Annotated in this window: 100 protein-coding genes and 1 other RNA gene (1 of these 101 cut by a window edge); 62 read left to right on the top strand and 39 right to left on the bottom strand. The window is 47.7% G+C overall.

Annotated elements, in window-relative coordinates; all coding sequences use genetic code 11:
- Nucleotides 1-470: aldo/keto reductase (locus HMPREF2606_RS06020; protein WP_141762183.1), on the bottom strand; the 470-nt coding region annotated here is incomplete at its 3' end.
- A gap of 128 nt (nt 471-598) precedes the next feature.
- Here HMPREF2606_RS06020 and HMPREF2606_RS06025 point away from each other — a divergent pair.
- Nucleotides 599-1,489: a LysR family transcriptional regulator gene (locus HMPREF2606_RS06025; protein WP_070843439.1), complete on the top strand. Its 891-nt coding sequence runs from the start codon at nt 599-601 to the stop codon at nt 1,487-1,489.
- An 83-nt stretch (nt 1,490-1,572) separates the two neighbouring features.
- Here HMPREF2606_RS06025 and HMPREF2606_RS06030 read toward each other — a convergent pair whose 3' ends face one another.
- On the bottom strand, nt 1,573-2,424 hold the full coding sequence (locus tag HMPREF2606_RS06030; RefSeq protein WP_070712958.1) for an MBL fold metallo-hydrolase: 852 nt from the start codon (nt 2,422-2,424) through the stop codon (nt 1,573-1,575).
- A 97-nt stretch (nt 2,425-2,521) separates the two neighbouring features.
- Between HMPREF2606_RS06030 and HMPREF2606_RS06035 the strand changes: the two genes are divergently transcribed.
- From HMPREF2606_RS06035 to HMPREF2606_RS06050, 4 genes are all read left to right on the top strand, one after another.
- Nucleotides 2,522-3,508, top strand: a complete 987-nt coding sequence (locus HMPREF2606_RS06035) for a GlxA family transcriptional regulator (protein WP_070712956.1) — start codon at nt 2,522-2,524, stop codon at nt 3,506-3,508.
- A 446-nt stretch (nt 3,509-3,954) separates the two neighbouring features.
- On the top strand, nt 3,955-6,570 hold the full coding sequence (locus HMPREF2606_RS06040) for a type I restriction-modification system subunit M (RefSeq protein ID WP_070646087.1): 2,616 nt from the start codon (nt 3,955-3,957) through the stop codon (nt 6,568-6,570).
- Between the two features lie 9 nt (nt 6,571-6,579).
- On the top strand, nt 6,580-7,743 hold the full coding sequence (locus tag HMPREF2606_RS06045; protein WP_070646090.1) for a restriction endonuclease subunit S: 1,164 nt from the start codon (nt 6,580-6,582) through the stop codon (nt 7,741-7,743).
- Nucleotides 7,744-7,810: 67 nt separating this feature from the next.
- Nucleotides 7,811-10,912: a type I restriction endonuclease subunit R gene (locus HMPREF2606_RS06050; protein WP_070712954.1), complete on the top strand. Its 3,102-nt coding sequence runs from the start codon at nt 7,811-7,813 to the stop codon at nt 10,910-10,912.
- Between the two features lie 79 nt (nt 10,913-10,991).
- On the opposite strand, the gene mobA is transcribed toward HMPREF2606_RS06050, so the two are convergent.
- On the bottom strand, nt 10,992-11,573 hold the full coding sequence (gene mobA / locus HMPREF2606_RS06055; protein ID WP_070843440.1) for a molybdenum cofactor guanylyltransferase MobA: 582 nt from the start codon (nt 11,571-11,573) through the stop codon (nt 10,992-10,994).
- A 259-nt stretch (nt 11,574-11,832) separates the two neighbouring features.
- Here mobA and HMPREF2606_RS06060 point away from each other — a divergent pair, with 259 nt between their 5' ends.
- From HMPREF2606_RS06060 to trmB, 3 genes are all read left to right on the top strand, one after another.
- Nucleotides 11,833-13,593, top strand: a complete 1,761-nt coding sequence (locus HMPREF2606_RS06060) for a histidine kinase (RefSeq protein ID WP_070712952.1) — start codon at nt 11,833-11,835, stop codon at nt 13,591-13,593.
- Entirely contained in the window at nt 13,590-14,246 is a 657-nt protein-coding gene (locus HMPREF2606_RS06065; RefSeq protein WP_070712950.1) for a response regulator, read from the top strand. Before HMPREF2606_RS06060 ends, HMPREF2606_RS06065 begins: the two co-directional genes overlap by 4 nt.
- Nucleotides 14,247-14,383: 137 nt before the next feature.
- Nucleotides 14,384-15,100, top strand: coding sequence for a tRNA (guanosine(46)-N7)-methyltransferase TrmB (gene trmB, locus HMPREF2606_RS06070; protein WP_070712947.1), 717 nt, complete (start codon nt 14,384-14,386; stop codon nt 15,098-15,100).
- Nucleotides 15,101-15,157: 57 nt separating this feature from the next.
- On the opposite strand, the gene ilvA is transcribed toward trmB, so the two are convergent.
- Nucleotides 15,158-16,681: a threonine ammonia-lyase, biosynthetic gene (ilvA, locus tag HMPREF2606_RS06075; protein WP_070585312.1), complete on the bottom strand. Its 1,524-nt coding sequence runs from the start codon at nt 16,679-16,681 to the stop codon at nt 15,158-15,160.
- 204 nt (nt 16,682-16,885) lie between these two features.
- Here ilvA and HMPREF2606_RS06080 point away from each other — a divergent pair, with 204 nt between their 5' ends.
- Complete coding sequence (locus tag HMPREF2606_RS06080; RefSeq protein WP_070585314.1) at nt 16,886-18,103, top strand: D-alanyl-D-alanine carboxypeptidase family protein; 1,218 nt, start codon at nt 16,886-16,888, stop codon at nt 18,101-18,103.
- 224 nt (nt 18,104-18,327) lie between these two features.
- On the opposite strand, the gene HMPREF2606_RS06085 is transcribed toward HMPREF2606_RS06080, so the two are convergent.
- Nucleotides 18,328-19,956 (bottom strand): ABC-F family ATPase, encoded by a 1,629-nt coding sequence (locus HMPREF2606_RS06085; protein WP_070712944.1) that lies wholly within the window; start codon nt 19,954-19,956, stop codon nt 18,328-18,330.
- 185 nt (nt 19,957-20,141) lie between these two features.
- Between HMPREF2606_RS06085 and HMPREF2606_RS06090 the strand changes: the two genes are divergently transcribed.
- The 5 genes from HMPREF2606_RS06090 (at nt 20,142) to HMPREF2606_RS06110 (ending at nt 23,810) form a co-directional block, all read left to right on the top strand.
- Nucleotides 20,142-20,336, top strand: a complete 195-nt coding sequence (locus tag HMPREF2606_RS06090) for a hypothetical protein (protein WP_036491242.1) — start codon at nt 20,142-20,144, stop codon at nt 20,334-20,336.
- Nucleotides 20,337-20,348: 12 nt separating this feature from the next.
- Nucleotides 20,349-20,798 carry a DUF4124 domain-containing protein gene (locus tag HMPREF2606_RS06095; protein WP_070712942.1) on the top strand — a complete coding sequence of 150 codons (450 nt, stop codon included), beginning with the start codon at nt 20,349-20,351 and terminating at the stop codon, nt 20,796-20,798.
- A gap of 160 nt (nt 20,799-20,958) precedes the next feature.
- On the top strand, nt 20,959-21,795 hold the full coding sequence (gene cysT, locus HMPREF2606_RS06100; protein WP_070712940.1) for a sulfate ABC transporter permease subunit CysT: 837 nt from the start codon (nt 20,959-20,961) through the stop codon (nt 21,793-21,795).
- An 84-nt stretch (nt 21,796-21,879) separates the two neighbouring features.
- Nucleotides 21,880-22,740, top strand: a complete 861-nt coding sequence (gene cysW, locus HMPREF2606_RS06105; RefSeq protein ID WP_070712938.1) for a sulfate ABC transporter permease subunit CysW — start codon at nt 21,880-21,882, stop codon at nt 22,738-22,740.
- On the top strand, nt 22,737-23,810 hold the full coding sequence (locus tag HMPREF2606_RS06110) for a sulfate/molybdate ABC transporter ATP-binding protein (RefSeq protein ID WP_070712936.1): 1,074 nt from the start codon (nt 22,737-22,739) through the stop codon (nt 23,808-23,810). Before cysW ends, HMPREF2606_RS06110 begins: the two co-directional genes overlap by 4 nt.
- A gap of 54 nt (nt 23,811-23,864) precedes the next feature.
- Here the strand turns inward: HMPREF2606_RS06110 and ung are convergent, their stop codons facing one another.
- Nucleotides 23,865-24,524, bottom strand: coding sequence for a uracil-DNA glycosylase (ung, locus tag HMPREF2606_RS06115; protein WP_070712934.1), 660 nt, complete (start codon nt 24,522-24,524; stop codon nt 23,865-23,867).
- A 126-nt stretch (nt 24,525-24,650) separates the two neighbouring features.
- Here ung and HMPREF2606_RS06120 point away from each other — a divergent pair, with 126 nt between their 5' ends.
- The 5 genes from HMPREF2606_RS06120 to HMPREF2606_RS06140 all read left to right on the top strand — a co-directional run bounded on the left by HMPREF2606_RS06120 (nt 24,651) and on the right by HMPREF2606_RS06140 (nt 29,165).
- Nucleotides 24,651-25,076 (top strand): NfeD family protein, encoded by a 426-nt coding sequence (locus HMPREF2606_RS06120; protein WP_070712932.1) that lies wholly within the window; start codon nt 24,651-24,653, stop codon nt 25,074-25,076.
- Nucleotides 25,077-25,085: 9 nt separating this feature from the next.
- A complete protein-coding gene (locus HMPREF2606_RS06125) occupies nt 25,086-26,048 on the top strand; it encodes an SPFH domain-containing protein (protein ID WP_070712929.1) in 963 nt (320 codons plus the stop codon).
- A 75-nt stretch (nt 26,049-26,123) separates the two neighbouring features.
- Nucleotides 26,124-27,386: a multifunctional CCA addition/repair protein gene (locus tag HMPREF2606_RS06130; RefSeq protein WP_070712926.1), complete on the top strand. Its 1,263-nt coding sequence runs from the start codon at nt 26,124-26,126 to the stop codon at nt 27,384-27,386.
- 82 nt (nt 27,387-27,468) lie between these two features.
- Nucleotides 27,469-27,780: a hypothetical protein gene (locus tag HMPREF2606_RS06135; protein WP_070712923.1), complete on the top strand. Its 312-nt coding sequence runs from the start codon at nt 27,469-27,471 to the stop codon at nt 27,778-27,780.
- Between the two features lie 167 nt (nt 27,781-27,947).
- Nucleotides 27,948-29,165 (top strand): uracil-xanthine permease family protein, encoded by a 1,218-nt coding sequence (locus HMPREF2606_RS06140; RefSeq protein ID WP_070712921.1) that lies wholly within the window; start codon nt 27,948-27,950, stop codon nt 29,163-29,165.
- A gap of 117 nt (nt 29,166-29,282) precedes the next feature.
- Here the strand turns inward: HMPREF2606_RS06140 and ffs are convergent.
- Nucleotides 29,283-29,379, bottom strand: an RNA gene (gene ffs / locus HMPREF2606_RS06145) — signal recognition particle sRNA small type.
- A gap of 260 nt (nt 29,380-29,639) precedes the next feature.
- On the opposite strand from ffs, the gene HMPREF2606_RS06150 reads away from it, so the two are divergent.
- Complete coding sequence (locus HMPREF2606_RS06150; protein ID WP_070843441.1) at nt 29,640-33,473, top strand: DUF3683 domain-containing protein; 3,834 nt, start codon at nt 29,640-29,642, stop codon at nt 33,471-33,473.
- Nucleotides 33,474-33,693: 220 nt separating this feature from the next.
- Here the strand turns inward: HMPREF2606_RS06150 and HMPREF2606_RS06155 are convergent, their stop codons facing one another.
- From HMPREF2606_RS06155 to HMPREF2606_RS06165, 3 genes are read right to left on the bottom strand one after another with little or no spacing between them, the layout of a single operon-like run.
- On the bottom strand, nt 33,694-35,148 hold the full coding sequence (locus HMPREF2606_RS06155) for a LutB/LldF family L-lactate oxidation iron-sulfur protein (RefSeq protein ID WP_049333852.1): 1,455 nt from the start codon (nt 35,146-35,148) through the stop codon (nt 33,694-33,696).
- Entirely contained in the window at nt 35,145-35,846 is a 702-nt protein-coding gene (locus HMPREF2606_RS06160) for a LutC/YkgG family protein (protein ID WP_070843442.1), read from the bottom strand. The genes HMPREF2606_RS06155 and HMPREF2606_RS06160 overlap by 4 nt, the downstream gene beginning before the upstream one ends.
- Nucleotides 35,843-36,622: a (Fe-S)-binding protein gene (locus HMPREF2606_RS06165; protein ID WP_049323225.1), complete on the bottom strand. Its 780-nt coding sequence runs from the start codon at nt 36,620-36,622 to the stop codon at nt 35,843-35,845. The genes HMPREF2606_RS06160 and HMPREF2606_RS06165 overlap by 4 nt, the downstream gene beginning before the upstream one ends.
- Before the next feature lie 668 nt (nt 36,623-37,290).
- Between HMPREF2606_RS06165 and HMPREF2606_RS06170 the strand changes: the two genes are divergently transcribed.
- The 10 genes from HMPREF2606_RS06170 to clpP all read left to right on the top strand — a co-directional run bounded on the left by HMPREF2606_RS06170 (nt 37,291) and on the right by clpP (nt 49,589).
- Nucleotides 37,291-39,201 carry an alpha-amylase family protein gene (locus HMPREF2606_RS06170; RefSeq protein WP_070843443.1) on the top strand — a complete coding sequence of 637 codons (1,911 nt, stop codon included), beginning with the start codon at nt 37,291-37,293 and terminating at the stop codon, nt 39,199-39,201.
- Nucleotides 39,202-39,355: 154 nt separating this feature from the next.
- Nucleotides 39,356-40,180, top strand: coding sequence for an amino acid ABC transporter substrate-binding protein (locus tag HMPREF2606_RS06175; RefSeq protein ID WP_070843444.1), 825 nt, complete (start codon nt 39,356-39,358; stop codon nt 40,178-40,180).
- On the top strand, nt 40,170-40,886 hold the full coding sequence (locus tag HMPREF2606_RS06180) for an amino acid ABC transporter permease (RefSeq protein ID WP_049333847.1): 717 nt from the start codon (nt 40,170-40,172) through the stop codon (nt 40,884-40,886). Before HMPREF2606_RS06175 ends, HMPREF2606_RS06180 begins: the two co-directional genes overlap by 11 nt.
- A 9-nt stretch (nt 40,887-40,895) precedes the next feature.
- A complete protein-coding gene (locus HMPREF2606_RS06185; protein WP_049333845.1) occupies nt 40,896-41,663 on the top strand; it encodes an amino acid ABC transporter ATP-binding protein in 768 nt (255 codons plus the stop codon).
- A gap of 171 nt (nt 41,664-41,834) precedes the next feature.
- A complete protein-coding gene (locus HMPREF2606_RS06190) occupies nt 41,835-43,754 on the top strand; it encodes an ATP-binding cassette domain-containing protein (protein ID WP_070712911.1) in 1,920 nt (639 codons plus the stop codon).
- Nucleotides 43,755-43,801: 47 nt separating this feature from the next.
- Nucleotides 43,802-44,155 (top strand): nucleolar protein, encoded by a 354-nt coding sequence (locus HMPREF2606_RS06195; RefSeq protein WP_070585344.1) that lies wholly within the window; start codon nt 43,802-43,804, stop codon nt 44,153-44,155.
- Nucleotides 44,156-44,191: 36 nt separating this feature from the next.
- Nucleotides 44,192-44,743 carry a hypothetical protein gene (locus HMPREF2606_RS06200; protein ID WP_070843445.1) on the top strand — a complete coding sequence of 184 codons (552 nt, stop codon included), beginning with the start codon at nt 44,192-44,194 and terminating at the stop codon, nt 44,741-44,743.
- A 188-nt stretch (nt 44,744-44,931) separates the two neighbouring features.
- The gene (locus HMPREF2606_RS06205) at nt 44,932-47,376 is read left to right on the top strand and encodes a DNA translocase FtsK (RefSeq protein WP_070585348.1); all 2,445 of its coding nucleotides are present in this window, start codon (nt 44,932-44,934) and stop codon (nt 47,374-47,376) included.
- Nucleotides 47,377-47,568: 192 nt separating this feature from the next.
- Entirely contained in the window at nt 47,569-48,879 is a 1,311-nt protein-coding gene (gene tig / locus HMPREF2606_RS06210) for a trigger factor (protein WP_070712908.1), read from the top strand.
- A gap of 89 nt (nt 48,880-48,968) precedes the next feature.
- Nucleotides 48,969-49,589: an ATP-dependent Clp endopeptidase proteolytic subunit ClpP gene (gene clpP / locus HMPREF2606_RS06215; protein ID WP_003683589.1), complete on the top strand. Its 621-nt coding sequence runs from the start codon at nt 48,969-48,971 to the stop codon at nt 49,587-49,589.
- Nucleotides 49,590-49,654: 65 nt separating this feature from the next.
- Here clpP and HMPREF2606_RS06220 read toward each other — a convergent pair whose 3' ends face one another.
- Nucleotides 49,655-51,643 (bottom strand): site-specific recombinase, encoded by a 1,989-nt coding sequence (locus tag HMPREF2606_RS06220; protein ID WP_070712906.1) that lies wholly within the window; start codon nt 51,641-51,643, stop codon nt 49,655-49,657.
- Between the two features lie 229 nt (nt 51,644-51,872).
- On the bottom strand, nt 51,873-54,446 hold the full coding sequence (gene clpB / locus HMPREF2606_RS06225; RefSeq protein ID WP_070712903.1) for an ATP-dependent chaperone ClpB: 2,574 nt from the start codon (nt 54,444-54,446) through the stop codon (nt 51,873-51,875).
- Between the two features lie 258 nt (nt 54,447-54,704).
- Here clpB and trpS point away from each other — a divergent pair, with 258 nt between their 5' ends.
- From trpS to tpx, 3 genes are all read left to right on the top strand, one after another.
- Nucleotides 54,705-55,715 carry a tryptophan--tRNA ligase gene (gene trpS, locus HMPREF2606_RS06230; RefSeq protein WP_070712900.1) on the top strand — a complete coding sequence of 337 codons (1,011 nt, stop codon included), beginning with the start codon at nt 54,705-54,707 and terminating at the stop codon, nt 55,713-55,715.
- 83 nt (nt 55,716-55,798) lie between these two features.
- A complete protein-coding gene (locus HMPREF2606_RS06235) occupies nt 55,799-56,338 on the top strand; it encodes a hypothetical protein (RefSeq protein WP_070712898.1) in 540 nt (179 codons plus the stop codon).
- A 43-nt stretch (nt 56,339-56,381) separates the two neighbouring features.
- Nucleotides 56,382-56,876, top strand: coding sequence for a thiol peroxidase (tpx, locus tag HMPREF2606_RS06240; RefSeq protein ID WP_070712895.1), 495 nt, complete (start codon nt 56,382-56,384; stop codon nt 56,874-56,876).
- Between the two features lie 103 nt (nt 56,877-56,979).
- Here tpx and ftsH read toward each other — a convergent pair whose 3' ends face one another.
- Together ftsH and HMPREF2606_RS06250 are read right to left on the bottom strand one after the other, a co-directional pair.
- On the bottom strand, nt 56,980-58,950 hold the full coding sequence (gene ftsH / locus HMPREF2606_RS06245; protein ID WP_070712893.1) for an ATP-dependent zinc metalloprotease FtsH: 1,971 nt from the start codon (nt 58,948-58,950) through the stop codon (nt 56,980-56,982).
- A 70-nt stretch (nt 58,951-59,020) separates the two neighbouring features.
- The gene (locus HMPREF2606_RS06250; protein ID WP_070712890.1) at nt 59,021-59,641 is read right to left on the bottom strand and encodes an RlmE family RNA methyltransferase; all 621 of its coding nucleotides are present in this window, start codon (nt 59,639-59,641) and stop codon (nt 59,021-59,023) included.
- Nucleotides 59,642-59,752: 111 nt separating this feature from the next.
- Between HMPREF2606_RS06250 and yhbY the strand changes: the two genes are divergently transcribed.
- From yhbY to mpl, 7 genes are all read left to right on the top strand, one after another.
- Nucleotides 59,753-60,040 carry a ribosome assembly RNA-binding protein YhbY gene (gene yhbY / locus HMPREF2606_RS06255; RefSeq protein WP_070585365.1) on the top strand — a complete coding sequence of 96 codons (288 nt, stop codon included), beginning with the start codon at nt 59,753-59,755 and terminating at the stop codon, nt 60,038-60,040.
- A 225-nt stretch (nt 60,041-60,265) separates the two neighbouring features.
- Nucleotides 60,266-61,696 carry a tetratricopeptide repeat protein gene (locus HMPREF2606_RS06260; RefSeq protein WP_070585367.1) on the top strand — a complete coding sequence of 477 codons (1,431 nt, stop codon included), beginning with the start codon at nt 60,266-60,268 and terminating at the stop codon, nt 61,694-61,696.
- Nucleotides 61,697-62,288: 592 nt separating this feature from the next.
- Entirely contained in the window at nt 62,289-64,952 is a 2,664-nt protein-coding gene (gene aceE / locus HMPREF2606_RS06265) for a pyruvate dehydrogenase (acetyl-transferring), homodimeric type (protein WP_070585369.1), read from the top strand.
- Between the two features lie 144 nt (nt 64,953-65,096).
- A complete protein-coding gene (gene aceF, locus HMPREF2606_RS06270; protein ID WP_070843446.1) occupies nt 65,097-66,710 on the top strand; it encodes a dihydrolipoyllysine-residue acetyltransferase in 1,614 nt (537 codons plus the stop codon).
- Nucleotides 66,711-66,787: 77 nt separating this feature from the next.
- Complete coding sequence (lpdA, locus tag HMPREF2606_RS06275; RefSeq protein ID WP_070843447.1) at nt 66,788-68,572, top strand: dihydrolipoyl dehydrogenase; 1,785 nt, start codon at nt 66,788-66,790, stop codon at nt 68,570-68,572.
- 89 nt (nt 68,573-68,661) lie between these two features.
- Complete coding sequence (locus tag HMPREF2606_RS06280; protein WP_003683576.1) at nt 68,662-69,000, top strand: P-II family nitrogen regulator; 339 nt, start codon at nt 68,662-68,664, stop codon at nt 68,998-69,000.
- A 405-nt stretch (nt 69,001-69,405) separates the two neighbouring features.
- The gene (gene mpl / locus HMPREF2606_RS06285) at nt 69,406-70,782 is read left to right on the top strand and encodes a UDP-N-acetylmuramate:L-alanyl-gamma-D-glutamyl-meso-diaminopimelate ligase (RefSeq protein WP_070843448.1); all 1,377 of its coding nucleotides are present in this window, start codon (nt 69,406-69,408) and stop codon (nt 70,780-70,782) included.
- Nucleotides 70,783-70,937: 155 nt separating this feature from the next.
- Here mpl and HMPREF2606_RS06290 read toward each other — a convergent pair whose 3' ends face one another.
- The 6 genes from HMPREF2606_RS06290 to lon all read right to left on the bottom strand — a co-directional run bounded on the left by HMPREF2606_RS06290 (nt 70,938) and on the right by lon (nt 79,544).
- Entirely contained in the window at nt 70,938-73,868 is a 2,931-nt protein-coding gene (locus tag HMPREF2606_RS06290; protein ID WP_070843449.1) for a class I SAM-dependent DNA methyltransferase, read from the bottom strand.
- Between the two features lie 118 nt (nt 73,869-73,986).
- Nucleotides 73,987-74,115, bottom strand: a complete 129-nt coding sequence (locus HMPREF2606_RS10720) for a FeoB-associated Cys-rich membrane protein (protein WP_003683546.1) — start codon at nt 74,113-74,115, stop codon at nt 73,987-73,989.
- Nucleotides 74,112-75,980 carry a ferrous iron transporter B gene (locus HMPREF2606_RS06295; protein ID WP_049323195.1) on the bottom strand — a complete coding sequence of 623 codons (1,869 nt, stop codon included), beginning with the start codon at nt 75,978-75,980 and terminating at the stop codon, nt 74,112-74,114. The genes HMPREF2606_RS10720 and HMPREF2606_RS06295 overlap by 4 nt, the downstream gene beginning before the upstream one ends.
- A gap of 27 nt (nt 75,981-76,007) precedes the next feature.
- A complete protein-coding gene (locus HMPREF2606_RS06300) occupies nt 76,008-76,277 on the bottom strand; it encodes a FeoA family protein (protein ID WP_003746882.1) in 270 nt (89 codons plus the stop codon).
- 351 nt (nt 76,278-76,628) lie between these two features.
- Complete coding sequence (locus HMPREF2606_RS06305) at nt 76,629-76,898, bottom strand: HU family DNA-binding protein (RefSeq protein ID WP_070625332.1); 270 nt, start codon at nt 76,896-76,898, stop codon at nt 76,629-76,631.
- 186 nt (nt 76,899-77,084) lie between these two features.
- The gene (lon, locus tag HMPREF2606_RS06310; RefSeq protein ID WP_070843450.1) at nt 77,085-79,544 is read right to left on the bottom strand and encodes an endopeptidase La; all 2,460 of its coding nucleotides are present in this window, start codon (nt 79,542-79,544) and stop codon (nt 77,085-77,087) included.
- A 212-nt stretch (nt 79,545-79,756) separates the two neighbouring features.
- Between lon and HMPREF2606_RS06315 the strand changes: the two genes are divergently transcribed.
- The 3 genes from HMPREF2606_RS06315 (at nt 79,757) to lipA (ending at nt 81,747) form a co-directional block, all read left to right on the top strand.
- Entirely contained in the window at nt 79,757-80,032 is a 276-nt protein-coding gene (locus tag HMPREF2606_RS06315; RefSeq protein WP_049328369.1) for an HP0495 family protein, read from the top strand.
- On the top strand, nt 80,032-80,634 hold the full coding sequence (lipB, locus tag HMPREF2606_RS06320) for a lipoyl(octanoyl) transferase LipB (protein WP_070843451.1): 603 nt from the start codon (nt 80,032-80,034) through the stop codon (nt 80,632-80,634). Before HMPREF2606_RS06315 ends, lipB begins: the two co-directional genes overlap by 1 nt.
- 129 nt (nt 80,635-80,763) lie before the next feature.
- On the top strand, nt 80,764-81,747 hold the full coding sequence (lipA, locus tag HMPREF2606_RS06325) for a lipoyl synthase (protein WP_003683323.1): 984 nt from the start codon (nt 80,764-80,766) through the stop codon (nt 81,745-81,747).
- 189 nt (nt 81,748-81,936) lie between these two features.
- On the opposite strand, the gene hemB is transcribed toward lipA, so the two are convergent.
- The 5 genes from hemB to ybaK form a co-directional block, all read right to left on the bottom strand.
- Nucleotides 81,937-82,938, bottom strand: coding sequence for a porphobilinogen synthase (hemB, locus tag HMPREF2606_RS06330; RefSeq protein WP_070585386.1), 1,002 nt, complete (start codon nt 82,936-82,938; stop codon nt 81,937-81,939).
- A gap of 32 nt (nt 82,939-82,970) precedes the next feature.
- Nucleotides 82,971-83,681 (bottom strand): DUF6973 domain-containing protein, encoded by a 711-nt coding sequence (locus HMPREF2606_RS06335; RefSeq protein WP_070585388.1) that lies wholly within the window; start codon nt 83,679-83,681, stop codon nt 82,971-82,973.
- Between the two features lie 160 nt (nt 83,682-83,841).
- A complete protein-coding gene (locus HMPREF2606_RS06340; protein ID WP_070843452.1) occupies nt 83,842-84,714 on the bottom strand; it encodes a DMT family transporter in 873 nt (290 codons plus the stop codon).
- Nucleotides 84,715-84,717: 3 nt separating this feature from the next.
- A complete protein-coding gene (locus HMPREF2606_RS06345) occupies nt 84,718-85,350 on the bottom strand; it encodes a DnaJ domain-containing protein (RefSeq protein WP_070712873.1) in 633 nt (210 codons plus the stop codon).
- A 15-nt stretch (nt 85,351-85,365) separates the two neighbouring features.
- Complete coding sequence (ybaK, locus tag HMPREF2606_RS06350) at nt 85,366-85,851, bottom strand: Cys-tRNA(Pro) deacylase (RefSeq protein WP_070585395.1); 486 nt, start codon at nt 85,849-85,851, stop codon at nt 85,366-85,368.
- Nucleotides 85,852-85,950: 99 nt separating this feature from the next.
- Between ybaK and HMPREF2606_RS06355 the strand changes: the two genes are divergently transcribed.
- Both HMPREF2606_RS06355 and ttcA read left to right on the top strand, forming a co-directional pair.
- On the top strand, nt 85,951-86,304 hold the full coding sequence (locus HMPREF2606_RS06355; RefSeq protein ID WP_003683286.1) for a RidA family protein: 354 nt from the start codon (nt 85,951-85,953) through the stop codon (nt 86,302-86,304).
- A 128-nt stretch (nt 86,305-86,432) separates the two neighbouring features.
- On the top strand, nt 86,433-87,392 hold the full coding sequence (gene ttcA, locus HMPREF2606_RS06360; protein WP_070712998.1) for a tRNA 2-thiocytidine(32) synthetase TtcA: 960 nt from the start codon (nt 86,433-86,435) through the stop codon (nt 87,390-87,392).
- Nucleotides 87,393-87,482: 90 nt separating this feature from the next.
- Here the strand turns inward: ttcA and HMPREF2606_RS06365 are convergent, their stop codons facing one another.
- Nucleotides 87,483-88,103, bottom strand: coding sequence for a TetR/AcrR family transcriptional regulator (locus HMPREF2606_RS06365; protein ID WP_070712871.1), 621 nt, complete (start codon nt 88,101-88,103; stop codon nt 87,483-87,485).
- A gap of 394 nt (nt 88,104-88,497) precedes the next feature.
- On the opposite strand from HMPREF2606_RS06365, the gene HMPREF2606_RS06370 reads away from it, so the two are divergent.
- From HMPREF2606_RS06370 to HMPREF2606_RS06435, 15 genes are all read left to right on the top strand, one after another.
- Entirely contained in the window at nt 88,498-90,543 is a 2,046-nt protein-coding gene (locus HMPREF2606_RS06370; RefSeq protein ID WP_070712778.1) for a TonB-dependent receptor, read from the top strand.
- A gap of 96 nt (nt 90,544-90,639) precedes the next feature.
- Nucleotides 90,640-91,038: a hypothetical protein gene (locus tag HMPREF2606_RS06375; RefSeq protein WP_063068105.1), complete on the top strand. Its 399-nt coding sequence runs from the start codon at nt 90,640-90,642 to the stop codon at nt 91,036-91,038.
- 100 nt (nt 91,039-91,138) lie between these two features.
- A complete protein-coding gene (locus HMPREF2606_RS06380) occupies nt 91,139-92,374 on the top strand; it encodes an MFS transporter (protein WP_070712775.1) in 1,236 nt (411 codons plus the stop codon).
- Between the two features lie 143 nt (nt 92,375-92,517).
- Entirely contained in the window at nt 92,518-93,006 is a 489-nt protein-coding gene (locus HMPREF2606_RS06385; protein WP_070712772.1) for a DUF456 domain-containing protein, read from the top strand.
- A 379-nt stretch (nt 93,007-93,385) separates the two neighbouring features.
- Nucleotides 93,386-94,687: a replication initiation factor domain-containing protein gene (locus HMPREF2606_RS06390; protein ID WP_168165905.1), complete on the top strand. Its 1,302-nt coding sequence runs from the start codon at nt 93,386-93,388 to the stop codon at nt 94,685-94,687.
- A 12-nt stretch (nt 94,688-94,699) separates the two neighbouring features.
- Nucleotides 94,700-95,011: a hypothetical protein gene (locus HMPREF2606_RS06395; RefSeq protein WP_070712770.1), complete on the top strand. Its 312-nt coding sequence runs from the start codon at nt 94,700-94,702 to the stop codon at nt 95,009-95,011.
- 13 nt (nt 95,012-95,024) lie between these two features.
- Nucleotides 95,025-95,228, top strand: a complete 204-nt coding sequence (locus HMPREF2606_RS06400) for a hypothetical protein (RefSeq protein WP_049336678.1) — start codon at nt 95,025-95,027, stop codon at nt 95,226-95,228.
- A gap of 85 nt (nt 95,229-95,313) precedes the next feature.
- Nucleotides 95,314-95,532 (top strand): major capsid protein, encoded by a 219-nt coding sequence (locus HMPREF2606_RS06405; protein ID WP_070843453.1) that lies wholly within the window; start codon nt 95,314-95,316, stop codon nt 95,530-95,532.
- Nucleotides 95,533-95,599: 67 nt separating this feature from the next.
- Nucleotides 95,600-95,878 carry a hypothetical protein gene (locus HMPREF2606_RS06410; protein WP_036472918.1) on the top strand — a complete coding sequence of 93 codons (279 nt, stop codon included), beginning with the start codon at nt 95,600-95,602 and terminating at the stop codon, nt 95,876-95,878.
- A gap of 91 nt (nt 95,879-95,969) precedes the next feature.
- On the top strand, nt 95,970-96,206 hold the full coding sequence (locus HMPREF2606_RS06415) for a hypothetical protein (protein ID WP_070712767.1): 237 nt from the start codon (nt 95,970-95,972) through the stop codon (nt 96,204-96,206).
- Nucleotides 96,207-96,256: 50 nt separating this feature from the next.
- Nucleotides 96,257-96,577, top strand: a complete 321-nt coding sequence (locus HMPREF2606_RS10730; protein WP_049344886.1) for a hypothetical protein — start codon at nt 96,257-96,259, stop codon at nt 96,575-96,577.
- Nucleotides 96,522-98,018, top strand: a complete 1,497-nt coding sequence (locus tag HMPREF2606_RS06420; protein WP_070843454.1) for an IgG-binding virulence factor TspB family protein — start codon at nt 96,522-96,524, stop codon at nt 98,016-98,018. Before HMPREF2606_RS10730 ends, HMPREF2606_RS06420 begins: the two co-directional genes overlap by 56 nt.
- A gap of 3 nt (nt 98,019-98,021) precedes the next feature.
- Complete coding sequence (locus tag HMPREF2606_RS06425; RefSeq protein ID WP_049337051.1) at nt 98,022-98,315, top strand: DUF2523 domain-containing protein; 294 nt, start codon at nt 98,022-98,024, stop codon at nt 98,313-98,315.
- Entirely contained in the window at nt 98,312-99,472 is a 1,161-nt protein-coding gene (locus tag HMPREF2606_RS06430) for a zonular occludens toxin family protein (RefSeq protein WP_070843455.1), read from the top strand. The genes HMPREF2606_RS06425 and HMPREF2606_RS06430 overlap by 4 nt, the downstream gene beginning before the upstream one ends.
- Nucleotides 99,473-99,769: 297 nt before the next feature.
- A complete protein-coding gene (locus HMPREF2606_RS06435; RefSeq protein ID WP_070712745.1) occupies nt 99,770-100,726 on the top strand; it encodes an IS110 family RNA-guided transposase in 957 nt (318 codons plus the stop codon).
- Nucleotides 100,727-100,881: 155 nt separating this feature from the next.
- On the opposite strand, the gene HMPREF2606_RS06440 is transcribed toward HMPREF2606_RS06435, so the two are convergent.
- From HMPREF2606_RS06440 to HMPREF2606_RS06465, 6 genes are all read right to left on the bottom strand, one after another.
- Nucleotides 100,882-101,541 carry a YecA family protein gene (locus HMPREF2606_RS06440; RefSeq protein WP_070712743.1) on the bottom strand — a complete coding sequence of 220 codons (660 nt, stop codon included), beginning with the start codon at nt 101,539-101,541 and terminating at the stop codon, nt 100,882-100,884.
- Between the two features lie 34 nt (nt 101,542-101,575).
- Nucleotides 101,576-102,367: a TrmH family RNA methyltransferase gene (locus HMPREF2606_RS06445; protein ID WP_070712759.1), complete on the bottom strand. Its 792-nt coding sequence runs from the start codon at nt 102,365-102,367 to the stop codon at nt 101,576-101,578.
- 118 nt (nt 102,368-102,485) lie between these two features.
- Nucleotides 102,486-103,028: a sigma-E factor negative regulatory protein gene (locus HMPREF2606_RS06450; protein WP_070712741.1), complete on the bottom strand. Its 543-nt coding sequence runs from the start codon at nt 103,026-103,028 to the stop codon at nt 102,486-102,488.
- A 5-nt stretch (nt 103,029-103,033) separates the two neighbouring features.
- Nucleotides 103,034-103,633 carry an RNA polymerase sigma factor RpoE gene (gene rpoE, locus HMPREF2606_RS06455; RefSeq protein WP_036493687.1) on the bottom strand — a complete coding sequence of 200 codons (600 nt, stop codon included), beginning with the start codon at nt 103,631-103,633 and terminating at the stop codon, nt 103,034-103,036.
- A 187-nt stretch (nt 103,634-103,820) separates the two neighbouring features.
- Entirely contained in the window at nt 103,821-105,176 is a 1,356-nt protein-coding gene (gene tilS / locus HMPREF2606_RS06460) for a tRNA lysidine(34) synthetase TilS (protein ID WP_070843456.1), read from the bottom strand.
- An 88-nt stretch (nt 105,177-105,264) separates the two neighbouring features.
- On the bottom strand, nt 105,265-106,224 hold the full coding sequence (locus HMPREF2606_RS06465; protein ID WP_049333774.1) for an acetyl-CoA carboxylase carboxyltransferase subunit alpha: 960 nt from the start codon (nt 106,222-106,224) through the stop codon (nt 105,265-105,267).
- Nucleotides 106,225-106,428: 204 nt separating this feature from the next.
- On the opposite strand from HMPREF2606_RS06465, the gene HMPREF2606_RS06470 reads away from it, so the two are divergent.
- Complete coding sequence (locus tag HMPREF2606_RS06470; RefSeq protein ID WP_003679090.1) at nt 106,429-106,830, top strand: RNA-binding S4 domain-containing protein; 402 nt, start codon at nt 106,429-106,431, stop codon at nt 106,828-106,830.
- 103 nt (nt 106,831-106,933) lie between these two features.
- Here the strand turns inward: HMPREF2606_RS06470 and HMPREF2606_RS06475 are convergent, their stop codons facing one another.
- The 4 genes from HMPREF2606_RS06475 to HMPREF2606_RS06490 all read right to left on the bottom strand — a co-directional run bounded on the left by HMPREF2606_RS06475 (nt 106,934) and on the right by HMPREF2606_RS06490 (nt 112,051).
- Nucleotides 106,934-108,133 carry a hypothetical protein gene (locus tag HMPREF2606_RS06475; protein WP_049348477.1) on the bottom strand — a complete coding sequence of 400 codons (1,200 nt, stop codon included), beginning with the start codon at nt 108,131-108,133 and terminating at the stop codon, nt 106,934-106,936.
- A gap of 96 nt (nt 108,134-108,229) precedes the next feature.
- Nucleotides 108,230-109,993 (bottom strand): exodeoxyribonuclease V subunit alpha, encoded by a 1,764-nt coding sequence (gene recD, locus HMPREF2606_RS06480; RefSeq protein WP_070843457.1) that lies wholly within the window; start codon nt 109,991-109,993, stop codon nt 108,230-108,232.
- 131 nt (nt 109,994-110,124) lie between these two features.
- The gene (gene lolD / locus HMPREF2606_RS06485; protein WP_003679081.1) at nt 110,125-110,808 is read right to left on the bottom strand and encodes a lipoprotein-releasing ABC transporter ATP-binding protein LolD; all 684 of its coding nucleotides are present in this window, start codon (nt 110,806-110,808) and stop codon (nt 110,125-110,127) included.
- Nucleotides 110,801-112,051 (bottom strand): lipoprotein-releasing ABC transporter permease subunit, encoded by a 1,251-nt coding sequence (locus HMPREF2606_RS06490; protein ID WP_070843458.1) that lies wholly within the window; start codon nt 112,049-112,051, stop codon nt 110,801-110,803. The genes lolD and HMPREF2606_RS06490 overlap by 8 nt, the downstream gene beginning before the upstream one ends.
- A 214-nt stretch (nt 112,052-112,265) precedes the next feature.
- On the opposite strand from HMPREF2606_RS06490, the gene HMPREF2606_RS06495 reads away from it, so the two are divergent.
- Nucleotides 112,266-112,553 carry a hypothetical protein gene (locus HMPREF2606_RS06495; protein ID WP_003683377.1) on the top strand — a complete coding sequence of 96 codons (288 nt, stop codon included), beginning with the start codon at nt 112,266-112,268 and terminating at the stop codon, nt 112,551-112,553.
- A gap of 62 nt (nt 112,554-112,615) precedes the next feature.
- Here the strand turns inward: HMPREF2606_RS06495 and recR are convergent, their stop codons facing one another.
- From recR to HMPREF2606_RS06510, 3 genes are all read right to left on the bottom strand, one after another.
- Nucleotides 112,616-113,221 (bottom strand): recombination mediator RecR, encoded by a 606-nt coding sequence (gene recR / locus HMPREF2606_RS06500; RefSeq protein WP_003679078.1) that lies wholly within the window; start codon nt 113,219-113,221, stop codon nt 112,616-112,618.
- A gap of 82 nt (nt 113,222-113,303) precedes the next feature.
- Complete coding sequence (locus tag HMPREF2606_RS06505) at nt 113,304-115,157, bottom strand: SurA N-terminal domain-containing protein (protein ID WP_070843459.1); 1,854 nt, start codon at nt 115,155-115,157, stop codon at nt 113,304-113,306.
- A gap of 145 nt (nt 115,158-115,302) precedes the next feature.
- Nucleotides 115,303-115,343, bottom strand: partial view of an ArsC family reductase gene (locus HMPREF2606_RS06510; RefSeq protein ID WP_070585426.1) — the 3' portion only. 307 nt of this gene lie beyond the right edge of the window; 41 of the gene's 348 nt are visible here — the last part of the coding sequence; its start codon lies off the right edge, out of view — the gene reads right to left on this strand; its stop codon occupies nt 115,303-115,305.

Here is a 115,343-nt window from a genome sequence, read left to right on the forward strand (position 1 = left end):
ATCTGATTGGCTTGCGGCATCACTTTATTGAATAGTCCCAAATCCACCGCACGCACCGGCGAAAAATTGCTCACGCCGATGGCGCGGATTTTGCCGGCTGCCTGATATTCTTCCAGCGCGCGCCATGTACCGTAGCTGTCGCCGTAAGGCTGATGAATCAGCACCATATCGATGTAATCCAAATTCAGACGGCCCAATGAACGATCCAACGAGGCTTTGGCGGCTTCGTAGCCGAAATTTTCTACCCAAATTTTGGTGGTAACGAACAATTCTTCGCGCGCCACACCGCTGTTTTTAATTCCCAAACCGACTTCGGTTTCATTCATATAAACCTGCGCGGTGTCGATGTGACGATAGCCTGCCTTGATGGCGGCAATCACGGCCTGTTCAGTTTCTGCGGGCGGAATTTGGAATACGCCGAAACCAAGTGCAGGAATTTGTACGCCGTTGTTTAATGTGATGTTTTGCATGATATTGTCTCCTGTTTGTTCTCATAAACGTGTAGCCATTTTAGCCCGTGTTTTTATTGAGATAAATTAGGTTTGGTTTTATGATGTCGTGAATTAAATTCACTAATCACCTAAAACGGGGTAGGAAAATGCAGAACTTTAACGAACTGAATTATTTTTTGACCTTGGCGCAAACGCAGAGTTTTGTGAAGGCAGGACAGCTTTTGGGGATTTCTTCTTCGGCGTTGAGCCACAGCATGAAAAATTTAGAAACGCGGCTAAATTTGCGCCTGCTCAACCGCACTACGCGCAATGTGTCGCTGACCGAAGCCGGACAGCAGCTTTTCGACCAACTTTTCCCACTTTATCAAGCCATAAACCAAGAAGTCGATGCTTTAAATGATTTTTTGAATACGCCATCGGGATTGATTCGCATCAATGCCCCTGCAATGGCAGCGGAAGCCGTGTTGTATCCAAAATTAAAGCCGATTTTGAACCAATACCCGAAAATCCGCTTGGAAATCGTGGTGGACGACCGCTGGGCAGATATTGTGAAAGAAGGGTTTGACATAGGCGTGCGGCTGGGCAACGATGTGGCGAAAGAGATGATTGCCGTGCCGATTTCTGCACCGCTCAAAATGGTATTGGTTGCCTCGCCCGATTATTTGGCGCAATACGGTTCGCCGAAAAATATTGATGATCTGCAACAGCACCGCCTTATCGGCATAAAACTCTCTGCTGAACACGGCACGGAGATGCAGTGGGAATTCAAATACAAAAAAGAGCTGATTACGTTCACGCCAAAATCGCAGTTTTCCATCAATAATCATCTGCGCCTGCAAGCCGTTTCAGACGGCCTTGGCATTGCGTGGATAGCATATATGAGCGTAGCGGATGCACTCAATTCGGGGCACCTGGTCGAGCTGTTGCCTGAATACGCAATCACTTACGAACCGTTTTACCTCTATTACCCCAGCCGCCGCGGGCATTCCAATGTATTTAAGTTGATTGTGGATGCGTTAAAAGTAAAAGCCGTCTGAAATTTCAGACGGCTTTTTTCATAACAAAGAGAGGCCAAATTTTCCAGTATTTTTGCAAATTCTCTTTAAAAGATGACCGCTTATCAATCTAGCCTCACAGTCTCTCCGTCTTCCGGAACGTTAACACGGCTTTCAATGCCTTGACCGCGTATAAATTTACGCATATCGGCGCGGCTGACGGCGGTATGATTCACGGTATCCATGTGTACGGTGATGATTTTGGCTTTAGGCATGACTTGGCTGGCTTTTAATACATCAGCCGTCCCCATAATAATGCCGTCTGAAATGCCTGAAATCAGCGCGTAGCCTGTGTTCATAATCAGATAATCGGGTTTGTAGCGGTTCAATGCTTTGTTTACATCTGCCGTCCACACAGTATCACCCATAATATAAGCGGTTTTATGTCCGCTGCTTTGGAATACCACACCCATTGCATCACCTAAGATTTCGGCTAGCTGCGGGTTGGCATACATGGCCTCTGTACCATGTACGCCGCCGGTTTTGCTGATAGTTACGCCGTTGAAGACAGTGCTGCCGTTCAACACGCGTACATCAGTAAAGCCTTGGCTGCGGATTTTTGCCGCGTCGGCTTGGTGCTGCACATATACGGGCAGGTTTTTCGGAATGGAACGTGCGGCGGTTTCGTCCCAATGGTCTTCGTGGGTATGGGTAACGATGACTGCATCCACACCGTCCAAAATTTTATTCACGCTCATCGGCAGCCCGACCAGCGGCATTTTGGCTTGGTTATTGAACGTGCCGGCAAAGCCGTTCATGGAATGCTTGGGGGCGAAAAACGGGTCAATCAAAAACGTCTGCCCCGCATATTCGACCTTGGCGGTAGCGTTACGGATATGTTGGTATGAATCGTCTGCCCAAGCGGAAAAGGCTGTCGCGCCCAAAACAGTGGCAAGAATAAATTGCTTGAATTTCATGATGTTGCTCCTTAAAAAATCATGGAGCGTATTTTAAGCAGCAGGTGTATCGGCTAAAATAGGCAATATTGCCAACAAACGCAAGGATAGTGCCAAAATGTCGTCTGAAAACGAGCGTAACGAGTTTCGCCAAAATCAAGCTGTTCCCAAAATCGTGTTATATGCTCAATCGGGCATGAATGATTTTGTCTTCAACATTCCCTTTTCTGTTTTTCAGACGGCCTATCGGGACAATCCGCTCTTTGACCTGAAAATCTGTTCCGATGATAGCAAAGACGTCATCACGGCACTGGGCGCAAGCATTCCCGTACACGGCGGATTGGATTTGACGGAAGAAGCCGACATCATCGTCATCGCAGGCTGGCGCAATATTGAAGAAACCCCGACGCCGGAACTGGCTGAGAATTTACAGCGGGCAGCGAAACGTGGTGCGCATATCACCGCCCTATGCTACGGCTCTTACGCCCTTGCCTACACAGGACTTTTAGACGGCAGAACCGCCGCCACCCACTGGCTTGCCGAAGACGACTTTGTCCGCCGTTTCCCTAAAATTCATCTGGATACCAACCGCCTATATGCGGAAGACGGCAACTTTTTAACATCGGCAGGTGCGGCAGGCGGGCTAGATTGCTGCCTGTACCTCATCCGCAAAATCCACGGTGCAACCATTGCCAACGACCTTGCCCGTACCTTGGTTGCGGCACCACACCGCGAAGGCGGGCAGGCACAGTTTATCCACCGACCTGTCGAACGTCGTACCGCCGATGACAAAATCAACCGCTTATTGGACGAACTGCGCCAAAACCTTGCCACCTCATACCGCTTGGACGATTTGGCAAAAAAATTAGCTGTTTCCCGCCGTACCTTTATCCGCCATTTTTCTCAAGCCACAGGCATGAATTTCGGCGAGTGGCTCACCACAGAGCGGCTATGGCAGGCGCAGGATTTATTGGAAAATACGGATTTGCCGATAGACCGCATCGCCGAACAAAGCGGCTTCGGCAGCGCGGCAAACCTACGTTTACAGTTCAAAGCCAAGTTTAAAATCAATCCGAATGCCTGGCGGAAAGTATTTGGCAGATAGCTTGCGTTAGTCAATCCAAAATACCTGAGTGCAGGCTGCTTTGGAGGTCGTCTGAAAACCCAAAAAGCAGCCTGTACTTTTCAGACGGCCTTTTTTCTTTTTCAAAGAGTAGAGAAATTTCAAAGAGTTTTTATAAATCATCTTCAAAATCCAAACGCTTGTTCTATCCTAATCATTTATATTCAAAGATGACAAGCTCAATCTCATCCTCGCCAATAGAGATAGCGGCTATTATATGGATACAAGATGCCGTCTGAAAGTTGAGTTTCAGACGGCCTTTGTGTAATGTGAGCTTTCCTACCATTTTTCCTTGCATCGATGAATCATACTTCCTCTACGATGTAAATTATGTAAACACTGTGTTGATGGTTTATCATAGCTAGACTCGCACCTAGCAATCATAAATACCGCAATATGTATAAAATCAAAAACCAATAAGAGAAAAAATGAATAAACAACAACTTGCAGCCAAAATTTGGCAATCTGCGAATAAAATGCGTTCCAAAATTGAAGCGAACGAATACAAAGACTACATCTTAGGCTTTATTTTCTACAAATTTTTGTCCGACAAACTGGAGAAATTTGCCCTTGAACAAGGCTTAGAAAAATCAAATTTTGCCGATGAGCTTACCGAATCTAACGTGGATCTTGTCAACCATATCAAAAGAAACCTCGGCTATTTCATCAGCTACGAACATCTATTCTCAACTTGGTTAGCCCAAGGCTCGGATTTCAATATTGCCAACGTCCGCACTGCAATGAGCGCTTTCAGCCGCAATATTGCAGAAAACTACATCTCAGTTTTTGACGGCATTTTCAAAACCTTAGAATCCGGTTTGAGCAAATTGGGCGATACCGCCGCCAGCCAAACCAATGCGGTGAAAGACCTTTTCGTACTGATTGCCGATATTCCGATGGACGGCAAACAGGGCTATGACGTATTGGGCTTTATTTATGAATACCTGATTAGCATGTTTGCTGCCAACGCAGGCAAAAAAGCGGGTGAATTTTATACGCCGCACGAAGTATCTTTGCTGATGTCGGAGATCATTGCCGACCATCTCAAAGATCGCGAAGAAATCAGCATTTACGACCCGACCAGCGGCTCAGGTTCATTGCTGATCAACATCGGCCATAGCGTTGCCAAACATCTCAAAAGCGCCGACAGTATCAAATATTACGCACAAGAATTAAAAGAAAACACTTACAACCTCACGCGCATGAATTTGGTCATGCGCGGCATTTTGCCGAGCAATATTTTCACCCGCAACGCCGACACATTAGAAGACGACTGGCCGCTGGAAGGCGATCCGCTGTATCTGGATGCCGTAGTGTCCAATCCGCCCTATTCCCAGCCGTGGAATCCCAAAGACAAAGAAGGCGACATCCGCTACAAACGTTTTGGCGTCGCCCCGCAGGCAAAAGCCGATTTTGCCTTTTTATTGCACGACCTCTTCCACTTAAAACCCGACGGCATCATGACCATCGTCTTGCCGCATGGCGTGCTTTTTAGAGGTGGCGAAGAAGAGAAAATCCGAAAAAATCTGATTGAATACAATCATATCGATGCCATTATCGGTCTGCCTGCCAATATCTTTTTTGGTACGGGCATTCCCACCATCATCGTCGTTTTACGCCAAGAGCGCGAACGTAACGACGTGTTGATGATTGACGCCTCCAAGCATTTCATCAAAGTGGGCAAAAACAACCATTTGCAGGCAAGCGACATCAAGCGCATTGTCGATTGCGTGACCCATCGCCGGGAATTGCCTAAATTCTCCCGCATTGTGCCGAAAGCCGAAATTGTGGCAAACGGCTACAACCTCAACATTCCACGCTATGTCGACTCTGCCGAGCCGGCAGAGCAATGGGATATTTTCGCCACCATACACGGCGGCATTCCCAAAGCCGAGCTGGCACAATTCGCAGACTATTGGGCAGCCTTTGACGGTTTACAGACAGCCTTATTTACCGATAACGGCACACCTTATGTGCAGCCGAAAACTGACAATCTTAAAGCCGCCATGCAAAGCCACGCCAGCGTGCTGAATTACCAAGCGCAATTTGCAGAAAACTTTGCCGATTTCCCCGCTCGCTTGGAAATCCTGCTGATTGAGCCGATGGAAACGCTCAATATCTCCCAAACCCAGCAGCAGCTTGCCGAACTCATCCGCCAAAAAGTGCAGGCAATGCCCCTATTGGATTTTTATACCGCCTATCAAAAACTCGATGACCTATGGCGCGCCGATGTGGCAGGCATTGCCGCCGATTTGGAGATGATTCAAACCGAGGGCAAACAGGCAATTAAGCAGGTTGATCCATTTATGGTGTTGAAAAAAGACAGCAAAACCAAAAAAGAAGCCGAAGTACAAGACGGCTGGGTGGGGCATATTCTGCCGTTTGAATTGGTACAGGCCGTCAAATTGCCGCAGGAATTGGCAAACCTGAAAGCCAAAGAAACCCGTTTAGAGGAAATCGCCGCCGAAATGCAAAGCATTTTGGAAAACCTAAGTGAAGAAGAAAAAGCCTGCCCTGCCGTCAATGAACAAGGCGACGGCTTTATCAATGCCGAAATTCCAAAAGCCTTGCAACAAGAATTGGAAGCCGACGGCATAACAATTGCTAAAAAAGCCGACTTGACCAAAGCCATCGACAAACACATTTTTGCCGAAGAAAGCCTGGGCGCAAAATTGCAGGCTGCCTATAAACTGCTTGCCGAAGAAAAAACGCTCAAGGCAGAACTCAAAACCCAATCCGCCGAGCTTCACAGCAAAACCAAAGCCGCCATTGAAGCACTTAGCGATGCCGAAGCCCTCGATTTGCTCCGCCAAAAATGGTTTGTTCCGCTCAATGCCGCGATGTGCAGGCTGCCTGAAAACATGCTGGCGCAATTCAGCCAAAAACTGACCGCACTTTGCGACAAATATGCCGACACCTATCAGCACATCAGCGAGCGTAAACAGGAAAGCTCCGCCGCACTGGCGCAAATGATGGACGAACTCACCGGCAGCGAGTTTGATTTGCAGGGCATTGCCGCATGGCAGGCGATTTTGAAAGGCTAAGGGGGCAAAATGAATAAGCAACAAGAGCCACGTTTGCGGTTTAAAGGGTTTACAGAAGAGTGGAAAAATAAAACTTTAGGCGATTTAGGAAGAGTAGAAATGTGTCGCCGTATTTTTAAAGAGCAAACCCAGCCAAGTGGTGAAATTCCCTTTTTTAAAATCGGTACATTTGGACAAGAACCAGACGCATTTATCAGTAGTGAATTATTTGAGGAATACCGCCAAAAATACCCTTATCCTAAACAAGGAGATATTTTAATTTCTGCTGCGGGTACAATTGGCCGAACGGTTAAATTTACAGGGGAGAATGCGTATTTTCAAGATAGCAACATAGTTTGGTTGCGTTTTGATGAAAGCCAAATAACTTCAACATTTTTAAATATCACATACCAAAATATTAAATGGGATTTAGAAGGAAGCACAATCAAGCGGTTATATAACAGTGATTTATTATCAGCAGAAATAACTGTACCTTCCCTTCCTGAACAAACCCACCTCGGTTTGTTTTTCAGTCGTTTAGACAGCCAAATTGCCGAGAGCCGTGCGGTATTGGAAAAAAGCCGTCAGCTTAAAAAGGCAATGCTGGCAAAAATGTTCCCCGCAAACGGTGAAAAAATACCAAAAATCCGCTTTAAAGGGTTTGAGGGGGAATGGGAGACATATCAAATTTGTGATTTATTTAGAATTACTCGTGGTAATGTCTTAGCTACGACAAATTTAGTAGATAATAAAAATGAAGATTATTGTTATCCTGTCTATAGTTCACAAACGAAAAATAAAGGTCTGATGGGATATTGGAAACATTACCTGTTTGAAAATGCGATTACTTGGACAACTGATGGAGCAAATGCTGGAGATGTAAATTTTCGTTCAGGGAAATTCTATTGCACAAATGTGTGTGGGGTTCTAATTAATGAAGAGGGTTTTGCAAATCAATGTATTGCTGAGATTCTCAATTTAGTTACACACAGCTATGTATCCTATGTTGGAAATCCTAAATTGATGAATAATGTAATGGCGGAAATTCCTATACTTATTCCACCAACCATTAAAGAACAAACCGCTATCGGTAATTTCTTCCGCCAACTAGACGAAACCATTGCCTTACAGTCGGCAGAAGTCGAAAAATTAAACCAACTCAAAAAAGGGCTGTTGGCGGCGATGTTGGTATAGGGCAGTGTCCCTGCCCATGATTGAGGCCGTCTGAAAAATTGTAGTAGCGCCCTTACGGAGAAAAAGAATGTTTAATAAAGAAGCTGATTTTGAAAACGCACTGATTGCCTTGCTTGCCACCAAAAGCTGGGAAAAGGAAGTGTTGCGCTATCCTACCGAAGAAGAGTTGATTGCCAACTGGCAGGCGCATTTGAATAAAACCAACCAACATATCGACAAGCTCGATGTGCCGTTGCTTCGCACGGAAATGAACCAGATTTTGGAGCAGGTGCAGGCATTAAAAACGCCTTATGCGCTAAACGGCTTTATCAATGGCAAAACGGTGGCAATCAAGCGTGAAAATGAGGAAAGCCGTCATTTCGGCAAGGAAGTGTCGCTGGATATTTTCGACCGTGAGGAAATTTCTGCCGGCAAAAGCCGCTATCAAATTGCCCAGCAGCCCCAATTTACTCCTCGTTCGGATTTATACCCTAAGCAGCGAGGCGATTTGATGTTGTTAATCAACGGTATGCCGATGTTTCATATTGAGCTGAAACGCTCTGGCGTACCCATCAGCCAAGCAACCAATCAAATTGAGCGATACCATAAGGCAGGCGCGTTTTCGGGCATTTTTAGCCTGGTGCAGGTGTTTGTGGCTATGACGCCGGAAGAATGCCGCTATTTTGCCAATACCGGTGGTCAATTAAATCCTGCGTTTTATTTCCGTTGGGCGGATTTCAATAATGTGTATATGAACGATTGGAATAAGGTGGCGACGCATTTCCTCTCGATTCCGATGGCGCACCAGTTTATCGGCGATTACACCATTGCCGATGCGAAAGACGAGCAGCTGAAAGTGTTGCGCAGCTATCAGTATTATGCGGTCAACAAAATTGCCGACACGGTGGCAAAAACAGATTGGACTTTGGGCAATCAGCGCGGCGGCTATATTTGGCATACCACAGGCTCGGGCAAAACGATGTCGAGTTTTAAATCGGCACAGTTAATCAGCCGCCGTAAAGATGCGGATAAGGTGATTTTCTTGCTCGACCGTATTGAGCTGGGCAAGCAATCGCTGGAGGAATATCAGAATTTTGCCGATAGTAAAGATGATGTGCAGGCAACGGAAAACACCGCCATTTTGCTCGCCAAGCTGAAAAGCAAACAAGACCGCGACCGCTTAATCGTTACCTCCATTCAAAAAATGAGTAATATCAAGGCGGAAGAAGGGGTAAATGAGGCTGACATCGAGCAAATCAGTGGCAAGCGGCTAGTGTTTATCATTGATGAAGCCCACCGCACTACTTTTGGCGATATGTTGCTCACCATTAAGCACACCTTCCCCAATGCGATTTTCTTCGGCTTTACCGGCACGCCGATTGAAGAAGAAAACGCTAAGAAAAATTCAACCACTGCCACGGTTTTCGGCAATGAATTGCACCGCTATTCGATTGCAGACGGCATTCGCGATGAAAATGTGCTGGGCTTTCACCCCTTCCATATCCGTACCTTTAAAGACAGCGACTTACGCAGATCTGTCGCTTTGCAAGAAGCCAAAGCAACAGATGAAAGCGAAGTATTTGCCGATGATCAAAAGAAAAAAATCTACAATCAATTTATGAATGATGTGCCGATGGCGGGAGAATATACTTCAGACGGCAAATATCAAAAAGGCATTGAAGATTATATACCCAATGTGCAATATCAAACGCCGGAACATGTGAATGCAGTTATCGACGACATACTGGAAAATTGGCGACGCCTCAGCCAAGGCAAAAAATATCATGCCATTTTTGCCACCAGCTCTATTCCCGAAGCGGTCAATTATTACCGCCTAATTAAAGCCAGAATTGCTGAGGAAGCTAAAGATTCTGAGGAAGCTAAAAATTCCTTGCCGAAACTGACCGCCCTTTTTGATCCGAATATTCTTAACGATGGGCAAGGCAACGATAAGGAAAAATGGATTGCCGAAATTTTGGAAGATTACAACGCCCAGTTCGGCACAAGCCTCGGCTATGCCACTTATTCCCGATTTAAAACGGATTTGTCGGATAGGTTGTCGCATATCAATGCGTATAAGAGAATCAAGCCCGACGAGCAGCTGGATTTGTTGATTGTAGTCGATCAGATGCTGACAGGCTTCGACAGCAAATGGCTCAATACGCTCTATCTAGACAAAATTTTGGATTACGCCAACTTGATTCAGGCGTTTTCCCGCACTAACCGCGTATGCGACAAAACCGATAAGCCTTTTGGTTTAATCCGCTATTACCGCAAGCCGCATACGATGCAACGCAATATTGAGCGAGCCGTAAAACTTTATTCGGGCGACCGTCCAATGGGGCTGTTTGTCGATAATTTAGATAAGGTTATCGACAAAATGAATGTCTGTTTTTCCGATATTGCCGATATTTTCAAATGGGCAGGATTAGAGGATTTTTCAAAAAACCCTGATGATACAACCTCATGCGCAAAGTTTGTCAAACTATTCAATCAGCTCAATGAGCACTTACAAGCTGCTCGGCTCTTGGGTTTTTCTTGGGAAAAATCAAGCTATGACGTGGTACAGGAAGACGACAGCGTGATCACTGCCACACTCAATTTCGATCAAGAGACCTACGATAAACTGCTGGCTCGTTATAAAGATTTGTTTAAAGAAAGTTCAGGCAATGGTGGCGGTAGCGATGATGTGCCATTTGATTTGCGTTCGCACATCAACGAAATCGAAACCGATAAAATTGATCAAAATTATATGAATGCCCGTTTTGAAAAATGGCTTAAAACCATCGGCGGCATAGAAGAAGCTGCTGCACTTGAGGAGCTACACCACTCTTTTGCTACGCTTTCTAAGGAAGATCAAAAATTTGCTGAGTTGTTTTTACATGATGTGCAATCCGGCGATATCAAGCTTGATCCAAATTTAGCATTAAGTGATTACATCACCACGTATAAACAAAAAGATGCCAATGATAAGGTGCTAAAAGTAATTAAAGGTTTAGGGCTGGATGGAGATTTGCTACGTGCACTGCTGGCAAGAAAATATACCAGCGAAAATTTGGACTTAGGCAGACTAAATGACCTAAAAGAAACAGTCGATAGGGAAAAAGCCAAAGCTTATTTTAACGAAGAACGTATATTTTATTTAAATATACGGATTGATGAATTTCTAAGGGAACTAATTACAAGATAGTTATTACCTATTGAAAGATATTAAATAATCATCAAGTCAGCCTATCTCTACCTGAACATTAGTCCCCTTACTGATCCAACTACAAAGGCTGGGCCAAATCGTTTTCCGTGTTGTAGCTGATAAAATCCTGTTCATGAGGAAAATGGACGATCCGCGCGCGCTGTTGCTGCAGCCAGCCGCGGATGCTGCGCATTCCTGAATAAAGGTATGGCACGGTGCTTTGCAGGATTTGCGGCCGGATAAACATCACGCTGTAATGCGGTCTGGCAGGGGTCTCCACATAGAATGCATTACACAATGGCGTGCGCCGCGCGATGGTTTCAAACTGGGAAACCAAGTTTTCCGGCAAACGCGGCATATCGCAGGATACGATAAGCAGCCAATCGGCAGTGGCAATTTGCAAATCGTTGGCGGCTGTACACAAGGCGGCTAAAGGGCCGTAATGCTGCCATTGGCGCGCATCAGAGAAAACGTGCGCGCTGCGTTGGGCGTAAGACTCAAGGTTGCGATTGGCACTGATGGCGATGTGGCTGACTTGGGGGCGGATTTTTTCGATAACATGATCTATCAAGGCTTTGTTGTGCCATTGCACCAACCCCTTATCGACACCTTCCATCCGGCTTCCCTGCCCGCCGGCCAATATCAGTGCGAAAATTTTCATTTTGGTAGTCCTTTGCGAAGCAGAGTATGGAGTGTGGTTCAAGATGTTGTGTTTATTGGATAAGTTTCAAGGTTTCAGGCCGTCTGAAACCTTATTTTCATGATTTAATTCACTTGAGATGAATTTTATCATAACATGATTTTACATTAAACCCCTGTTTTTTCTTATCATAACCACACAATTATTTTAGACAGGTTGTTTATAGACCAAAAGAATGATATTTTTATAAGATTATCGGATTAGTTCCCCTGCGTGCTTTATGCGTTTATTCTCCGGATCTTCAGACGGCCTGAGCCTGTCTTCGCGTTTAAAACTGCTGACTTTTTTATGGGTCAGTTCGGCATTTTTGTCGATTGTCTTTACCCTTCTGCTTTCTTGGCGTTTGGAAAACGCGGCTAAAACGATTGAAGATGCAGGCAGTTTGAAAATGCAGGTGTATCGTTTGGCTTATATGGCAAGCGTCCGTACGCCCAATGCGCAAATTGATAACCAAATCAAAGAATTTGAGCGTACGCTGGCCAATGTGACGCAAAGTGATGCCATTCATCCGCTGATTCCGTCTCAAACGCCGTTGGCTTACGACTTGATTCAATCGATGCTGTTGATTGATTGGGAATCCAACATCAAGCCGTCTTTGCAACATTACGAGCGTCCAACCCAAATCGGCCTGTATCGTTTTGCCGGCAACATCGAGCTGTTTTTACAGGCGATGGAAAATGCCAACGAGCAAAATACCTTGTGGCTGCGCCGCTTTCAAATGGCCATGATGCTGATGATTGTTGTGGCCGCAGGCTTGATGATTGTTTGGCATTATTCATGGATTATCCGGCCCTTGGAAAAACTGCGTGATGGCGTAGAAACCATCAGCAAAGGGCATTTCGGCGTTCAAATCGAGACAGACCAGATCCGTGAGTTTGCCCAAGTAAGCAAGGGTTTTAACCAAATGAGCCGCCGTCTGCATACGCTTTATACAGACTTGGAAGGACAAGTTGCCAAACAAACCCAAGACTTGGCGCGGCAAAACCGTGATTTAACCCTGCTCTACCAAACCACGCGCAATCTGCACCAAACTTTTACGCCCCAACAGGCGGCAGAAGAATTTTTAACTCAGATTCTGCCGGCGTTTTCAGCCTTAGGAGGTACGGTATATCTTTCCGATGAGGAGCGGAAACGTTCTGATTTGGCGGCAAGCGTCGGTGAAACCGAAGAAGGAAATCGTGTAGAATTTCCGATCGTTTATCAAGACGAACAGCTCGGCGTACTGACCCTATATTTTTCAGACGGCCATATGCCTGATGAGCAAGACGAAAAACTGCTGCATACTTTAAGCGGACAGCTGGGCATTTCCATCGCCAACAACCGCATGGAACAAGAGCGCCGCCTGCTTGCAGTCTTGCAGGAGCGTAACTTGATTGCGCAAGGTTTACATGACAGCATCGCGCAAGCTTTGACCTTTTTGAATTTGCAGGTACAAATGCTGGAAAGCGCGTTTGCCTCAGACCAACGCGAGCAGGCCGAAGAAAATATCGGCTTCATCAAAGACGGCGTGCAGGAATGCTACGAGGACGTACGCGAACTTTTAATGAATTTCCGCACCAAAATCAGTAATAAAGATTTTCCTGAAGCGGTAGAATCGCTGCTGGCGCGTTTTGAACGACAAACCGGTATTCCAGTTGATTTAAAATGGCAGGACGACGGGCAGGCTTTGAATTATGATGAGCATTTGCAGATTATCTTCATCTTGCAGGAAAGCCTGTCTAATATCCGTAAGCACGCGCGTGCGCAACATGTCAGCGTCGAAATTGCCAACCACGGCGATTTTGTCATGACGATTCGTGACGACGGCGCTGGCTTTAATAAAGAACACCTATCAAACCGGCCTTCAGGCGAACATGTCGGCTTGGGCATTATGCAGGAACGGGCCCAACGGATTAACGCAGAATTGGCCATTACATCGCAGATTGGGCAAGGTACAGTTGTTATGCTGACGTTGCCGCAACAAATGAGAACAGCATCATGACGATTAAAATTACCCTTATTGACGACCACACCCTATTTCGCAGCGGTATCAAGGCCTTACTTTTACGCCAGCCTGATTTTGAAGTCGTCGGCGAAGCTTCAGACGGCCTGGCCGGCGTAAAAATGGTTGAGCAGCTCAAGCCTGATGTGGTTTTGCTGGACTTGGATATGCCGGTCATGAACGGCCGCGAAGCATTGGCCCAAATTTTAAGTATCAATCCGCAGCTGACCGTCATCATGCTGACCGTTTCTGAAGACAGCGATGATTTGACCGAATGTATGCGTATGGGTGCAAAAGGCTTTTTGCTGAAAAACATCAATGCCGACTTCCTGTTGGAAAGCATCCGCAAAGCCGTCGATGGCGACAATGTATTCTCTCCAGAAATGACCAGCCGCTTGGTGCAATCGCTGATTTCTCCATCTCCTTCCCGCTCCGACCATCTGCTGGAGCAACTGACCCCGCGTGAGATGGAAATCTTGGGCTATCTTGCCGCCGGACACAGCAACAAAATCATTGCCCGCCATTTGAATCTGGCAGAGTCAACCGTCAAAGTGCATGTGCAAAACCTGTTGCGCAAGTTGAACCTAAGCAGCCGCGTCCAAGCAGCGGTTTATGCGGTGCAACACAAAGTACCGCAACCGGTATTGTCTTAAAAAGGCCGTCTGAAACCTTCTTTTTAAAAGGTTTCAGGAAAAGCGTTTATTCGCTATAATCACGCCGATTTATATGCAGGGTTGTCTGATTCTTTCAGACGGCCTTTTTATTTGATTTCCCACTGATTTAAAACAACATGTCCGAAAATATTCCAGAAAATACACCCGAAAATACCGTTCCTGAAGAACACAAACGCAGCATCCGCAGTTTCGTCTTGCGCCAAGGCCATATGACCGCGGCCCAACAGCGCGCGATCGATACGATGTGGCCGCAATTCGGTGTGGACTTCCAAGAGGCTCCTTTGGATTTGAACCACGCTTTTGGACGGGATAATCCTAAAGTTTTGGAAATCGGTTTCGGTATGGGCGTTGCGACAGTGGAAATCGCCAAACGTCTGCCCGATACCGACTTTTTAGCAATTGATGTTCACGGCCCGGGCGTCGGCAATATCTTGAAGCTGATTGAGGAAGAACACATTTCCAATATCCGCGTGATGCGTCATGATGCGGTGGAAGTAGTGGAAAAGATGCTGGAAGACAGTTCTTTATACGGTATTCATATTTTCTTCCCTGACCCTTGGCACAAAAAACGTCACAATAAACGCCGCTTGGTACAAGTGCCGTTTGTTGAAAAGCTGCTGCCCAAACTCAAAAGCGGCGGCTATGTCCATATGGCAACCGACTGGGAAGAATACGCCGTGCAAATGCTGGAAGTTTTGAGCAGTTTTGACGCTTTGCAAAACACGGCTGCCGATTACGCCCCTACGCCTGATTATCGTCCTGAAACCAAATTTGAAGCCCGAGGCAAACGATTGGGTCATGGCGTTTGGGACTTGGTGTTCCGTAAGAAATAGCCGAACATAAAACACAAGGCCGTCTGAAAAATTTCAGACGGCCTTTTATCTTACTGATTAAGCTAAGAAAAGTTTATAAGCCGGATTATCGGTTTCTTCTTTATAAACATAACCCAAGCTCTCCAAGAAGTCGGTAAAGGCTTCATTGTCGCTTTCAGGTACATCGATACCGACCAAAATACGGCCATAGTCCGCACCATGATTGCGATAATGGAACAAGGTAATATTCCATTCGGCACGCATATGGTTCAAGAAGCGGGACAATGCGCCGGGACGCTCTGGGAATTCAAAGCTGACCAAGCGTTCGCTGGATACTTTTTCCGTACGTCCGCCGACCATGTAACGGATATGGATTTTGGCGATTTCGTCATTGGTCAGATCGACATTGGGCAGGCCTGCTTCAGTCAGTTGTTCACTGATGACGGCCAAGTCTTGCGCACCGGCGGTTTGCAGGCCGACAAAAATATGAGCATTGTTGTCGTTGCCGTAGCGGTAGTTGAACTCGGTAATGTTCCGACTACCCAATACATTGATAAACTTGAGGAAGCTGCCTTTTTCTTCAGGAATGGTAACGGCAAAAATACCTTCGTTGCCCTCGCCCAGTTCACTGCGTTCTGAAACATGGCGCAGGCGGTGGAAGTTCATGTTGGCGCCGCTGGTAACGGCAACCAGGTTTTGACCTTGGATATTGTTTTTCGCAACGTAAGCCTTCAAGCCGGCAAGCGCCAATGCGCCTGCAGGTTCGGTAATGCTGCGCGTATCGTCAAAAATATCTTTAATTGCGCCGCACAACATATCCGTATTGACCGTAATAATCTCGTCCAGCAGCTCTTTACACAGGCGGAAGGTTTCATCACCGACAACCTTGACCGCCGTGCCGTCTGAAAACAGGCCTACATCTTTCAAATGTACGATTTCCCCTGCCTCAACCGATTGTTTCATACAGCAAGAATCATCGGTTTGCACGCCAATGACTTTAATTTCAGGGCAAACCTGTTTGATAAACGCCGCTACACCCGCTGCCAAACCGCCGCCGCCAATCGGGACAAAAATCGCATTGATATTGCGATGTTGTCGGAGAATTTCCATGCCGACAGTTCCCTGACCGGCAATCACATCAGGATCATCAAACGGCGCGATATAAGTCAGTTTTTCCTTTTCTGCCAACTCCATCGCATAATCATAGGCATCGTTGTAAGACACGCCTTTCAATACCACTTCGCCGCCTCGGCTCTTGACCGCATCAATTTTGATTTTCGGCGTAGTTTCCGGCATCACAATCACCGCACGGCAACCCAAATACTGCGCCGACAAAGCCACACCCTGTGCATGGTTGCCCGCACTGGCAGCAATCACGCCGCAATCCAAGGCTTCTTTAGGCAGTTTCGCCATTTTGTTGTACGCGCCGCGGATTTTGAACGAAAACACCGGCTGCAAATCTTCACGTTTGAGCAAAACCTGATTGTTCAGACGGCCTGACAGACTGCGCGCCAAATCCAAGGGCGTTTCTACGGCCACATCATAAACGGAAGCGGTCAAAATACGGGTTAGATAATCAGAAAGAGGAAGGGAATGGTTCATGGTATTTTAGTGTTCGGAAATAAATTGCAATTCGGTCAAATCGACCGGAGGAAAAAGTTAAAACCATACCCCTGAGGCCGTCTGAAGGCAAGAAAAATCTTAGCAAAGCCTAAATGAGACGGTATAATGTCCGCTTAATATCTATTTAATATGCCAAACTGTTTACTTTGAAACAGTGTCCACTCATATTCAAATCCACACATAATGATGAAAAAAACGCTACTTAGCTTAATTTTTGCTGCCCTCCTGAATACTCCTGCCCTTGCTGCAGACCCGGTTGCTTCCGCACCTGCCGTACAAAGCGAGGCTCAAACGCAGCCGCTGCTGCGCAGCATCAACAGCCCGACAACACCGCCGGAAATTGCGGCGACTGCCTACATCGTTACCGACCTGCACAGCAAGCAAACTTTGGCATCCAACAATGCCGACACGCCTATCGAGCCTGCCGCATTGACACAAATGATGACCGCCTACCTTGCCTTTAAAGCACTGGAAAACGGTACGCTCCAAGCAGATCAAATGCTGACAGTTTCAAACGTCGGCTGGAAAGTCGAAGGTTCTCGTATGTTCCTCGCCCCCAAAGTTCCTGTCAGCGTCAGCGATTTGATTAAGGGTACAACCATCCAGTCAGCCAACGATGCCGCCATTACCCTTGCCGAAGCTATTGGCAACGGCTCTATCGACGAATTCGTCAAACAAATGAACGAAGAAGCCAAACGCTTGGGCATGAAGCATACCCACTTCAACAACCCGACCGGTATTTCTTCTAACGGCCATGTTTCAACCGTTGGCGACTTGGCCATTTTGGCAGCCGCGCTGATCAATGACTATCCGAAATACTATCCTTTGTTTGCAAACAAATCTTTCAAATACAATAACATCGAGCAGCCCAACCGTAATCTCCTGCTCTATCGCGACAGCAGTATCGATGGTTTGAAAACCGGATATAGCGAAGGCGCAGGCTACCATCTCGCTGCTTCCAGCAAACGCAACAACCGCCGCATTGTTTCCATCCTTGCCGGTGCCGAATCCACCGAAGCGCGCGCCAGCGAAAGCAGCAAATTGCTCAACTGGTCATTGCAGGCATTTGATACACCTAAACTGTACAACGGCGGAGAAGTGATTTCCCAAGTCAAAGTTTACAAAGGCGGTACCAAAGCCGTAGATATCGGTTTCTTGGACGATGTTTACATTACCATTCCCCACGATACCGGCAAAAACGTCAAACCAATCTTAGAAACGCTTCAGCCCGTCCTCGCCCCGATTGAAAAAGGCCAAGTATTGGGCAAGCTGAAAGTCATGAAAGACGGCAAAATCATTGCCGAAAAAGACGTCGTCGCCCTGACCGGCGTGGAAGAAGGCAGCTGGTTGCGCCGTATGTGGGACGCGATTGTGTTGTGGTTTAAAGGTTTATTCAGTTAATCCTCTTTCTATCAAAACATAAATAAAGGCCGTCTGAAATTTTCAGACGACCTTTTGTATATCTGTTTTATGGCTTTAATAAAAATTCCTAATAAGAAATTTATCCATTTTAATCTTAGCAGTTTCAGTGATTGACAATATGAAACGCTTCAAAAAAATGCCGTCTGAAAACATAAAGATTTTCAGACGGCATTTCAATACCTTAATAGGCTATCAGTATGGGCTTAAACTAAGCCTTTTTTCTCCAGATAGCTTTCGTAATCGCCCAAGTAGTGTTCATATCCGCCTTTGCCATCCAATTCGATGATTTGGGTAGCCAATGAAGATACAAACTGACGGTCATGCGATACGAAAATCAGCGTGCCGTTGTATTTTTCCAGCGCCATGTTCAAGGATTCGATGCTTTCCATGTCCATGTGGTTGGTCGGTTCGTCCATGACCAAAACATTAGGTTTCAACAGCAACAGTTTGCCGTAAAGCATACGGCCTTTTTCGCCACCGGAGAGAACCTTCACTTTTTTCACAACATCGTTGCTGCCGAAGAGCAAGCGGCCTAAAGTGCCGCGGATGACTTGTTCGTCATCGCCTTCTTGACCCCATTGGCGCATCCATTCACTCAGGTCCATATCGACGTCGAAGTCATTTTCATGGTCTTGCGGATAGTAGCCGACGCTAGCTTTTTCCGCCCATTTGATGGTGCCTTCGTCCGGCAACAGGCCGTCTGAATATTCGGGGTTGTACGCGCCGGCCAAGAGTTTCAGCAAGGTAGATTTACCTGCGCCGTTCGGGCCGATGATGGCAAGGCGTTGGCCTGCTTCAAGGATAAAGTTCAGGTTTTTAAACAACTGAGTTTCAAAACGTTTAGCCAGTTTTTCAACTTCCACCGCCTGACGGTGCAACTTGGCTTTTTCGTCGGCTTCAAAACGGATATATGGGTTTTGACGGGTAGAAGGTTTGACTTCGACCATCTCCGATTTGATTTTGTCTGCCTGTTTCAGACGGCTGGTTGCCTGACGGGCTTTGGATTTGTTAGCGGAGAAGCGTGCGACAAACTCTTGCAGCTCTTGCAGTTTCTCTTTGGCTTTGGCGTTGTCTTTCAGGGCGCGCTCACGCGACTGGGCAGAAGCGAGCATATAGTCGTCGTAGTTGCCCGGATAGATGGTGATGGTGTTGTAGTCCAAATCCGCCATGTGTGTGCAGACTTCGTTCAAAAAGTGACGGTCATGCGAGATGATGATCATGGTGGAGTCGTATTGGTTCAACACGCCTTCCAGCCAGCGGATGGTATTAATGTCCAAGTTATTGGTCGGTTCGTCCAAGAGCAATACATCTGGTTTGGAGAACAGGGCTTGCGCCAGCAATACGCGCAGTTTGAAGCCCGGAGCGACTTCTGCCATGGTCGCATTGTGCAAATCTTCGGAAATGCCCACGCCGCTCAATAATTCGGCAGCGCGCGCTTCGGCGGTGTAGCCGTCGTATTCGGCGAACTTGGCTTCCAGTTCGGCAGCTTTCATATAGTCGTCTTCGGTGGCTTCGAGGTTGGCGTAAATCGCGTCGCGTTCGGTCATCGCCGCCCACATTTCGGTGTGCCCCATCATCACCACGTCCAGCACGCGCATGTCTTCGTAGGCAAACTGGTCTTGGCGTAATTTACCCAAACGCACGCCGTTTTCAATCGCTACTTCGCCGGCAGTCTGTTCCAAATCGCCGCCGAGGATTTTCATGAAGGTGGATTTGCCTGAGCCGTTGGCGCCGATCAAGCCGTAACGGTTGCCTTCGCCGAATTTGACGGATACGTTTTCAAACAGCGGCTTTGCGCCGAACTGCATGGTGATGCCGTTGGTAGAAATCATTATTCGTAAAACCTTTATAAATAGAATGTTATAATCGGACGCGATTGTAGCATATTTTTGCAAAGACCTCAGGATTGAGGCCATGGCAAATGCGCCCAATTTCGATGCAAGATGAAAACAGGCAACGCTTCACGCAAAAATGCGTTGTAGGCAGCATTTCAGGCCGTCTGAAACGGAGAAACGATATGGAAACGCACAAAATCTATTACGCCGTGATTATTTTAGTATGTGCCGCTTCCATGCTGCTCAGCCCGTTTTTCTATATCCGCCGCACGCGCTCGGGCGCCGAATTGCGGCGCGCACCCAGACAGTGGAAACCCATCCTATTCGCCAACATCATCATGATTGCGGCTTTGTTTGTTTGGTGGAAATGGTTTTAAGGAAAAATAAAAATGAACAAACTTTGGATCAGCACATTACTGCTCGCTTTGACAACTGCGGTTTCCGCCGCGCCTATTTTTGAATGTACCGATTCTGCCGGCCGCAAAATCTATACCCAAGCCGGCGGCAAAAACTGCAAAACCAGCAATATCGGCAAACCGTCCGTATATACTTCTGCGCCTGTTTCAACACCGGCAACGCCGACTTCCCCAAGCAAAGCCGAGCAGGCGGAAGAAGCTGTCGCCCCGATCAATCCGGCTGACGTTGGCGCGGCCAAGCGTGCTTTAGATACCGCCAAGAAAAATTTGGAAGAAGGCAAAAAAGTGCGTTATGGCAATGAACGCAACTATGCCCGTTATCTCGAACGGATCAACGGTTTGGAAAAAGCCGTCCGCTCGGCTCAGGAAAACTATGACGCGGCGCAACGCCAGCCTGCATATCAAGATCCTGTTGCCTATTGATTCTTACCACACCAGCAAGGCCGTCTGAAATTTGGTTTTCAGACGGCCTTTTCAGCTTTTCAATATAACAAAATCGTCTTTATACCAAACAAAGCATTCTTTCCAGTTTTCAGACGGCCTTGTTAAAGTAAGCGTGTATTAAATTCTGACGGTTGCCATTATGTTGTTACTCAAAACGCCTTCTGTATTGCCGGGTTTCAAGCTCAGCCTGGGTTTGACGGTTTTATGCCTGTCGCTTTTGGTGGTTTTGCCGTTTACAATGATGGCGGCCAAAGCGGCGGAAATCGGCTGGAGCGGATTTTGGAACACAATTACCGAACCCAATGTCTTGGCGGCCGTCTGGCTGAGCTTGCGGATGTCGTTTTATGCGATGTTGACCAATATCGTGTTCGGCACGTTGGTTGCCTGGGTATTGGTGCGCTATGAATTTCCGGGCAAAGGATTGGTAAACGCTTTGGTCGATTTGCCGTTTGCGCTGCCGACGGCGGTAACAGGCATTGCGTTGGCAACCTTGTATGCGCCCAATGGCTGGATAGGCCATTTTTTCGAGCCTTTGGGCATCAAAATCGCCTTTACGCCCATCGGTATTTGGATTGCGCTGATTGTCGTCAGCCTGCCCTTTATCGTCCGCGCCGTGCAGCCGGTATTGGAAGAATTGTCGGGCGAGTATGAAGAAGCGGCGGCGACTTTGGGCGCAAGCCGTTGGACTACGTTCCGCCGCGTCCTTTTGCCTGAAATTACACCAGCCCTGTTGACCGGAGCTGGCATGATGTTTGCCCGCTCTACCGGCGAATACGGCTCGGTCATTTTTATCGCAGGCAATATTCCGATGGTGTCTGAAATCCTGCCCTTGATTATTACCGGCAAGCTGGAGCAATACGATGCTCAGGGCGCGTCTGCCGTTGCTCTGTTTATGCTGATGATTTCGTTTGTCATCCTGCTGATTTTGAACATTATGCAATGGACTTTAAGCCGCCGCGCCGGAGCGAGGGTTTAACAAACAACAGGCCGTCTGAAACATCAAGCAAAAATTTTTCAGACGGCCTAAACGGATACAAGAATAAATAGAGACTTCACTAACATGAGAACCCATTCCACTAATCCAAACCTGAGCGAACCGCGTTGGCTGCGCGTGTTGCTGACCGCTACCGCCTTGGGCTTTCTGCTGCTGATGCTGGTCGTGCCTTTGGTTGCCGTGTTTTACGAAGCCTTAAAAGGCGGTTGGGATTTGTACCTGCAATCTCTGACCGATCCCGAAGCATGGTCTGCCATCAAATTAACGCTAATTACCGCGCTGATTGTCGTTCCTGTCAATGCCGTATTGGGCGTGGCGATGGCGTGGCTGTTGACCCGTTTTGATTTTCGCGGCAAGCAGTTGCTGACTACCCTGCTCGATTTGCCGTTTTCCGTATCGCCCGTGGTAGCCGGTTTGATGTTCGTCTTATTGTTCGGCGCGCACACGGCATTGGGCGGCTGGCTGGAAGCGCAAGGCATACAGATTATCTTCGCTATCCCCGGCATTATTTTGGCGACGCTGTTCGTTACCTTTCCCTTTGTCGCACGTGAAATCATTCCTTTAATGCAGGCGCAGGGCGACAGCGAAGAACAGGCCGCGCTGATTCTCGGCGCAAGCGGCTGGCAGATGTTTTGGCGCGTTACCCTGCCCAACATCAAATGGGCGCTGCTCTACGGCATCATCCTCACCAACGCCCGTGCGATGGGCGAGTTCGGCGCGGTCAGCGTGGTATCGGGGCATATCCGCGGCGAAACCAACACCATCCCGCTTTTGGTCGAAATCTTCTACAACGAATACAACTTCACCGGCGCATTCGCCCTCTCCGGCGTATTGGCACTTTTAGCCTTGGCCACCTTGCTGGTGCAAAATATCATCACAAAATTACAAGACAAAAAACTCGCCGCCGCCGAAAGGAACGCAGCATGAGCATTACTATTCAAAACCTAAACAAACACTTCGGAACGTTCCACGCGCTGAAAAACATCAACCTCAACGTCCCCACCGGCAAACTCGTTTCCCTGCTCGGCCCTTCCGGCTGCGGCAAAACCACTCTCCTGCGCATTATCGCCGGACTGGAAAACGCCGACGGTGGCAATATTCTCTTTGACGGCCAAGACGTAACCGCCAAGCATGTGCGCGAGCGCAAAGTCGGCTTCGTATTCCAACACTACGCCCTCTTCCGCCACATGAACGTGTTTGACAACGTCGCCTTCGGTTTGACCGTATTGCCCAAGTCCGAACGCCCGTCCAAAGAACAAATCCGCGCCAAAGTCGAAGAATTGCTCAAACTCGTGCAGCTCTCCCACCTCGCCAAATCCTATCCGCACCAACTCTCCGGCGGCCAACGCCAGCGCATCGCCCTCGCCCGTGCGCTTGCGGTCGAACCGAAACTCCTGCTTTTGGACGAACCCTTCGGCGCGCTGGATGCCAAAGTGCGCAAAGAATTGCGTACCTGGCTGCGCGACATTCATCATAACCTAGGCGTAACCAGCATTCTGGTAACACACGACCAAGAAGAAGCCCTCGAAGTTTCCGACGAAATCGTCGTCATGAACCACGGCAAAATCGAACAAACCGGCAGCGCCGAAGCCATTTACCGCAAACCCGAAAACGCCTTCGTTACCGAGTTTCTCGGCGAAACCGACGCATTTGAAGGACGCATCGAAAAAGGCATCTGGCATTACCACGGCTTCGCGTGGAAATTGGACGCGCACTATAAATGGCAGGAACAAACCGCTATCGGCTACATCCGTCCGCACGAATGGCAGCTTGCCGCCGAAAACGAAACACCGATGATCCGTGCCAAAATCGAAAAAATCCACGCCGTCGGCGCATTGACGCATATTTTGGTCAAACACGACAAACAGGACGTACATATCACGCTGGCTGGCAGCGATGCCGCGCGTTACCAAATTGCCGAAGGCAAAGAATTGAAGCTGATTCCGAAACAGGTTTATGTCTTTTCTCAAAACGAACTGATTGAATATTCGATTTGAGACTAAATCATAAGGCCGTCTGAAAATCTGCTGTCAGACGGCCTTTCATCTTATTTAAACCTGCCAATCAATCGGCTCTAAACCATGTGCCTGCAAATAAGCGTTTGCCTGCGAAAAATGTTTGCAGCCGAAAAAACCTCTATAAGCAGACAAGGGAGAAGGATGCGGCGCGGTCAGCACCAAATGACGGTTGCGGTCGATAAACGCGCCTTTCTTCTGCGCATGGCTGCCCCACAGCATAAAGACTAAATGCTCGCGTTCCTTATCCAATTGTCGGATGACTTCATCGGTAAACGCCTCCCAGCCGAAGGTCGCATGGGAATGCGCCGCACCGGCACGGACAGTCAATACTGTGTTCAACAGCAACACGCCCTGTTCCGCCCAATGCTGCAAATAGCCATGTTGCGGAATCTGAAAGCCTTCAATATCCGTCGCCAACTCTTTATAAATATTGACCAGCGACGGCGGCACCGCAATTTCAGGCTGGACGGAAAACGCCAAACCATGCGCCTGACCCGCACCGTGATACGGGTCTTGCCCCAATATCACTACTTTTACATTTCCGAATTCAGTCGTCCGAAAAGCATTGAATACGTCGCGCTCAGGCGGATAAACGGTTATCCCCGCCTGCCTGTCATTGCGTACTTTCTCCAAAATCGATTGAAAATACGCCTTTTCTTTTTCCGCACCAATTGCCTCGTGCCAAGTCTGCATTATTTGCCGCTCCGTATTTGAATGGACTTAATTATAACTGAAATAAATTTCAACCTTAGCCTTTTCATTTTAAGCCCTTGCCATTATGATAAGGATTATCAAAAGATTATTAAAAGGATATGCCGCATGACGATATGGTTTGTTGCCGCTGCCGTTGTTCTGATTGTCGAATTGTTTATCGGAACGGTTTATCTTTTGGTGGTCAGCGTAGCGCTGGCCGCCGCCGGAATCATGTACGGATTAAGCGGACACTTCTCTACCGCCGTTTTGACCGCGGCCATCATCAGTGCACTCGGTATCTGGCTGGTACACGGCCGTCTGAAAAACCGCTTGGCTCCCCAAGCGCTCAACGATGATTTGGATATTGGACAAAACGTCCGCATTCTACGCCACCTGCATGACAATATTTACGAAGTCGCCTACCGCGGTACACATTGGCAAGCACAAGCCGAACGGCCTCAAGATACTTTTCAGACGGCCTCAAGCGCAGTCATTACTGCCAGAAACGGTAATCTACTGATTATCCGCACACTCTCCCAACCATCATCATAAGGAAACATTATGGAATTTCTGCTCAGCCTCCCCGTCCTAATCCTCATCGTCGTTGTTGTTTTTGGTTTCAAATCCTTTATCGTTGTACCGCAACAGGAAGTTTATGTAGTCGAACGATTAGGCCGTTTTCACAAAGCGCTGACTGCAGGCCTGAACATCCTTATCCCATTTATCGACCGTGTCGCCTATCGTCACTCGCTGAAAGAAGTTCCTTTGGATGTTCCCAGCCAAGTCTGTATTACCCGCGACAACACTCAGCTGACTGTGGACGGCATCATCTACTTCCAAGTTACCGATCCTAAACTCGCTTCATATGGTTCCAGCAACTACATCATGGCGATTACCCAGCTTGCGCAGACAACTTTGCGCTCTGTCATCGGCCGCATGGAATTGGATAAAACCTTTGAAGAGCGCGATGAAATCAACAGCATTGTCGTTGCTGCTTTGGACGAAGCCGCAGGCGCATGGGGTGTGAAAGTCTTGCGTTACGAAATCAAAGACTTGGTTCCGCCGCAAGAAATTCTGCGCTCAATGCAGGCGCAAATTACCGCCGAACGTGAAAAACGCGCGCGCATTGCCGAATCCGAAGGCCGTAAAATCGAGCAGATCAACCTTGCAAGCGGTCAGCGCGAAGCAGAAATCCAACAATCCGAAGGTGAAGCGCAAGCCGCCATCAACGCGTCAAACGGTGAAAAAATCGCCCGCATCAACCGCGCACAAGGTGAAGCCGAAGCCCTGCGCCTGGTGGCCGAAGCGAACGCCGACGCCATCCGCAAAATCGCCGAGGCAGTCCGCTCAGAGGGCGGTTCCGAAGCCGTCAACCTGAAAGTTGCCGAGCAATATGTCGCCGCCTTCAGCAATTTGGCAAAAGAAAGCAACACGCTGATTATGCCTGCCAACGTCGCCGACATCGGCAGCTTGGTCTCCGCCGGTTTGAAAATCATCGACGGCAACAAGCCTAAAGCCTCATAATAGCGTTCTGACCCAGGCCGTCTGAAAACCCGATACGGCTTTTCAGACGGCCTTTTTATATCGTTCGATTTTTATATGAATACACAAACCATCAAAACCTATCTTGTCGGCGGCGCCGTCCGCGACCATCTTTTAGGCCTACCCGTTAAGGACCGCGACTGGGTAGTCGTCGGTGCAGATGCGCAAACCATGCTGGCTCAAGGCTATCAACCTGTCGGCAAGGATTTTCCCGTCTTTCTCCATCCAGACAGCCACGAAGAATACGCCCTCGCCCGTACCGAGCGCAAAACCGCCAAAGGTTATGCCGGATTCAGCTTTCATGCCGATAAAGACGTTACGCTGGAACAAGACCTGATGCGCCGCGACCTGACCATCAATGCCATGGCGCAGGATTCAGACGGCACGATCATCGACCCCTTTGGCGGACAACAAGATTTGGCGGCCGGCATCCTGCGCCACGTTTCGCCTGCCTTTGCCGAAGACCCCGTGCGGATTTTACGTATTGCCCGTTTTGCCGCGCGTTATGGTTTTCAAATTGCCGATGAAACCATGTCGCTGATGCGGAAAATGGTAGAAAACGGCGAAGCGGACGCTTTAGTCGCCGAACGCGTCTGGCAGGAATTGGCCAAAGGCTTGATGGAAAAAAATCCGCGCCGAATGATTGAAGTTTTGCGCGAATGCGGCGCACTCAAAGTTTTACTGCCCGAAGTCGATGCCCTTTTCGGCGTACCGCAACGCGCCGACTATCATCCCGAAATCGACAGCGGTATTCATACGCTGATGGTTGTACAACGAGCCGCCGAGATGAACCTCTCCCTCGCCGAACGCTATGCCGCCTTATTGCACGACTTGGGCAAGGCAAAAACACCGGCCGATATACTGCCGAAACACTACGGACACGACGTCAACGGCGTCGAACCCGTCCGCGAAGTCAATCAACGGCTGCGCACACCGAAACACTGCGCCGAGCTTGCCGAACTCGTCTGCCGTTGGCACATCATGCTCCATCAAGTCGGGCAGTTCAAAAGCAAAACCATTTTGAATGTTTTGAAAAAAACCGACGCATTCCGCCGCCCCGAACGTTTTCAGACGGCCTTAAACGTTTGCGTGGCCGACAAACAAGGCCGTCTGAACCTTGAAGACGCCCCCTATCCGCAACGCGAATACTGGCTGGCCTTACTTGAGGCCGCCAACCAAGTAGATGCAGGCAAAATTGCCGCCGAGTGCCGCACACAAGGAAAAGCCCATTTAATTGCCGAACAAATCGATCATGCACGCTTGGCGCAAATTAGGCCGCTGCAAAAAGCGTATCAGGCTGAAAAAATAGGAGGCTATTGATGGTATAGACAAGCTTTGAAACAGCCGACACAATATCCGCTATAATACGCACCTTGACCATCTTATTTCAACAATAAAAATCATGACCATCCAGACCGATTTACTTCACGAAAAAATCAGCAATGAAGATTATCAACGCCTCATTGTCAAACACAGCGAATCTTTCAGCGACGGCGAAATCTGCCTATTGAATGAGATTTTGGAAAAATTTGAATTTGATGTCGTACAGGAACAAGCATTGGCGCAAGCTGTGATGCAGCAGGTGCGCTTCGATCCAAACGACTACCATATCGACAGCGACGATGAAGACACAACCGGTATCTGTCCGCACTGCATCAATCCGCCCATGCCACCCCTGCGCGATTATTTGGTTTGGCGCGAAACACGCGGCTGAAAATTTTCCTAATCGATTTTGATAAGTTATTAACCATTCGTTATCGAACAAGGCCGTCTGAACAGGTGTCATCGTTACATTTGTTAAGACGGCCTTTTGTAAATAAATGTTCATGACTAGGATAAATCAGTATAATCTGCGCCGTTTGAATTTTCTTCGGAGCTTTTATGAATCAGCTTAAAACGGCGGTAGCCGGTGCGCAGATTTTGTTTGTCGCATTCGGTGCCATGGTGCTTGTGCCGCTTCTGACGGGACTGAACCCGGCTTTGGCATTATTGGGCGCAGGCTTGGGCACCTTGTTGTTCCAATTGGTTACCAAACGTAAAGTGCCGATTTTCCTCGGCTCTTCTTTTGCCTTTATTGCACCGATTATCTACTCCATCGGCGAATGGGGTCTGCCATCTACCATGTTCGGTCTGTTTGCGGCCGGCTTCATGTACTTTGTTTTTGCCGCGTTGATCAGATGGCGCGGTCTGGATGCGGTACACAAGCTATTGCCGCCCGTGGTTATCGGCCCGGTGATTATGGTAATCGGTTTGTCCGTGGCCGCTGCAGCCAGTAGCATGGCCATGGGTCAGGCAGATGGAAAACAGGTCATCGACTATATCGACTCGCTGATTCTCTCTGGCTTTACCTTTGCGGTAACCGTCATTGTTTCTGTCTTCGGCAGCAAAATGATGAAGCTGATTCCAATTTTGATCGGCGTGGCTTCTGGCTATGTGTTGGCTTTGATCATGGGCTTGGTCGATACCAGCGCCATCGTCAACGCCCCTTGGTTTGCCGTCCCTCATTTTGAAACGCCTCAAGTCAATTGGCAGGCTGCCTTGTTTATGTTGCCCGTCGCCATTGCCCCTGCCATCGAACACATCGGCGGCATTATGGCCATCGGTAATGTAACCGGCAAAAACTACACTAAAGACCCGGGCTTGGATAAAACCCTCGCCGGCGACGGCTTGGGCGTGTGCGTAGCCGGTTTGATTGGCGGCCCTCCTGTAACCACTTACGGTGAAGTAACCGGCGCGGTGATGATTACCAAAAACAGCAACCCCGTTATCATGACTTGGGCGGCAATTTTTGCGATTTTCATGGCGTTTTTCGGTAAGTTCAACGCGTTTTTGGCTTCGATTCCCATGCCGGTTATGGGCGGCATTATGTTGCTGCTGTTCGGTACAATCGCCTCTTTGGGCATCAAAACATTGATTGATGCGAAAGTCGATTTGATGCAGCCGAAAAATCTGGTTATCGTCAGCTCCGTATTGACGACCGGCATCGGCGGCATGATTATCAAAGTAGGTACTTTGAGCTTCGCCGGTGTAGGTTTGTGCGCCGTATTGGCGATTATCCTGAACTGCGTTTTGCCCAATACAAAATCAGAAGAAGCATAAATAGCTGGCTCATAAACTCAAAGGCCGTCTGAAAATAAGATTTCAGACGGCCTTTTTATTACGCTTTATACAATGAAAAATGCCGGAGACTTAACTATCTCCGGCATTTTTGAATAAGGTGGCGAGCCGAACCCCCGGCACTGGCTCATCAGAGTGGGCTGCTGGCTTCCGCCCCTGACCCGGTGTTCCGAATTACCATGCGGGGAGACCCGCCGTAGAAGAGACGCATTATAGCGGTTTTACAGAAAAACTCAAGTGATAAAATCTTTCAGGCCGTCTGAAAACCATTTACACGACAAGATTGTAAACAATATTACCTAGTTGCAAATCATTCCCATTGAAATGTTTATCGTCTTTTCCGTTGAAAAATATCGAAAATTACACTACATTAACACCTTACGCCATCAAGAAGAAATTGCATTTTTCAGACGGCCTTTAATATAAAAACATTACATCCATCAACGGAACACAACCATGACCACGACTACTGCCCCTCAGCGTATTCGAGAAATTCCCTATAACTATACTTCTTATACCGACCGCGAAATCGTCATCCGACTGTTGGGCGACGAAGCGTGGCAAATCCTGCAAGACCTGCGCGGTCAACGGAAAACAGGACGTTCGGCACGAATGCTGTTTGAAGTATTGGGCGATATTTGGGTGGTCGTGCGCAATCCGTATCTGGTCGATGACTTGCTGGAGCACCCAAAACGCCGCGCCGCGTTGGTACGCGAAATGCGCCACCGCTTAAATGAAATCCGCAAACGCCGCGACGATAATCGGCAAGTGGATGTCTTGGTTGCCGCAGCAGAAAAAGCAGTCGAGCGTTTTGATAGCAGTTTTGATGAAACCAGCCAAAAACGCCATCAGATTTTGGAACGCTTAAGCAAAATCACCAAGCCGCACAACATCATGTTTGACGGCTTGGCGCGCGTAACGCACGTTACCGATGCGACCGACTGGCGCGTGGAGTATCCATTTGTCGTTGTCAATCCTGATACCGAGGCAGAGATCGCGCCTTTGGTGCGCGCCTTAATCGAGTTGGACTTGGTTATTATCCCGCGTGGCGGCGGTACGGGTTATACCGGTGGCGCAGTACCTTTGGACGCAAACAGCGCAGTCATCAATACCGAAAAACTCGACAAGCATCGCGGCGTCGAATACGTTGAGCTGGCAGGCTTGGACGGCAGACATCCGATTATCCATTGCGGCGCAGGCGTAGTAACCCGCCGAGTGGAAGAAACCGCGCATCAGGCAGGTTTGGTGTTCGCCGTTGATCCGACTTCCGCCGATGCGTCTTGCGTGGGCGGTAATGTGGCGATGAATGCAGGTGGCAAAAAAGCCGTACTGTGGGGTACTGCCTTGGATAACCTCGCCTACTGGAACATGGTCAACCCTCAAGGCGAATGGTTGCGTATCGAGCGCGTGCGCCACAATTTCGGCAAAATCCACGATGAAGAAACCGCCGTGTTTGACGTACATACGCTGGATTCAGACGGCCGCAATATCGTCAATACCAAACGTTTGGAAATTCCCGGTCACAAATTCCGCAAAGTCGGTTTGGGCAAAGACGTTACCGATAAATTCTTGAGCGGCCTGCCCGGCGTGCAGAAAGAAGGCACGGACGGTATCATCACCAGCGTCGCCTTCGTGTTGCATAAAATGCCGAAATACACGCGCACCGTGTGTATGGAGTTTTTCGGTACGGTCGCCACCGCTACCCCGTCCATTGTCGAAATCCGCGATTTCCTGCTTACCCATGAAAGCGTACGACTGGCCGGTTTGGAACATTTAGATTGGCGTTACGTCCGCGCCGTCGGCTATGCCACCAAAGCAGCAGGCAAAGGCCGGCCAAAAATGGTCTTGCTGGCAGACGTGGTTTCAGACGACGAAGCCGCCGTAGAGACAGCCGCCGAACACATCTGCGAACTTGCCCGCGCCCGCGACGGCGAAGGCTTTATCGCTATATCTCCCGAAGCCCGTAAAACCTTCTGGCTTGACCGCAGCCGCACTGCTGCCATCGCCAAACACACCAATGCCTTTAAAATCAACGAAGACGTAGTAATCCCACTCGAAAGACTCGGTGAGTATTCAGACGGCATCGAACGCATCAACATTGAACTTTCCATCCAAAACAAACTCAAACTCTGTGCCGCTTTGGAACAATATCTGTCCGGCAAACTCCCCATCGACAAAATGGGCACGGACCTGCCGACCGCCGAACTTTTGGGCGAACGCGGCAAACACGCCCTTGCCCACGTTTCCGCTGTCAAAGCGCGTTGGGAATGGTTGCTCGCCAATCTCGATACGCCTCTTGCCGACTACAAAGCCCGCTACGGCGCAGCCGTCCACGCCGCGCCCGAAGCCAAAGACAATGAAAGCTGCTTTATTGCCTTCCGCGATTTCCGCCTGCGCGTGTCTGTCAAAGCAGACGTAATGAAGCCACTTTCAGAAATCTTCAGCGGCAAAACCGATACCAAAATTATCCAAGGCTTGGGCAAAATCCACGCCAAAACCGTACGCAGCCGCGTCTTCGTCGCCCTGCATATGCACGCCGGCGACGGTAACGTTCACACCAATATTCCGGTTAACTCAGACGATGCTGAAATGCTTCAGACGGCCTACCGTTCTGTGGAACGCATCATGAAAATCGCCCGCTCGCTCGGCGGTGTGATTTCCGGCGAACACGGCATCGGCATCACCAAGCTCGAATTCCTGACCGATGAAGATTTGCAACCGTTTTGGAACTACAAAAACCAAGTCGATCCCAAACACACCTTCAACCGTCACAAACTGATGAAAGGCTCGGACTTACGCAACGCCTACACGCCATCTTTCGAGCTTTTGGGGGCGGAATCGCTGATTATGGAAAAATCAGACCTCGGCACCATCGCCGATTCCGTCAAAGACTGTCTGCGCTGCGGCAAATGTAAACCTGTTTGCTCTACTCACGTTCCGCGTGCCAACCTGCTGTACAGCCCACGCAACAAAATCCTCGGCGTAGGCTTGCTGACCGAAGCCTTCTTATACGAAGAACAAACCCGTCGCGGCGTTTCCATTAAACATTTTGAAGAACTGATGGACATCGGCGACCACTGCACCGTGTGCCACCGCTGCGTTAAACCTTGCCCTGTCAATATCGACTTTGGCGATGTTACCGTAGCCGTCCGCAACTACCTTGCCGATTCCGGCCACAAACGCTTTGCGCCTGCGGCTTCAATGGGCATGGCATTTTTGAACGCCACCGGCCCAAAAACCATCAAAGCCCTTCGCGCCGCCATGATACAGACCGGCTTCCCTGCGCAAAACTTTGCCTACAAAATCGGCAAGCTTCTTCCGATTGGCACTAAAAAGCAAAAAGCCGAACCGAAAGCCACCGTCGGTACCGCTTCAATCAAAGAACAGGTTATCCATTTCATCAACCGTCCTTTGCCGAAAAGTGTGCCTGCCAAAACTCCGCGCTCCATGCTGGGTATAGAAGACGACAAGAGTATTCCCATCATCCGCAACCCTGCCACGCCTGAAGATGCCGAAGCCGTGTTCTACTTCCCAGGTTGCGGCTCTGAGCGTCTGTTCAGCCAAATCGGACTTGCCGTTCAAGCCATGCTCTGGCATGTCGGTATACAAACCGTCCTGCCACCCGGCTATATGTGTTGCGGCTATCCGCAAGACGCAGGCGGCAATAAGGCTAAAGCCGAAGAAATGAGCACCAACAACCGCGTGGCTTTCCACCGTATGGCAAACACCCTCAACTACCTCGACATTAAAACCGTCGTCGTCAGTTGCGGTACCTGCTATGACCAACTGGAAAAATACCGTTTTGAGGAAATCTTCCCAGGCTGCCGTATCATCGACATCCACGAATATCTGCTTGAAAAAGGGGTGCAACTGAACGGCGTACAAGGTCAGCAATACCTCTATCACGACCCTTGTCATACCCCGATTAAAACCATGAATGCTACCCAAATGGCCAGCAGCCTGATGGGACAGAAAGTCGTCTTAAGCGACCGCTGCTGCGGCGAGTCCGGTATGTTTGCCGTCAAACGACCAGACATTGCCACTCAGGTCAAGTTCCGCAAACAAGAGGAAATTGAGAAAAACCTCAAAGAGCTGCCGCAGGGCGAACCCGTCAAAATGCTCACCTCCTGCCCAGCCTGCCTGCAAGGCTTGAGCCGCTACGCCGACGACAACAATATGCCTGCAGACTACATCGTCATCGAAATGGCAAAACACATCCTCGGTGAAAACTGGCTGGATGAGTTTGTGAAAAAAGCCAATAACGGAGGTGTAGAAAAAGTATTGCTCTAAGGACTTAGACAAAAACTTGTGGCTGTAATAAAGGCCGTCTGAAAATCTTTCAGACGGCCTTTTTATTCAAAAGAATCAAGATAAAATAATCAAATCAAACGCCTTTACAAATAGTGATGCCACACCAGCAGCATTCAATAAAAAAATAAAACCTGAGGCCTTTTATACCTCAGGTTTTATTTATTAAGCCTTATGCTTTTAAGCCTTATGCTTTTAAGCCTTATGCTTTTTCTTGCTGACGTTTTCTTTCTGCCATCATCTCATGCAATGTTTGCTTGGCAGGTTTCATCGGAACATGGTTATTGGTCCAGCTTAACTGCTTGCTTGGCGTCAATGCACGGAATTTGGTAGCAGCCCAGCCGAATGCTCGATAAGCCTTACTGCCGCTGAAAATGCCGTTAAACGTACGCCACGCCATTTGCTCGCCGAAGGTATGCGATGCACCTTGACCACGGATAGGATGTGGAACGGTTTCTGTTGGCGAACGTTGTGCTTCAACACGCAGACGTTGCATTTGTTCGGTAATCGGAATGCGTACCGGGCAAACTTCAACACAGGCGCCGCACATGGTACACGCAGTCGGCAGATCGCGTGTCGCATCCAAGCCCAACAAGTGCGGAGAGATAATCTCGCCAATCGGGCCGGGATAAGTCGTACCGTAAGCCGCACCGCCGATACGGGTATAAACCGGACAGTGGTTCATACACGCACCGCAACGGATACATTGCAAGGTACGGCGCATTTGATCTTCTGCATAAGCTTGGCTACGGCCGTTATCAAGCAGTACCAAGTGCATTTCCTGCGGGCCGTCCAGCTCTTCGCTACGGCGAGGGCCGGTAATCATATTGAAATAAGTGGTAATGTTCTGACCGATGGCGGAGCGTGGCAACAGACTGTACAAAGGCGGAACATCCGACAGCTTCGCAACCACTTTTTCAATACCGGTAATGGCGATGTGCACAGGCGGTACAGTGGTACTCAAGCGGCCGTTACCTTCGTTTTCGACCAGACACAAAGTACCTGTTTCCGCGACGGCAAAGTTCACACCGCTCAAACCGACATCGGCAGTGCTGTAAATATCGCGCAAAGCTTTACGCGCAAATCCGGTCAGCTGGTCTACATCGTCTGTTAATGGAGTGCCAAGGTTTTGATGGAAAAGCTCGCTAACCTGCTCTTTGGTCTTGTGAATGGCAGGCATCACGATATGAGTTGGTTTCTCGCCGGCCATTTGAACGATAAACTCGCCCAAGTCGCTCTCAACCGCTTTAATGCCTTGATCTTGCAGATAATGGTTCAGCTCAATCTCTTCGCTGACCATAGATTTGCCTTTCACCATCAGCTTGCCGTTTTTATCGGTAATGATGTTGTGAATGATTTGGCAGGCTTCGGCAGGGGTTTCCGCCCAGTGGACTTTAACGCCCAACTTGGTCAGGTTTTCTTCCAGCTGTTCCAATAATGCAGGTAATTTGGACAACGAACGTTGACGGACATGTTCACATAAGTCACGCAGGCTTTGCAGCTCTTCTTCATCTGTCAAAACGGCTTTGCGCTTGGTCATCAGCATATCCATCGCCGTGCGCAAGCTTTTACGCAGGGGTTTGTCTTGCAAAGAAATCGCAGCGTTTTGCTTGAACGTTTCCGGCTTCATATGGAATTTAATGGTTTGGGAACTCATGCTTTTTCCTCCAAATCGGCAGGGGAAATATGATCAGGCAGAACGGCCAAAACCACCAAATCGCGCGGGCCGTGTGCACCATAGGCCAAAGTTAATTGAATATCGGCAGTCTTAGACGGACCGGAAATCAAAATAACGTTGGTAGGCATGCCTTTTTCTACCAGTTTTTCGCCTTCAACAGCATTATGGAATTCGTTGTACATTTTGCGGGTGTCAAACAGGCAGAAATGCACAGGCGGAACCAAACTCAGGCTGCGCGGCTCAACAGGGCTGGACTCCAGCATAATCGTACCGGTACGGGCAATACCGCATTTAGAGCCGCTAAAACCAGCCTCAATATCGGTAAAGAATTCGTTTTTCCAGTCGTCGATTTTTCGCTCAAAACCACGCGGTTCAATATTGGTATCGGCCAAAGCTGCACGGGCCAGCTGACCATGTTCTGTTTCCAATGGAAGCAGAATGTTTTTCAAGCCTTTGCCTTCGGCTGCTTGGCGGAATACTTGTGGCCAATTGGTTTTGGTAACCCAATAGATTTCTGTTTTAACGGCACGCATGGCACCCACCCAATGTTTCAAGCGTTCGACATCGTTAGCCCAAGAAACACCCATTTCACGGTAATAATCGAAAACCGGCGGCTCTTCCATCGGTAAGGCATCGGCTTTTTTCAATTTCGCCAAAATATTTTCGCGCGCGCTCATGCTTTACCTCCGGTGCGTTCCAACAGGAAAGATGCAATATGTTTCGGCCGTGGCATATTCGGTTCGTCTTTAGCGATTTTGCCGCCGATATTCATCATGCAGCCGCAGTCCGCGCTGATGATTTCAGTTGCGCCTGTTTCTTTTAAGGCTGCGACTTTGTCGGTTACCATCGCGCCGGAAATATCGGCTTGTTTCACAGAGAATGTACCGCCAAAACCGCAGCATTCGCTTTCATGGTCGTGGACGATACGTTCAACATTTTCCATGCCGTCAATCAGCTGCCAGCCTGACAAATGGACATTCATCTCGCGACGTGCCGCGCAGGAAGTATGGACAGCCACTTTAACCGGCTCGCCTTTATCTTCAGGTTTGTAACCAATCGCCAGCAGGAAGTGGGTAAATTCAATGATACGGTTGGCGCAATCAATGGCTTTTTGCTCGTACTCGGTGCCTTTGAAAAGAGTCGGCCAGTGGTGTTTCATCATGCCGCCGCAAGAACCGGAAGGCACGACAATCGGCCAATTTTCAGGGAATAAATCCAGTTGCGCTTTGGCAACATCAAAGGCTTCTTTAGGATGGCCTGACGAATAGGCCGGTTGACCGCAGCAGCTTTGTTCCATTGGATAATGGATACGGATGCCTTGTTGTTCGATTAAAGTGATGGCATCCATGCCTGCTTCCGGCATGAAAAGGTCGAGAACGCAAGTACCGAAGAAATAAGCATCGGTTGGCTTGCTGTCGAATACGGTGATTTGTGGTGGTTTGATTGCGCTCATTTTTTTGGAACGGGACAACCCGTTTTCTTGTGTAAAAATAAGATGGATACTTTAAGTAATTGCTTGTAATGGGTCAAGTCTAATTTTAAAAAATAATATTAAACAAGCATGACAAATCAGACAGAGGGCTTTCCCTTATTAACTTGATAATCTATATAATAACCACTATCAATAAGAAAACTAATGAATTCATTTTTTAATAAATGAAATTTAACTACTCCCTCTCTCTCTTCAAATCAGAATAACTATCTCTTTATTGAATCTTGATTTACATCAGAAGTCATGAATTTAATCGCTATGACACGTTTTTAGACGAAACAAGCAATCCGCTATGCTGTACATATGTTTCAGACGGCCATATTGGAATAAAAAGATATCTAAGATGATAAAAATAAAAGTTTTTCTCATAAACTCAGGCCGTCTGAAAGATAAGTTCGTCAAAAGGCTACTTTCCGTATACTCAACCCTACTTTTAATCAAAATCAAACACTTGAAAAATCATCGTTCCTAACCTTGAAAACCCTTTGCACACTCAAGCACTTCCAGTATCATTGAGACAGTTTCTTGACGCAAAATTACAGTCTTAGCCGCCCACGATCGGCATGGATTTGCAAAAGAAGTGAAACCAAGCTTCAAAACAATTTCACCTTAATTTCGGAGTAGGCATTATGTTGACCCAGACTCAACAGGTTGATTTGACCTTGCATCACCTTAAAGAACGCACCTTATCGATTTATACCACCGAACAGCGTGCAAGCATCGAGACATCTGAAGACTGGAAACAGTTTGACAGACGACTTGAGGAACACTTCCCAAAACTGATGCACGAGCTGGACAACGTTTACAACAACAACGAAGCCGTCCTCCCCATGTTGGAGCAACTGATTGCCCAAGCATGGCAAAGCTATTCCCAACGCAACTCATCCTTAAAAGATATCGATATCGCGCGCGAAAATGATCCTGACTGGATTTTGTCCAACAAACAGGTTGGCGGCGTGTGCTACGTCGATTTGTTCGCAGGTGATCTGCAAGGCTTGAAAGCCAAAATCCCTTATTTCCAAGAATTGGGCCTGACCTATCTGCACCTGATGCCCCTGTTTAAATGTCCCGAAGGCAAAAGCGACGGCGGATATGCGGTCAGCAGCTACCGCGATGTCAATCCGGCACTGGGTACGATAGACGACTTGCGTGATGTCATTGCTGCCTTGCATGAAGCAGGTATTTCCGCCGTTGTCGATTTCATCTTCAACCACACATCCAACGAACACAAATGGGCAAAAGGCTGCGCCGCCGGTGATCCGCTCTACGACAACTTCTATTACATCTTCCCCGACCGCTGGATGCCCGATCAATACGACCGCACCCTGCGTGAAATCTTCCCTGATCAACATCCTGGTGGTTTCTCGCAATTGGAAGACGGCCGCTGGGTATGGACAACGTTCAATTCCTTCCAATGGGACTTGAATTACAGTAATCCTTGGGTATTCCGCGCTATGGCAGGCGAAATGATGTTCCTTGCCAACCTGGGCGTTGATATTCTGCGCATGGATGCCGTTGCCTTTATTTGGAAGCAAATGGGCACAAGTTGCGAAAACCTGCCTCAGGCACACGCCCTGATTCGCGCGTTTAACTCCGTAATGCGTATCGCAGCGCCAGCCGTATTCTTCAAATCCGAAGCCATCGTCCATCCTGACCAAGTTGTCCAATACATCAGCCAAGACGAATGCCAAATCGGCTACAACCCTCTGCAAATGGCATTGTTGTGGAACACCCTCGCCACGCGCGAAGTCAACCTGCTCCATCAAGCACTGACCTACCGCCACAACCTGCCCGACCACACAGCATGGGTCAACTACGTCCGCAGTCATGACGACATCGGCTGGACATTTGCCGATGAGGACGCATGGCAGTTCGGTATTCACGGCTACGACCACCGACAATTCCTCAACCGTTTCTTCGTCAACCATTTTGACGGTAGTTTCGCGCGCGGTGTACCGTTCCAATACAACCCAAGCACAGGCGACTGCCGTGTCAGCGGTACAGCCGCAGCATTGGTCGGCTTAGCGCAAAACGATCCGCATGCCGTTGACCGCATCAAACTCTTGTACAGCATTGCTTTGAGTACCGGCGGCCTGCCGCTGATTTACCTAGGCGACGAAGTCGGTACGCTCAATGACGACGACTGGTCGCAAGACAGTAATAAGAGTGACGACAGCCGCTGGGCACACCGTCCTCGTTACAATGAGGAGTTGTACAACCAACGCCATGACAGCTCGACCACTGCCGGTCAAATCTTCCAAGGTTTGCGCCATATGATTTCCATCCGCCAAAGCAATCCGCGCTTTAATGGCGGCAGGTTGATTACCTTCAACACCAACAACAAACACATCATCGGCTATATGCGCAACAACGCGCTTTTGGTATTCGGCAACTTCAGCGAACATGCTCAAACCATCAGTGCGCACACTCTGCAGGCCATGCCGTTTAAAGCGCACGATTTGATCAGCGGTCAAACCGTTTCTCTGAATCAGGACTTGGTACTGCAACCCTATCAAGTCATGTGGCTTGAAATTGCATAAGCTGAATTTTTTATACATCATTCAAGGCCGTCTGAACAAATCAGCATTCAGACGGCCTTTTAAGGCATAAGATGTATTTTGTATTTTGGGCAGTTTCGCTTAGAATGCACGCTTTAATACCAAATGACACACTTAAAGTCAGGAGTAAAAATCCATGTTGAAAAAATTCGTACTTGGCAGCATCGCTGCAGTAGTTTTGGCAGCTTGTGGCGGAGAAGGCAGCAACTCAGCTTCTTCTACACCAGCCCAATCCGGCGCGGCCTCCGGCTCACTGATTGAGCGTATCAACAACAAAGGTACCATCACTGTCGGTACGGAAGGTACTTACGCACCATTCACCTACCACGACAAAGACGGCAAATTGACCGGCTACGATGTCGAAGTAACCCGCGCAGTTGCCGACAAACTGGGTATCAAAGTTGAATTTAAAGAAACACAATGGGACTCCATGATGGCAGGTTTGAAAGCCGGCCGTTTTGACGTAGTCGCCAACCAAGTTGGCCTGACCAGCCCTGAGCGTCAAGCGACTTTTGACAAATCCGAACCTTACAGCTGGAGCGGTGCTGTATTGGTTGTACGCAAAGACAGCAACATCAAATCCATAGATGACATCAAAGGCGTGAAAACCGCACAATCCCTGACCAGTAACTATGGTGAAAAAGCCAAAGCTGCAGGCGCAGAACTCGTACCGGTAGATGGTTTGGCACAATCTCTGACCCTGATTGAACAAAAACGTGCCGACGCAACCCTGAACGACGAATTGGCAGTATTGGACTACCTGAAAAATAAACCTGATGCTGGTGTAAAAATCGTTTGGTCTGCCCCGGCTGATGAAAAAGTCGGCTCCGGCTTGATTGTCAATAAAGGCAATGATGAGGCATTGGCCAAATTCAGCACAGCCATGACTGAGCTGAAAGCCGACGGCACGCTGAAAAAGCTGGGCGAACAATTCTTCGGAAAAGACATCAGTGTTAAATAATTTTCTTGCTTCTCTGCCGTTTATGACGGAAACACGCGCTGATATGTTCATCAGCGCGTTTTGGCCTATGGTCAAAGCCTGCTTTATAGTATCTCTTCCTCTGGCGATTGCTTCTTTCGTTATCGGTATGATTATTGCCGTAGCCGTTGCTTTGGTAAGAATCATGCCACCAGGTGGAATTCTTCAAAAAATTCTACTTAAAGTGGTTGAATTCTATATTTCGGTCATTCGTGGAACACCGCTTTTAATACAACTAGCAGTGGTCTTCTACGGTCTGCCATCTGTTGGTATTTATATCGACCCGATTCCTGCCGCCATCATCGGCTTTTCGCTCAATGTCGGCTCATACGCTTCCGAAACCATACGCGCGGCAATTTTGTCCGTACCTAAAGGCCAATGGGAAGCCGGTTTCTCCATCGGTATGACCTATATGCAGACTTTCCACCGCATTGTCGCTCCGCAGGCATTCCGCGTTGCCGTACCGCCTTTGAGCAATGAATTTATCGGTTTATTCAAAAATACCTCGCTTGCAGCTGTTGTAACGGTAACTGAATTATTCCAAGTTACCCAACAGATTGCGAATCGCTCCTATGACTATCTACCGGTTTATATCGAAGCCGCATTGGTTTATTGGTGTTTCTGTAAAGTGCTGTTTTTGATTCAGGCGCGTTTGGAAAAACGTTTCGACCGTTATGTCGCCAAATAAGGAGTTGTCATGATTAAAATCCGCAATATCCATAAGACCTTTGGCGAAAATACCATTTTGCGCGGCATCGATTTGGATGTCGGCAAAGGACAGGTGGTGGTTATCCTAGGCCCGTCCGGATCAGGCAAAACCACGTTTTTACGCTGTTTAAACGCTTTAGAAATGCCTGAACAAGGTCAGATCGAGTTTGACAATGCGCAGCCGTTAAGCATCGATTTTTCCAAAAAACCAAGCAAACATGATATTTTGGCACTGCGCCGCAAATCCGGCATGGTGTTCCAACAATACAACCTCTTTCCTCACAAAACTGCGTTGGAAAACGTCATGGAAGGGCCGGTTGCCGTACAAGGCAAGCCTGTCGCTCAAGCGCGTGAAGAGGCTGTCAAATTGCTTGAAAAAGTCGGTTTGGGCGATAAGATTGACCTCTACCCCTACCAGCTTTCCGGCGGTCAACAGCAGCGTGTCGGCATTGCCCGCGCATTGGCGATTCAGCCTGAATTGATGCTGTTTGACGAACCGACTTCCGCGCTTGACCCTGAATTGGTGCAAGATGTTTTGGATACCATGAAGGAATTGGCACAAGAAGGCTGGACCATGGTTGTCGTTACGCATGAAATCAAATTCGCCTTGGAAGTGGCAACCACCGTTGTCGTGATGGACGGCGGCGTTATTGTCGAACAAGGCAGCCCGCAAGATTTGTTCAATCATCCCAAACATGAGCGGACACAAAAATTCCTGCGCCAAATCCGTGCAGACAATGCCGATCTTCAAATTTAATTGAAACGACAGACAATTTGAAAGCATTTCCGACCGTCATTTCATAAAGGCCGTCTGAATAAGTGAAATAGAAATCGTTGATTTCGTTTTCATACTTGTTCAGACGGCCTTTTATATGTCTTTTCAGGTAAAATAACGCCTTTCGTTTTACTCATCCCCTTGCCTGCCATCATGATAGAAATTAAAAAACTCACCTTACAACGCGGTTTGAAAGTCCTGCTCGATAAAGCCGATGCCGTAATCAACCCTGGCCAACGCGTTGGTTTAATCGGTAAAAACGGTACGGGCAAATCCAGCCTGTTTGCGCTAATAAAAGGTGAAATCACTCAAGATGGCGGCGAAATCCTTATTCCCAAAACATGGCGCCTTGCTTCCGTCTCTCAAGAAACGCCTGATTTAGATATTTCCGCTTTAGACTACGTTTTACAAGGCGATGCCGAATTGCAGGCTTTTCAGACGGCCTTGGCTCAAGCAGAAGCGCAAAACGACGGCATGAAGCAAGCCGAATATCACGCCAAACTTGAAGAAATCGATGCCTACACTGCTCCGGCACGTGCCGCCAAACTGCTTAACGGCTTAGGTTTTGCACAAGAAGAACATACGCGCCCCGTCAAATCCTTCTCCGGCGGCTGGCGTATGCGCCTCAACCTTGCCCAAGCGCTGATTTGTCGTGCCGATTTGTTGCTTTTGGACGAACCGACCAACCACTTGGATTTAGAAACCGTGTTATGGCTGGAAAACCATCTCGCTTCCCTGCCCTGTACGCAAATCATCATCTCCCATGACCGTGACTTCTTGAATGCCACCACAACGCACACCATCGAGCTGTCGCAACAAAAACTGACCCAATACGGCGGCAATTACGATTTCTATCAAGCCGAACGCGCCCAACGTCTGGCGCAACAACAAGCCGCCTACGTCAAACAGCAGGCGCAAATCAAACATCTGCAATCCTTTATCGACCGTTTCAAAGCCAAAGCCACAAAGGCCGTACAAGCCCAAAGCCGCATGAAGGCATTAGCCAAACTTGAGCGCATCGCTCCTGCGCATTTGGATAGCGAGTTTTCCTTTGAGTTTGCCAATCCGACCCATCTGCCTAATCCATTATTGAAACTCGACCATGCCGACTTAGGTTATGGCGACAATACCGTTTTACACGATATCACCTTGTCTTTGGAAAGCGGCGCACGTTACGGCCTATTGGGCGTTAACGGCAGCGGTAAATCTACATTTATCAAAGCATTGGCAGGAAAAATCGATTTACTTTCCGGCAGCATCGTACGCTCCGAGAAGCTCAATATCGGCTATTTTGCCCAACACCAACTAGACACATTGCGCGCCGATCAAAGTCCGGTTTGGCATATCCAGCAGCTTTCGCCCGAAGTCCGCGAACAGGAAATCCGTAACTTTTTAGGCGGTTTCAACTTTATCGGCGATATGGCGGTTCAAAAGACCGAGCCCTTTTCTGGCGGCGAAAAAGCGCGGCTCGCCCTTGCCATGATTATCTGGCAAAAACCTAATCTGCTGCTGCTTGACGAACCGACCAACCACCTAGACTTGGATATGCGCCACGCCCTGACACTTGCTCTGCAAAGTTTCCAAGGCGCATTGATTGTCGTATCACACGACCGCAGCCTGCTTGAAGCGACTACCGACAGCTTCCTATTGATTGACAAAGGCCGTCTGAACAACTTCGACGGCGATTTGAACGACTACCGTCAATGGCGGTTGGCACAAGAAAACGCCGCAGCAGCCCCCGCCGCATCTGCACAAAGCCAAAGCCGCAAGGACACCAAGCGTATCGAGGCACAAATCCGTCAGGAAAAAGCCAAACGCAGCAAACCGATTCAGCAGAAAATCGACAAAGCCGAAAAAGAAATCACTCGATTGACTGATATTCAGACGGCCTGTGAAGCATTTTTGGCACAAGAATCTGCTTATTCAGAAGAAAATAAACCCAAATTGCAAGAGACACTCGCACAATTAACAGAAACTAAAGTAAAATTAACGCAACTGGAAGAAAACTGGCTGCAATGGCAGGAAGAGCTTGAGCAAATCCAAGTGGATGTCGAAGCCGAGTTTTCCCAATAAAAATAGAGCCATCAGGCCGTCTGAAATAAAACACAATACGGAAAAACATGACTTCAACCATCAAACAAGCCGGATACTTCCTCGTATCCTCTTTCGTCTTGGGCATTTCTCTTCACGCAGCCGCCGCAGTTTATTCCTGCGGCAACGGCAGCTATACTTCCGAACCCAAATCCTCCTGCGCACAGGCACAATTGCCTAAAATCAGCGGCCATCAAGGCAGCGGTTACCACCTCAACATCCGCAGCCTCAATGCCTCTAATGAACGCGCAAGTGCAAAGCCTAAGAAAAAGGCACGCGCGGAAAAATCCGATAAACAAGAGAAAAAAGCCGACAAACCGAGCAAAAACAAAAACGGTACAAAAGCTAAAAAACAGCAGCCCATGCCGTCTGAACAAGAATAAAATGCTCAACTGCAACGAATCGGCCCTACCTGAATCATGAAAAAATATCTGCTTACCCTATCCCTGCTGCCGCTTGCCGTTTTCAATAGCCAAGCCCACGCCGCAAAAATCTACACCTGTGAAGTCAACGGCTCGATTGTCTATACCTCGCGCCCAAGCGGCAACTGCCAAGCCGTCAACGATTTGCCGATTGTCGGCAAATACAGCAGCAGCCGATACGACGCCCCGGTTAGCGATGCGCCTACACTCAACGCACCGACATCACAAACGGCTCCGGCAAAAAGCAAAAACACAGCAGCAAAATCCAACCACAAAGCAACGCCCAAACCTGCCCCTATCCGCACTGCTTCTGAAACGGCTCCTCCTCCGGTTCCAAAATCCTCCGGTGTCAACAGTCGCCGCTCTATTCTGGAAACCGAGTTATCCAATGAACGCGCGGCTTTGGCCAATGCCAAAAAGCAACTGAGCCAAGCGCGGACAGCCAAAGGTGGCAGCGTCAATCAACAGGCCATCAGTACGCTGCAAGGTGCGGTTTTGGATAGAGAGAAAAACATTCAAGCCCTCCAGCGCGAACTGGGCAGAATGTAAGTCCAAATCAATCAAAACATCAGGCCTTCTGAATAGGTGGAAACGAAATCCAAAATTTTCGTCATGCCAAACAGACGGCCTGAATCCTATAATGATTACGCCCGTTTCAATTTCTTGTGCCTAGTAAATACGGTATAATTTGCCCTTTACGCACATTACCTCCGGTCTTTTCAGACGGCCTTTATCTCATGACTGCAAAATCTTCTAAAACCCAAACAAAAAAACGCGTCTCTACCAAACCGGCAGCCAAACCGACCACACGCAAATCCACCAAAGCACAAACTCAAGCCGACAATAAAGTCTCCCAACGCCTCAAGGCCGCCAAAGAGCTGCAAAAAAACGAAGAAAAAAAAGCGCGTCCCGAGCATGTCGTCAACTTGATTAATGATGCTTTATGGCTGTTTGGCTTGGTTATCACCATTTATCTGGCCATTTCCCTGGCCAGCTTCAGCATGGACGACCCTGCATGGTCGCGCAGCGTTCCCAAAAGCAACGATGTCGCCAACCTCGGCGGCCTCTTTGGCTCCTATCTTTCCGATGTCGGATATTATCTGTTCGGCCTATCGTTTTGGTGGTGGATAGCTGCCTCTTGCGTTTTCCTCTACAAAAATTTCCGCCCCATGAAAAAGCAGGAAAACCACAAGCCCTACAATCACAGCGTAGCCGCTTTGGCATTGTTTCTCCTGCTGGTGTGCAGCCCGATTATCGAACATTTCCTGTTTGACAATGCATTGAGCGAATCCCTTCCCGTCGGTGCAGGCGGCTTGGTCGGCTTGCTGGCGGGTTCAGGCTTGGCTTGGCTGTTGGGTAAGTCGGGCAGTCTGTTGATTATGCTGGTGATGTTGCTTTTATCCATTTCCCTGCTGGCTCAGGTGTCATGGTTGGAAGTCATGGCCAAATCCGGCAGCCATATGGGTGGTCTGTTTGGCAACCTGATGAAAAAACTGTCTCAGTTCCGAAATAAAAAAGAAGATGTCTGCTCCGAAGCTTTGGAAACCCAAAATACGCGCCGCATGGTTAAAGAAGCCAAAACCATTACCGCCACTCCGGTTACTCCGTTGGCAGGCAGCAGCAGCAACCGTAAAACCGTTGCCGTATCCGTTGCGCCGCCCCCTAAAATCCAAACTTCCCTGTTTGACGATACTGAACCTAAAAACAACGGCGAATACCACAAACCCAATATGAACCTGTTGCGTATGCCGTCTGAAGAACCGGTTGCCGTCAATCCGGATGAATTGCAACAAACCGCAGAATTGATCGAAGCCAAGCTGGCTGAATTTGGCATCGGCGTACAGGTTGTTTCCGCCACTTCCGGCCCCGTGATTACCCGCTACGAAATCGAACCGGCACAAGGTGTCAAAGGTAGTCAAATTGTCGCCCTGTCCAAAGATTTGGCGCGCTCGATGTCTCTGCAAGCGGTACGCATCGTAGAAACCATTGCCGGTAAAAACACCATGGGCATTGAATTGCCCAATGAGAAACGCCAAGACGTGATGTTGAGCGAAATCCTCTCTTCACCCGTGTTTACCGACGCCAAATCCAAACTGACCGTTGCCTTGGGTAAAGATATTGCAGGTACGCCCGTTGTCGGCGACTTGGCAAAAATGCCGCATCTTTTGGTCGCTGGTATGACCGGCTCGGGTAAATCCGTCGGCGTGAACGGCATGATTATGTCCATGCTCTTCAAAGCCACGCCCGACGAAGTCCGCTTCATTATGATTGACCCTAAAATGCTGGAATTGAGCATTTACGACGGCATTCCGCACCTGCTTTGTCCGGTTGTGACCGATATGCGCGAGGCAGGACAAGCGTTGAACTGGTGTGTTGCCGAAATGGAAAAACGTTATCGCTTACTTTCCCATGCCGGCGTGCGTAATTTGGACGGTTTCAACCAAAAAGTCGAACAAGCCAAAGCAGCAGGTAAGCCATTACTCAATCCGTTCAGCTTAAATCCTGACGATCCTGAGCCTCTGGAAAAACTGCCGTTGATTGTAGTCGTCATTGACGAATTGGCAGACTTGATGATGACCGAACGCAAATCCGTTGAGCAACAAATCGCACGCCTTGCCCAAAAAGCGCGTGCAGCAGGCATTCACATGATTGTCGCCACCCAACGCCCAAGCGTTGATGTGGTTACCGGCCTGATTAAAGCCAACATTCCGACACGTATGGCCTTTACCGTACAAAGCAAAATCGACAGCCGCACTATTCTTGACCAAATGGGTGCAGACGAATTGCTCAAATACGGCGACTCATTATTCCTGCAACCGGGAAGCGCAGAACCGACACGCCTGCAAGGTGCGTTTGTTTCCGATGATGAAGTGCATCAGGTCGTCAATTTCGTCAAAGAACAGGCTCCGACCAATTATGTAGAAGGCCTGCTCAGTGGTGAAGCGGCCATCGAAACCACCAATATTGTCAATCCGAATGCAAACAGCGATGAGTTATTTGATCAAGCCGTTGCCTTCGTATTGGAAAGCCGGAAAACTTCCATTTCCGCACTCCAACGCCAATTACGCATCGGCTACAACCGTGCCGCCAATTTGGTAGATGCGCTTGAAAATGCCGGTGTTCTTTCTCCGGCAGACATCAACGGCAGCCGACGGATTCTGGCGCAAAAAGACCAGCTGTAAAAAACAACAATATCGAAACGCAAAGGCCGTCTGAAAAGAATTTCCCACTTTTCAGACGGCCTTTTTATGTTATTCGTGAAACATTGTGTTATACTAAGCAGCTAAATTTTGACCTTATGCACGCTTCCGAAGTTCTTCGGAATACTGAGCAGAAGGATAACCGTTTAAACACAACAAATTTAAGGGCTTACGATGAGCGTAACTGTTGAAACTTTAGAAAATCTGGAACGCAAAGTAGTATTGTCTCTGCCTTGGTCCAAAATCAACGCAGAAACTGAGAAAAAACTGAAACAAACCCAACGCCGTGCAAAAGTTGACGGCTTCCGTCCGGGTAAAGCACCGTTCAAAATGATTGCCCAAATGTACGGCGCAAGCGCACAAAACGACGTTATCAACGAATTGGTACAACGCGAATTCTACGAAGTTGCCGTTGCTCAAGAATTGAAAGTTGCCGGTTACCCACGTTTTGAAGCCGTTGAAGAACAAGACGATCAAGAGTCTTTCAAAGTTGCCGCTATTTTTGAAGTTTTCCCTGAAGTAACTATTGGCGACCTGTCAACCCAAGAAGTAGAAAAAGTAACTGCGACTGTTGGCGATGCCGAAGTCGACCAAACTGTAGAAATCCTGCGTAAACAACGCACCCGCTTCAACCATGTTGACCGCGAAGCCCAAAACGGCGACCGCGTCATCATCGACTTTGAAGGCAAAATCGACGGCGAACCTTTCGCTGGCGGCGCGTCTAAAAACTACGCTTTCGTATTGGGCGCAGGTCAAATGCTGCCTGAATTCGAAGCCGGTGTCGTCGGCATGAAAGCCGGCGAAAGCAAAGATGTTACCGTAAACTTCCCTGAAGACTACCACGGTAAAGATGTTGCCGGTAAATCTGCCGTATTCACCATCACTCTGAACAACGTTTCTGAAGCTACTTTGCCTGAAGTTGATGCAGACTTCGCTAAAGCTTTGGGTATTGAAGACGGCGACGTTGCCAAAATGCGTGAAGAAGTGAAGAAAAACGTTGGCCGCGAAGTTGAGCGCCGCATCGGTGAACAAACTAAAGAATCTGTCATGAACGCCCTGCTCAAAGCAGCCGATTTGCAAGTTCCTGTTGCTTTGGTCAACGAAGAAGCCGCTCGCTTGGCAAACGAAATGAAACAAAACTTCGTTAACCAAGGTATGGCTGACGCTGCCAACTTGGATCTGCCTTTGGATATGTTCAAAGAACAAGCAGAACGCCGCGTTTCTTTGGGTCTGATTTTGGCTAAATTGGTTGAAGAAAACAAACTTGAGCCAACTGAAGACCAAATCAAAGCCGTTGTTGCCAACTTCGCTGAAAGCTACGAAGATCCTCAAGAAGTTATCGACTGGTACTACGCAGAGCCTTCCCGCCTGCAAGGCCCGACTTCTTTGGCAGTAGAAAGCAACGTTGTTGATTTCGTTCTGAGCAAAGCTAAAGTAACTGAAAAAGCGCTGTCTTTTGACGAAGTAATGGGCGCACAAGCTTAATTGCTCCAAGGCCGTCTGAAACAGACAATCAAAAGCACCGAAGCGCTTTAAATGCTTTGGTGCTTTTCCATCATTAACAGGAGACAAAAATGTCCTTCGATTTCAATAATTACCTTGTCCCTACCGTTATCGAGCAAAGCGGTCGCGGCGAGCGCGCATTCGACATCTACTCACGCCTTTTGAAAGAGCGCATCGTTTTCTTGATCGGCCCGGTGACAGACGAATCTGCCAACTTGGTTGTTGCGCAATTACTGTTCTTGGAAAGTGAAAACCCTGATAAAGATATCTTCTTCTATATCAACTCTCCGGGCGGTTCGGTTACTGCCGGTATGTCGATTTACGACACCATGAACTTCATCAAGCCTCATGTTTCTACCTTATGCTTGGGTCAAGCAGCAAGTATGGGCGCATTCCTGTTGTCCGCAGGCGAAAAAGGCAAACGCTTTGCCCTGCCAAACAGCCGCATCATGATTCACCAACCGCTCATCAGCGGCGGATTGGCCGGTCAGGCTTCCGATATTGAAATTCACGCTAAAGAGCTGCTGAAAATCAAAGAGAAACTGAACCGCTTACTCGCCAAACATTGTGATCGCGATTTGGCTGACTTGGAACGCGATACCGACCGCGATAATTATATGTCTGCCGATGAAGCTAAAGAATATGGTTTGATTGACCAAGTTTTGGAAAACCGCGCCTCTCTGCAAGCCTAATCTTTATCGATTTTAAATTAAAAGGCCGTCTGAAAAATATATATTCAGACGGCCTTTCTTCAATCTTACTTCGCGTTGTCTTTATTATTCACTTGAACCGGATACAGCAAAATCAAAGGATTGGCTTTCACTTGACTCCAGAAGCTCTTCAGAAGATTACGCATACTACCCAAACGCGTACCGCGAGAACGGAGCGCAACAGCCAAAGCCAAAGAAAAACTGACCACCAGATTCACCATGCCGATTGCCAATACACTGGCCAAGCCAAGCATAAAAGTGAATATATCTGCATGACCGCTAATCGCGGCATAACCCAAATTTGCCGAAGAGAACGCCACATGGCGAATATCCAGCGGCAAGCCGAAAAGATGGCCAAAATAGCCGGTCATCCCCAAAAGCATACCGAAAATAAAATTGCCCATAAGCGAGCCGTAATGCTTATGAATATAAGCAGCCAAACGGCGGCGCGGCTGAGGACGCATGATTTTTCGTAAAAACGGATTAAACGGCAGGCGCTGACGCAGGTTCAGATAATCGGAACGGTTGTCAAAAAAGCCCGCAATAATCCCCGAGCAAAACAGCCATACCCCGGCAATAGCGGCATACCATAAGGTCGGCTGAGTAAAAATCTCAATAGATTTAAGCTGGTAGGCTGTAACCGCCTCGTTTAATAAAGGCTGACCATGCGTGTAGGCATAGCCAAAAGCAATCCCTGCTGCCAACAATACCGCAATCGATACATTGCCAAACACGGCAACACTTTGCGAACGGCATACGTCAATCAGCAGTTTAGCCAATTTATTGTCCACCGCTTTGCTGCCTTCATTTGAGTCCACCTGTTCAGCAAAGCTCGCCGCCGTCATAGCAGGCTGTTTGGTTGCAACAGTGCAATGCAGCATATGAATCAGCATAAAGCCCAAACCATAATTGAGCCCGGCCAAGAATGAAGTAGTAAACTCACCGAATCCCAAAGACGCGATATGGATTTTATTCAATGCCATCAAAGCAATAATTACGCCGCCGCCCGCTGCGGAATAAAACATTTTGAAATATTCGCTACGGTTGCGCGTAATGTAATGCTCGCCATGATGACTTTTGTTTTCCGTAATACTGCGTGCCAGCATTCGGATACTGCTTTTACGCAAGTGGCTGGTACTATATTGCTCTACCGCCGCGTAAATCATCGCATTCATCAGATTGATGGTTAAGCGAGTACGGCTGCCGGTTTCGATTTGAATATTAGTCAACAGTTTCAGACGGTCTATGGTTTGTTGCAGGCGCTCCAACAAGTGCGCCACTTTCACTGACGAGCCAGACCCCGCTCCTGTACCACGCCGACGCAGATACTCAATTTGCTTGTCGCACTGGTCAAACATGACCTCCAAGTGCGCCGTATCATAAGTTTCTTCACTGTGGCGATAGTGTTCTACCAATTTTGCAATTTCACGTTGCAAAGCAACAAATGCTGAATCTGCCTCCAACAAACGGGGGGCAATCCGTATTAAATCCGGCTCAATCGCTTCGGAAGCAATCCAAATAGACAGCATTTCCACCGCTCGCAAACGGGCATCTGCCAACTGTCGGCTGGCCGTCTGAAGCAAAGCAGGATCCGCTTTGCCCTGCAACAATTCATACATGCTCAACCATTGGCGCAAACTCAGGGTTTGCAACCATTTATCATCGTTTTTCGAATGAAAAAGATATAAAAATACTTCGCGCAGATTGGAAAAATCTTTATAAGACGGGCTGAAACGTTCGTAAATCCGTATGCCCATCTCCCGAGTAAAACTATGGCGCGAGAAAATACCCAGCTTAATCAGCGCAGGATAGATGTGAACTTTGGACAGCCAGGCATAGAAGCGCAGACTGAATTGACGGCATAAAGCATCGTCTTGTTTTAAAGTAGATAAAATCAAATCGAAACGTTCGGAAGCCTGTTTTTTGCCTCCTCGGCGCAAAAATTTGATTAATGCATTGAGAATAAGAACAAAGTCGGTATCATTTAAGCGTTCCGACAAAATAATGTGAAGATTTTGATTAGTCAGTTTTTGCATTGTAGTATTAGTACATAAAATGAGATATTTAGCAAGAACCTTGGCAAACAGGTCGGATTATATCGCATTCTTTATCAACCCATGTCACAAGATTTTCAATTAATATTCTCTAAAATTCAATGAATAATCAAATTACATAACAAATATATGATGTGAATCAATAACTAAGAAAGGCCGTCTGAATTCTTTCAGCCGGCCTTTTACAACAACATACTACATTGTTTTAAACTTATGCAAACAAGAGCTTACCACCCTCTTCTTTAACATGGATTGTGCTATCGGGCGCATATTTGCCTTCAAGCAAGGCTTTTGCCAGCGCATTTTCGATTTCAGACTGAATAGCGCGTTTGAGCGGACGGGCACCATACACAGGGTCGAAACCGGCTTTGGCAATCAGATCCAAGGCAGCATCATCGACTTTCAGATGCAGATGTTGCGCTTCCAAACGTTTTTCCAAACCTTTAAGCTGGATTTTCGCAATACTGCGGATATTAGCCTGATCCAAACCGTGGAACACGACAACTTCGTCAATACGGTTGATCATTTCAGGACGGAAATGTTCTTTCACATCCTCCATCACGACTTCTTTTACTGCTTCGTAGTCCTGAGTACCCATTTGTTGGATATGTTGGCTGCCGATGTTGGAAGTCATGACAATAACGGTATTTTTAAAGTCTACGGTACGGCCTTGTCCGTCGGTCAAGCGGCCGTCATCCAATACTTGCAGCAAGATGTTGAATACGTCCGGATGGGCTTTTTCCACTTCATCCAAAAGAATCACGCTGTACGGTTTGCGGCGGACTTGTTCGGTCAGGTAACCGCCCTCTTCGTAGCCAACATAGCCGGGAGGCGCACCGATTAAGCGGGCAACAGCATGTTTTTCCATGTATTCGGACATATCGATACGAATCAGATGATCTTCGCTGTCAAACAGGAAGCCTGCCAAAGCTTTGCACAATTCGGTTTTACCCACACCGGTCAGGCCTAGGAACAGGAAGCTGCCGTAAGGCTTGTTTGGATCGGCAAGGCCTGAGCGGCTTCGGCGGATAGCGTCGGACACGGCACGCACGGCTTCATCTTGACCAACCACGCGGCGGTGCAATACTTCTTCCATCTTCAGCAGCTTATCGCGTTCACCTTCCATCATTTTTGACACAGGAATGCCGGTCATACGGGAAACAATTTCGGCCACTTCATCCGCCCCGACTTCAGTACGGAAAAGTTTGTTTTGTTTTTTGCCGTCGGGGTTACTTTCCGCAGCTTGCAACTGTGCGCCCAATTTCGGTAACTCACCGTATTCGAGTTCGGACGCACGGGCAAAATCGCCTTGACGTTTGGCCTGCTCGATTTTGACTTTGATGTCGTCCATCTGTTTTTTGATGTCGGCAGTGCTGGAAGAGGCGGCTTTTTCTGCTTTCCAGATTTCGTCCAAATCGGCGTATTCTTTTTGCAATCCGTCGATTTCTTCGTCTATCAATTCCAGACGTTTCTTGCTGGCATCATCGGTTTCTTTGGCAACGTGCATTTTTTCCATTTTGAGCTGGATAATGCGACGGTCAAGTTTATCCATTTGCTCAGGTTTGCTATCCAGCTCCATTTTGATGCGGCTGGCTGCTTCATCGATCAAATCAATCGCTTTATCAGGCAGGAAGCGGTCGGTAATATAACGGTCGCTCAACTCCGCTGCGGCAACAATAGCAGGGTCGGTAATATCGATACCGTGGTGGATTTCATAACGCTCTTGCAAACCGCGCAAAATAGCGATGGTATCTTCTACGCTTGGCTCACCAACCAATACTTTTTGGAAGCGGCGTTCGAGTGCCGCGTCTTTTTCGATGTATTGACGATATTCGTCCAAAGTGGTCGCGCCGATGCAGTGCAGTTCGCCGCGTGCCAAGGCCGGTTTCAACATATTACCCGCGTCCATCGCGCCGTCGGTTTTACCCGCGCCAACCAAAGTATGGATTTCGTCAATGAAAATCAAAGTGTTGCCATCGTCTTTAGCCAAGTCGTTCAACACACCTTTCAAGCGTTCTTCAAATTCGCCGCGGTATTTCGCGCCGGCAATCAATGCCGCCAAATCCAAAACCAGCAGGCGTTTGTTGCGCAGGGATTCAGGCACTTCGCCGTTGACAATGCGTTGCGCCAAGCCTTCAACAATAGCGGTTTTACCCACACCAGGCTCACCAATCAGCACAGGGTTGTTTTTTGTACGGCGTTGCAATACCTGAATTGCACGACGAATCTCATCATCGCGGCCGATAACGGGGTCAAGTTTGCCGTCGCGGGCGCGCTGGGTCAGATCGAGCGTGTATTTTTTCAGAGCATCGCGTTGGTCTTCAGCATTCGCATCGTTCACGTTTTGTCCTCCTCGTACCGCATCAATTGCGGCATTGATATTTTGTTCGGTCGCACCAGCTTCTTTCAAGATTTTGCCGGCCGCATCATTCTGCTGAACCAAAGCCAGCAGGAAAAGTTCGCTGGCGATATAGGCATCGCCACGTTTGGTTGCAGCCTTGTCCATCAAGTTCAATACAGCTTGCAGCTCACGGCTAGGCATAATATCGCCACTTTGACCGGATACTTTTGGCAAGCTGCTCAAATGTTGCTGCAAACGTTGTTTTACTTGAGGCACATTCACACCTGCATGAGCAAGTAACGCAGCGGCACCACTGTTTTGATCGTCAAGCAACGCTTTTAAGATAAAGCCGGCCTCAAGGTAGCTACTGTCCGCAGCCAAAGCCAAACTTTGACCTTCTTGCAAAGCTTGCTGAAATTTGGCAGTCAATTTATCAAATCTCATTTTACGTTCCTCTTCAAATATATTCTGTTAGAGTCTATATAAGCGCAAATGTGGATAACTCAAGAGCCATTTACCCCATTAATCAACAATTTTTAATATATTATTGTTTTATAACGTTTTATTTTTATGATTTTATGTGTATAACTTTTATTATCTATCTACTCTTTACTCAAAAGGCCGTCTGAAAAATCAAGAATAATCAGGTATAATCGGCACCATATTTATTTTCAGACGGCCTTTGTGCCGAAGGATACTTTCATGAGCAAAAAACGAGTTTTAACAGGCGTTACCACAACAGGTATTCCACACTTGGGCAACTACGTCGGTGCCATCCGCCCGGCCATCCGCGCGGCGCAAGATTCCAATACCGAATCATTCCTCTTTTTGGCCGACTATCACGGCATCATCAAATGTCATGAACCAGAAATGATTCATCAATCTACTCAAGCTGTTGCCGCCACATGGCTTGCCTGCGGACTCAATCCGGAACAGACCACTTTCTATCGTCAAAGCGATATTCCCGAGGTGATGGAGTTGAACTGGATTCTGACCTGTATCACTGCAAAAGGCCTGATGAACCGCGCTCACGCTTATAAAGCTGCAGTACAGGCAAATACCGAAAACGGTCAGGAAGATCCGGATCATGGCGTGGAAATGGGCCTGTACAGCTACCCTATCCTCATGACTGCCGACATCCTGATGTTCAATGCCCATGAAGTTCCAGTCGGTCGCGACCAAATCCAACACGTTGAAATGGCACGTGATATTGCCGGTCGCTTCAACCACCGCTTCCAAGAGCTCTTCACCCTGCCAGAAGTAAAAATCGACGAAAACGTCGAACTCTTGGTCGGCTTGGACGGACGCAAAATGTCCAAATCCTACGGCAATACCATTCCGCTTTGGGAAAACGACAAGAAAACCCAAAAATCGGTCAACAAAATCATCACCAACATGAAAGAGCCCGGAGAGCCGAAACAGCCTGATGAAAGTCCTTTGTTTGAAATCTACAAAGCCTTCTCCACGCCGTCTGAAACTGCCGAGTTCACGCAAATGCTGGCCGAAGGCCTTGCTTGGGGTGAAGCCAAGAAACTCTTGGGCGCAAAAATCAATGCCGAGCTCGCAGAACCGCGCGAGCGTTACAACGAGTTAACAGCCAAACCCTCTCAAATTGAAGACATTTTGCAGGCCGGCGCACACAAAGCGCGTAAAGAAGCACGCGAATTGTTGGATAAAGTACGCGATGCGGTAGGTATTCGTCCGTTGAAATAATAATAGTAAGGCTGTCTGAAAATTTCAGACGGCCATAATATCGTTTATCATTTGAAATATAATCGTTTTCTAGGGTTTCTCATATGAAAAAAACCTTCCCCCTTATCTTGCTCAGCCTTTCATTGGCTGCCTGCGGCGGTAAATCTGAAGATACTACAGCCAATGATATTGCTTCAGGCAAAGCGCCCAAGCCTACCTTCAAAGTTAAATATATCGATGAACAAGCCATAGCCGGTTTGAATTTAGGTACAGCTCAAGAAGGCGAAACGAAAGAAGGTAAGAAACAACGCACCTATCCGATTAACGGCATAGAGGGCGGTGTTATCAATCTGATTGGTAAGCACCCTACCGACTTAGAAGTCATCAGCGGCCAATGCATGGAAAAAAATGAAAAAGGCGTTTCAGCCGGCTGGTCAGCCAACGGAGTTTGCCACACTGCCTTTGCAAAAATGGTGGACAATATTGCCCAAGACGGCGGCCAACTGACCGACTATCTGATTTCACACGCTGCTTTGCAGCCTTATACCGAAGGCAAAAGCGGTTATGCTGCCGTCCAAAACGGCCGCTATATTTTAGAAATTGACAGCGAAGGCATGTTCTATTTCCGTCGCCGTCATTACTAAAATCCTGCCTATCCTATTTTCCCCCTGACACAAGGACTGAATCATGGCTCAAGTTACTTTCCAAGGCTCTCCTATTTCTACAAACGGCAATTTGCCTGCCATCGGCCAAGTTGCACCTGATTTCACATTGGTAGCAGCAGACCTATCTGAGAAATCATTGGCTGACTTTGCAGGCAAACGCAAAGTGCTGAATATTTTCCCTAGCATTGACACCGGCGTATGCGCCCAGTCCGTCCGCACTTTCAACAAACGCGCCTCTTCTTTGGACAATACCGTCGTCTTGTGCATTTCTGCCGATTTACCGTTCGCACAAGCCCGTTTCTGCGGCGCAGAAGGTTTAGAAAATGTAGTGACACTTTCTACATTCCGCAGCAGCTTTTCTAACGATTACGGTGTTACACTGACAGAAAGCCCATTACGCGGCCTGACTGCCCGCGCAGTGGTGGTTTTGAATGAGCAAAACCAAGTTCTCCACGCTGAGCTGGTATCTGAAATTGCGAACGAGCCTGACTACGAAGCTGCTTTGACTGTTTTGTAATTAACCAAATAAAATCAGGCCGTCTGAAGCTTTTCAGACGGCCTTTAGATTATCCTCAAAATAAAAACGGTAGCTTAAAAGCTACCGTTTTCTGTTTCAAGCCTTATACAGATTTATCTGTTTTGTCTGCTTCTACTGACTCAGCATTCTGAACCTCATTTTGCTCAACAGGTTCAGCAGCTTCAGCAACAGGCGCTTCAGGCGCTTTAGGCTCTTCTACTTTGTCATCACGGACATTGTGGCTGTAATCTTTAGGCGGACTAGGCTGTTTACCGGCCATAATTTCCAAAACTTGATCTCGATCGATAGTTTCCCAATCCATCAGTGCTTTGCACATGGTTTCCATCTTATCGCGATTTTCATCCAAGATTTTGTAAGCCACTTGGTATTGCTCATCCAAAATACGGCGGATTTCTGCATCGATATCTTGTTGGGTTTTCTCGGAAATATTTTGAGAACGAGTTACGCTGCGACCCAAGAATACCTCACCTTCGTTCTCAGCATAAACCATCACACCCATTTTGTCGCTCATACCATAACGCGTTACCATCTCGCGTGCCATTTGAGTTGCACGCTCAAAGTCGTTAGATGCACCGGTAGAAATACGGCCGACAAAAATATCTTCAGCAATACGGCCACCAAACAAGATTGAGAGCTGGCTCAGCATTTGGTCTTTGTACATACTGATGCGGTCACGCTCAGGCAGCTGCCAAGTCAAACCCAATGCACGGCCGCGAGGCATAATTGTTACTTTGTGAACCGGATCGGTAAACGGCAGGCTTTCCGCTACGATTGCATGACCGGCCTCATGATAGGCTGTCGCACGTTTTTCATCTTCGTGCATCACCATGCTGCGACGTTCCGGACCCATGTAGATTTTGTCTTTAGCATCTTCAAAGTCGCTTTGATCGACTTTAACTTTATTACGACGACCGGCAAACAAAGCTGCTTCATTGACCAAGTTTGCCAAATCCGCACCTGAAAAACCAGGGGTACCGCGTGCTAAAGAAGTCAAATCTACGGATGCATCCAAAGGTACTTTTTTAGCGTGTACTTTCAAGATTTGCTCACGGCCACGGATATCAGGCAATGGAACAACGACTTGACGGTCAAAACGGCCCGGACGCTGCAACGCGGGGTCAAGTACATCAGGACGGTTGGTTGCTGCGATCACAATAACGGTTTGGTTACTTTCAAAACCATCCATTTCAACCAACAATTGGTTCAATGTTTGCTCACGCTCATCATTACCACCACCCAAACCAGCACCACGCTGACGGCCAACCGCATCAATTTCATCGATAAAGATGATACATGGCGCGTTTTTCTTGGCCTGCTCGAACATATCGCGGACACGGCTCGCACCGACACCGACAAACATTTCTACGAAGTCAGAACCTGAAATACTGAAGAATGGCACACCGGCCTCACCGGCAATCGCTTTAGCCAGCAATGTTTTACCCGTACCAGGGCTACCGGCCAACAAAATACCGCGAGGTACACGACCACCTAGGCTTTGGTAACGATTGGGGGCTTTTAAATAATCTACGATTTCTTGTACTTCTTCTTTTGCCTCATCACAACCGGCAACATCGGCAAAAGTCACTTTATTGGAATCTTTATCCAACAAACGAGCACGGCTTTTACCAAAAGAGAAGGCGCCGCCTTTACCGCCACCGCCGCTTTGCATGCGCATGAAGTAGAACCATGCACCGATCAACAACAAAACAGGCAGCAGGCTGTAAAACAGACTGGCCAGCATACTTGGTTTTTCTTCCGGAGTCACTTTGACGCGTACTTTGTTGTCCAACAGTGTTTTAACCAAGTTGTCATCCAAAGGCGCATTGGTATAGAAGGCAGTTTTATCGGTGCGCTCACCTTTAATCAGATAGCCGCTGACAACAGATCCTTCAATATTGACATTGGATACTTCGCCACTATTAACTTGCTGAATAAATTGAGAATATTCGATTTGCTGTTTATCTTCCTGCTTATCGCTGAGTGCATTGAATGCTGCTAAAAGCATAGCACCACCCACTACCCAGACTAATATGTTTTTAATGGTATTCCCCACTGAACAGGCTCCATGGTTACAAAATAAATAAAATCAAGGGAAAGAATTTTAAAGCACCCACCCTACATTGTCAGCGTTTATTTTTGCCTAATAGGTAAATCTCACTGGAACGATTGCGGGAAGCATCCGGCTTTCTAGTTTGTACACTGGCAAAAATTTCGCGCATTGCCGCCGTATATTCCTGATAGCCCGCGCCTTGAAACACCTTCACCAAAAAACTGCCTCCGGGTTTCAAATGCTGCGAGGCAAAATCCAAAGCCAGTTCACACAGGTAAAAACTGCGTGCCTGGTCTGTTACGGCATTGCCTGACATATTGGGTGCCATATCACAGATTACAAGGTCTAACGGACGATTATCCAATAAGGCTTCAAACTGCTCTAAAACAGCATCTTCCCTAAAGTCGCCCTGAATAAACGACACACCTTCAATAGCATCCATCGGCAAAATATCCAAAGCAAACACTGCTCCTGTTTTACCGACCAGCTTGGCCGCCACCTGTGACCAACTTCCCGGCGCGCTGCCCAAATCCGCCAAAACCGTACCTAGCTTGATTAATTTGTCTTTTTGATTGATTTCCAATAATTTATAAGCCGCTCTGGCACGATATCCGTCCTTTTGTGCCATATGGACATAATGATCGTTGACGTGCTCATGCAGCCATGCTTTTGAAGATTTTGAGCGTACAGCCATCTTGATTTGAAATGCTTAAGTTAAAATCAGCATTGTACGTTATTTCCCCCGTAAATGTTCTAAATCGCGTACAATATAGCCATTATTCTTTTGAATTGGATACTTATTAATATGAGCGACAACAAATTAAGCACCAAAGAAATTTTGGCCTTGAAAGCCCAAGCACATCACCTCCATCCTGTCGTTATGGTTGGCCAACAAGGCTTGACCGACTCAGTCATCAAAGAAACCGATGCCGCATTGACAGCACATGAATTGATTAAAGTCCGTGTTTTTGGCGATGATCGCGCTGAACGTATTGAAATTTGCAATGCCCTGTGTGAAACACTGGGTGCTCAACTGGTGCAACATATTGGCAAATTACTTGTTTTGTGGCGTAAGAAACCGGACGGCGAATAATTTAAACTAAATAAACAACAGAAGTATTTTCTCAACCCACTTTAATCATATCCTTCTGTTGTATTTACGCAGTACGGAATGATTTATTCCATTATTCTAAGCATAAAAATACAAATACGGTTGTCTGTTTTTGTAAATAACCTCAAAATTACAAAATCATAACGGCCGCACTCTGTCGGCCGATTATTTTATTCTTAATCCTTCGCAAAATATAAAAGCAAACCGATGAATGCTCAACAATATGAAGAATCTTTTCTTCTAGCAGAAAAATTAATCACTCAAGACCCTCCTGACTTTGCACGAGCCATCCCATTGCTCTGCGAGGCAGCAGAAGCCGGGCATATTGAGGCCGCATTTCAGCTAGCAGGATACCTGATCGAACACCACGAAAATGCGCAAGATTTAGCAATTGCAGTTGAATATTTAAAGCAAGCTGCAAGAGCTGGTCATCCATACGCCCGCTATAATCTTCTCCAGTTACAAGAAAATAATGGAATAGAAATAGAAAAACTCATTGCAGCCTATCAAGAGCTTGCTGAAGAAGGATTAGCCCCAGCACAACTACGCCTCATGCGTTTATATGCAGATAATGGCAATGACCAAGAAGCAGTCAAATGGGCATTGAAAGCTGCCGAACAGCAAAATCCTCAGGCGCAATACTTCTTAGCCCAACATTACCAATATTCCAGCTCTTCTGATTTGGAATATTCCCATAAACTCTATCAGCAATCCGCTGCACAGGGATTTATTGCAGCACACTGGCAACTCGGTCTCCAATACAAATTGGGGCAAGGTGTCGCACAAAATCCTGAAAAAGCAATCGAACATTTACGTATTGCCGCCGATTACGACATTGTTCCAGCGCAAACTTCTCTTGCGGAACTCTTAGCCGCATCAAATCCTGCTGAAGCATTGGAATGGTTTGAAAAAGCTGCCGCACAAGGTGACAGCAATGCGAATGTAGCACTTGCCGAAATCTATCTGCTAGGCAAAAACACCGAACGAGACCCTCAGAAGGCCTATCAGCACGCTAAATTTGCTGCTGATCAAAATGATCCGGAAGGTTTGCGCCTTTTAGGTGATATCTATCGCTACGGATTGGGACGAGCAGTTGATGCTGACACCGCACGCCAATATTATCAACGCTCGGCTGATTTAGGTAATCTTGCCGCTTACCAAAAACTTCTGTCTGACAGCGCATTGAATAACCAGCAAAACTATGAGCTAACCAAAGAAATCGCCCTCCAACGTCAGGAAGCCGAGCGTCTGTACAAGCTGGCATTTGCAGCGCACTATGGCTTAAAACGCAAACAGAATTACGCTGAAGCACTGGAGTTATACCATCAGTCCGCAGAACGTGGACACAGTAAATCCCAAACCAATCTAGGTATGATGTATTACTGCGGACAAGGCGTACCTGTCGACTACGCCCAAGCTGCAAAATGGTTTGAAGCAGCGGCCAAACAAAGAGACACGATGGCTCAATATAATCTTGCCTGCCTGTATTATCACGGCATGGGTGTAAAAAAAGACATCAACAATGCTTGCTTCTGGTTGCAAGAAGCCATCCAACATGGACATGAACAGCAAGACGTTCTCAAAGAGCTTCTGACTCAATGGAAGCAATTCTCTCAAAAAGGCTCTACTGATAATTAGAGGCCGTCTGAAATTCTAACTTCCTACATAAATGACATGTCAGCGCTAAAGTAGCCTGTACATGTCATTTTTTTCATTTACCCTTCCTCAACAATCGCCATCTTCAAATCCCATTTCTCCTTAATCTCTTTAGAGTCTTCAGACGGCCTATTCTCTTTGTAAAAAACCAGATAATCTAAATTTAATTTTCTATTTACAACAAAATTTGAAAAATATTTTTCGTATTCGAATAAACTTTCTCAAATATCTGATGCTTTTTTACTGTATCCACTCAATATCTCGATTTAAAAACAAGCTACATAACTCTTTTAAAAAATCTTAATTTCAACCTCTAAATCCTATCAATATCTACAGCACAATTTGCCAGTTTGCCCAATTACTGATAGCATTTGCAGGTTAGCTGGTTTGTAAAAAGTTCAATTCTTTCTGATTTTTTATCAACGGTTATAACGTATTGATAATATTTCAGTAATTAAAACTTTTTTCGAATTTAACTCTAGGAATTTTCGTTTTAAACTCACATCTGTTCGCAAACGAAAATATCGGAGTAATACTCCGTCATTGAAAAACACTCAACACAAGGATAGATATTATGTCCACCCAATTACACGATGTTGACCCAATTGAAACCAAAGAATGGTTAGACGCGTTAAGCTCTGTTTTAGAATATGAAGGTAGCGAACGCGCCCAATACCTGCTGGAAAGTTTGGTCAAATACAGCCGTGACAAAGGCATCCGTATGCCTCACGGCACCACTACTCCATATTTGAACACCGTTTCCGTAGAAGACGAAAAAGGCATCCCTGGCGACCAAAACATCGAACACCGCATCCGTGCATTCGTTCGTTGGAACGCTGCCGCTATCGTTTTGCGCGCAGGTAAAAAAGATTTGGAATTGGGTGGACATATTGCATCTTTCCAATCAGCCGCCACTATGTACGAAGTCGGCTTCAACCACTTCTGGAAAGCTAAAGGCGAAGGCGAAGAAGGCGATCTGGTATTCTTCCAAGGCCACGTAGCCCCTGGTATCTACGCACGTGCGTTTGTTGAAGGCCGTCTGACTGAAGACCAGCTGAACAACTTCCGTCAAGAAGTTGGCGGTAAAGGTCTGCCTTCTTACCCTCACCCTCACCTGTTGCCTGACTTCTGGCAATTCCCAACCGTATCTATGGGTCTTGGCCCATTGATGGCAATTTACCAAGCACGCTTCCTGAAATACTTGGAATCTCGCGGTCTGGCTAAAACCAAAGGCCGTAAAGTATGGGTATTCTGTGGCGACGGTGAAATGGACGAACCTGAAAGCCAAGGTGCTATTGCTCTGGCTTCACGCGAAGGCTTGGACAACTTGGTATTCGTCATCAACTGTAACCTGCAACGTTTGGACGGCCCAGTACGCGGTAACGGCAAAATCATTCAAGAGCTGGAAGGCAACTTTGCCGGCGCCGGCTGGAATGTTGTGAAAGTCGTCTGGGGTCGTCGTTGGGACCGCCTCTTGGCAAAAGACAAAGATGGCATCCTGCGCAAACGTATGGAAGAGTGCTTGGACGGTGACTACCAAACTTACAAATCCAAAGACGGTGCATACGTTCGCGAACACTTCTTCAATACACCTGAACTGAAAGCATTGGTCGCCGATATGACTGATGACGAAATTTGGGCATTGAACCGCGGTGGTCATGACCCTCAAAAAGTCTACAACGCTTACGACCGCGCTGCGAATCACGCTAACGGCAAACCTACTGTAATCTTGGCAAAAACCATTAAAGGTTACGGTATGGGTGCATCCGGCGAAGGTCAAAACGTTGCCCACCAAGCCAAAAAAATGGACAAAGCGTCTCTGAAACAATTCCGTGACCGCTTTGACATTCCTGTAACTGACGAGCAAATCGACAGTGGCGACCTGCCTTACCTGACTTTTGCTCCTGACAGCGAAGAATACAAATACCTGCACGCACGTCGCGAATCTTTGGGTGGCTACCTGCCTCAACGCAACCCTACCCAAGACGTTCTGGAAGTGCCTGAACTGTCAGCATTTGATGCCCAACTGAAATCCAGCGGTGACCGTGAATTCTCCACCACCATGGCTTTCGTACGCATCCTGTCTACTTTGCTGAAAGACAAAAAAATCGGCAAACGCGTTGTACCTATCGTTCCTGACGAAAGCCGTACTTTCGGTATGGAAGGTATGTTCCGCCAATACGGCATTTGGAACCCTAAAGGCCAACAATACACCCCTCAAGATAAAGACCAACTGATGTTCTACAAAGAATCCGTCGACGGTCAAATCTTGCAAGAAGGTATTAACGAGCCAGGCGCAATGGCTGACTGGATCGCGGCTGCAACCAGCTACGCCAACAGCAACTTTGCGATGATTCCTTTCTACATCTACTACTCTATGTTCGGTTTCCAACGTATCGGCGACTTGGCATGGGCTGCCGGCGATATGCACGCACGCGGCTTCCTGTTGGGTGGTACTGCCGGCCGTACAACGCTGAATGGTGAAGGTCTGCAACACGAAGACGGCCACAGCCATATTCAAGCAGATTTGATTCCAAATTGTGTTTCTTACGATCCAACATTCCAATACGAAGTAGCCGTTATCGTTCAAGACGGTCTGCGCCGTATGTATGCCAATAACGAAGACGTGTTCTACTACATCACCCTAATGAACGAGAACTACGCTCACCCGGACATGCCTGAAGGCGCAGAAGAAAACATCCTGAAAGGTATGTATCTGCTGAAAGCCAGCGGCAAAGGCGACAAGAAAGTTCAATTGATGGGTTCCGGTACTATCCTGCAAGAAGTAATTGCCGGTGCCGAATTGTTGAAAGCCGACTTCGGCGTAGAAGCAGACATCTGGTCTTGCCCATCATTCAACCAGCTGCACCGCGATGCCATCGAAGTGGAACGCTTCAATCGTCTGAACCCATTGGAAACTGCAAAAGTACCGTTTGTTACTTCTCAACTGCAAGGTCATGACGGTCCGGTTATTGCCGCTACCGACTACATCCGCAGCTATGCTGACCGCATCCGTGCCTACATCCCTAACGACTACCACGTCTTGGGTACTGACGGCTTCGGTCGCTCCGACAGCCGTGCCAACCTGCGCAGCTTCTTTGAAGTTGACCGCTACAACGTTGCCGTTGCTGCATTGAGCGCATTGGCCGAACAAGGCAAAGTCAGCAAAGAAACCGTTCAACAAGCTATTGAAAAATATGGCATCAAAGCCGATTCAGCTCCTAGCTGGAAACGCTAATTGATGTTTCAGACGGCCTGTTTGCTTCATTCAGACATCAGGCCGTCTGAAAACCAAATGCTTGAATGGTTTGAACAAACTGTACCGATGCCGTGTGAAACAGTTTTCAGACGGCATCAAACTGAAAATATTAAAGGAACTCAAATGAGTATCGTAGAAATCAAAGTCCCTGATATCGGCGGTCATGAAAACGTCGACATCATCGCTGTAGAAGTTAAAGCAGGCGACACCATTGCCGTTGACGACACCCTGATTACTTTAGAAACCGACAAAGCCACTATGGACGTACCTGCCGATACAGCCGGTGTCGTGAAAGAAGTTAAAGTTAAAGTTGGCGATAAAATCTCTGAAGGCGGCGTTATTCTGACCGTTGAAACCGATGCCGCCGCTGCCGATGCAGCCCCGGCTCCTGCAGCTGAAGCTCCTGCAGCTCCAGCTGCTGCGCCTGCAGCCGCTCCTGCAGGCGGTGCAACTGTAAAAGTCGTTGTACCGGATATTGGCGGTCATACAGATGTAGACATTATTGCCGTTGAAATCAAGGTTGGCGACACTGTTGCCGTTGACGACACTCTGATTACTCTGGAAACCGACAAAGCCACCATGGACGTACCATGTACAGAAGCCGGTGTGGTTAAAGCCGTATTTGTAAAAGTTGGCGACAAAGTATCCGAAGGCTCTGCCATTATCGAAGTAGAAACCGCCGGTTCCGCCGCAGCTGCTCCTGCTCCTGCCGCTCAAGCTGCCGCACCTGCACCAGCCGCTACTCCGACTCCTGCTGCTCCAGCACCAGCCGCTGCGCCTGCTCCGGCTGCACCTGCAGCTGCCAAAATTGACGAAGCTGCATTTGCCAAAGCCCATGCAGGTCCTTCCGCACGTAAACTGGCGCGTGAATTGGGCGTAGATTTGGGTCAAGTCAAAGGTACCGGTCTGAAAGGCCGTATCATGGGCGAAGACGTTAAAGCCTTCGTTAAATCCGTTATGCAAAGTGGTGCAGGCAAACCTGCCGCTGCCTCTTTGGGCGGTGGTCTGGACTTGTTGCCATGGCCTAAAGTCGACTTCTCTAAATTCGGCAGCGTCGAAGTTAAAGAACTGTCTCGCATTAAGAAAATCTCCGGTCAAAACCTTTCTCGCAACTGGGTTGTGATTCCTCACGTTACCGTACACGAAGAAGCGGACATGACCGAATTGGAAGAATTCCGCAAACAACTGAACAAAGAATGGGAACGTGAAGGCGTAAAATTGTCCCCATTGGCGTTCATCATTAAAGCCTCTGTTGCTGCGCTGAAAGCCTTCCCTGAATTCAATGCCTCTTTGGATGGCGACAACTTAGTGCTGAAAAACTACTTCAACATCGGTTTCGCAGCCGACACACCAAACGGCTTGGTTGTTCCAGTAATCAAAGACGTAGATCAAAAAGGCTTGAAACAAATCAGCCAAGAGCTGACCGAATTGTCTAAAAAAGCCCGCGAAGGCAAGCTCAAACCACAAGAAATGCAAGGCGCATGCTTTACCATTTCCAGCTTGGGCGGTATCGGCGGCACAGGCTTCACACCAATCGTGAATGCTCCTGAAGTTGCTATCTTGGGCGTGTGCAAATCCCAAATCAAACCGGTTTGGAACGGCAAAGAATTCGCTCCTCGCCTGATGTGCCCATTGAGCCTGTCCTTCGACCACCGCGTCATCGACGGTGCTGCCGGTATGCGCTTTACCGTATTCCTGGCTAACCTGTTGAAAGACTTCCGCCGCATTACTCTGTAATCCGAGCATTTTCAGACGGTCTTTTTACTCAGGCCGTCTGAAAAAAGAAGTCCGAACATCATTCAGAAAGATTAGACATGAGCTTAGTTGAATTAAAAGTGCCCGACATTGGCGGTCACGAAAACGTAGATATTATTGCGGTTGAAGTAAATGTAGGCGACACCATTGCTGTGGACGATACCCTGATTACTTTGGAAACCGATAAAGCCACTATGGACGTACCTGCCGAAGTTGCAGGTGTCGTTAAAGAAGTTAAAGTTAAAGTCGGCGATAAAATCTCTGAAGGCGGCTTGATTGCAATCGTTGAAGCCGAAGGTGCGGCTGCCGCTCCTAAAGCTGAAGTACCAGCTGCTCCTGCACAAGAAGCCCCTAAAGCTGCTGCTCCAGCTCCTCAAGCAGCACAATTTGGCGGTTCTGCCGATGCTGAATACGACGTAGTCGTATTGGGTGGCGGCCCTGGCGGTTATTCTGCTGCATTTGCCGCTGCTGACGAAGGCTTGAAAGTTGCCATCGTCGAGCGTTACAAAACTTTGGGCGGCGTTTGCTTGAACGTCGGCTGTATCCCTTCCAAAGCTTTATTGCACAACGCTGCCGTTATCGATGAAGTACGTCACTTGGCTGCCAACGGTATCAAATACCCAGAGCCTGAACTCGATATCGACATGCTGCGTGCTTACAAAGACGGCGTGGTTTCCCGTTTGACTACCGGTTTGGCAGGCATGGCCAAAGGCCGTAAAGTAGACGTTATCCAAGGCGACGGCCAATTCTTAGATCCGCACCACTTGGAAGTGTCGCTGACTACCGGCGACGTGTACGAGCAAGCGACTCCTACCGGCGAGAAAAAAATCGTTGCCTTCAAAAACTGTATCATTGCAGCAGGCAGCCGCGTAACCAAACTGCCTTTCATTCCTGAAGATCCACGCATCATCGATTCCAGCGGTGCACTGGCTCTGAAAGAAGTACCAGGCAAACTGTTGATCATCGGTGGCGGTATTATCGGTCTCGAAATGGGTACGGTTTACAGCACCCTGGGTTCTCGCCTGGATGTTGTTGAAATGATGGACGGCCTGATGCAAGGCGCAGACCGCGACTTAGTTAAAGTATGGCAAAAACAAAACGAATACCGTTTTGACAACATCATGATCAACACCAAAACTGTTGCTGTTGAGCCTAAAGAAGACGGTGTTTACGTTACATTCGAAGGTGCAAATGCGCCTAAAGAGCCACAACGTTACGATGCCGTATTGGTGGCTGCCGGTCGTGCACCTAACGGCAAACTGATCAGCGCTGAAAAAGCAGGTGTTGCCGTAACCGACCGCGGCTTTATCGAAGTGGACAAACAAATGCGCACCAATGTGCCGCACATCTACGCTATCGGCGATATCGTCGGTCAACCGATGTTGGCACACAAAGCCGTTCACGAAGGCCACGTTGCCGCTGAAAACTGTGCCGGCCACAAAGCCTACTTCGACGCGCGCGTTATTCCGGGCGTTGCCTACACTTCTCCTGAGGTGGCATGGGTTGGCGAAACCGAGTTGTCTGCCAAAGCCTCCGGCCGCAAAATCACCAAAGCCAACTTCCCATGGGCTGCTTCCGGCCGTGCGATTGCCAACGGTTGCGACAATGGTTTCACCAAGCTGATTTTTGATGCTGAAACCGGCCGCATCATCGGCGGCGGTATCGTTGGTCCTAACGGTGGCGATATGATCGGCGAAGTCTGCTTGGCGATTGAAATGGGCTGTGATGCAGCCGATATCGGTAAAACCATCCACCCACACCCAACCCTGGGCGAATCCATCGGTATGGCTGCGGAAGTGGCATTGGGCGTATGTACCGACCTGCCTGCTCAGAAAAAGAAATAAGTTCACTCAAATAAAATTTGAACGAACTTGATGGAACAAAGGCCGTCTGAATGTTTCAGACGGCCTTTTCGCAAATAAGGAGACTCAATATGAAAAAAATCGAAGCCATTATCAAACCTTTCAAACTCGACGATGTACGCGAAATCCTGACTGAAATCGGCATTACCGGCATGACTGTCAGCGAAGTCAAAGGTTTCGGCCGCCAAAAAGGCCATACGGAAATTTATCGCGGCGCGGAATACGCAGTCGATTTTCTTCCTAAAGTGAAAATCGAATTGGTATTGGCTGACGATAAAGTCGATCAAGCTGTTGATGCCATCTTGGAAACCGCGCATTCTGGCAAAATCGGTGACGGTAAAATCTTTATTTATCCGGTTGAAGAAGCTATCCGTATCCGTACCGGTGAACGCTCGGAAGCAGCGCTTTAATAGAAATCGCAAAATACAGAATACAAATGCCGTCTGAAAATAAGTCGTAGCGTGGTTTGCTCAGGACTTATTTTTCAAACGGCATTAATTGAATCCCCCCCCATTCTCTAAAGTCTATCCAAGTAAACCTATTATCGAAAACTTCACGCTATCAAGCATGGAGGAGTTCGAGGCAATGCTTCACCTGACCTTCGTGAACGACTTTACCGTATCAAATAACTCTTTCCAAAGCAGGGCTAACCCCAATCCCATACTTGCAAAACCTCAACGCCCTCCTTTTAAAATCAATTCTTCGCATTTTTTCCTATTCTTGTTGTTGCCTAACTTTTCAGACGACCCCTTTCTTTATCCAAACTCCGTTATAATGACGGCTTTAAAATTAATTTATCCAAAGACAGTCTTATCATGAAACACATCCACATTATCGGTATCGGCGGCACATTTATGGGCGGCGTAGCGGCTATTGCCAAAGAAGCAGGTTTTAAAGTCAGCGGTTGCGACGCCAAAATGTATCCACCGATGAGCACCCAGCTTGAAGCCTTGGGCATAGACGTACACGAAGGCTTTGATGCCGCTCAATTGAATAAATTTAAAGCCGATATTTACGTTATCGGTAATGTTGCCAAACGCGGCATGGATGTGATCGAAGCCATTTTGAACAAAGGCCTGCCTTATACTTCCGGCCCACAATGGCTGGCTGAAAACGTATTACACCAGCACTGGGTGCTCGGCGTAGCTGGAACACACGGCAAAACGACCACAGCCTCCATGCTGGCATGGGTCTTGGAATATGCCGGCCTTGCGCCAGGCTTCCTCATCGGCGGCATACCGGAAAACTTCAGTGTTTCTGCCCGCCTGCCGCAAACGCCGCGCCAAGACCCTAATTCAAAATCGCCATTCTTCGTTATCGAAGCCGACGAATACGACACTGCCTTCTTTGACAAACGCTCCAAATTCGTACATTACCATCCGCGTACCGCCATTTTGAACAATCTGGAATTCGACCACGCCGACATTTTTGCCGATTTGGGCGCCATTCAAACCCAATTCCATCATTTGGTACGCACCGTGCCGTCTGAAGGCCTCATCGTCTGCAACGGCCAGCAGCAAAGCCTGCAAGACACTTTGGACAAAGGCTGCTGGACGCCCGTAGAAAAATTTGGTACCGAACAAGGCTGGCAGGTTGGTACCGTCCATGCCGACGGCTCGTTCGACGTACGCCATCACGGCGAAACGGTCGGACACGTCGCTTGGGAACTGATGGGCGAACACAACCGCATGAACGCACTCGCCGTTATCTCTGCCGCGCGTCATGCCGGAGTCGATATTCAGACGGCCTGCGAAGCTTTGAGTGCATTTAAAAACGTCAAACGCCGTATGGAAATCAAAGGCACGGTGAACGGCATCACCGTTTACGACGACTTTGCCCACCACCCGACCGCCATCGAAACCACCATCGAAGGCCTGCGCCAATGTGTCGGTAACGCACGCATCCTCGCCGTCCTTGAGCCGCGTTCCAACACCATGAAGCTCGGCACCATGAAAGCCTCCCTGCCCGCAAGCTTAAACGATGCCGACCAAGTATTCTGCTACGCCGGCGGCGTGGACTGGGACGTCGCCGAAGCCCTCGCGCCTTTAGGCGGCAAGCTGCATGTGGGCACAGACTTCGATGCCTTTGTTGCCGAAATCGTGAAAAATGCCGAAGCCGGCGACCATATTTTGGTCATGAGCAACGGCGGTTTCGGCGGAATACACGGAAAGCTACTGGAAGCGTTGAAATAAGGGCTTGTTGAAAGTTTTGAATGATTGAGGCCGTCTGAAAACCGGAATTTGGTTTTCAGACGGCCTTTTTGTTGTGAAGTAATGAGATGGGAAAAAAACGATATTTCCGGCGAATCAGGTTTGGCTATAAACCAAGTCGGGTTTGCCATTTGCCTTTATTTAGTTTTTTTAGGCGGTTTGGTATTTTGGCTTTCTATTGCCTTTCGGTATAGGTCAAACAGGAAGGCGACGCGTTCTGCCTCATCGTCGGTGTTTTTGCCTTTTTTGTAGCCGTAGGCTTTATCTACTGCTTTGTCGAGGGCGGCGTGTGCTTTGACGAGATCGGGATAGCCTGCGTCGGGCGCATAAAGTTCGGCGAGCGTAGGGGGAGGCAGATCGTCAGCAAGCGCATCGGCGCGATATTTCTCGCGAATGTCGAAGATGGCTTGGGCGGCAGCTTCGATGGCAGAACGGAGGGGATTGTTTTCAGACGGCCTTGGCGTTTCGCCTTTTTTGCCCGAAGCTTCCTGACAGGCAGTTTCGTCATCATCAGGTTTACAGCAGCTTTCTGGGAAGGGAAAGTTGTTGTACACGACTGTATTAGAGTAGCGGTAACGACTTTCCAGGCGGCCTGCAACGGTACGCATAAAGGCATTGTGCATGGTTGAGCAGAGGATGCCGAAGTGGTAGAGGGTGGCGTTTGGAAGCATAAACGATGAATCGCTGATGATGATTTGATGCGACAGATAACCGATGGGGACGAAACGGCGGCTTTCAGAAGATACGCGTGGAATAATCAGAAAATTGCCGTCTGAAGGCTGGCGGATTTCGTCGAAGAGCCACGAGGTAGCCGCTTTTTTCTGCGTGGCGGCTTTTCTGCTGGCTTCGCGCATGGCTTTGACCGCCAGAATACGGGCTTGGACTTTGGGCATCTGTTTCAGGTCGTGATTGCGTTTGACGTCGGATACGCCGTGAAACCACAGGCACCAACGGGTTTTGCCGTTGATAAATTCCTCGGCGCCGATAAAGGGGCGGATGTATTGTTCCGCTAATGGTTCGGCGGCAATCAAAGCTTCTTTTTCATCAGTGGAAAGGATAAGGTTGCCACCGTCGGTCGGTTGATTGCCTTTGCACATTTCATTTTCCCTGCTGATTTGGGTTTTGCGCTTGGTAATAATCAAATCGGGCGCATCAATCAGATAAGGATTGATGTTGGCTACGGCGTGTTTTTGGGGTTCGCCTTTGATGTCGGGATAGTCGTAGAGGTATTTGGGCAGAGCGGAATTTTCTGAAGCGTTTGCGCCACAGTTTTCAGACAGCATTTGCGGCTTTTGGCGGAAGCCGACGATGATGCAATGGACGGCGGCTTTGCCTGCGGCTTGGCTCGTCCATTGGAAGGTACGGTGGGCAAAGTTGATTTCGATGCCTTGGTTCAAAAGGCTGCCCCAGAGGATTTCGACCTGCTGGCCTTGGCAGATGGAATTGGTGGAGACAAATGCCGTCTGAACTTGGGAATTCTGCGCCATGATGCCGGCGGCTTTGACATACCAGTTGCAGACGTAATCCAACAGGCCGTAGCCTTTGATATGGCCGCAAATGCTTTCGAGGTCGTTTTTCTGCTCTTTAGTTTGGTAGGTCGAGCCGATAAAGGGCGGATTGCCGAAGATGTAGTCTGCCGCCTGCCAAGGTGTGCGGAGGCTGTTGGCGTGGATGATTTCGGCGGCGTCTTCGAGCGGCAGCGTATGGCAGGCGACTTCGCCGTCGAAGCGGATTTGCGTGCGGATGTTGCATTGGTGGTTTTTGAGCCACATGGCGGTACGGGCGATAAGGACGGCAAATTCGTCTATTTCGATGCCGTGGAATTGTTTCAGACGGCATTGGACGGACGGGCTGTCGAATAAGCCGCCTGCTTTGTCTTTGAGCGCTTCGGCGATGATGTCGTCTTCAAGGGCGCGGATGCGGTCGTAGGCAACGATAAGGAAATTGCCACAGCCGCAGGCCGGGTCTAGGAACTGCAGGTTTTGGATTTTTTGGTAGAAGGCGGCGAGTTTTTTGGCTTTGTCGCGTTTGAGGGCTTTGACGGCTTCAAATTCGGCGCGCAGGTTTTCTAAAAAAAGGCCGTTGATGACTTTGTCGATGTTGGCGGCTTCGGTGTAGTGTGCGCCTGCTTCGCGCCGCTCTTGTGCGTCCATGACGGATTGGAAGAGCGTGCCGAAGATTTCTGGACTGATGTTGCGCCAGTCGAAATTACCGCAGTCGATTAAGGCGTGGTGCTGCTTGTCGGTGAAGTCGAAAGTGCGCAGGCGTTCTTTGAAAAGGCCGCCGTTGACGTATTCGAAACCTTTAAATTTTTCGCTTTGGGTCTTGCTGCGCTTTTGGTCGGGTGTGTTGAGGAATTCAAAGAGTTGATTGAGCTTGTCGCCAAGCATATCGGCCTCTTTGCAGCTTTCTAAAAAGTCTTGAAAGAGGTAGTTGCGCTGGAAAACGGCGCTGTCGTCGGCAAAAAAGAGGAAAAGCAGGCGCGTGATGAAGAGCCTGAGTTCGTGTTCTTCGTAAATGCCCTCTTCCTGCAAGGCATCGTGCAGTCTGCCAATGGCCGTCGCCGCTTGAATATTGGCTTCTTCTTGAATTTGGCGGACTTTGGCTTCGATGCCGAACATAAAGTCGAAAACGCCGCGCGTAATGTATTCGGGCAATTCTTCCAACGGGAATTGCCATTGGTTTTCTACGCCTTCTTTAGGATCGCGACGATAAAGGTGGAAATGGGCAAAATCGCTGACGGCGTAATATTCAGGTAAGGCAGACGGCTTGGTGCGCTCGATTTCCTGCAAATAACGCTCCGCCTGTTCTTTGGCTTTGGCTAGGTTTTTGTTGGCGGATTTGTGTTCTGCCAGGAAGATGCCTTCCCAAAAGACATCGACAAATTGGGTGTTGTTGCTCGGGTCTTTAACGGCATATTCGAAGTGGACGACGTTTTTGCGATCAATGCCGAAAATCGCAAAAAATTCATTCCAAAAAGTGTCTTTTTCACGGCGTTCGTCGGTTTGGTTTTTATAGTGGTCGGCGAAATTTTGTGCAGCGCTTTGGAGTTGGAGCAGGGTTTTCATGACTTTATGGAATGAATGTATTGTATAAATGGATGGGGCGTTATTATAACGGTTTGCGTTAAAAAGGTCGTCTGAAACCTCTTTTCAGACGACCTTTCTTCTTTCTGGTTATCAATATTTAACCGCAACCACCGCATTTGCCGCAGCCACTGCTGCAGTCGCGTTTTTTCGGTTTGAACACGAATTTTCGCAAGAGGAAGAATACGCAGGCGAGCATAATCAAGCCGACGATAATATATTGAGTCATGACGATAGTATCCTTGAAGAAAGTTGGTAAACCACAAATGCGGCAAAATAAGCCATCAGGAACAAATAGCCTGTAATCATAAGCATATTTTTCGTGGATTTGGTTTCGCGTCTAATCACGGTCAAAGTCGCGGCACACATCGGAGCATACACATACCAAGCCAAGAAGGCAAAGGCGGTCGGCAAGCCCCAGTTGTTGTGTATGATGGGAATTAATGCGTTTTGTACGGCATCTTCAGACGACGCGCTGACGGCATAAACGGTACCCAATGCGGCAACGACCACTTCGCGCGCGGCAATACCCGGAATCATGGCGATACACATTTCCCAAGTAAAACCCAAAGGTGCAAAAAACGGCTGAATAGCATGACCAAGCGTACCTGCCAAGCTGTAATCGATGGCGGCACCGGTTGCGCCTTCAGGCGGTTGCGGCCAGCTTACCAAGCCCCACAGAACCACGGCCAACGCAAAAATGATGGTACCCGCGCGTTTCAGGAAGGCTTTTACCCTATCCCACAAGCTGGTCATGATGTGTTTGAAGTTAGGCGTACGGAAAGTCGGCAATTCCATCAAAAGTGGGAATTGTTGCACATTGCCTTTCATCCGCGCCAAGCGTTTCATGATATACGCTGCCAATGCGGCCGACAGAATGCCTACGATATAAAGAATAAACAATGTCAGGCCTTGCAGGTTGAAAATCCCACCCACTGTACGGTCAGGAATAACAGCGGCGATAATCAGCGCATACACCGGCAAACGTGCGGAACAAGTCAGCAACGGCGCAACCGCGATGGTAACAAGGCGTTCGCGCGGGTCGTTAATGGTACGCGCCGACATCACGGCAGGAACGGCACAGGCAAAGCTGGACAAAAGGGGAATAAACGAACGGCCGGACAAACCGCTTTTTGCCATGATGTTATCCAGCAGGAAGGCTGCACGCGGCAGATAGCCTGAGTCTTCCAATAGCAGGATAAAGGCAAACAAAATCGTAATCTGAGGCAGGAACACCAACACGCTGCCCAAACCGGCAATGACGCCGTTGACCAGCAAATCGTTGAGGATGCCCGGCTCCATGTTGGCGCCTATCCATTCGCCCAGCGCGGTAAAGCCACCTTCGATGGCGTCCATAATCGGCGCCGCCCATGTGTAAACCGCTTGGAACACCATAAACAGGATGACCAGCAGCATAATCATGCCCCAGACGGGGTGCAGCACGATGTCGTCGAGTTTTTTGTGCCATGCGGGCAGCGTCATCTGGGTGCGTACCACTTGTGCCAAAATCGATTCGACTTCTTGATAAAGTTTGTCGCTATCCAGCGCATCGAGCGTGCGTTCGGCAGAGGCGGGGTTTGCGGGGAAAGAGCGTTTGCGCGGCAGCTTCGCCACGGCTTCGCGTACAGCCTGTACACCCGACGCGCTCACTGCAACTGTTTCCAAAACAGGTGCATCCAACAACTCGCTCAGTTTGGCCGCGTCGATATTCAAGCCCCTTTTGCGGGCCACGTCGCTCAAATTCAGCGACACCACCATAGGCAGTCCCAGCGTTTTCAGTTCCAAAATCATGCGCAGGGTCATACGCAGGTTGGTCGCGTCGGCAACGGCAATAATGGCATCGGGCGGAATGCCCATCTTGCCTACCATTACATCTTTCGCCACCGCTTCGTCGGGGCTGGTCGTGCGTAGGCTGTATGTGCCCGGCAGGTCGATAATGCGGACGGCCTCGTCGTCGAGGAAGGCGCCCTCGCGCTTATCGACAGTTACGCCCGGATAATTGGCAACCTTGGCATGTGAGCCGGTCAAACCGTTGAACAAAACGGTTTTGCCGCAGTTTGGCGCGCCAATCAAGGCAAAATAGCTTAGTTCCATCATTTTTCCTTATTCTTTCAGACGGCCTTAAACGGCCTCAACGATACGACACATAATCTTCCCGGCCTCTTCCGAACGCAGGGAAAATTGAGATTGGTTACCCAAACGTACCGCAAACGGGCCTCTCCCAAAACCACCCACTGCAATCACTTGCAACGGCATTCCGCTGGAAAAACCCAAATCTGCAAGACGACGGGTTACCAAGGTATCCAAATCACCAAAAACAGGATTGGGAGCAATGGAATCAATATGTACGACTGCGCCTTTTTTCAGGCGCGACAAAGGAACAGCAGACATAAGTCTCTCTTTTCTTTTTGTTTTAAAAATAGATTATTGAAAAAACGTGAGAAGTATGATGAATGTGTAGCACATTTGAAAGATTGTTTACGAATGGCTATTTGCCCCTTCTTTCGATAAGTGCGGTTTGTTTTGAATACTGTTATTGTTTCCCTTAATGATAAGGTATATCAATATAAAAATCAAATGTAACAAGATAAACTAAAAAGGCTAAAATCCTTTTATCATTAGGATTTCAGCCTTTTTATGCACTCAACAAACTAAAGGCCATCTGAAAGGTTTCAGACGGCCTTCAAAATAAAAAACCGAATCAAATCGGTTTTTTATTCCCATTCAGGGAAAGACTCTAAATTACAGAGCGTCTTTCAATGCTTTACCGGCACGGAATTTAGGAGTTTTAGCAGCAGCAATAGTCAAAGGCTCGCCAGTTTTTGGGTTGCGGCCTTGACGTTCGGCGCGTTCGCCGACGTAGAAAGTACCGAAACCGACCAGAGTAACAGTGTCGCCGCTTTTCAATGCGTTGGTTACGGCATTAGTAGTAGCATCCAAAGCTTTTTGCGCAGCAGATTTGGAAATGCCGGCTTCTTGAGCAATTGCTTCGATCAATTCAGACTTGTTCACAATTAGTCCCTTCCTATCGTATAAAGATGATGAAATGCCCGAATACTCGGGGCTTGAGCGCTTTCAAAGCACATACGCACTTTATAGCAATTCTGAAATTATCATGTCAAGTAAAAAATGTGGAATTGCCCTATTTTTGGGGCATTCAGGGCAAAACCACATTTTTTGCAACATCAGACGGCCAACTTAATGCTTGGTTGCTTTTGTTCTTGACTTTGTCTTAGGAGTTTGCACGGTCTCGGCAACTGCCAATTCGGCAACCCATTGCTCAGGCTGAGTTTCCAGACTCAAAGCCAACACTTCATCAATCCATTTGACCGGATGGATGGTCAGACCGGTTTTGACATTTTCAGGGATTTCTTCCAAATCTTTGACGTTGTCTTTCGGAATCAATACATGCTTGATGCCGCCGCGCAAAGCAGCCAGCAGTTTTTCTTTCAAACCGCCGATCGGCAACACTTCGCCACGCAAAGTGATTTCACCGGTCATCGCCACATCCGCACGCACCGGAATTTTGGTAAAGGCAGAAACCATCGCCAAAGTCATGGCAATACCTGCGCTTGGACCGTCTTTCGGCGTCGCACCTTCCGGCACATGGACGTGAATGTCTTTCTTCTCGTAAAAATCAGGAGCCAGACCCACTGATTCGGCACGGGAACGGACAACCGACCATGCGGCCGATACTGATTCTTTCATCACATCGCCCAGTTGGCCGGTACATTGAATCGTACCCTTGCCCGGCAAGGCAACCGCCTCAACAGTCAACAACTCGCCACCGACTTCAGTCCAAGCCAGACCGGTTACCTGGCCGATGCGGTTTTCGCTTTCGGCCACGCCATAGTCGAAACGGCGCACGCCTAGATAGTCATGCAGATTTTTCTCAGTAACTTTAATTGCTTTAGGCTTGGCCTTGCTTGCTGTTTTGGATTTGGACGCTTTTTTCTTATCCTCATTCAAGGTAACCTGCATTACTACTTTGCGGCAGATTTTGGCAATTTCGCGATCCAACGAGCGGACGCCGGCCTCGCGAGTGTAGTAACGGATAATATCGCGCACCGCACTTTCATCAACCACCAACTCACCCTCTTTCACACCATTGCGCTTCATTTGTTTCGGCACAAGGTATTGCATGGCGATATTGATTTTTTCATCTTCCGTGTAACCGGACAGACGGATGATTTCCATACGGTCAAGCAGCGGAGTCGGGATATTCAAGCTGTTTGAAGTGGCAATAAACATCACATCGCTCAAATCGTAATCGACTTCGGCATAATGGTCGGCAAACTTGTTATTTTGCTCAGGATCAAGCACCTCAAGCAATGCACTGGCTGGATCGCCACGGAAATCACTGCCCATTTTGTCGATTTCATCAAGCAGGAACAATGGGTTTTTTACACCCGCTTTTGCCATGTTTTGCAGGATTTTGCCCGGCATAGAGCCGATATAGGTACGGCGGTGGCCGCGGATTTCGCTTTCATCACGCACGCCGCCTAATGCCATACGCACATATTGACGGCCTGTAGCTTTGGCAATCGATTCGCCCAAGGAAGTTTTACCCACTCCCGGAGGACCGACCAAACACAAAATCGGGCCTTTGAGCTTGTCCATACGTTTTTGAACAGCCAAATATTCCAAAATACGTTCTTTGACTTTTTCCAAACCATAGTGGTCGGCATTCAAAATCAAATCAGCCTTGGCAATATCTTTGCTGACACGGGATTTTTTCTTCCATGGCAACTCAAGCAAAGTATCGATGTAGTTGCGCACGACGGTAGATTCCGCAGACATCGGCGGCATCATTTTCAGTTTTTTCAATTCAGACAGACATTTTTCTTCAGCCTCTTTGCTCATGCCTGCTTCTTTGATTTTTGCTTCCAACGCGTCCAGCTCGCCGCGCTCGTCTTCTTCGCCCAATTCTTTCTGAATCGCTTTCACTTGCTCATTCAAGTAATACTCGCGTTGGGATTTTTCCATTTGACGTTTCACGCGACCACGGATGCGTTTCTCAACCTGCATGATGTCGAGTTCGGCTTCCAACTGCGCCAGTAGAAATTCCAAACGGTCAACAATACCGGCAGTCTCCAGCACATATTGACGCTGCTCCAATTTCAGCTGCAAATGCGCGGCAATAGTATCGGCAAGACGGCTGTTGTCATCGATACTGCTGATGGTGCTGATAACTTCGGCAGGAATTTTTTTGTTCAACTTCGCATATTGCTCAAATTGAGTCAGCAGAGTACGGCGCAAGGCCTCAATTTCAGGATTGTCTTTGTCGCTATTCTCATCAATCGCCTCAACATGAGACAAAAACAATCCGCCTGTTTCATCAACCGTCAACGCGCGCGCACGACGGATACCTTCTACCAATACTTTAACGGTACCGTCAGGCAGCTTCAAAACCTGCAAAACTTGGGCAACCGTACCGGTCTGGTGCAAGTCTTCAGCTTTAGGGTCTTCTGTATTAGGGTCAAGCTGGGCCAACAGGAAAACCGGATCATCATTGGCCATTGCCGCCTCAAGGGCCGCAATCGATTTAGGACGACCGACGAACAGCGGCAATACCATATGCGGATACACCACGACATCGCGTAAAGGCAAGGTAGCCAGCGCACTGTATTCCTCGAAATATTTGTCTTTTGTCGGCATAGTTAATAATCTCAATCATTGTTAAATCAGAATGTAGCTCAAAATTGGGCTGAAGCGCTGCATTTCAAGACTTGAAAACAGCTTATCCGCACCTATTTTCGAAAACATCATTTTTATAGCCCGATATGGACGTTTACGATAAAATATATCGGATTTCGGGCCGTCTGAAAACTTTTCAGACGGCCCTGGCTAACCAAACAAGGTAGTAAACCATGACAGACTCAACCGAAAAAAAATCATTAATTGAATTCCCTTGCACCTTTCCTGTAAAAGTCATGGGCGCAGTTCATCCCGAATTTGAATCCGCCATCTTGGAAACCGTGCGTAAACACGCTCCCGACACCGAGCCGCACCACATTACTACGCGCCCAAGCAGCAAAGGCAACTACACCAGCGCAACCGTCAAAGTAAATGTTGATAACCAAGAGCAGCTCGACAATATCTACCGCGACCTGACTTCACACGAATTGGTAAAAGTGGTGCTGTAATGAAAATCGTGCACAAAGGCTTGGTCGATTACCTGCCGACTTTCGAAGCCATGAAGGCATTTAATGCCTCGCGTGACGAAAACACCGAAGACGAATTATGGGTGGTCGAACATCCGCCCGTATTCACCCAGGGCTTGGCCGGAAAACCTGAACACCTCCTCATTCGCGACGATATACCCGTTGTCCAAATTGACAGAGGCGGTCAAATTACCTACCACGGTCCCGGCCAATTGGTCGTTTATACGATGATCAATTTCAAACGCCGTAAGACCAGTGTGCGCCATATCGTTTCCGCACTTGAGAACAGCATCATCGCCACCTTGGCAGAATACGGCATCGAAGCAGCAGCCGATCCAAAACGTCCCGGCGTTTATGTCGGCGAGCGTAAAATCGCTTCCCTGGGCCTGCGTATCAAAGACGGTTCCGTTTACCACGGCTTGGCGCTTAACGTGAATATGGATTTAAGTCCGTTTACCCATATCAACCCCTGCGGTTATGCCGGTATGGAAATGACCCAAATTGCCGACTTTGTCTCTCCGGCACCCAGTTTGGCAGAAGTTGCAGATAAACTGACCAAGCATTTACAAAAAGAGCTGGCATAAGGCCGTCTGAAAATATTCGACCCCAACACCATCTTTTAACTGCCCCTCTGAACCCACAAGCCCTTAGGTCATAAAGACTACGATAAGCTTTTCAGACGGCCTTTATAACGACAGAAAGAACACATCACCATGAGTGAAGAAGTAAAAAACGACCCCAAACGCGGCATCAAACTAAAAGGTGCAGACAAAACTGCACGCATTCCGATTAAAGTGGTTCCATTGGAACAAAAATTGAAAAAGCCCGAATGGATCCGCGCCAAATTACCGGGCAAGAAATTCTTTGAAATCAAAAATATTCTTCGCGAACAAAAAATGCATACTGTATGCGAAGAAGCATCTTGTCCAAATATCAGCGAATGCTTTACCAAGGGTACGGCCACATTCATGATCATGGGCGATATTTGTACCCGCCGCTGCCCGTTCTGCGACGTTGGCCATGGCCGCCCCAATATGTTGGATCCTGACGAGCCTAAACACTTGGCCGAATCCGTCAAATCCATGAACCTGCGCTATGTCGTAATCACTTCCGTCGACCGTGACGACCTGCGTGATGGCGGCGCCCAACACTTCGCTGACTGCATTAAAGCCATCCGCGAAACCAGCCCGAATACCAAAATCGAAATCCTTGTTCCCGATTTCCGCGGCCGTCTGGACATCGCACTGGAAATCTTGGCAGAAACGCCACCCGACGTGATGAACCACAACTTGGAAACCCATCCAAGCCTGTATAAAAAAGCCCGTCCAGGTGCCAACTACCAACATTCCCTCGAGCTTCTGCGCCGCTACAAAGAAATGATGCCCCATATTCCGACCAAATCCGGCATCATGGTCGGCTTGGGCGAAACAGACGAGGACGTGCGCGAAATCATGCGCGATATGCGTGCCAACAATATCGAGATGATTACCATCGGCCAATATCTGCAACCTTCAGACGGCCACTTGCCCGTCTTGCGCTATGTAACGCCCGACCAATTCAAAGTTTTTGAAAAAGAAGCATACGAATTGGGCTTTACCAATGCCGCCATCGGCGCAATGGTTCGTTCCAGCTACCACGCTGACGAACAAGCAGCCGAAGCTTTGCGTGAAACCCACGGCGGTTGCAGCCATCACTAAGGTTTAAATCATATAAGGCCGCCTGAAAAATCAGGAAACTGTTTTTCAGACGGCCTTTATTTATGCAAAACTCTTTAGATTTTAAAAAAATGAACTTTAGTCGGTTTCTATTAAGCCAATCTTAAGCAATACAAAAAAGCGGCTAAACAGAATAAACACTGTTTGCCGCTTTTTAATTTATTTCTTTATTTACTTCTTCAACAATTTTGCCGCTTCAATCGCATAGTAAGTCAAAATGCCATCAGCACCGGCGCGTTTGAATGCCAATAAGCTTTCCAAAATGGTTTTTTCACCATCCAACCAGCCGTTTTGAATGGCAGCCTGAAGCATGGCATATTCGCCGGAAACTTGGTAAGCGTAAGTCGGTACGCCAAACTCGTCTTTGACTCGACGGACGACATCCAGATACGGCAGACCCGGTTTTACCATGACCATATCTGCGCCCTCTTGAATATCCAATGCTACTTCGTGCAAGGCTTCATCAGTGTTTGCAGGATCCATTTGGTAGGTTTTCTTGTCTGCCTTACCCAAATTACCGGAGCTGCCAACAGCATCACGGAACGGGCCATAGAACGCTGAAGCATATTTTGCCGAATACGCCATAATGCGCGTATGGATATGTCCAGCATCTTCTAAGGCTTCACGGATGGCAAGAATACGTCCGTCCATCATGTCTGATGGGGCAATGACTTGTGCGCCTGCATCAGCATGACACAAAGCCTGTTTTACCAAAACTTCAATGGTTTCATCGTTGAGGACATAGCCATTTTCATCGGTTAAACCATCTTGGCCGTGAATGGTATAAGGGTCCAAGGCAACGTCGGTCATGATACCCAACTCTGGGAATTTCTCGCGCAGGGTTCTTACTACTGTCGGTACCAAGCCTTCAGGGTTATAAGCCTCTTCTGCAAGCTCGGTTTTGTTTTGCGTTACCACGGGAAACAAAGCCAGCATAGGAATGCCGAGCTTCAATGCTTCTTCAGCAGTGAACAACAATTTGTCCAAACTTTGGCGTTTGACACCGGGCATGGACGGGACTGCCTCTTCCTGATTCTGGCCTTCCAATACAAAAACCGGATAGATCAAATCATCTGCTGTCAAAGTATGCTCGCGCATCAGGCGACGTGAAAAATCGTCTTTACGCATACGGCGCATACGGGTGTTTGAGACATAACGCGGAGGGAAATTCATAATAATTGCCTTTAAATGATGAAGTCTTAAAATCAGTCTTCGACTTGACGCATGGCCTTAACCGAACGCTTGATTTCGCTGAGCGTATCGGTTTTATAACCGCTACGTTCCTGTTCGGTCATACCGTTTTGATCCAATTGGGCGATATTTTTCAATGCCTCGGCATACTGGCCGTCTGAAAGTTTTTCCTGTTTGATGTGCCAACGGTTTTTCACTTCGGAAGCCGTCCATAAGCCTACTTTGTTGTAGTAGAACAAAATGCTTGCCGCTAGCGTTTTCATATCGCTGTCAGGCTTGGCACTGCCGATACTGCGGCCGATACGGTTGTTGCGCTGATCGACCGCTTGGTCGGCAAGGTAGCGGCTGAAGTAGTCATCTTTACCTTCACGCAATTCCATATCCGTCAGACGCGCATTACCTGCTTTTTCTGCAATAATGCTGTCGAATTTGGAAGCAATCGCCGCCTGCCACAATGCTTGGCGTACGGCATTGACTTGTGTTCCCCTGCTGTCGCCGTTTGCTTTGTCATCCAAACCTGAACGCTCGGCAAAGCGTGTGGCATTGCTGGTCATATTGATTAAACCTTCGTCTTCCATGCCGATAACTTGGGCGGCTACGGGATGGTTAAGCGCGAATTGAGCCATTTTACTGCGACGGCTTTGATCTTCCTGATACGATTGACAGCCGGACAATACCAGCATGCCGAGAACGGCGCATTGAATGTGTTTTTTAATATGTTTCATGATGTAACTATCGATATTATTGTGTGAGTTCAACTTCTTTGTTTAACATAGAAACGCCCGTAAGCGCAAATTAATTTCCATACGGACAAATCGGCGCATGAATGGCTATTTTATAATAAAAATAAGGCCGTCTGAAAACTTTCAGACGGCCTGAGTATTTTTAACCCAGTAAGCTGCGAATCTGCGGCCAGTAAAACAGGCAGGCTATCGAACAAATAGCAATGCTGATACCGGCTGCATTAATGCTGCTGATTTTTTCCTTAAATATTGCCGCACCAATCAGCGTACCCAAAACAATCACACCAATATTCATACCGGCAAATACCAATGTCGGATTATCCTTCATGATTTGGTGTGCAGAAATGTAGGTAACAATATTCAAAAAGTTCAGGCAGCCTAAAATCATACCGCCCACTATGCCCTCTTTGGTCCATTTGCTTCCTTTGGCAAACAGGTAGCCAAACATCAAGATACCGGCCAAACAAAACGCCACCAGCAAATTACCGGCAAACGCGGTACCGCTTTTCGCCACTTGCTTGAACAAAATATCGATGACGCCGTAGCCGCACCAAACGCCCAAAAGCAGCATTACTTGCGTGCTGAAGCCACCGGATTTCTTGCCGCCATCGCTTTTCCAAAGCAAGAAAAACAGTGCCGTAAATGCCAATACCAAACCGATCAGACGGCCTTCGGTCAACTGCTCATGGAAAAGCGTGAATGAAGCGACAATCGGCAGAAACAGCGATAAGCGTTGCGCCGCATCCGATTTGACGATACCTGCCGCATCGACGGATTTGCCCATAATGACAAACACGCTTGGCAACAAGATGCCCAAGGCCGCAAAAAGCCACCAAGTCGGCAAAAATACCTGCGGATTGCTCAAATCAGGTTTTAACACCAGCATGGTCAAAGTGACGGCAACGATATAGTTCACTGCTACCGCCTGCTCGATATTGATTTTTTGCTTGCGCGCCACTTTCAGCAATACGGAAACCAACACGCTGCAAACGATACTTGCCAATAAATATACCATGCTTTAAAACCATCCTTGAGTGGAAACAGGCTTATCTTCATTCAGTTTAATCAATCCGACGACTACACGATAAATGAGCCAAACACCGGTTGCCGCCAAAATCAGCCAACCGATTAAGATAAGTATGGTCAGCATCCCTAAAACCATACCAATCAAAGACACCCAAAATGTCTTAATCAGATAATCAATATGGCTGGCGTAAATGCTGCCTTGCGCTTCATCGCGTTTGATAAACGCCAAAATCACACCGACGACGGGTGTAAACCAAATAAACAAGCCCAACGCATATGTGACATAGGCAATAAAAACATAGTTTTTCACTTCGGATTTGGACGTATTGACCACGTTCGCCGCCGTATTATTGCTCCCTGTATTATAGTTTGCCGTATGATTGGCTGCCGTATCATTGAAGCTATTATCTTTGACTTCCTGACGTTCATACTGCATAGCCGCATCATAAGCCAGACGTTTTTCCGGATAAGACAATACTTCAAACGCCTGTCCGATGGCTTTAAACCGCTCCGCATCTTTCTGAATATCCGGATTGGCCACCAATTTACCGTAAGCCTCGCGGATAACGTTAATATCAGCATCCTGAGATACACCCAAGATTTCGTATAAATTTAATTGTTCCATCTGTATTCCTATCCTTTATGAATCGACTGCAACATGAACATTTTGCGGATTGAGCGTCCGCAGGTTTTCAGGCTTCATGCCCACGATAAACCCTCGCTTGCCGCCATTGATAAAAATCTCGTCCAGAGCCCAAATACTTTCTTCCACATAAACCGGCAACGCAGTTTTCATACCGAACGGCGACGTCCCGCCGACCAAATAGCCCGTCCATTTCGCCGCCTGATCCGCCGTTGCCGGCTCGATGTGTTTCAAGCCCAGTTCACGCGCCAGATTGCGGGTGGAAATATGTTTGTCGCCGTGCATTAAAACAACCAAGCCTTTTTTATGCTCATCCTGCAGAACGATTGTTTTGATGACCTGATGCTCGGGCTTGCCCGTACATTCGGCAAAACGCGCTGTACCGCCATGTTCTTCATACGCGTAAACATAAGGGACAAAATCGATTTTCTTACTGCGTAAAAAGCGTACTGCCTGCGTAACCGGATATTCTGCTTTACTCATGGGTTGTTTCCCACCATCCTTTTCAGACGGCCCCTCTTAAATGTGGAACGTAAACAACTGCAATGTTACCATACCTTCTTTTTGAAATCAGGAGACAACATGGACATCCGCTATCTTGGTGCAAGCAAACGCTATTCAGAAGCCGTCGTAGCCAACGGCTTGGTTTTCCTCTCCGGCATGGTTCCCGAAAATCCTGAAGCCGACGCCAAAGCGCAAACTGAAAACGTTTTGGCGCAAATCGATTCATGGCTCGCACAATGCCAATCCGACAAAGCCCATATTTTGGAGGCTACCATCTATCTGCCCGATATGAATGACTACGCCGCCATGAACGAAGCCTGGGACGCATGGACAGCCCCTGAACGCGCTCCGGCTCGTGCCTGCGTGGAGGCGAAACTGGCTTCGCCCGACTGGAAGGTTGAAATCAAAATTACCGCCCTTCAAATCAAATAAAGCACAAATATCAGGCCGTCTGAAAACGCCGCTTCAACCAAGCAAGCGCAGTTTTTCAGACGGCCTTTATTCTTTTGCGGTACAATACCGCCCTTAAATTTTTCTATTATTTCAAAGCACAAACAGCCATGTCCAAAAAAACCAAGCAAGAATTAGAAAACAACAAACTCAGCAAACGCCTGCGCCATGCCGTCGGCGATGCCATTAACGATTTCAACATGATCGAACCGGGCGACAAAATCATGGTCTGCCTCTCAGGCGGCAAAGACAGTTACGCCCTGTTAGATATTCTGCGCCAGCTTCAAGCCAGTGCGCCGATTGATTTTGAACTGGTCGCCGTCAATCTCGACCAAAAGCAGCCGGGCTTCCCTGAAGAAGTATTGCCGACCTATCTCGAAAGCATCGGCGTTCCCTACAAAATCGTTGAAGAAGACACTTATTCCACCGTCAAGCGCGTATTGGACGAAGGCAAAACGACTTGTTCGCTGTGCAGCCGCCTGCGCCGCGGCATCCTCTACCGCACCGCAAAAGAATTGGGCTGCACCAAAATCGCCTTGGGACACCACCGCGACGACATCCTTGCCACCATGTTCCTGAATATGTTTTACGGCGGCAAACTCAAAGCCATGCCGCCCAAACTGGTAAGCGACAACGGCGAACACATCGTCATCCGTCCTCTGGCGTATGTCAAAGAGAAGGACTTGATCAAATACGCCGAGATGAAGCAATTCCCAATTATCCCATGCAACCTCTGCGGCTCTCAGCCCAACCTGCAACGCCAAGTCATCGGCGACATGCTGCGCGATTGGGACAAACGTTTCCCCGGTCGTATCGAGTCTATGTTCTCCGCCCTGCAAAACGTCGTTCCATCGCATTTGGCCGATACCGAACTTTTCGACTTTGTCGGCTTGGAACGCGGTCAAAGCCTGAAACACGGCGGCGACTTAGCGTTTGACAGCGAAAAAATGCCGGAACGTTTCTCCGACGGCAGCGAAGAAGACGAAAGCGAAATCAAAATCGAACCGCAAAAAGCCGAACGCAAAGTCATCAATATTTTGGCAAACAAACCCAAAACCTGCGGTTTATAATTCCATTTAATATTCAGACGGCCTTTCGGTAGCTATTTACCGAAAGGCCGTCTGAATATTCATATTTAAAATTTTTCTATTCTTTTTTATCTATTCTTTCCCTGACAAACCGTGCAGCAGCAATCCCAATACGTCTTGCGGCAACTTTTGCGGCGCGGCGGCATAAAGCGCGGTCAGTTGAGGATGGCGCATCAATATATCCGCCTGACGGATAAACAGGTCGATGAGTTCCACAGGCAAATCAGGCTGAATCAGGCGGCGTTGCTGCAGAGTATGGAAGAATCCGCGCATAAAAGCGTATTTTTCTTCGTTCAATTCGTGGAAAAACCGCTCCAGCTCCAAATCGGTATTCTCTTCGATGTCGCGCAGGAAAGCGGCGGAATAAAGTTCTTCAAACGATTGTTTTTGTAGGGAAAACACAGCCTCGGCGGCTTCGCGCAGGCTGCATTGCCGTGCAAGCAGATTTTCAAATTCGGCACGAACGCGGTTTTTCTGCTCGGTAACAATTTCCTGCAAGAGTGCGTTTTTACCGCTGTAATATTTGTAAAAAGTGACGCGGCTGACACTGGCCTCGGCGCAGATACTGCCTACGGATACGGCGGAAAAGCCATGTTCGCGGAATAGGCGGCGGGCGGTGTCGGCGATGGTTTGTTGTTTGCTGGCGGTCATGACGGTAAGAAGATTTTGATTTTGTTCATAAAGGGTTTTCATTAAAGTTATCCGCAAGTCGGATACTCATCATATTTCCCCACGGCGGCAATGGCAATACGGCGGCGTTTCAGACGGCCTCTTTCCTTATTCCTTCACTGCCCTACTGATAGAGGCTGTCGGATGCTTAGCAGGCCAAATTCATGAAGATTACAGAATCTGCCTCCTCCAACCTTCTCCCAAAAATAGGAGAGGGATTTTTTTGGACAATTCACAAGATAAGAGGGAAGTAAAGTGAATGATAAACACTTGCATTCCTGTTTCTTATTTCTTATACTTTACATTAATAGTTTGTTTTATGTAAATATGTAAACACAAATATTTGCATACTGACGGAGCAATTGGATTACCTGATGTTCAATCCACCCCGACGTATGCCGTCTGAAAGGATAAGGAAATGCAGAAACACACCCTCCGCCGCCTCCCCCTATTGATTGCTGCCGCTTTCGCCTCCGAATGGATTTATGCCGCCGATGCGGTGCAAGATGCGGAACAGGTGCAGTTAGAAGAAGTCGTCGTCACCGGCGAACGCACCAACCGCAGCGGCTTTGAAACCGCCACGTCCAACCGCGTTTTCTCCACGCCGAACATCGACCGCAGCGGCCACAACCTTTCCGCAACCGACCTGCTCAAACAGACTGTGAACACGGTGGACTTGGGTAGCGGCAACGATTTGCCGACCGTGCGCGGCGTGGACGGCTCCGGCCCTGCCGTCGGTGCGGTGGTGTTTTTTGCGGGCACGCGGCCGCGCCTGAACCTGTCCATAGACGGCCGCTCCGCCACTTACAACGAATACGCCTTCGGCACGCAGTCGCTGTGGGATATGCAGCAAGTGGAAGTCTTGCGCGGGCCGCAAAGCCATGTGCGCGGGCAGAACGCTGTGGCGGGCGCGGTGGTGATGCGTTCCAAAGACCCGACCAACGAATGGGAAGGTGCGCTGCGCTTGGGTTTGGGCAACCAGAAAACGCGCAACATTGCCGGCGTAGTGTCTGGTCCGATTGTGAAAAACAACCTTGCCTTCCGCTTGAGCGCGGAACGGCAGCAGCGCGAAAGCTACGAGCCGTTCGTGTCCTATGAGCCGACCGGCAACCCGCGCCGCGTGGAAAACTCCAACGTGCGCTTCAAACTCCTGCTCACGCCCGAAAGCCATCCCGATTTTTACAGCCGCCTGACGCTGAACCACATCCGTTCGCGCGCGCCGCAAAACGAAATCATGGGTAACACCGCCAGCCGCCGTTTTTTAAAAGAAAAGCCCGTGTTCGTAACCGGCTCGACATCAGGCATCTGGGACGTATCGTGGCAGCTTAACGACTATCTGAAACTGGAAAACAAACTGGTTTACGGCCGCTACCACAACGAGCGGCTGCATCTGCCGATGACCGTCAGCCCGCAAGGCGTACCCGCCGAACTCAAAGGCCGCGAACTGCAATGGGAGCCGGTATTGCATTTTTCCAACAAAGGCCGTCTGAAAGGCCTTGCCGGGCTGCACTACTTCCACAGCAAACAAGACGAATGGGTGGATATCCGCAGCGTCGGCGGTCGCAACACCTTTGATGACCGCAACAACGTGCGCGCTCTGTTTGCCGAAACCACATACAGCCCCAGCGAAAAATGGGACATCACTGCCGCCGCCCGCCTTGAAAAAGAAACGCACAAACGAAGCGGCGGCAGCGGCGCACTGCACCTCGATTTAGACAAAGGCCAGACCGTGTTCCTGCCCAAAATCGACATCGCTTTCAAACCCACCGACCAATGGGTCAGCGGCATCAAAGCCGCGCGCGGCTACAACCCCGGCGGCGCGGGCATCACCTTCGGCCGCCCCGTCGTAACCTACACTTATGAACCCGAATATGTGAACAACTACGAGTGGTACACCCGCTGGCGCAGCGCAGACCGCCGCCTGCAACTCTCCGGCAACCTGTTCCTGAACCACTACCGCGACATGCAGCTTCCCTTCTATCTCGGCACCAACTCCGTCGTCATCCGCAACGCCAAAAAAGTCCACACATACGGCGCAGAACTTACCGCCGACTGGCAGGCGACCGACAGCCTGAAACTCACCACCGGACTGGGGCTGCTCAACACCAAAATCAAAAGCTATCCCGACAGCGGTATCGAAGGCAACAAACTCGGCCGCGCGCCCAAATACACCGCCAACATCGGCGTGAAATACCTGAACGACAAAGGCTGGGAAGCCGGCGGCGATGTGCGCTTCTACGGCGGCTACTACTCCGCTGCCGACAATGCCGAATCAGGCAAAATCAGCGCATACAACCAAGTCAACCTCTACACCGCCTACAACTTCAAACAAGGCCGCGTCTCGCTCTACGCCGACAACGTGTTCAACCGCCGCCAACCCATATTCATTTCCAGCGCCGACCGCCAAGACGCGCTCTACCAACGCCCCAGAAGCATGGGCGTGAGCGCGGAATGGAAGTTTTAAATGAAGCTGAAATGATGGAGGCCGTCTGAAAAAACATAGGTCGGACATTTATGCCCGACCTACCGTTTATTCCTCCAAAACACCCAAAGGAATCCCATGCACTACTTCACCCCCGCCAAAACCCTGCCCGAAGGCACCATCTACCTGACCGACCTGACCCACGTCGCCGACTTCGCCGACTGGCTGACCGAATTCGAAACCCTGTTAAACCAAAACCCCCGCTTTGCCACCGTCTGCACCCCGATGCGGCGGCAGGTGAGCGACGAACAGCGCATTGCCGATCGCAAAACCTACATCGAATGGATAAAGGCACACCGGCCGCAACTGTCCGAACGCTGCGCCGCCATGCTCCTTATCGAACCCGACGCGGCGCAACTGGCGTTCTTCCGTGAACAATCGTCCAAACTCGGCCCCGCGCTGGGTGTGAACTACATCGTCGAAGCAGATGAAACAACCGCCCTGCTTCGTGCAGAAGAAGCGTTGAAGGCCGTCTGAAAAGATACTAAACCTATTTAAATACAAATCAAGTATTGCCACCCAATATGTTCAGACGGCCTTGTCCCTTTATTTGCCTCATCTTCAAAAGAATCATGTGATGTCCGACAATCAGACTTCCCCAAACTCACGCGACTGGCTGCTGCTTATCGGCGGCAGCACTTACAAATTCACGCTAACCGGTTTTTATCTGGTCGCGCTGGTCGCTATTTTGAAAAATCACGGTTACAGCCTGAACCAACTGAGCTGGATACATTTAATCAGCGGTATCGAAGCGGCGAAGGTATTGTTTGCCGCACTGATGGAGCGGCGGCCGGCAGGGTGGTTCGGGCGGTTTCGCGGCTGGCTGCTGGCGGCGACGCTGGGGCTTTCGGCAGTATTCGGACTGATGGCCTGTACCGACATAACGCAGAACTTCGCGCTGCTTTTGACCTGCTGCGTACTGCTCTCGGCGATGTCGGCGGTGTACGGCTGCGCGATGCTGGGTTTGTCGTGCATCGTCCTGCCGCACCGCGAACGCGGTTTCGGCGGCGTGATTCAAACGATGGCGGCACGCGGCGGCAAGATGATCGGCGGCGCGCTGGTATTGTGGCTGTATCAGGAATACGGACAGACGGCGGCGGCCGGCTTTATGCTGGCGTTCAGCCTACTGATGCTGCTGCAACTCTTGTACTACCGCGAGCCGGAAAGCCCGACGGCGCAAGGCAGTTGGACAGCGTTGGCGGCGCGGCTGGTCTCCTTTTGGCGGCAGCCTGAAACGGGCTGGCGATGGCTGGTTTTTCTATTTGCCGTTGCCGCGCCATATGCGTTTATGGCGGCAACTTTTGTACCCAAGCTGGCGGATTTGGGCTTCACTCCGAAACAGACGGGCGGAATTTTGGCGGTAGGTATTCCTGTTGCCTGCCTGATTGTGACGCCGCTGTCGGGCTGGTTTTCGCGCAATTATCCGCGCCGCAAACTCGTGTTCCTGCTCTACGCGCTGCAACTGCCGCTTTTGGCGTCCATGACCGCCATCGACGCGCTCGCCCGCGTCCACCCTTGGCTGCCGCCCGCGCAAATCATTGCCCTGAGCCTGAGCTACACGCTGCTGCTGCCGGTGATACTGGCCTTGGTGATGGACAAATCCGACCGCGCCACCGCTGCACTCGACAGCAGCCTGCAATTTTCCGTCGTCCTGCTCGGCAGTTACGCGGCCGGTTTCGCCGCCCTACGTCTGGCAAAGGCTATTGGTTATACAGATGCGTATTGGGTTGCAGTGTGCTTGGCCGTATTGGTAGGCCTGCTTTTATATTTGAATAGAAATTTATTCAATCATTCAGAGCGTGATTCACAATAATTCGCTCAGATATTTATCTATTGATTTTAATTGGGCACTCCTCCGGATAATTTTTCATTTTATTGCACAATCTCTCATGAAAATATAACAAAACGTGCCCATAATACTGCCGTTATTACACTCTTAAATTCAAAAGGAACCTCATGACTGCTGTTCTCATCGTTCTCGGCTTGATCGCCATTGTTGTCGGCATTTTAGGCACGATTTACCCTGCCTTGCCCGGATTGGGTTTGATGTTTGGTGGCGCATGGCTGTTGGGTTATGCCGGCGATTATCAAGTGTTTGGCTCGGGTACGCTGACCTTTTTGGCCATCGTTGCCGTATTCGGTACTGCGATGGACTATGTGGCGGGGGCATTGGGTGCAAAATATACTGGAGCAAGTAAAACCGCGGTTTGGGGTGCATTTATCGGCGGTATCGTCGGTGCATTCTTCTCTATTCCCGGCTTGTTGCTCGGCCCTTTGACCGGTGCGGCCATCGGAGAATTTATCGCACGCAAAGACACTTGGCAGGCAGGCAAAGTCGGTATCGGTACGTTTATCGGCTTCATCATCGGCACTGTGGCCAAAATCGGCTGCGCATTGACCATTGCAATGACCATCCTGTTTGTTTGGTTGGCCTCGTTGTTCTAAGACAAAACATTAAAGGCCGTCTGAATTTCAAGCATTCAGACGGCCTTATATATTGCGTTCCATCAGGGGCGCATATTCTTAATTCTTGTAAAGCCCCTTAACTAAGCCAGTGAAGGGGCTTTAATTATGCTTATTTTCTATACCGTAAATCCCGAACCAGTATCTTTTCCAAAGTCTTATATCCTCAAAGTTTTCAAGGATATAAATGATGAATCTCAATGTGTCAAAACCCTTTGCTTTCCTATTTCTTATCCAGCTTTAAAACACAAGGCTGAAAATGCCGCAAACGAATGCGGAAGACTTCTAGTAAGGGAATTGATGAATGAGGAATTTAGACGTGAAAGCTTGGGAAGATAAAGCCGTGGCGGTAGGCACAGACATGGCGGCCGCGCCAGCGGACGGCAAGGCTGCGACAACCGCCGAAGGCTGCCCCCCTAGGCTAATAGGGGGGGAGCAAAATAAAACCCCTAATCCGAAGGGTGCGGAAAAATCGGAGAACCAAGACTTCGAATTTGAATATTTCAGCCATTTCGTATCGGATGGAAAAGGTAAATTCATTGAAATACCGTTAAGAAGAGGAAGGGATGACGGCGCATTTATTGACCAAATCACTTTCACAATTCACGAAGACAGTTTGCCGAAAGTAACAGGTAAAGGATTGGTATCCGATACGGAATTCGTTGTGAAGTATAGCGAGCTGTTAGAAGAAATTTTAGGTTTTGGTATTACACAAAAATTACCGTTCAAAGGAAAGTTTTTCTATAAAAGCTGTTACCAACTTGGCCCGGATAACGTCGAATACGGAAAAGTTCATTACGGCGGTCAGAGAGAAACAATGCTGGTTGAATTGAATGGTACAGGTTGTCAGGCTGCTATACCCGGTTGGGAAAACCGACTGTATGAGTTTTTAAGTAAGTGCATTCGTCCAAAAATTACCCGTGTTGACGTAGCCCATGATTTTTTTAATGGCGAATACACACCCGATCAGGCATTACTTGATCATGATAACGGTCATTTTGACGTGCATAACATGAGGCCTAAAAGCGAATGCCGAGGTACTGCATGGCGCAATGATGATGGTAGCGGCAAAACATTTTATGTAGGTAAACGCGGAAATTCTAAATTTACACGTGTTTATGAGAAAGGAAAACAATTTGGCGATGTTAACAGTCCTTGGGTCAGGTTTGAAACTGAATTTCGGGCGGGCGATATAGAAATTCCCTTAGATGTTTTGCTTTATCCCGGTTCGTATCTTGGTGGTGCTTATCCGATATGTACGGCGATATTCAAAACAGAATCCAAGCGGATGGATGCCAAGACAGAAACAGTAAATCTATCTTTCGATCATAAACTGTTTCATGCGCGTAATCAGGTTGGAAAGATGGTTAATTTCCTCCGCGATATAGGCTGGGATGATACAAAAATCGTCGATGAACTTGTAAAAGGCATTGAAGGTTATCCCAAAGGGTTACAACCTGAACAATACGATTGTAGAGATCAGACACAAAAGATTCAGTATATACACGAAGAGCAAAAAGCAATTGATGATTTGAACATGCAAACATTACTTGATGATTTGCTTGATGAGAAAGAAACCGCATTCCCACAAGATAGGGAAAAACAACACATTAAAGACATCGAACTCGAAGAGAAAATTATTTCAAATTTTTTAAACAAGTAAAGGAAATTCAAAATGTTTGAGCAAAGCCAAGTAACCACGTATTCATCAACCCTGTTGGGCGCAAAACAATTTAAAGGCGAAATCGACGGTAACAAAATCGATTCTTGCACTGTTTTGGTAGCCAGCCCCATGCCTTCAAACGGCAATGCCGTAGGCTTTACCGCGGCAAGCATGAAATTTGGCGATAGCCATAATTTCGACAAGCTGAAAAATCTTAAATTCCCATGCGCGGTTGACGTAACCGTTGCAATGGAATCAACAGGTAAAGGCCTTGTTCCAAAATTGCTTGATTTTCAGGTTAAAGGCGCAGCGCCCAAAGCCTAAGAAAGGCTGAATCATGAGTAAGTATCAGCAAAAATTTATTGTACAAGAACTCGAAAACCATGAATTTATCTATCCCGATCCATTCGGCGATATTGGCTTTACGCCTAACATTAAATCTGCCGGTCAATATGAAAGTTATGAAGATGCTTTCAGTTCGGCGATTGAAGAAATCGGCGGCGAATTTTTAATTTTCAGTTTTTATACAAAAGAAGATTAAGTTTAAGAGGCTCGGCGGGCGGTCTCTAAAACCTTCACATAGCCCGCAAACACATTTTTTTAAACATTTCGTTAAGGAAAACATCATGAAATTGATGAACACTTGCCGTAAATACGGCGCAAAACTGGCCGTTGTTGCCGCTGCTCCTCTGGCTTTTGCTACTCAAGCATTGGCCGAAGTACCTGAAAGCGTTAAAACCGACTTGGCTACTGCAAAGACTGACGCATTATCCGTTGCGGCCATCGTACTGGGTATTATCGCTTCAATCTTCGCTATCCAGCTGATCCGCCGCGTATTGCGCTAATTTGAGGCATATTTCAGACGACCCCTTAAAGGTCGTCTGAATACTAATTGACATGAGAATTTAAATAATGGGCTACCAAGTCGGAAATAATTGTTACGCAACCCGTCAGGATGCCGAAAACGTCTATTTCAGTTTAGTGCCTCCCAAAATTGGCGATGACGGAAAGTTATATCAGCTTAATTTTACTAAGTTTGGCTGGAAATATGGGGAGCAGATTTTAAAAGCTGAATTGCCAGAATGTAACCCGATAGACAGCATGAAGGACGGATCCTATATAGGCTGGTCAGTTGTTGCCATCATGGCAGCGGTTTGGGGTATCAGGTTGATATGGCAGAAATTGAGATAGAACCATGATGGATTTTTATTTTTATCTTGGTGTGTTTGTTCCGGTCGTGGTGGGCTGGATGATTTTTAAATAGGTAGTGATAGGTAGTGATATGGACGATGATTTTGAGTATGAACAAGGGGCTAGTTATGGTGGAGCAGATTATGGCTTCGGTGATTTTATGGAGCCTGACTCTGATCATGAAACGCACGAAGATTATATGGATAGGGTTTGGTCAGATGGTTATGACCAACATCAGGATTATTTAATTTTTCTGATTGATGCCGGTCTTATGCCAGAAGATAGTACGGTTGAAGACATGATAGCTAGTGGTTATGGTTCGTTTTAATGAAGAAGCGATATAATCTAACTTTCAGCAACCATTACGAAAGTTAGATTATGTTTTATATTTCAGAAGAAGAATTGAGATTTAAAAAAGATACGAATCCTAATTATTCAAATGAAAAATTGTGTCATGTGTTTATGACTGAATTATTCAATTTGAAAAATTTGTATCCGTTCCATAATTTTATTGAGATTGCAAAAAACGCAATGCAATATTATTTGAACAGAAGTTACTTAGATGAAGTAATTGTATTTTTTGAAGATTGTTCAATTCTGAAAGTGAATTTCAAAAAAGATGGGTTTGAGTGGTCTGAACATTATGATGAAGATATTACAACGGCTTTTTATTACGGTCGTTATACTTTTAGGGTTTAATTTTTCGTTCGCTGATGTCGACATACACGTTGAAAAAAATGGTCGTATGCGTGTACCGGCTGGCGGATTTAATCAGAATGGGATACGCCCTTGGATGTATCTTGATAATAATGGACCTAAGTTTCATCATGAATATGTTTCAAGATTTGATAAATCACTTCACGTCCGTGAAGCCTCCACCGGTCTCCGCTCTGCCTCAACTGTCCCCGTAACGTTAGAAGCTAGAGTATCCCGAAAAGCCGTCCTTTCAGGCGCATTTGGCCTGGTAAAAGCAGGCGCAAAACTTGCTTTAAAAGCTGCTCCTTATGTTGGTGCTGCTTCATATGCTTATGATGCCTATCAGGCCGTTAATCCGTCTCTTGAATCTGCTGGATATGAATACAATGATGTAAGCAACGAGTATTTAAAAGTTTATAAAGATGCTTTATGTACGATTGATAAAGATTCCTGTGTAGGCGTTGATACATCTGTTATGCGTGCATTAAGTAAAGGTGGCGTTAGTGAAAAACAAGCTCAACAATTATTATTAATGCAAGTTGAATCAGAATTTAAAAAGTATTTTGATAATGTCATAAAACCTAATGAGCCAGATATTTATTTTAAATATTGTTTTTGGCTCGATGGCGTAGCTTGTGAAACCAGTAAACAATCTAGGTATGGTTATTATTTTCAAAATAGAGCTTTAACAAAAATTTTAGAAGAGGATGAATTTTTAAATATTGCTACCCCTTCAATTGATTCAAATCCTACGCCATTTGTAGAAGGCACAGGCAGACCAGAATATAAAGAAAACATAAAAGTCCCTGCCGGTACTGTTGTAACCATTGGCCCTGTCACTCCCGAAAATGGCAAGCCGGTGCAAATTACCATTACTTTCGGCCAAGATTCAAATGGCAATACAACGGCAAATGTTGCAACAACACAGCGTCCTGATTTGACACCGGGCGGATCTGAAGCACCCAATAAAAAGCCTGATCCAGATCCTGCGCCTAATCCTGATGGCAAGCCTGATAAAAAACCTGATGATAAACCCGATCCAGATGGTAATCCTGATAAACGTCCAGATGATGATCCATCTGATAAAGATAAAGATAAAGATAAAAGAAAAGAAGATAAAAAAGATGACAAGAAAGAAGAATCAAAAGGGTTACTATGTAATATTTTCCCTGACATATTAGCTTGTTCAGAAAAAGGCGATGTAGAGGAACAAGAAGAACCTTTCAAAATTCCTCATACAAATAACGATACAACATTTAGCCCTGATTTCTTCCTACCCGATAATGGTGTTTGCCCTGCTCCAAGAACTGCAACCTATTTGGGCATAACGATGGAATTTAAATATGACATGATTTGTAATTTTGCCGAAATGATCCGATTCCTTGTGATTGGTATCGCTGCGGTAGCAGCAGCATATATCATGTTTTCAAGTAGAAAGGACTAAAGCATGAAAGCTGCGTTTTTCGCCATATTACAAAGGTTATTAACCTATATTGTTGCAAAAGTATTTATTGCCCTTGGTATTAGTTTTGTAACTTATACGGGTTTTACAGTTGGATTAGGTTTTATAAAAGACTACGTAAAAAATCAGTTCAACTCAATGCCATCAGACATACTTCAAATTGTCATGATGGCAGGTTTCGGCCATGCATTAGGTCTGATATTCGGTGCATTTGCATTTAACGTTGCCATGCAAAGTATTAGCAAACTGTCATTTATTCCAGGGGGAAAAGCTAAATGATTATTTTACAAACTGGCGTACCGGGTAGCGGAAAAACTGCATCTGTTGTTAATATGCTGATGACAGACGAAAGCTACACCCACTTTACCGACAAAGACGGCGTAAAGAAAAAACGTCCATTGTTCGTCAACGGCATTCCTGAATTGAAGGTAGAACATGAAGAACTTACAGATGAACAAATTAAAGAAAAGCCATTTCAAGATTTTCTCCCTTATGGCTCGCTCGTCATCATAGACGAAGTGCAAAGGCTGATGGGCACACGTTCAGCAGCTTCAAAAGTACCTCCATTTATAGAAGCTTTGGCATTACATCGACATCATGGTTTAGATATTGTCCTGATTACTCAACATCCAACTTATCTTGATAGTTTCGTAAGAAAGCTCGTTCAAAGGCATATGCACGTTTCAATCAAGCCAGTGGGACGTAAGCTTTACGAATGGAACGAATGCGTTGACCAGCCCGATAGCAGCGTAAATATTGCCAAAGCCATTGAGCGGACGTTTGTCGTCCCTAAAAAGTCCTTCGGCATGTATAAATCCGCCGAAGTACACACTAAGCCTAAACGCCGCATACCCAAAAGCCTGATATTCGTCGTCTTGTTTATACCGCTGTTGATAGGCTTTACCCTTTACACGATAAACAACATGAGCAAACGATTTAGCGCGGATGAACAGCAAACAACGTCAACAATAGCCGCATCCGATGTAGATGGCGTAGAACCAAAAACTAGTCCTGCGACTGCCGATATAGGGCAAAATCTCAAACCTGAAGATTTTGTACCTACACTCGTCGAAAAACCCGAAAGCAAACCCATCTACAACGGCGTCCGCCAAGTCAAAACATTTGAATACCCTGTTGGCTGTGTCGATGGCGGCAAAAGCGGATGTACCTGTTACTCAAGCCAGGGCACACCGCTGAAAGAAATCACAAAAGTCATGTGCAAAGACTACGTCAAAAATGGCTTGCCGTTTAACCCGTACAAGGACGAGCATCAAACCGTACAACAGCCACAAACAACACCTCAGACAGCCTACGCACCTGAAAATGGACAAGTGCTTACAATGGGCGGTAAAAGCCCTCAAAACCTGATGTATGACGGCTATGTTGAAGCAGGCGAAAAAACAGGATTCCAAAACGGTGCAAAGGTCGGCAGTTAAGAGATATTTATTTAATTGTTGATGTAGCCTAAGCGGAATCAACGGTTAAATAAATATCAACGGGGTGCGGGAACTCCTGCCTTTTTGAAATTGGGTAAATTAAATTGAAACCTGTAAATCGTTTTAATTAAGGCGGTTTACAGGTTTTTGTTTAAGCGCAAAACAAAAGCCTGGGCGGTTTAGACAGTATAACGGCCAAAGTTAAAAACTGAAGAAAAGATATGCCGAACCGTCTAATTACCTTAAAGATTGAATATCATCATAGCCATTGAAGGCTGAATAAATAAGGAAAATGAAATGAATGTAATAGGTTTAGACGTATCAAAAGACACCATAGACGCAACATTGATTACAACTAAAGGAAGCAAAGACTATATAAAAATATCCAATAGTACAGAAGGATTTGAGAATCTGATTAATTGGATAAAAACAAAAAGAATCAGAAAAATTGCCATAAGTATGGAAGCAACAGGCATTTACTACGAACAGGCGGCAGAATATTTGAGCGCGCTATATACGATCTTTGTCATTAATCCCTTAAAAATTAAAGAATACGCAAAAAGTCAGTTTAGCCATACCAAAACAGACAAAGCAGATTCAAAACTTATCGCCGAATTTGCAAACCGACACTTAGACAAACTGACACCGTTTAGGCCGTCTGAAAATCCCATACTCTATAAGCTGGTTAATCTGCTACAACAACTAAAAGAACAGCAAAAAGAAACACTAAACAGGTTGCATACCGCAAAAGACATCTACATAAAATCAACCCATGAAGCAATCATAGAACTGCTTGAAGAAAAAATAGATCAGACATCAAAGCGGATAGAAGGCATGATAAAGCAGAAAGAAAGCCTAAATATCGAATATCAAAACCTGCAAACCATCCCGGCAATAGGAAAAGAAACTGCAGTAATCCTACTAAGACACTTGACAGATAAAAATTTTGAAACAGCAAATAAATTTGTAGCCTTTGCCGGCCTAAGTCCAAAAATTGAACAATCAGGGACAAGTGTCAATAAAAAAGGCAGATTGAGCCGATACGGACACCGGCAATTAAAACGCGCCTTGTTTATGCCTGCCCTTGTTGCCTATCGTATGGGTGCATTTCCTCAACTTGTCAGAAATTTGGAATCGGCAAAAAAGCCTAAGATGATAATCATCGTTGCACTAATGCGGAAATTGGCAAAAATCGCCTTTTATATACACAAGACTAAAAAGCCGTTTGATAAAGCGCGACATCAGACTGTTTAACGAATTTATACAAAACAAAACGGCTGTAAAAACAGCCGTTCTTTGTCGTTTCTGTTGGAAATGCAATAACTAAATACCTATTAAAAACAGAAACATAATAAATTAACTTATTTTAATAATTGACAGGCCAATATATCATCTTTTCATTTCACTGTTTATTTGCCGCAGCAGGCTTTGTACTTTTTACCGCTGCCACATGGGCAAGGATCGTTGCGCCCCACTTTTTCGCCTTCGCGGCGTACGGTTTGCGGTTTATTGATGATGGCCTGCCAATACCAGTAAATATCCAGCAGGACATGTGGCAAATCAGACTCCAGCTGGGTCAGCTCTTTTTCATTCAGATGCGAGATGACTTCGCCGTTTTCCTCATCGTCATAGATGCCGCCCAAAGCCATAATCGGATAGAACAAATCTTCAAACTCTTCCTGATCGACTGCTTCAAACCAATCGGTAGGCACAATATCCAGTGCATAAAGATAGGCGTTACACCAAGTGTAAAAATCTGGATTACCGGCTTCATCTTCATAAAACCACAAATCAGGCAGGGTTTTCTCGTTAAGCTTCATGCGCATATCGGCAGCCATTGCCATCACCAAACGTTCGATTTCAGTGCGCTCTTTGGCATCAAACAAAGACTCTTCACCTAAAATCTCAGGCAACCAGTTGGTCGGATTCAAAGCATCTGGGCCACTCAACAATGCCATCATAAAACCTTGAACCTCATCACAACGCATGGTGTTGTGGGCTTCAGATTTGGCATCCAGCAATTCCATCAATCGGCTGCGTGCCGCTTCATCAAAAGTCAGTATTTGCATTTTTGTTCCTTAAAATAAAATCGTATTATTGTTTTCAGACGGCCTGGGCATGGATACGCTGCCGCATTTGTTCAAACAGACAAACCGTCGCCGCCATCGCGACATTCAATGATTCCGTTTGTCCCAACATGGGGATTTTGACACAGGCATCGGCCTTCTCTTTTACCGTTTCGCTCACGCCGCTGCCTTCATTGCCAAACACCCAAGCACAAGGTTGACTGAGGTCCATCTCATACAAACCGATATTGCGACCGCCCAAGGCAGTTGCCCAAATTTGATGCTGATACGTTTCCATCCAAGCGGATAATTCCACTCGGCTGAAAATAGACAGCAGAAAATGCGCGCCCATCCCCGCTCGCAACACTTTAGGCGACCAGATATCCACGGAATCATTGCCGCACACAATTTGCCTGACTCCGGCCGCCGCTGCGCTGCGCAAAATCGTCCCTGCATTGCCGGGGTCTTGTACCCGCTCCAATACCACGCAATCGCCGTCTGAAGGCAAACCTGCCCGCTGCGGAATATCAATCCAAGTCATCACATCATCGGCATCGGTCAAACTGGTGATTTTAGACAGCGCTTCGTTACCGACCCAAGTAATCAACCCCTCGTCCAACTGCGCTGTAATTTCTTGAATTTCAGGATGCTGCTGTTTCTTTTCAGGCAGATAAACCTGTTTGGGCGTACCGCCGCTTTGCAAATAAGTTTGCAGCAGATGTACGCCTTCCAATACGGTTTCGCCGCTTTCACGCCTTGCTTTGGCCTGCGTCAGCAGACGGAATAAATGTTTGAGCTGTTCGTTTTGAGCAGAGGTAATCAGTTTCATGGAGCGCATTATAACTGTTTTGACTTCATTGAAGCTATGCTTTCAGACGGCCTGACGGTTTCACTTCAAAAATAAAAAAACCTTGCAATGAAGCAAGGGTTTTACATGATTTCATTTTTTACTGCACAACAGTCTGCTGCTCATTTTTTTGCTCGGTGCGGACAGTCGGATGATTTTCAATTTTTCCGTCTTTTGCCGCATTCGGCACAACAGTCTCGCCAGGCTCGGAAGCCGCTTTATCACTAGGCGTACCGCTCACTGGAATGATATTTTGGGCAGGCTGAGTATTAGACTTCTCCGCAACCGGCATAGCGTCACGAGAAGATTGCGGTGTAAATTGCCATACTGCAACAGCAATCGCACACACGCTGGCAGCGGCTGCGAAGAATTTGAAGAAGCCGCTATTGGCCGCTTCACGCTGAGCATATTTTTCCTGTTTACCTTCAGCTTGAGGCACTGTAAATGCTTTGCTTTGCATGGTTTCACCGGTAACACTCGCCGCCGCACCCTGACGGATACAGTCGCCGATAATGTGGTACTCATGCCAAGCGCGCAAGGCTTCCTCATCTGCCAATACGGCATCCAGCATCTCATCAGTCAATGCTTCACCGTCCATCAATGCAGACACATACTCCAATGCTTTATTTGTTTTGTCGTTCATTTTTATTACCACCTTTGATCTTCAGAAGTATCCAACAGCGGCCGCAAATCTTTTGCAATCAGTTCACGCGCTCTGAAAATACGCGAACGTACAGTACCTATCGGACAATCCACTACCCGAGCTATTTCTTCATAAGACAAGCCATCCATTTCCCTAAGCGTAATGGCTTGACGCATATCGTCTGGCAGTTGCGCGATGCTTGCTTCGACGGTCTGCAAGATTTCCCGATTCATCATTTCAGCTTCCGGCGTATGGTAATCCGCAATCTGATCGGTTAAATCAAGAACATCTCCCTCCTCATTGGCTGCTTCCGAGCTGACAAAAAACTGGCGACCCGAAGTGGTCAGAAAATTCTTTGCCGTATTGATACCGATACGGTACAGCCATGTATAAAATGCACTTTCTCCACGAAAATTTGCCAATGCACGATAAGCCCTAATCATTGCCTCTTGGGTTACATCGTGTACTTCGTGCTCATCCTGAATAAAACGGGAAATCAGTCTGTTTAGCCGACGCTGATACTTGGACATCAGCATCTCGAATGCCTTATGGTCACCTTTCTGTGCGCGCTCCACCAAAACTTGATCTATTTGGCGATCGTTCATATTCAACCTTTAATCGTTTTACTGCTTTAAACCAAAAATAGTAAAGCGTGCTGTGCACAGTAAAGACAGCAACGCTTTGAAATAGTTCCACGAGATTACACTCAATTGCCAAAGTTTATTCGTATAGATACTCTAAGATTGACCATATTTCTTGATATACATGGACTTAATAAAAGTAGTTTAATTACTAATAGTTACTAAACTTAGAGTCAGCCACTTTATCTTTTGCTATATATTTGGCTAACTTTTCATAAACAGGTAAATAACCTTGTTCCATTCGAACATCGCTTCCCACCCGAAGATTAACAACAGCAAGGCACTTGTTGCCCATACTTAGGATAATCGGCCAATATTTACGGACGAGTGGCACAATATGACACTCTTGCAATAGTTTTTCGACTGATTTTTCCCTCTGTCCCGACTGAATCACATCACCTTTGGCCACATTTCGGAGTACCGCCGGCTGCTCCAACTCCTCTTCTGACAAACCTCCCTTAAAGGGTAATAAAACGAAACCGTTTTCCAACAAAATATCTTTCAGACGGCCTCGAACTTCGCTACCATTACACCAAGGCAGTTTTTGAAACTCACTTTCCTGACAAACAAACAGCTTATCCCGATATGCGACCAGTTCTCCGTCTGACAAATTCAACTGCGCCTGATCTGCGGTTTCCAATACTCGGGCAAAATCGACAATACTGTGATAAGAAGGCAATGATTCCGTTTGCTTTCGCAAAAAATACCAAAGCAGCCGACGACGCAAAAGCGGCGTACATTTCCGCCACAGACTGATGCTGAATATTCCGCTTGGACTGATGCGCTGGTATTCAGACTCAATCAATTCATCTAAAAGATGCAAATCTTCCTGCAATAATCGAACATTGGCACAAATTTGCTGCTCAAAATTCGGAATACGCTGCTGCCATTGCGGCAAAGCCTGATTTCTCACCCAATTGCGTAAATAGCCGGAGTCTTCATTACTTTCGTCTTCGACAAAAGACAGCCTCCACTGTTGCGCATACTCAGCCAATTCCTGACGGGAAAATGCCAAAAGCGGCCGCCAAATTTGAGTCTCTTCATTTAAATCACGCCATACCGGCATGGCCGCCATACCGCGCAATCCCCCCCCGCGCACAGCCGACAGCATAAATGTTTCGATTTGATCATTGCGGTGATGGGCCAAAACAATAATTTTTTTCAGGCCGTCTGAAAATGCCTGATATCGGGCAGCCCTGGCCGCCGCTTCCAAGCCTTTTCCTTGTTTTTCCACATTAACACGGCACACCCGCAAGGCAACATCCAGACGCTGACAATAATCCTGACAAAATTTTGCCCAACTGTCGGCATTGGTGCTTAAACCGTGATGAACATGAACGGCACGCAAATCAAAATGGCGAAATTCGCGCATCCGATGCAAAAGATGCAGCAGGACGACAGAATCCAATCCACCACTCAAGCCAACTTCAAAAACAGTGTGGCTCGGCAAATCAGGAAAAGCTGCTTGAAAACTTTTAAATAGGGAATCAGGGGATACTTGCGACATTTCAGACGACCTGAAATTGTGAATTACTCAAAAATAGAACACAAAAAAAGCAAGCAGCGACATCTGCTTGCTTTTTCAGCAGTCAAACTTATTTATCGGTAAATTTACCGTAAGCCATGATGCGGTCAAAACGGCGAGAAAGCAAGTCAGGCATGGTCATACTTTGCGCTTCGCTTAATTGCTGTTCCAAAACGGTTTTAACGTTTTTCATCGTGGTTTCAAAATCACGGTGTGCGCCGCCCAAAGGCTCATCAATCACTTTATCGATGACATCCAATTCTTGCAGGCGTTTGGCGGTAATACCCAATGCTTGCGCGGCATCTGCTGCTTTTTCAGCAGTTTTCCAAAGAATAGAGGCGCAACCTTCGGGAGAAATCACCGAATAAGTCGAGTATTGCAGCATATTGACGTAGTCGCCGACAGCCACTGCCAAAGCGCCACCCGAGCCGCCTTCGCCAATGATGGTGCACAATACCGGCACATGCAGGCGGGTCAGTTCGTACAAATTACGGCCGATGGCTTCAGACTGGCCGCGTTCTTCCGCGCCAATGCCCGGATACGCGCCCGGGGTATCTACAAAGGTCATGACCGGAATATTGAATTTTTCGGCAGTCTGCATCAAGCGCAGTGCTTTACGGTAACCCTCAGGACGCGGCATACCGAAATTACGGCGGATTTTTTCTTTGGTATCGCGACCTTTTTGATGGCCGATAACCATCACGCTTTGGCCGTTGAAACGCGCCAAACCGCCGACAATGGCATGATCGTCAGAATAATGGCGGTCGCCGTGCAATTCTTCAAAATCGGTAAAAATACCGTTGATATAGTCCAAAGTATAAGGACGTTGCGGATGGCGGGACACTTGTGAAATTTGAGCCGGAGTCAGCTTGCTGAAAATCGACTTGGTCAACTCGCTGCTTTTCTTTTGCAGTCTGGCAATCTCGTCGGAAATATCGACAGCCGATTCGTCTTGTACGAATCGCAACTCGTCGATTTTATTGGTTAATTCGGCGATGGGTTGTTCGAAGTCCAAAAAAACGGGTTTCATAAAACAAAGCTCTCGGTAACGGTTGCTGACATGATACGCTAATCAGACGTATTTGACAGCATTTCTCAAAGGGAAACTGCCATCTTTTGCAATAAAAAATCTTTCAGACGGCCTTTAACAAAGAAATAGTATATCTGCACTAAATGTATGGCGTGCCGTATCTTATGATAAACTTCAATTCAGTTCAATCATTTCAAACAGGCTATGAAAAACGATCATGACAATTCGTCCATGCGCTTGGACAAATGGCTGTGGGCCGCGCGCTTTTTCAAGACCCGCGCGCTGGCACAAAAACACATTGAGCTGGGCAGGGTTTTGGTAAACGGTTCGAAGGTAAAAAACAGCAAAAATATTTCCGCCGGCGACACCATCGACATGACTTTGAACTCCCTACCCTACAAATTCAAAGTCGCCGCGCTCAATCATCAACGCCGCCCGGCACCGGAAGCGCGTTTATTGTACGAAGAAGACATGAAAACGGCTGCCGAACGCGAAGCTCAAAAACAACTCGACCAAGCCAGCCGCATCAGCGCCGCTTATCCGGACGGACGCCCGACCAAACGCGACCGCCGCCAGCTTGACCGCATGAAGCGCGATAGCTGGTAAAGCGTTTCATCCATTTCATCCATTGTTTCAGACGGCCCTATATTCATGCCGTCTGAAAACCAAAAACAGGCAGGACATCCTGCCTGTTTTTTATTTGTGATGATTAAAATTTATATTCTAACTGACCGCGAATAACGTTCACGTCCTGCTTATCCGTACCAACGGTAGGCGTAACCTGTTTGCCGGCCAAATAGAAGCCTTTAAGTTTCCAGTTTTTCCAAGGAATATAGGTCGCACCAATTTGCACGCCTTGGACGTTTTTGCTGTAATCCTCAACAGAAGAGACACCGGACAACGAACCGACACGGCGGTAGTTCAAGAATACGTCGTAAGAATTGCGAACGTTCCAGTCGGCCGATTTATAGCGCACTTCAGTGAACACGCCGTCATTTTTGATTTTTTGTCCGGCATCATTATAAGCTTTGATATTGGACTTGCTGACCGCGGCCATCCAACGCCAATCGTCATTAAATTTGATGTCCGTACCGATTTCCCCGAAGACCGCATTTTTCTTCGCGCCGCGTACATCGATGTCTTTCATGTAGCTGACGGTTGCGCCGACGTTGATATTCTCATTCACAGGCAACACGCTTTGAATCGCGGCAAAATGTCTGCGGCGGCCGCCGATGCCCCATGCGTTGTCGTTCAGATTGCCTGTACGGCGGCCCGCATAGATTTTGGTCGGCAGGGTTTTATTGTCAAAGAAGATTTCGCCGCCGGTGACTTCGGTATCCCATACGCGGCCGTATGAAGAGAACGCGCCAAATTTACCGACACGCGCTTTGATGTTGTTGTACACAGTGCCTTCGGCATACAGTTTATTGACCGGCACATCATGATCGCCGTTAAATTTACCGGTTTCCAAATCGATATTCGGCTCGATTTGCGCTACCAATTTCCAATCTTTGTACAGTTTTGCGCGTAACCAAAACTCCGCGTTGAAGTTGACATTGGTGTCTTCAGGCGTCGGGTTAACGCTGCTGTTGTTGGCATTGATGTCTTTGGTATCCGCACGTACGCGCAAACCGCCGTTCACAGTCAACAAATCATTGAAAATGCTGATTTTATCGTCATCTTTGCGAATGATGCTGCCGGAATTGACATAATCGTTGGTGGTGGCCAAAGCCGCCGCATCACGCCCGCCATCAGCATTCTCTGCCAATGAATAAGATGATGAAGCCAATAAAATACAGGTTGCAATCAGTTTGGTTTGAAATTTCATGCCGACTCTCCAAAAGAAGGTATTGAAAGTGAAGTATTCGATAAAGCGTACAAAATCGTGGATTTTGTAAAAATTATTCATTTTGTTTACTAATTATTTTTATCGTATGTAAATTAGTGTAATCAGTCAAGCAGATTTAAACGCTTTATCCGCTTTCAGACGGCCTCTTGATTCAGGTCAAACAGAAGCCTGCATATCAGGTTGTTCAAACTGCCGTTCCAAGGCATCGGCCAATGCCGTCCTGCGTTTTTGGTGGCATCCCACAGCCTTAACCAATTCCTCTGCATTTCCCCAGAACACGAAACGTTCACGCGCGCGGGTAATGGCCGTGTAAAGCAAAGCCTTATCCAATCCTCGGGCTTCCTCTTCGCCCTCCGTCGTTGCAGGCACTGACGGCGGCAACAGCCATACTTCCCGATATTCCGAACCTTGGCTCTTGTGCACCGTCATGGCAAAAGCCGATTCAAAATCGGGCAAACGGCTGATGGCAATTTTTTTGAATCCATCTTTCTCAGGAAAATAGGCAGACAAGCCATTCAACGATTCTTCATCTTTCATAATCAGCCCGATGTCGCCGTTAAACACTTCCAGCATGTAATCATTGTGGGTAATCATGATGATCTGTCCGGCAAACCAAGGCATTTCGCCCGAAACCTTGCCCTGCCGTTGCAAATATTCTTGATAAGCCTGATTCAAATCATCCGCATCCTGCCGCCAAGCCGCCAATACCACCACATCGGCCGCATGACCGTAGGCGAGTGCGACATTATTCTCTGCCACGGCCTGCCAATAATCCTGTTGCTTTTGATACAGCAAGGCGACCTGCTCTTTCAGACGGCCTGATTTCATTTCCAACTCTTTGGGGAACTTGTCAAACTGTTCGACCGCAGTTTGCTTTTCCCCGGACACCACCGCCCTTGCCAAACAACCAATACCGCTGCCTGCGCCAAAACGATGGCTGAACGTCAATTTGGCATTGTTTTGCGATAAAGCCTGAGGCCGCTCTTTAATCTCAAAGCCATGATCGGGCAGATAAACTTCCAGCTTTTCAGCAGTTTCTTTATCCAAAGCCGTCGGACGCGACAACGCCGCCAATACGGCTCCCAAGCCAACCGACGGCAACTGGTTTTCATCGCCCAGCAACACCAGACGACAGCCGGTCGGCACGGCACGCAATAAATCCAACACCAGAGGCAAATCCAACATCGAAGCCTCATCCACCACCAAAACATCCAAAGCAAGCGGATGTTCATGATTGAACGCAGGACGCATTTGCGGCGGCCGCAATTTCAACAATCGATGGACAGTCTGCCCTTCCAGGTTTTCCAAATGCGCTTTAATGTTCGGAGATAAATCAAAGCCATCTAAAGCACGCTGCAAAGCCCGTGCCATATGTGCAGCCGCTTTACCCGTCGGCGCGGCCAACGCAATACGGGGCAGCTTCGTACTGTTATTGCAAATCAGGCCCAAAAGCTTTGCGACGGTCGTGGTCTTACCCGTACCCGGCCCGCCGGTAATCAGCATAAAGTTTTGCAGCAAGGCCAAAGCCGCCGCATCCCGTTGCTCTTTGCTGTCTTTAGGATCAAACCAATCACTCAGGCTTTTTGAAGCCGCCATGAAATTCACTTCTTCCGCCTCAGCACTTGCCAGCCGTTTGATTTCAACAGCCAAATCATGCTCCAACTGCCACATCCGCCCTAAAAACAATTTCCGGCCTTGCAGGATAAGCGGTTTATCCGCATTGCCGACCAAATTCGGCAAGTTGCTTAAGGCATCGACATCCGATTTATCCAAATAAATAAACGAATGCCCGTTTTGCAAGGCTGCAAACAGTCGAACCACATAAGGTTCAATAACGGATGCGCCCTGTACTTCGTGGCGGCGGAAAAACGCTATGGCCGCATCTGCTGCAGAGGAAAGGATAGAGTCGGTCGGGTTCATGGCTCAGGATTGATGGATACGGAAAAAGAAAGGCCGTCTGAAAAACAGCATCTCCATAAATGAAAACCTATTTTTCAGACGGCCTCTATTATACCGTTCAAAGCATAAAATATTTGCCTGAAATAATAACCTTATTGCAGCACTTGCAGGCTGCCGTCTTTCATGGTCATTACCCGGTCGAAACGCTCAGCCAGCTCGTCATCATGGGTCACCACAATCAGGCTGGTGTTCAATTCGCGTTTCAAATCCAGCATCATGTCCAGCACATTTTGCGCATTTTTACGGTCAAGGTTACCCGTCGGCTCATCCGCCAACAGGCATTTCGGCTCATTAACCAAAGCACGGGCAATAGCCGCACGCTGACGCTCGCCGCCGGAAAGTTCGCTTGGACGGTGCAGCATACGCTTATCCAAGCCGACCTTTTTCAGCATTTTGACAGCCTTCTCCTCAGCCATCGCCTTGGGCATTTTGCCGATTAAAAGCGGCATCATGACATTTTCCAAAGCAGAAAACTCAGGCAATAGATGGTGGAATTGATACACAAAGCCCAAATAACGGTTGCGCAATTCGCCCAACTGTTTTTGGCTCAAACCGCCCAAATCCTGATCCATCAGTATTACCTTGCCTTCAGACGGCATATCCAAGCCACCAAGAAGGTGCAGCAATGTGGATTTACCGCTGCCTGATGAACCAATAATACTCACGCTTTCCGCTTCGGCAACTTCAAAATCTAAATGATTCAACACTTGTACATTCAATGCGCCGTCATTATAGCTTTTGCCAACGCCGATACATTTCAAAATTGTCTTACTCATAACGCAAAGCCTCCGCAGGTTGGGTTTTTGCTGCACGCCAGCTCGGATACAGTGTGGCGATAAATGCCAAGCCAAGCGAAATGCAGGCAATAACGGCGACGTCCTTCAAGTTCACATCACTAGGCAGGTAATCGATGAAATAAACCTGTGAGTTAATCAAATGCACGCCAAACAGGTCTTCAAAAAACGCGACAATCTTGCCGACATTCCAACCCAGCAATACACCGCATACTACGCCCACAAGCGTACCGAAGAACCCCGCGAAAGCACCCTGCACCAAGAAAATCTTCATGACGCCGCCCGGGGACAAACCCAACGTGCGCAAAATCGCAATATCGGCTTGTTTTTCCGTTACCGCCATTACTAAAGAAGAGACGAGGTTAAACGCAGCAACCGCGATAATCAGCGTCAAAATGATGAACATCATGCGTTTTTCCAACTCAACGGCTTCAAAATAGCTGCGGTTGTTAAACGTCCAGTCACGCACCCATACTTCATCTTTCTTAGCATCTGGAATCAACTTGGCAATAAAAGACGGCGCATTCTGCGGATCAGCCAATCGTAAACGCAGCCCACCGACATTTTCTCCCAGTCGATACAAGACTTGCGCATCCTTGATATGCGTCATGGCCAATGTGTTATCGACTTCATAAACACCGGTTTTTACCACACCGACAACATTAAACTGCTTCAAGCGCGGCACTACGCCGGCAGGAGTGACATTACCCTCCGGCGTAATCACAGTAACTTTGCCGCCAAGCTCCGTACCCAATGCCTCAGCCAGCCCTTGACCCAAAATAATATCAAATTCGCCCGGCTTCAAATCATCAAAACTGCCGGCCGGCATATCTTTGCCGTAATCAACGACATTTTTTTCTTCAGACGGCAAGATACCGCGTATCTGTACACCGCGCACTTCTCCTGCATTGGCAAGCAAAGCTTGATCGGAAACATAAGGTGCGCTGGCCAATACTTCCTTTTTGTCTTTTACAAATTCGCGCAAATTCTGCCAACCCGGCGCACTGCCGACATCGTAATAGCCGATTTCCGCATGAGGTGCGACGTTCAACAATTGACCGCGTATCTCTTTCTGAAATCCGTTCATTACCGATAACACCACAATCAGCGCCGTTACGCCCAAGGCGATACCGGCGATTGAAATCATGGTAATAAATGACATAAAGCCGTTGCGTTTTTTCGCACGTAAATAGCGCAGGCCTATCCAAGTTTCTAAAGAAGCCATTCAAGAATGCCTCATTCGTTTGTCAAAAAAGGCTTATTGTACCGTAAAACCGACAGGTCGTCCGATTGCCCGACTGATGTGGCATTCAGGGATAAAGTGTATGTAAAACCATGTATCTTCCCGTAAATTCCGCCGAAAAACTTGCACAATCGGCCAATCGCCCTTATTCTGAAGCTGTGACTCGTTTTGTCACCATCAAAAAGGAAATACACTAATGAACAGCAAAAAATTCTTGGCCCTCGTATCCGTAGCTGTAGGTTTGTCATTCAGCTTCAATGCATATGCCGCCAAAGAAATCAAAATCAGTTCAAACAATACCGCTTACTCCGACGCCGATGTTCAAAAACTGGCAGCCACTGCTGTCGGCATGGGCGTAAAAGAACCTGTCAGCCTCAACAGCGGAAACGGTGTTGTTACCGTATCCGGCAGCAGCGCAACCAAATGCGCATTTAAAGTCGGCAACGGCGATACGCCTCAAATTCAAGGCGTCAGCTGCAAATAATCTGATTTAATCAATGAAAAGGCCGTCTGAAAGACTTTCAGACGGCCTTTTTATATTGCCATTTAAGATTGGATATTTCTTCTGTCGTAAACAGCCTGTGCCAAAGTACCGGCATCCACATATTCCATCTCGCCGCCCAAAGGGATTCCCCTCGCCAATCGGCTGACTTTATAAGGAAGATTTTTAAACAATTCTGCCAATACATACGCTGTCGCGTCGCCTTCGGCCGTGAAGTTGGTTGCAATGATAATTTCCTCAATATCACTCGCCTGCAAACGGGCAACCAGCTTATCTAATGCCACTGCCGAAATATCCATGCCCTGAGCCGGACTGACTTGCCCCATCAAAACAAAATACAGGCCATCATGGCAATTGGCCGCTTCCATACTGGAGACATCTGCCGGCATATGCACAATCATCAGACGGCTTTTCTCACGTTTTTCGTCCGCACAAATTTCACACAAATCGCCTTCGCAAAATGTATTACACATCCGACAATGCTGCACCTGTCTCAAAGCAAACTGCAAAGCATCCACCAACTCCTGCGCTTCTTCGCGTTTGTACTGTAAAAGCTGGTAAGCCATGCGTTGAGCGGATTTCGGGCCGACATTAGGCAGGATTTTTAATGCATTAATCAAGCGGACAAAGGCATCAGGATTTTTACTCATGATTTCAGACGGCCTTTTAAAAGATAGCTAAAAATAAGAAAACAGCCGGAATTCATCCGGCTGCCCTACTCAAATACTCTGCTTATTCGGCAGCATTATTAACTTGCTGTGCACCTTGCTTACGATCGATTTTCTTACCCAAATACTGGAGTAAATTATCGAACACATTGGCAGAAAGCTGCTGAACCAAAGCCTGTTTGGCAGCCGGAATCTGTAAATCGGCGTTTTCAGGAGCAGAAACGCTCTGAACTTCCATAATCACCGGTGCAGGCATACCTTCCAACAATGCGTACGCAGGTTTACCGCCGACAGGGCGCGCTTTCAGCAAAGCCGCATAAGCTTCAGGAGACATGGTTTTGCGTGCATCTTGCGCACTCAATTGTGAAACAGGCGACCATTGAACATCGGCAGCTTTACCAGCTTTCAACGCAGCCAAAGTTTCTTGGGCTTTCTTCTCTGCCAGTTTGGCGGCTTCAGAGCGCAGATATGCTGCACGGACAGTATCTTTGACTTCTGCAAATGGTGCAATTTTCTCTTCGCGCACTTCTTTCGCACGAATAACCCAAACGGTTTCGTTGTTGATGGCGATCACTTCAGAATTGTGTTTTTTCTTCAGCACATCGTCGCTAAACGCGGCATTAATCAATGCTTCAGGCAAGCCGGCTTCCTTCGCGCCCGCTTTGGTCACCCATTCATCCAGGCTTTCCACTTTCAAACCTGAATTGGCGGCTGCTTTTGCCAAAGAAGATGGATCATTAAAGGTATCTTCACCCAGTTTTTCTTTCGCAGCATTAAAGGCAGAAGCTGCTTTTTTCAGTTTCAAGGCTGCTTCGATACGCGCCTTGGCTTGTTCCAAAGTCGGCTCAGCTTCGACATTCAAAACTTTAATAACGTGATAACCCAAAGACGATTTAACGGTATCGCTGACTTCGCCTTTACCCAATGCAAATGCCGCTTTATCGAATTCAGGTCCAAAGCCGCTGCCACCGCTTTTGCTCAGATAGCCCAAATTGCCGCCTTTATTGCTGCTGGACAAGTCTTTGGAGTACTTGGCCGCTAGCTCGGCAAAAGCATCTGGGTGCGCTTTGAGTTCTGCAGCCATTTTGTCTACTTCGGCTTTAATTTCCGCATTGCTTGCTTCATCTCCGTTAGGCATAATCGGAATGAAAATATGCGCAATTTCCGCTCTTGGCGACAAATCTACGCTTTTGCTGTCATAAGCTTTTTGTACTTCTTCCGCACTGACGGTTTGCTTGTCAGCCAAATCTTTGATGTTTAAAGCCACATATTCCAGCTTAACGGCTTGAGGAATCAAGTAATCTTTCTTATGCGCTTCATAATACTTTTGCAAAGCCGCATCATCTACTTTTACTTGTGCCGCAAATGCTTCAGGGCTGAAAGTAAATGAACGGATGGTACGTGTTGCTTGAGTCAGGTTAATCAACTGACGCGCTTGCACATCGCTGACCAAAGCGCCGTTTTGCACCAAATTCAACAGATTTTGCAATTGGAACTGTTCGCGGATATCTTCAACAAACTGATCTTCGGTCATTTTGCGCTGATCCAAATACTTCTTGAGCAAATCCTGACTGAATTTACCGGCAGCATCATGGAAATTCGGATCATCCACGATAACTTGCTTAATTTGTTCCTGAGACACAGCAATGCCCATCAGCTTGGCACCCTGCTTCAGGTAAGCTCTTTGCAATAAAGATTGGAATATCGCATCACGCGAAGGCGCATTATTGCCGGCAGCCTGCTCATTTTGTATCGCAATCTGTAAAGCATGCTCGCTGACCTTCTCATCCCCGACTTTGACAATGTAATCAGAACCCGGCGAAGACAAATTATTGGCACCGAATCCGATAAAGGTCAAACCGATGATACCTAAAACAATCTGGGCGGGTGTTTTATATTTTTCAACAATATGGAACATATTTATCCGAAAGAAAAGTTTGGCGTGGCAGCCGGAAAATGCTGCCGCAAAAATCTTAAAATCCTGAAAACAGGCTCAAAGCGCGTATTGTAACGTATTTTTTCAAGGCTTGCTTTTTCAGACGGCCTAAAAACCTAAAAATGCCTTATCCGAAAATTTCCTGATACGCTTCTACTGAAAATCCGA

Source organism: Neisseria sp. HMSC070H10 (genome assembly GCF_001837635.1).
Classification (GTDB): domain Bacteria; phylum Pseudomonadota; class Gammaproteobacteria; order Burkholderiales; family Neisseriaceae; genus Neisseria; species Neisseria subflava_A.

Coding starts and splice junctions, on each gene's coding strand:
- HMPREF2606_RS06025 (WP_070843439.1), top strand. CDS start 599: ATGCAGAACTTTAACGAACTGAATTATTTTTTGACCTTGGCGCAAACG.
- HMPREF2606_RS06030 (WP_070712958.1), bottom strand. CDS start 2,424: ATGAAATTCAAGCAATTTATTCTTGCCACTGTTTTGGGCGCGACAGCC.
- HMPREF2606_RS06035 (WP_070712956.1), top strand. CDS start 2,522: ATGTCGTCTGAAAACGAGCGTAACGAGTTTCGCCAAAATCAAGCTGTT.
- HMPREF2606_RS06040 (WP_070646087.1), top strand. CDS start 3,955: ATGAATAAACAACAACTTGCAGCCAAAATTTGGCAATCTGCGAATAAA.
- HMPREF2606_RS06045 (WP_070646090.1), top strand. CDS start 6,580: ATGAATAAGCAACAAGAGCCACGTTTGCGGTTTAAAGGGTTTACAGAA.
- HMPREF2606_RS06050 (WP_070712954.1), top strand. CDS start 7,811: ATGTTTAATAAAGAAGCTGATTTTGAAAACGCACTGATTGCCTTGCTT.
- mobA (WP_070843440.1), bottom strand. CDS start 11,573: ATGAAAATTTTCGCACTGATATTGGCCGGCGGGCAGGGAAGCCGGATG.
- HMPREF2606_RS06060 (WP_070712952.1), top strand. CDS start 11,833: ATGCGTTTATTCTCCGGATCTTCAGACGGCCTGAGCCTGTCTTCGCGT.
- HMPREF2606_RS06065 (WP_070712950.1), top strand. CDS start 13,590: ATGACGATTAAAATTACCCTTATTGACGACCACACCCTATTTCGCAGC.
- trmB (WP_070712947.1), top strand. CDS start 14,384: ATGTCCGAAAATATTCCAGAAAATACACCCGAAAATACCGTTCCTGAA.
- ilvA (WP_070585312.1), bottom strand. CDS start 16,681: ATGAACCATTCCCTTCCTCTTTCTGATTATCTAACCCGTATTTTGACC.
- HMPREF2606_RS06080 (WP_070585314.1), top strand. CDS start 16,886: ATGATGAAAAAAACGCTACTTAGCTTAATTTTTGCTGCCCTCCTGAAT.
- HMPREF2606_RS06085 (WP_070712944.1), bottom strand. CDS start 19,956: ATGATTTCTACCAACGGCATCACCATGCAGTTCGGCGCAAAGCCGCTG.
- HMPREF2606_RS06090 (WP_036491242.1), top strand. CDS start 20,142: ATGGAAACGCACAAAATCTATTACGCCGTGATTATTTTAGTATGTGCC.
- HMPREF2606_RS06095 (WP_070712942.1), top strand. CDS start 20,349: ATGAACAAACTTTGGATCAGCACATTACTGCTCGCTTTGACAACTGCG.
- cysT (WP_070712940.1), top strand. CDS start 20,959: ATGTTGTTACTCAAAACGCCTTCTGTATTGCCGGGTTTCAAGCTCAGC.
- cysW (WP_070712938.1), top strand. CDS start 21,880: ATGAGAACCCATTCCACTAATCCAAACCTGAGCGAACCGCGTTGGCTG.
- HMPREF2606_RS06110 (WP_070712936.1), top strand. CDS start 22,737: ATGAGCATTACTATTCAAAACCTAAACAAACACTTCGGAACGTTCCAC.
- ung (WP_070712934.1), bottom strand. CDS start 24,524: ATGCAGACTTGGCACGAGGCAATTGGTGCGGAAAAAGAAAAGGCGTAT.
- HMPREF2606_RS06120 (WP_070712932.1), top strand. CDS start 24,651: ATGACGATATGGTTTGTTGCCGCTGCCGTTGTTCTGATTGTCGAATTG.
- HMPREF2606_RS06125 (WP_070712929.1), top strand. CDS start 25,086: ATGGAATTTCTGCTCAGCCTCCCCGTCCTAATCCTCATCGTCGTTGTT.
- HMPREF2606_RS06130 (WP_070712926.1), top strand. CDS start 26,124: ATGAATACACAAACCATCAAAACCTATCTTGTCGGCGGCGCCGTCCGC.
- HMPREF2606_RS06135 (WP_070712923.1), top strand. CDS start 27,469: ATGACCATCCAGACCGATTTACTTCACGAAAAAATCAGCAATGAAGAT.
- HMPREF2606_RS06140 (WP_070712921.1), top strand. CDS start 27,948: ATGAATCAGCTTAAAACGGCGGTAGCCGGTGCGCAGATTTTGTTTGTC.
- HMPREF2606_RS06150 (WP_070843441.1), top strand. CDS start 29,640: ATGACCACGACTACTGCCCCTCAGCGTATTCGAGAAATTCCCTATAAC.
- HMPREF2606_RS06155 (WP_049333852.1), bottom strand. CDS start 35,148: ATGAGTTCCCAAACCATTAAATTCCATATGAAGCCGGAAACGTTCAAG.
- HMPREF2606_RS06160 (WP_070843442.1), bottom strand. CDS start 35,846: ATGAGCGCGCGCGAAAATATTTTGGCGAAATTGAAAAAAGCCGATGCC.
- HMPREF2606_RS06165 (WP_049323225.1), bottom strand. CDS start 36,622: ATGAGCGCAATCAAACCACCACAAATCACCGTATTCGACAGCAAGCCA.
- HMPREF2606_RS06170 (WP_070843443.1), top strand. CDS start 37,291: ATGTTGACCCAGACTCAACAGGTTGATTTGACCTTGCATCACCTTAAA.
- HMPREF2606_RS06175 (WP_070843444.1), top strand. CDS start 39,356: ATGTTGAAAAAATTCGTACTTGGCAGCATCGCTGCAGTAGTTTTGGCA.
- HMPREF2606_RS06185 (WP_049333845.1), top strand. CDS start 40,896: ATGATTAAAATCCGCAATATCCATAAGACCTTTGGCGAAAATACCATT.
- HMPREF2606_RS06190 (WP_070712911.1), top strand. CDS start 41,835: ATGATAGAAATTAAAAAACTCACCTTACAACGCGGTTTGAAAGTCCTG.
- HMPREF2606_RS06195 (WP_070585344.1), top strand. CDS start 43,802: ATGACTTCAACCATCAAACAAGCCGGATACTTCCTCGTATCCTCTTTC.
- HMPREF2606_RS06200 (WP_070843445.1), top strand. CDS start 44,192: ATGAAAAAATATCTGCTTACCCTATCCCTGCTGCCGCTTGCCGTTTTC.
- HMPREF2606_RS06205 (WP_070585348.1), top strand. CDS start 44,932: ATGACTGCAAAATCTTCTAAAACCCAAACAAAAAAACGCGTCTCTACC.
- tig (WP_070712908.1), top strand. CDS start 47,569: ATGAGCGTAACTGTTGAAACTTTAGAAAATCTGGAACGCAAAGTAGTA.
- clpP (WP_003683589.1), top strand. CDS start 48,969: ATGTCCTTCGATTTCAATAATTACCTTGTCCCTACCGTTATCGAGCAA.
- HMPREF2606_RS06220 (WP_070712906.1), bottom strand. CDS start 51,643: ATGCAAAAACTGACTAATCAAAATCTTCACATTATTTTGTCGGAACGC.
- clpB (WP_070712903.1), bottom strand. CDS start 54,446: ATGAGATTTGATAAATTGACTGCCAAATTTCAGCAAGCTTTGCAAGAA.
- trpS (WP_070712900.1), top strand. CDS start 54,705: ATGAGCAAAAAACGAGTTTTAACAGGCGTTACCACAACAGGTATTCCA.
- HMPREF2606_RS06235 (WP_070712898.1), top strand. CDS start 55,799: ATGAAAAAAACCTTCCCCCTTATCTTGCTCAGCCTTTCATTGGCTGCC.
- tpx (WP_070712895.1), top strand. CDS start 56,382: ATGGCTCAAGTTACTTTCCAAGGCTCTCCTATTTCTACAAACGGCAAT.
- HMPREF2606_RS06250 (WP_070712890.1), bottom strand. CDS start 59,641: ATGGCTGTACGCTCAAAATCTTCAAAAGCATGGCTGCATGAGCACGTC.
- yhbY (WP_070585365.1), top strand. CDS start 59,753: ATGAGCGACAACAAATTAAGCACCAAAGAAATTTTGGCCTTGAAAGCC.
- HMPREF2606_RS06260 (WP_070585367.1), top strand. CDS start 60,266: ATGAATGCTCAACAATATGAAGAATCTTTTCTTCTAGCAGAAAAATTA.
- aceE (WP_070585369.1), top strand. CDS start 62,289: ATGTCCACCCAATTACACGATGTTGACCCAATTGAAACCAAAGAATGG.
- aceF (WP_070843446.1), top strand. CDS start 65,097: ATGAGTATCGTAGAAATCAAAGTCCCTGATATCGGCGGTCATGAAAAC.
- lpdA (WP_070843447.1), top strand. CDS start 66,788: ATGAGCTTAGTTGAATTAAAAGTGCCCGACATTGGCGGTCACGAAAAC.
- HMPREF2606_RS06280 (WP_003683576.1), top strand. CDS start 68,662: ATGAAAAAAATCGAAGCCATTATCAAACCTTTCAAACTCGACGATGTA.
- mpl (WP_070843448.1), top strand. CDS start 69,406: ATGAAACACATCCACATTATCGGTATCGGCGGCACATTTATGGGCGGC.
- HMPREF2606_RS06290 (WP_070843449.1), bottom strand. CDS start 73,868: ATGAAAACCCTGCTCCAACTCCAAAGCGCTGCACAAAATTTCGCCGAC.
- HMPREF2606_RS10720 (WP_003683546.1), bottom strand. CDS start 74,115: ATGACTCAATATATTATCGTCGGCTTGATTATGCTCGCCTGCGTATTC.
- HMPREF2606_RS06295 (WP_049323195.1), bottom strand. CDS start 75,980: ATGGAACTAAGCTATTTTGCCTTGATTGGCGCGCCAAACTGCGGCAAA.
- HMPREF2606_RS06300 (WP_003746882.1), bottom strand. CDS start 76,277: ATGTCTGCTGTTCCTTTGTCGCGCCTGAAAAAAGGCGCAGTCGTACAT.
- lon (WP_070843450.1), bottom strand. CDS start 79,544: ATGCCGACAAAAGACAAATATTTCGAGGAATACAGTGCGCTGGCTACC.
- HMPREF2606_RS06315 (WP_049328369.1), top strand. CDS start 79,757: ATGACAGACTCAACCGAAAAAAAATCATTAATTGAATTCCCTTGCACC.
- lipB (WP_070843451.1), top strand. CDS start 80,032: ATGAAAATCGTGCACAAAGGCTTGGTCGATTACCTGCCGACTTTCGAA.
- lipA (WP_003683323.1), top strand. CDS start 80,764: ATGAGTGAAGAAGTAAAAAACGACCCCAAACGCGGCATCAAACTAAAA.
- hemB (WP_070585386.1), bottom strand. CDS start 82,938: ATGAATTTCCCTCCGCGTTATGTCTCAAACACCCGTATGCGCCGTATG.
- HMPREF2606_RS06335 (WP_070585388.1), bottom strand. CDS start 83,681: ATGAAACATATTAAAAAACACATTCAATGCGCCGTTCTCGGCATGCTG.
- HMPREF2606_RS06340 (WP_070843452.1), bottom strand. CDS start 84,714: ATGGTATATTTATTGGCAAGTATCGTTTGCAGCGTGTTGGTTTCCGTA.
- HMPREF2606_RS06345 (WP_070712873.1), bottom strand. CDS start 85,350: ATGGAACAATTAAATTTATACGAAATCTTGGGTGTATCTCAGGATGCT.
- ybaK (WP_070585395.1), bottom strand. CDS start 85,851: ATGAGTAAAGCAGAATATCCGGTTACGCAGGCAGTACGCTTTTTACGC.
- HMPREF2606_RS06355 (WP_003683286.1), top strand. CDS start 85,951: ATGGACATCCGCTATCTTGGTGCAAGCAAACGCTATTCAGAAGCCGTC.
- ttcA (WP_070712998.1), top strand. CDS start 86,433: ATGTCCAAAAAAACCAAGCAAGAATTAGAAAACAACAAACTCAGCAAA.
- HMPREF2606_RS06365 (WP_070712871.1), bottom strand. CDS start 88,103: ATGAAAACCCTTTATGAACAAAATCAAAATCTTCTTACCGTCATGACC.
- HMPREF2606_RS06370 (WP_070712778.1), top strand. CDS start 88,498: ATGCAGAAACACACCCTCCGCCGCCTCCCCCTATTGATTGCTGCCGCT.
- HMPREF2606_RS06375 (WP_063068105.1), top strand. CDS start 90,640: ATGCACTACTTCACCCCCGCCAAAACCCTGCCCGAAGGCACCATCTAC.
- HMPREF2606_RS06380 (WP_070712775.1), top strand. CDS start 91,139: ATGTCCGACAATCAGACTTCCCCAAACTCACGCGACTGGCTGCTGCTT.
- HMPREF2606_RS06385 (WP_070712772.1), top strand. CDS start 92,518: ATGACTGCTGTTCTCATCGTTCTCGGCTTGATCGCCATTGTTGTCGGC.
- HMPREF2606_RS06390 (WP_168165905.1), top strand. CDS start 93,386: ATGGCGGCCGCGCCAGCGGACGGCAAGGCTGCGACAACCGCCGAAGGC.
- HMPREF2606_RS06395 (WP_070712770.1), top strand. CDS start 94,700: ATGTTTGAGCAAAGCCAAGTAACCACGTATTCATCAACCCTGTTGGGC.
- HMPREF2606_RS06400 (WP_049336678.1), top strand. CDS start 95,025: ATGAGTAAGTATCAGCAAAAATTTATTGTACAAGAACTCGAAAACCAT.
- HMPREF2606_RS06405 (WP_070843453.1), top strand. CDS start 95,314: ATGAAATTGATGAACACTTGCCGTAAATACGGCGCAAAACTGGCCGTT.
- HMPREF2606_RS06410 (WP_036472918.1), top strand. CDS start 95,600: ATGGGCTACCAAGTCGGAAATAATTGTTACGCAACCCGTCAGGATGCC.
- HMPREF2606_RS06415 (WP_070712767.1), top strand. CDS start 95,970: ATGGACGATGATTTTGAGTATGAACAAGGGGCTAGTTATGGTGGAGCA.
- HMPREF2606_RS10730 (WP_049344886.1), top strand. CDS start 96,257: ATGTTTTATATTTCAGAAGAAGAATTGAGATTTAAAAAAGATACGAAT.
- HMPREF2606_RS06420 (WP_070843454.1), top strand. CDS start 96,522: ATGATGAAGATATTACAACGGCTTTTTATTACGGTCGTTATACTTTTA.
- HMPREF2606_RS06425 (WP_049337051.1), top strand. CDS start 98,022: ATGAAAGCTGCGTTTTTCGCCATATTACAAAGGTTATTAACCTATATT.
- HMPREF2606_RS06430 (WP_070843455.1), top strand. CDS start 98,312: ATGATTATTTTACAAACTGGCGTACCGGGTAGCGGAAAAACTGCATCT.
- HMPREF2606_RS06435 (WP_070712745.1), top strand. CDS start 99,770: ATGAATGTAATAGGTTTAGACGTATCAAAAGACACCATAGACGCAACA.
- HMPREF2606_RS06440 (WP_070712743.1), bottom strand. CDS start 101,541: ATGCAAATACTGACTTTTGATGAAGCGGCACGCAGCCGATTGATGGAA.
- HMPREF2606_RS06445 (WP_070712759.1), bottom strand. CDS start 102,367: ATGAAACTGATTACCTCTGCTCAAAACGAACAGCTCAAACATTTATTC.
- HMPREF2606_RS06450 (WP_070712741.1), bottom strand. CDS start 103,028: ATGAACGACAAAACAAATAAAGCATTGGAGTATGTGTCTGCATTGATG.
- rpoE (WP_036493687.1), bottom strand. CDS start 103,633: ATGAACGATCGCCAAATAGATCAAGTTTTGGTGGAGCGCGCACAGAAA.
- tilS (WP_070843456.1), bottom strand. CDS start 105,176: ATGTCGCAAGTATCCCCTGATTCCCTATTTAAAAGTTTTCAAGCAGCT.
- HMPREF2606_RS06465 (WP_049333774.1), bottom strand. CDS start 106,224: ATGAAACCCGTTTTTTTGGACTTCGAACAACCCATCGCCGAATTAACC.
- HMPREF2606_RS06470 (WP_003679090.1), top strand. CDS start 106,429: ATGAAAAACGATCATGACAATTCGTCCATGCGCTTGGACAAATGGCTG.
- HMPREF2606_RS06475 (WP_049348477.1), bottom strand. CDS start 108,133: ATGAATAATTTTTACAAAATCCACGATTTTGTACGCTTTATCGAATAC.
- recD (WP_070843457.1), bottom strand. CDS start 109,993: ATGAACCCGACCGACTCTATCCTTTCCTCTGCAGCAGATGCGGCCATA.
- lolD (WP_003679081.1), bottom strand. CDS start 110,808: ATGAGTAAGACAATTTTGAAATGTATCGGCGTTGGCAAAAGCTATAAT.
- HMPREF2606_RS06490 (WP_070843458.1), bottom strand. CDS start 112,051: ATGGCTTCTTTAGAAACTTGGATAGGCCTGCGCTATTTACGTGCGAAA.
- HMPREF2606_RS06495 (WP_003683377.1), top strand. CDS start 112,266: ATGAACAGCAAAAAATTCTTGGCCCTCGTATCCGTAGCTGTAGGTTTG.
- recR (WP_003679078.1), bottom strand. CDS start 113,221: ATGAGTAAAAATCCTGATGCCTTTGTCCGCTTGATTAATGCATTAAAA.
- HMPREF2606_RS06505 (WP_070843459.1), bottom strand. CDS start 115,157: ATGTTCCATATTGTTGAAAAATATAAAACACCCGCCCAGATTGTTTTA.